This is a genomic window from Flavobacterium sp. (assembly GCF_027484705.1).
Taxonomy (GTDB): Bacteria; Bacteroidota; Bacteroidia; order Flavobacteriales; family Flavobacteriaceae; genus Flavobacterium.
Genome location: NZ_JAIXSL010000007.1, coordinates 1 through 115343 on the forward strand (window position 1 = coordinate 1; position 115343 = coordinate 115343).

The 115343-nt window shown below is 40.4% G+C and carries 108 protein-coding genes and 4 tRNA genes (1 of these 112 running past the window's edge); 31 read left to right on the forward strand and 81 right to left on the reverse strand.

The genetic code is table 11. From position 1 onward, the window contains the following. The 19 genes from tuf to Q0058_RS02125 all read right to left on the reverse strand — a co-directional run. Window positions 1–1091: elongation factor Tu (gene tuf / locus Q0058_RS02035; protein WP_298221070.1), on the reverse strand; the 1091-nt coding region annotated here is incomplete at its 3' end. Between the two features lie 56 nt (window positions 1092–1147). After that, a tRNA-Thr gene (locus tag Q0058_RS02040) sits at window positions 1148–1219 on the reverse strand. Between the two features lie 171 nt (window positions 1220–1390). Further along, window positions 1391–1471: transfer RNA gene (locus tag Q0058_RS02045), tRNA-Tyr, on the reverse strand. A 32-nt stretch (window positions 1472–1503) separates the two neighbouring features. Next, a tRNA-Thr gene (locus tag Q0058_RS02050) sits at window positions 1504–1577 on the reverse strand. Window positions 1578–1669: 92 nt separating this feature from the next. Beyond that, window positions 1670–1972 carry a ribosome-associated translation inhibitor RaiA gene (gene raiA / locus Q0058_RS02055; protein WP_298221071.1) on the reverse strand — a complete coding sequence of 101 codons (303 nt, stop codon included), beginning with the start codon at window positions 1970–1972 and terminating at the stop codon, window positions 1670–1672. Window positions 1973–2004: 32 nt separating this feature from the next. Then, on the reverse strand, window positions 2005–2901 hold the full coding sequence (locus Q0058_RS02060) for a tyrosine-type recombinase/integrase (RefSeq protein WP_298221072.1): 897 nt from the start codon (window positions 2899–2901) through the stop codon (window positions 2005–2007). Window positions 2902–2970: 69 nt separating this feature from the next. Then, window positions 2971–3165 carry a 30S ribosomal protein S21 gene (rpsU, locus tag Q0058_RS02065; protein WP_298221073.1) on the reverse strand — a complete coding sequence of 65 codons (195 nt, stop codon included), beginning with the start codon at window positions 3163–3165 and terminating at the stop codon, window positions 2971–2973. 336 nt (window positions 3166–3501) lie between these two features. Then, complete coding sequence (locus Q0058_RS02070) at window positions 3502–4671, reverse strand: acyl-CoA dehydrogenase family protein (protein ID WP_298221074.1); 1170 nt, start codon at window positions 4669–4671, stop codon at window positions 3502–3504. Window positions 4672–4702: 31 nt separating this feature from the next. Beyond that, window positions 4703–5578 carry a helix-hairpin-helix domain-containing protein gene (locus tag Q0058_RS02075; protein ID WP_298221075.1) on the reverse strand — a complete coding sequence of 292 codons (876 nt, stop codon included), beginning with the start codon at window positions 5576–5578 and terminating at the stop codon, window positions 4703–4705. A gap of 47 nt (window positions 5579–5625) precedes the next feature. Further along, entirely contained in the window at window positions 5626–5853 is a 228-nt protein-coding gene (locus Q0058_RS02080) for a PspC domain-containing protein (protein ID WP_298221076.1), read from the reverse strand. A 70-nt stretch (window positions 5854–5923) separates the two neighbouring features. Further along, entirely contained in the window at window positions 5924–6058 is a 135-nt protein-coding gene (locus Q0058_RS02085; RefSeq protein ID WP_298221077.1) for a hypothetical protein, read from the reverse strand. 71 nt (window positions 6059–6129) lie between these two features. After that, window positions 6130–6618, reverse strand: coding sequence for a 3'-5' exonuclease (locus Q0058_RS02090; protein ID WP_298221078.1), 489 nt, complete (start codon window positions 6616–6618; stop codon window positions 6130–6132). A 70-nt stretch (window positions 6619–6688) separates the two neighbouring features. Beyond that, window positions 6689–8050 carry a pyridoxal-phosphate dependent enzyme gene (locus Q0058_RS02095; protein WP_298221079.1) on the reverse strand — a complete coding sequence of 454 codons (1362 nt, stop codon included), beginning with the start codon at window positions 8048–8050 and terminating at the stop codon, window positions 6689–6691. Between the two features lie 216 nt (window positions 8051–8266). After that, the gene (locus tag Q0058_RS02100) at window positions 8267–10210 is read right to left on the reverse strand and encodes a putative porin (RefSeq protein WP_298221080.1); all 1944 of its coding nucleotides are present in this window, start codon (window positions 10208–10210) and stop codon (window positions 8267–8269) included. 140 nt (window positions 10211–10350) lie between these two features. Then, window positions 10351–11742, reverse strand: coding sequence for a T9SS type A sorting domain-containing protein (locus tag Q0058_RS02105; RefSeq protein ID WP_298221081.1), 1392 nt, complete (start codon window positions 11740–11742; stop codon window positions 10351–10353). A gap of 91 nt (window positions 11743–11833) precedes the next feature. Beyond that, a complete protein-coding gene (locus Q0058_RS02110; RefSeq protein ID WP_298221082.1) occupies window positions 11834–12745 on the reverse strand; it encodes a hypothetical protein in 912 nt (303 codons plus the stop codon). A 14-nt stretch (window positions 12746–12759) separates the two neighbouring features. Beyond that, window positions 12760–13317 carry a hypothetical protein gene (locus Q0058_RS02115; protein WP_298221083.1) on the reverse strand — a complete coding sequence of 186 codons (558 nt, stop codon included), beginning with the start codon at window positions 13315–13317 and terminating at the stop codon, window positions 12760–12762. A 16-nt stretch (window positions 13318–13333) separates the two neighbouring features. Next, window positions 13334–15058, reverse strand: coding sequence for a SusD/RagB family nutrient-binding outer membrane lipoprotein (locus Q0058_RS02120; protein WP_298221084.1), 1725 nt, complete (start codon window positions 15056–15058; stop codon window positions 13334–13336). A 3-nt stretch (window positions 15059–15061) separates the two neighbouring features. Continuing rightward, the gene (locus Q0058_RS02125) at window positions 15062–18283 is read right to left on the reverse strand and encodes a SusC/RagA family TonB-linked outer membrane protein (RefSeq protein ID WP_298221085.1); all 3222 of its coding nucleotides are present in this window, start codon (window positions 18281–18283) and stop codon (window positions 15062–15064) included. 194 nt (window positions 18284–18477) lie between these two features. On the opposite strand from Q0058_RS02125, the gene Q0058_RS02130 reads away from it, so the two are divergent. Further along, window positions 18478–19077 carry a ribonuclease HII gene (locus Q0058_RS02130; protein WP_298221086.1) on the forward strand — a complete coding sequence of 200 codons (600 nt, stop codon included), beginning with the start codon at window positions 18478–18480 and terminating at the stop codon, window positions 19075–19077. A gap of 25 nt (window positions 19078–19102) precedes the next feature. Here Q0058_RS02130 and lipB read toward each other — a convergent pair whose 3' ends face one another. Continuing rightward, window positions 19103–19828, reverse strand: coding sequence for a lipoyl(octanoyl) transferase LipB (gene lipB, locus Q0058_RS02135; RefSeq protein ID WP_298221087.1), 726 nt, complete (start codon window positions 19826–19828; stop codon window positions 19103–19105). A gap of 265 nt (window positions 19829–20093) precedes the next feature. Between lipB and lysS the strand changes: the two genes are divergently transcribed. Then, on the forward strand, window positions 20094–21803 hold the full coding sequence (lysS, locus tag Q0058_RS02140; protein WP_298221088.1) for a lysine--tRNA ligase: 1710 nt from the start codon (window positions 20094–20096) through the stop codon (window positions 21801–21803). A 68-nt stretch (window positions 21804–21871) separates the two neighbouring features. Here the strand turns inward: lysS and Q0058_RS02145 are convergent, their stop codons facing one another. The 5 genes from Q0058_RS02145 to Q0058_RS02165 all read right to left on the reverse strand — a co-directional run bounded on the left by Q0058_RS02145 (window position 21872) and on the right by Q0058_RS02165 (window position 25679). Then, the gene (locus Q0058_RS02145; protein ID WP_298221089.1) at window positions 21872–22126 is read right to left on the reverse strand and encodes a hypothetical protein; all 255 of its coding nucleotides are present in this window, start codon (window positions 22124–22126) and stop codon (window positions 21872–21874) included. Between the two features lie 41 nt (window positions 22127–22167). Continuing rightward, window positions 22168–23127 (reverse strand): transporter, encoded by a 960-nt coding sequence (locus Q0058_RS02150; RefSeq protein ID WP_298221090.1) that lies wholly within the window; start codon window positions 23125–23127, stop codon window positions 22168–22170. 3 nt (window positions 23128–23130) lie between these two features. Next, complete coding sequence (locus Q0058_RS02155; protein ID WP_298221091.1) at window positions 23131–24171, reverse strand: cytochrome c peroxidase; 1041 nt, start codon at window positions 24169–24171, stop codon at window positions 23131–23133. Between the two features lie 161 nt (window positions 24172–24332). Further along, on the reverse strand, window positions 24333–25142 hold the full coding sequence (locus Q0058_RS02160; RefSeq protein ID WP_298221092.1) for an MbnP family protein: 810 nt from the start codon (window positions 25140–25142) through the stop codon (window positions 24333–24335). Window positions 25143–25301: 159 nt separating this feature from the next. Beyond that, complete coding sequence (locus Q0058_RS02165; protein WP_298221093.1) at window positions 25302–25679, reverse strand: hypothetical protein; 378 nt, start codon at window positions 25677–25679, stop codon at window positions 25302–25304. A 121-nt stretch (window positions 25680–25800) separates the two neighbouring features. Between Q0058_RS02165 and Q0058_RS02170 the strand changes: the two genes are divergently transcribed. Both Q0058_RS02170 and Q0058_RS02175 read left to right on the forward strand, forming a co-directional pair. Next, window positions 25801–26250, forward strand: coding sequence for a hypothetical protein (locus Q0058_RS02170; protein WP_298221094.1), 450 nt, complete (start codon window positions 25801–25803; stop codon window positions 26248–26250). A 72-nt stretch (window positions 26251–26322) separates the two neighbouring features. Beyond that, complete coding sequence (locus tag Q0058_RS02175) at window positions 26323–26649, forward strand: hypothetical protein (RefSeq protein WP_298221095.1); 327 nt, start codon at window positions 26323–26325, stop codon at window positions 26647–26649. Between the two features lie 48 nt (window positions 26650–26697). On the opposite strand, the gene hemL is transcribed toward Q0058_RS02175, so the two are convergent. From hemL to Q0058_RS02200, 5 genes are all read right to left on the reverse strand, one after another. Beyond that, on the reverse strand, window positions 26698–27984 hold the full coding sequence (gene hemL, locus Q0058_RS02180) for a glutamate-1-semialdehyde 2,1-aminomutase (RefSeq protein WP_298221096.1): 1287 nt from the start codon (window positions 27982–27984) through the stop codon (window positions 26698–26700). Window positions 27985–27987: 3 nt separating this feature from the next. Continuing rightward, window positions 27988–29064 (reverse strand): glucosaminidase domain-containing protein, encoded by a 1077-nt coding sequence (locus tag Q0058_RS02185; protein WP_298221097.1) that lies wholly within the window; start codon window positions 29062–29064, stop codon window positions 27988–27990. Further along, window positions 29057–29959 carry a pyridoxal-phosphate dependent enzyme gene (locus Q0058_RS02190; RefSeq protein ID WP_298221098.1) on the reverse strand — a complete coding sequence of 301 codons (903 nt, stop codon included), beginning with the start codon at window positions 29957–29959 and terminating at the stop codon, window positions 29057–29059. The genes Q0058_RS02185 and Q0058_RS02190 overlap by 8 nt, the downstream gene beginning before the upstream one ends. A gap of 8 nt (window positions 29960–29967) precedes the next feature. Further along, window positions 29968–31815, reverse strand: a complete 1848-nt coding sequence (locus Q0058_RS02195) for a T9SS type A sorting domain-containing protein (RefSeq protein WP_298221099.1) — start codon at window positions 31813–31815, stop codon at window positions 29968–29970. Window positions 31816–31957: 142 nt separating this feature from the next. Continuing rightward, window positions 31958–32281, reverse strand: coding sequence for a hypothetical protein (locus Q0058_RS02200; protein ID WP_298221100.1), 324 nt, complete (start codon window positions 32279–32281; stop codon window positions 31958–31960). A gap of 27 nt (window positions 32282–32308) precedes the next feature. Here Q0058_RS02200 and Q0058_RS02205 point away from each other — a divergent pair, with 27 nt between their 5' ends. From Q0058_RS02205 to Q0058_RS02215, 3 genes are all read left to right on the forward strand, one after another. Further along, entirely contained in the window at window positions 32309–32485 is a 177-nt protein-coding gene (locus tag Q0058_RS02205) for a DUF5522 domain-containing protein (RefSeq protein ID WP_298221101.1), read from the forward strand. 204 nt (window positions 32486–32689) lie between these two features. Further along, on the forward strand, window positions 32690–34669 hold the full coding sequence (locus Q0058_RS02210; protein ID WP_298221102.1) for a urocanate hydratase: 1980 nt from the start codon (window positions 32690–32692) through the stop codon (window positions 34667–34669). Window positions 34670–34793: 124 nt separating this feature from the next. Further along, on the forward strand, window positions 34794–35324 hold the full coding sequence (locus Q0058_RS02215) for a DUF4136 domain-containing protein (RefSeq protein ID WP_298221103.1): 531 nt from the start codon (window positions 34794–34796) through the stop codon (window positions 35322–35324). Window positions 35325–35534: 210 nt separating this feature from the next. On the opposite strand, the gene Q0058_RS02220 is transcribed toward Q0058_RS02215, so the two are convergent. The 32 genes from Q0058_RS02220 to alaS all read right to left on the reverse strand — a co-directional run bounded on the left by Q0058_RS02220 (window position 35535) and on the right by alaS (window position 73246). Continuing rightward, window positions 35535–35978 (reverse strand): PaaI family thioesterase, encoded by a 444-nt coding sequence (locus tag Q0058_RS02220; protein ID WP_298221104.1) that lies wholly within the window; start codon window positions 35976–35978, stop codon window positions 35535–35537. Window positions 35979–35995: 17 nt separating this feature from the next. Next, a complete protein-coding gene (locus Q0058_RS02225) occupies window positions 35996–38059 on the reverse strand; it encodes a thiamine pyrophosphate-dependent enzyme (RefSeq protein ID WP_298221105.1) in 2064 nt (687 codons plus the stop codon). A gap of 117 nt (window positions 38060–38176) precedes the next feature. After that, window positions 38177–39247, reverse strand: a complete 1071-nt coding sequence (locus tag Q0058_RS02230) for a branched-chain amino acid aminotransferase (protein WP_298221106.1) — start codon at window positions 39245–39247, stop codon at window positions 38177–38179. A gap of 11 nt (window positions 39248–39258) precedes the next feature. Further along, a complete protein-coding gene (locus Q0058_RS02235) occupies window positions 39259–40557 on the reverse strand; it encodes a dihydrolipoamide acetyltransferase family protein (RefSeq protein ID WP_298221107.1) in 1299 nt (432 codons plus the stop codon). Between the two features lie 122 nt (window positions 40558–40679). Then, window positions 40680–41276 (reverse strand): transferase hexapeptide repeat family protein, encoded by a 597-nt coding sequence (locus Q0058_RS02240; protein ID WP_298221108.1) that lies wholly within the window; start codon window positions 41274–41276, stop codon window positions 40680–40682. A gap of 134 nt (window positions 41277–41410) precedes the next feature. Beyond that, window positions 41411–42163, reverse strand: a complete 753-nt coding sequence (locus Q0058_RS02245; RefSeq protein WP_298221109.1) for an enoyl-CoA hydratase/isomerase family protein — start codon at window positions 42161–42163, stop codon at window positions 41411–41413. Window positions 42164–42319: 156 nt separating this feature from the next. Then, complete coding sequence (paaZ, locus tag Q0058_RS02250) at window positions 42320–44815, reverse strand: phenylacetic acid degradation bifunctional protein PaaZ (protein ID WP_298221110.1); 2496 nt, start codon at window positions 44813–44815, stop codon at window positions 42320–42322. Window positions 44816–44902: 87 nt separating this feature from the next. Continuing rightward, window positions 44903–46105 (reverse strand): 3-oxoadipyl-CoA thiolase, encoded by a 1203-nt coding sequence (pcaF, locus tag Q0058_RS02255; RefSeq protein ID WP_298221111.1) that lies wholly within the window; start codon window positions 46103–46105, stop codon window positions 44903–44905. Window positions 46106–46120: 15 nt separating this feature from the next. Next, entirely contained in the window at window positions 46121–46528 is a 408-nt protein-coding gene (locus Q0058_RS02260) for a hotdog fold thioesterase (RefSeq protein ID WP_298221112.1), read from the reverse strand. After that, a complete protein-coding gene (locus tag Q0058_RS02265) occupies window positions 46528–47682 on the reverse strand; it encodes a 3-hydroxyacyl-CoA dehydrogenase NAD-binding domain-containing protein (RefSeq protein ID WP_298221113.1) in 1155 nt (384 codons plus the stop codon). Before Q0058_RS02265 ends, Q0058_RS02260 begins: the two co-directional genes overlap by 1 nt. A gap of 83 nt (window positions 47683–47765) precedes the next feature. Then, complete coding sequence (locus Q0058_RS02270) at window positions 47766–48551, reverse strand: enoyl-CoA hydratase-related protein (RefSeq protein ID WP_298221114.1); 786 nt, start codon at window positions 48549–48551, stop codon at window positions 47766–47768. A 36-nt stretch (window positions 48552–48587) separates the two neighbouring features. Then, window positions 48588–49088: a 1,2-phenylacetyl-CoA epoxidase subunit PaaD gene (gene paaD, locus Q0058_RS02275; protein WP_298221115.1), complete on the reverse strand. Its 501-nt coding sequence runs from the start codon at window positions 49086–49088 to the stop codon at window positions 48588–48590. A gap of 156 nt (window positions 49089–49244) precedes the next feature. Continuing rightward, window positions 49245–49997 (reverse strand): 1,2-phenylacetyl-CoA epoxidase subunit PaaC, encoded by a 753-nt coding sequence (paaC, locus tag Q0058_RS02280; RefSeq protein ID WP_298221116.1) that lies wholly within the window; start codon window positions 49995–49997, stop codon window positions 49245–49247. Window position 49998: 1 nt separating this feature from the next. Further along, entirely contained in the window at window positions 49999–50283 is a 285-nt protein-coding gene (paaB, locus tag Q0058_RS02285) for a 1,2-phenylacetyl-CoA epoxidase subunit PaaB (RefSeq protein ID WP_298221531.1), read from the reverse strand. Window positions 50284–50290: 7 nt separating this feature from the next. Further along, a complete protein-coding gene (gene paaA / locus Q0058_RS02290) occupies window positions 50291–51244 on the reverse strand; it encodes a 1,2-phenylacetyl-CoA epoxidase subunit PaaA (RefSeq protein ID WP_298221117.1) in 954 nt (317 codons plus the stop codon). Window positions 51245–51275: 31 nt separating this feature from the next. Next, a complete protein-coding gene (gene paaE / locus Q0058_RS02295) occupies window positions 51276–52349 on the reverse strand; it encodes a 1,2-phenylacetyl-CoA epoxidase subunit PaaE (RefSeq protein WP_298221118.1) in 1074 nt (357 codons plus the stop codon). Between the two features lie 299 nt (window positions 52350–52648). Continuing rightward, a complete protein-coding gene (locus Q0058_RS02300) occupies window positions 52649–53218 on the reverse strand; it encodes a TetR/AcrR family transcriptional regulator (protein WP_298221119.1) in 570 nt (189 codons plus the stop codon). Between the two features lie 82 nt (window positions 53219–53300). Then, complete coding sequence (locus tag Q0058_RS02305) at window positions 53301–55889, reverse strand: T9SS type A sorting domain-containing protein (protein WP_298221120.1); 2589 nt, start codon at window positions 55887–55889, stop codon at window positions 53301–53303. 202 nt (window positions 55890–56091) lie between these two features. Then, entirely contained in the window at window positions 56092–57540 is a 1449-nt protein-coding gene (locus Q0058_RS02310) for an SUMF1/EgtB/PvdO family nonheme iron enzyme (RefSeq protein ID WP_298221121.1), read from the reverse strand. 109 nt (window positions 57541–57649) lie between these two features. After that, window positions 57650–58270: a DUF4230 domain-containing protein gene (locus tag Q0058_RS02315; RefSeq protein ID WP_298221122.1), complete on the reverse strand. Its 621-nt coding sequence runs from the start codon at window positions 58268–58270 to the stop codon at window positions 57650–57652. 42 nt (window positions 58271–58312) lie between these two features. Next, window positions 58313–58960 carry a response regulator transcription factor gene (locus Q0058_RS02320; protein ID WP_298221123.1) on the reverse strand — a complete coding sequence of 216 codons (648 nt, stop codon included), beginning with the start codon at window positions 58958–58960 and terminating at the stop codon, window positions 58313–58315. A 10-nt stretch (window positions 58961–58970) separates the two neighbouring features. After that, entirely contained in the window at window positions 58971–60740 is a 1770-nt protein-coding gene (locus Q0058_RS02325) for a tetratricopeptide repeat protein (RefSeq protein ID WP_298221124.1), read from the reverse strand. Further along, window positions 60740–62674, reverse strand: a complete 1935-nt coding sequence (locus Q0058_RS02330) for a tetratricopeptide repeat protein (protein ID WP_298221125.1) — start codon at window positions 62672–62674, stop codon at window positions 60740–60742. Before Q0058_RS02330 ends, Q0058_RS02325 begins: the two co-directional genes overlap by 1 nt. Before the next feature lie 58 nt (window positions 62675–62732). Then, on the reverse strand, window positions 62733–63026 hold the full coding sequence (locus tag Q0058_RS02335) for a hypothetical protein (RefSeq protein WP_298221126.1): 294 nt from the start codon (window positions 63024–63026) through the stop codon (window positions 62733–62735). An 87-nt stretch (window positions 63027–63113) separates the two neighbouring features. Further along, entirely contained in the window at window positions 63114–64535 is a 1422-nt protein-coding gene (locus Q0058_RS02340) for a hypothetical protein (RefSeq protein WP_298221127.1), read from the reverse strand. Between the two features lie 68 nt (window positions 64536–64603). Continuing rightward, complete coding sequence (locus Q0058_RS02345) at window positions 64604–66445, reverse strand: PQQ-binding-like beta-propeller repeat protein (protein WP_298221128.1); 1842 nt, start codon at window positions 66443–66445, stop codon at window positions 64604–64606. Between the two features lie 36 nt (window positions 66446–66481). Next, window positions 66482–66856: a hypothetical protein gene (locus Q0058_RS02350; RefSeq protein ID WP_298221129.1), complete on the reverse strand. Its 375-nt coding sequence runs from the start codon at window positions 66854–66856 to the stop codon at window positions 66482–66484. Window positions 66857–66861: 5 nt separating this feature from the next. Continuing rightward, complete coding sequence (locus Q0058_RS02355) at window positions 66862–67374, reverse strand: hypothetical protein (protein WP_298221130.1); 513 nt, start codon at window positions 67372–67374, stop codon at window positions 66862–66864. A gap of 80 nt (window positions 67375–67454) precedes the next feature. Next, the gene (locus Q0058_RS02360) at window positions 67455–68402 is read right to left on the reverse strand and encodes a GSCFA domain-containing protein (RefSeq protein ID WP_298221131.1); all 948 of its coding nucleotides are present in this window, start codon (window positions 68400–68402) and stop codon (window positions 67455–67457) included. Between the two features lie 3 nt (window positions 68403–68405). Further along, window positions 68406–69167 carry a hypothetical protein gene (locus Q0058_RS02365; protein WP_298221132.1) on the reverse strand — a complete coding sequence of 254 codons (762 nt, stop codon included), beginning with the start codon at window positions 69165–69167 and terminating at the stop codon, window positions 68406–68408. Between the two features lie 74 nt (window positions 69168–69241). Further along, window positions 69242–70462, reverse strand: a complete 1221-nt coding sequence (locus Q0058_RS02370) for a hypothetical protein (RefSeq protein WP_298221133.1) — start codon at window positions 70460–70462, stop codon at window positions 69242–69244. Between the two features lie 147 nt (window positions 70463–70609). Continuing rightward, window positions 70610–73246: an alanine--tRNA ligase gene (alaS, locus tag Q0058_RS02375; protein ID WP_298221134.1), complete on the reverse strand. Its 2637-nt coding sequence runs from the start codon at window positions 73244–73246 to the stop codon at window positions 70610–70612. Between the two features lie 264 nt (window positions 73247–73510). Between alaS and Q0058_RS02380 the strand changes: the two genes are divergently transcribed. The 6 genes from Q0058_RS02380 to Q0058_RS02405 all read left to right on the forward strand — a co-directional run bounded on the left by Q0058_RS02380 (window position 73511) and on the right by Q0058_RS02405 (window position 77577). Beyond that, window positions 73511–74488, forward strand: a complete 978-nt coding sequence (locus tag Q0058_RS02380; protein WP_298221135.1) for a peptidoglycan DD-metalloendopeptidase family protein — start codon at window positions 73511–73513, stop codon at window positions 74486–74488. Then, on the forward strand, window positions 74488–74820 hold the full coding sequence (locus tag Q0058_RS02385; RefSeq protein WP_298221136.1) for a MerR family transcriptional regulator: 333 nt from the start codon (window positions 74488–74490) through the stop codon (window positions 74818–74820). The genes Q0058_RS02380 and Q0058_RS02385 overlap by 1 nt, the downstream gene beginning before the upstream one ends. A 74-nt stretch (window positions 74821–74894) precedes the next feature. Next, complete coding sequence (locus Q0058_RS02390; protein WP_298221137.1) at window positions 74895–75476, forward strand: LemA family protein; 582 nt, start codon at window positions 74895–74897, stop codon at window positions 75474–75476. Between the two features lie 86 nt (window positions 75477–75562). Next, entirely contained in the window at window positions 75563–76000 is a 438-nt protein-coding gene (locus Q0058_RS02395) for a TPM domain-containing protein (RefSeq protein ID WP_298221138.1), read from the forward strand. After that, the gene (locus tag Q0058_RS02400; RefSeq protein WP_298221139.1) at window positions 76000–76797 is read left to right on the forward strand and encodes a YgcG family protein; all 798 of its coding nucleotides are present in this window, start codon (window positions 76000–76002) and stop codon (window positions 76795–76797) included. The genes Q0058_RS02395 and Q0058_RS02400 overlap by 1 nt, the downstream gene beginning before the upstream one ends. A gap of 9 nt (window positions 76798–76806) precedes the next feature. After that, window positions 76807–77577, forward strand: a complete 771-nt coding sequence (locus Q0058_RS02405; protein ID WP_298221140.1) for a hypothetical protein — start codon at window positions 76807–76809, stop codon at window positions 77575–77577. Between the two features lie 61 nt (window positions 77578–77638). On the opposite strand, the gene Q0058_RS02410 is transcribed toward Q0058_RS02405, so the two are convergent. The 3 genes from Q0058_RS02410 to der all read right to left on the reverse strand — a co-directional run bounded on the left by Q0058_RS02410 (window position 77639) and on the right by der (window position 83269). After that, a complete protein-coding gene (locus tag Q0058_RS02410; RefSeq protein ID WP_298221141.1) occupies window positions 77639–79021 on the reverse strand; it encodes an alpha/beta hydrolase-fold protein in 1383 nt (460 codons plus the stop codon). Between the two features lie 65 nt (window positions 79022–79086). Then, window positions 79087–81870, reverse strand: coding sequence for an outer membrane beta-barrel protein (locus Q0058_RS02415; RefSeq protein ID WP_298221142.1), 2784 nt, complete (start codon window positions 81868–81870; stop codon window positions 79087–79089). Between the two features lie 88 nt (window positions 81871–81958). Next, window positions 81959–83269 carry a ribosome biogenesis GTPase Der gene (gene der / locus Q0058_RS02420; RefSeq protein ID WP_298221143.1) on the reverse strand — a complete coding sequence of 437 codons (1311 nt, stop codon included), beginning with the start codon at window positions 83267–83269 and terminating at the stop codon, window positions 81959–81961. Window positions 83270–83616: 347 nt separating this feature from the next. Here der and Q0058_RS02425 point away from each other — a divergent pair, with 347 nt between their 5' ends. After that, window positions 83617–84108: a hypothetical protein gene (locus tag Q0058_RS02425; protein ID WP_298221144.1), complete on the forward strand. Its 492-nt coding sequence runs from the start codon at window positions 83617–83619 to the stop codon at window positions 84106–84108. 175 nt (window positions 84109–84283) lie between these two features. Here the strand turns inward: Q0058_RS02425 and era are convergent, their stop codons facing one another. Then, window positions 84284–85165, reverse strand: a complete 882-nt coding sequence (gene era / locus Q0058_RS02430) for a GTPase Era (protein ID WP_298221145.1) — start codon at window positions 85163–85165, stop codon at window positions 84284–84286. Window positions 85166–85511: 346 nt separating this feature from the next. Here era and Q0058_RS02435 point away from each other — a divergent pair, with 346 nt between their 5' ends. From Q0058_RS02435 to Q0058_RS02445, 3 genes are all read left to right on the forward strand, one after another. Continuing rightward, window positions 85512–86018: a hypothetical protein gene (locus Q0058_RS02435; protein WP_298221146.1), complete on the forward strand. Its 507-nt coding sequence runs from the start codon at window positions 85512–85514 to the stop codon at window positions 86016–86018. Between the two features lie 3 nt (window positions 86019–86021). After that, a complete protein-coding gene (locus tag Q0058_RS02440; protein WP_298221147.1) occupies window positions 86022–86231 on the forward strand; it encodes a hypothetical protein in 210 nt (69 codons plus the stop codon). Between the two features lie 349 nt (window positions 86232–86580). Then, window positions 86581–86982, forward strand: a complete 402-nt coding sequence (locus tag Q0058_RS02445; protein WP_298221148.1) for a hypothetical protein — start codon at window positions 86581–86583, stop codon at window positions 86980–86982. A gap of 177 nt (window positions 86983–87159) precedes the next feature. Here the strand turns inward: Q0058_RS02445 and Q0058_RS02450 are convergent, their stop codons facing one another. Then, the gene (locus Q0058_RS02450) at window positions 87160–87777 is read right to left on the reverse strand and encodes a recombinase family protein (RefSeq protein ID WP_298221149.1); all 618 of its coding nucleotides are present in this window, start codon (window positions 87775–87777) and stop codon (window positions 87160–87162) included. Between the two features lie 259 nt (window positions 87778–88036). Here Q0058_RS02450 and Q0058_RS02455 point away from each other — a divergent pair, with 259 nt between their 5' ends. The 4 genes from Q0058_RS02455 to Q0058_RS02470 are packed head-to-tail and all read left to right on the forward strand — an operon-like array spanning window position 88037 to window position 92323. Then, window positions 88037–89152: an SIR2 family protein gene (locus Q0058_RS02455; protein ID WP_298221150.1), complete on the forward strand. Its 1116-nt coding sequence runs from the start codon at window positions 88037–88039 to the stop codon at window positions 89150–89152. A 4-nt stretch (window positions 89153–89156) separates the two neighbouring features. Continuing rightward, window positions 89157–91004, forward strand: coding sequence for an ATP-binding protein (locus tag Q0058_RS02460; protein ID WP_298221151.1), 1848 nt, complete (start codon window positions 89157–89159; stop codon window positions 91002–91004). Between the two features lie 2 nt (window positions 91005–91006). Further along, window positions 91007–91513, forward strand: coding sequence for a hypothetical protein (locus Q0058_RS02465; protein WP_298221152.1), 507 nt, complete (start codon window positions 91007–91009; stop codon window positions 91511–91513). 3 nt (window positions 91514–91516) lie between these two features. Beyond that, window positions 91517–92323 carry a TIGR02391 family protein gene (locus tag Q0058_RS02470; RefSeq protein WP_298221153.1) on the forward strand — a complete coding sequence of 269 codons (807 nt, stop codon included), beginning with the start codon at window positions 91517–91519 and terminating at the stop codon, window positions 92321–92323. A gap of 4 nt (window positions 92324–92327) precedes the next feature. Here the strand turns inward: Q0058_RS02470 and Q0058_RS02475 are convergent, their stop codons facing one another. Next, a complete protein-coding gene (locus Q0058_RS02475) occupies window positions 92328–92573 on the reverse strand; it encodes a helix-turn-helix transcriptional regulator (RefSeq protein ID WP_298221154.1) in 246 nt (81 codons plus the stop codon). 81 nt (window positions 92574–92654) lie between these two features. On the opposite strand from Q0058_RS02475, the gene Q0058_RS02480 reads away from it, so the two are divergent. Together Q0058_RS02480 and Q0058_RS14520 are read left to right on the forward strand one after the other, a co-directional pair. Then, window positions 92655–93161 (forward strand): hypothetical protein, encoded by a 507-nt coding sequence (locus Q0058_RS02480; RefSeq protein ID WP_298221155.1) that lies wholly within the window; start codon window positions 92655–92657, stop codon window positions 93159–93161. Between the two features lie 417 nt (window positions 93162–93578). Next, window positions 93579–95225: a recombinase family protein gene (locus Q0058_RS14520; protein ID WP_366869713.1), complete on the forward strand. Its 1647-nt coding sequence runs from the start codon at window positions 93579–93581 to the stop codon at window positions 95223–95225. On the opposite strand, the gene Q0058_RS02485 is transcribed toward Q0058_RS14520, so the two are convergent. The 3 genes from Q0058_RS02485 to Q0058_RS02495 all read right to left on the reverse strand — a co-directional run bounded on the left by Q0058_RS02485 (window position 95185) and on the right by Q0058_RS02495 (window position 97236). Beyond that, a tRNA-Met gene (locus tag Q0058_RS02485) sits at window positions 95185–95257 on the reverse strand. The genes Q0058_RS14520 and Q0058_RS02485 overlap by 41 nt on opposite strands. Before the next feature lie 223 nt (window positions 95258–95480). Continuing rightward, the gene (locus Q0058_RS02490) at window positions 95481–96335 is read right to left on the reverse strand and encodes a Two component regulator three Y domain protein (RefSeq protein ID WP_298221156.1); all 855 of its coding nucleotides are present in this window, start codon (window positions 96333–96335) and stop codon (window positions 95481–95483) included. A gap of 49 nt (window positions 96336–96384) precedes the next feature. Beyond that, the gene (locus Q0058_RS02495) at window positions 96385–97236 is read right to left on the reverse strand and encodes a Two component regulator three Y domain protein (protein WP_298221157.1); all 852 of its coding nucleotides are present in this window, start codon (window positions 97234–97236) and stop codon (window positions 96385–96387) included. Between the two features lie 233 nt (window positions 97237–97469). Here Q0058_RS02495 and Q0058_RS02500 point away from each other — a divergent pair, with 233 nt between their 5' ends. Continuing rightward, window positions 97470–97952 carry a DUF1761 domain-containing protein gene (locus tag Q0058_RS02500; protein WP_298221158.1) on the forward strand — a complete coding sequence of 161 codons (483 nt, stop codon included), beginning with the start codon at window positions 97470–97472 and terminating at the stop codon, window positions 97950–97952. Between the two features lie 44 nt (window positions 97953–97996). On the opposite strand, the gene Q0058_RS02505 is transcribed toward Q0058_RS02500, so the two are convergent. Next, entirely contained in the window at window positions 97997–98275 is a 279-nt protein-coding gene (locus Q0058_RS02505) for a 4a-hydroxytetrahydrobiopterin dehydratase (RefSeq protein WP_298221159.1), read from the reverse strand. Window positions 98276–98369: 94 nt separating this feature from the next. On the opposite strand from Q0058_RS02505, the gene Q0058_RS02510 reads away from it, so the two are divergent. The 6 genes from Q0058_RS02510 to Q0058_RS02535 all read left to right on the forward strand — a co-directional run bounded on the left by Q0058_RS02510 (window position 98370) and on the right by Q0058_RS02535 (window position 102809). Next, the gene (locus Q0058_RS02510; protein ID WP_298221160.1) at window positions 98370–99515 is read left to right on the forward strand and encodes an 8-amino-7-oxononanoate synthase; all 1146 of its coding nucleotides are present in this window, start codon (window positions 98370–98372) and stop codon (window positions 99513–99515) included. 34 nt (window positions 99516–99549) lie between these two features. Continuing rightward, on the forward strand, window positions 99550–100761 hold the full coding sequence (locus tag Q0058_RS02515; protein WP_298221161.1) for an AraC family transcriptional regulator: 1212 nt from the start codon (window positions 99550–99552) through the stop codon (window positions 100759–100761). A gap of 119 nt (window positions 100762–100880) precedes the next feature. After that, a complete protein-coding gene (locus tag Q0058_RS02520; protein ID WP_298221162.1) occupies window positions 100881–101225 on the forward strand; it encodes a hypothetical protein in 345 nt (114 codons plus the stop codon). 24 nt (window positions 101226–101249) lie between these two features. After that, on the forward strand, window positions 101250–101918 hold the full coding sequence (locus Q0058_RS02525; protein WP_298221163.1) for a DUF2807 domain-containing protein: 669 nt from the start codon (window positions 101250–101252) through the stop codon (window positions 101916–101918). A 41-nt stretch (window positions 101919–101959) separates the two neighbouring features. Continuing rightward, entirely contained in the window at window positions 101960–102445 is a 486-nt protein-coding gene (locus tag Q0058_RS02530) for a DoxX family protein (RefSeq protein WP_298221164.1), read from the forward strand. A 1-nt stretch (window position 102446) separates the two neighbouring features. Then, on the forward strand, window positions 102447–102809 hold the full coding sequence (locus Q0058_RS02535; protein WP_298221165.1) for a hypothetical protein: 363 nt from the start codon (window positions 102447–102449) through the stop codon (window positions 102807–102809). A gap of 4 nt (window positions 102810–102813) precedes the next feature. Here the strand turns inward: Q0058_RS02535 and Q0058_RS02540 are convergent, their stop codons facing one another. Continuing rightward, window positions 102814–103212 (reverse strand): DUF4345 domain-containing protein, encoded by a 399-nt coding sequence (locus Q0058_RS02540; RefSeq protein ID WP_298221166.1) that lies wholly within the window; start codon window positions 103210–103212, stop codon window positions 102814–102816. A gap of 159 nt (window positions 103213–103371) precedes the next feature. Further along, the gene (locus Q0058_RS02545) at window positions 103372–105279 is read right to left on the reverse strand and encodes an ABC-F family ATP-binding cassette domain-containing protein (RefSeq protein WP_298221167.1); all 1908 of its coding nucleotides are present in this window, start codon (window positions 105277–105279) and stop codon (window positions 103372–103374) included. 66 nt (window positions 105280–105345) lie between these two features. Between Q0058_RS02545 and Q0058_RS02550 the strand changes: the two genes are divergently transcribed. Then, complete coding sequence (locus Q0058_RS02550; protein ID WP_298221168.1) at window positions 105346–105723, forward strand: DUF983 domain-containing protein; 378 nt, start codon at window positions 105346–105348, stop codon at window positions 105721–105723. Window position 105724: 1 nt separating this feature from the next. Here the strand turns inward: Q0058_RS02550 and Q0058_RS02555 are convergent, their stop codons facing one another. The 7 genes from Q0058_RS02555 to topA form a co-directional block, all read right to left on the reverse strand. Then, entirely contained in the window at window positions 105725–106771 is a 1047-nt protein-coding gene (locus Q0058_RS02555; RefSeq protein WP_298221169.1) for an FAD-dependent oxidoreductase, read from the reverse strand. Window positions 106772–106833: 62 nt separating this feature from the next. Next, the gene (gene gldN / locus Q0058_RS02560; RefSeq protein ID WP_298221170.1) at window positions 106834–107724 is read right to left on the reverse strand and encodes a gliding motility protein GldN; all 891 of its coding nucleotides are present in this window, start codon (window positions 107722–107724) and stop codon (window positions 106834–106836) included. A 57-nt stretch (window positions 107725–107781) separates the two neighbouring features. Next, entirely contained in the window at window positions 107782–109332 is a 1551-nt protein-coding gene (gene gldM, locus Q0058_RS02565; RefSeq protein ID WP_298221171.1) for a gliding motility protein GldM, read from the reverse strand. A 46-nt stretch (window positions 109333–109378) separates the two neighbouring features. Beyond that, window positions 109379–110032 carry a gliding motility protein GldL gene (gldL, locus tag Q0058_RS02570; RefSeq protein ID WP_298221172.1) on the reverse strand — a complete coding sequence of 218 codons (654 nt, stop codon included), beginning with the start codon at window positions 110030–110032 and terminating at the stop codon, window positions 109379–109381. Between the two features lie 49 nt (window positions 110033–110081). After that, the gene (gene gldK, locus Q0058_RS02575; RefSeq protein WP_298221173.1) at window positions 110082–111500 is read right to left on the reverse strand and encodes a gliding motility lipoprotein GldK; all 1419 of its coding nucleotides are present in this window, start codon (window positions 111498–111500) and stop codon (window positions 110082–110084) included. Window positions 111501–111760: 260 nt separating this feature from the next. Next, window positions 111761–112906, reverse strand: coding sequence for a formimidoylglutamase (locus tag Q0058_RS02580; protein ID WP_298221174.1), 1146 nt, complete (start codon window positions 112904–112906; stop codon window positions 111761–111763). 3 nt (window positions 112907–112909) lie between these two features. After that, window positions 112910–115343 carry the 3' portion of a type I DNA topoisomerase gene (topA, locus tag Q0058_RS02585; RefSeq protein ID WP_298221175.1) on the reverse strand. 71 nt of this gene lie beyond the right edge of the window, so 2434 of the gene's 2505 nt are visible here — the last part of the coding sequence; its start codon lies off the right edge, out of view; its stop codon occupies window positions 112910–112912.

Sequence of the window (115343 nt, forward strand, 5' to 3'; positions counted from 1 at the left end):
AAAGCTACATCAATAGTTAAGTTATCGCCTGGCATTACCATCTCTACCCCTGCAGGCAAAGAAATAACTCCTGTTACGTCAGTGGTACGTACGTAGAACTGTGGACGGTAGTTATTGTGGAATGGCGTGTGACGACCACCTTCTTCTTTTTTCAAGATATAAACCTCAGCTTTAAATTTAGCGTGTGGTTTTACTGAACCTGGCTTAATGATAACCATACCTCTTTTGATATCAGCTTTGTCGATACCTCTTAAAAGTAATCCTACGTTATCTCCAGCTTCTCCTCTGTCAAGAATTTTACGGAACATCTCAACTCCAGTAATTGTAGAAGTCAATTTGTCAGCTCCCATACCAATGATTTCAACTGGATCTCCAGTATTAGCAACTCCAGTTTCGATACGACCTGTAGCAACAGTTCCACGACCTGTAATTGTAAATACGTCTTCAACCGGCATCAAGAATGGTTTAGCAACGTCACGCACTGGCTCTTCGATCCAGTTGTCAACTGCTTCCATCAATTCAATGATTTTTGGTACCCAAGCTGGATCATTGTTCAATCCACCTAAAGCTGAACCTTGAACTACAGGACCATTATCTCCATCATATTCGTAGAATGACAACAAGTCTCTGATTTCCATTTCAACAAGCTCTAACAACTCAGCATCATCAACCATGTCTACTTTGTTCATGAAAACAACCATTCTAGGAATACCTACCTGGCGACCTAAAAGGATGTGCTCACGTGTTTGTGGCATTGGTCCGTCAGTTGCAGCTACTACTAGGATAGCACCGTCCATCTGAGCAGCACCAGTAACCATGTTCTTTACGTAATCCGCGTGACCAGGACAGTCAACGTGTGCGTAGTGACGGTTAGCAGTTTCGTACTCAACGTGTGAAGTGTTAATTGTAATACCTCTTTCTTTTTCTTCTGGAGCGTTATCAATTTGATCAAATGATTTCGCTTGACAGTAACCTGCATCAGACAATACTTTAGTGATTGCTGCAGTTAAAGTTGTTTTTCCGTGGTCAACGTGCCCAATTGTTCCAATGTTTAAGTGGGGCTTATTACGGTTAAAATTTTCTTTTGCCATTTTACTTAATTTTTAATCTTAGTTATATATTAGTGTTCGAAATTCTCTAATTTTTGAGCCAACTACGGGAATTGAACCCGTGACCTCTTCCTTACCAAGGAAGCACTCTACCCCTGAGCTAAGTCGGCAGTTTCCTTGATGCTTGAATCATTTTGACTTACCTTTTTCATCCGTCCTGATTATCGAATTCAGAAGGATTACAAGCAAAGCTTGTGATCCGTAAGGGTGAACCCTTACTAAAACTTTTAAACACATTTTTACGAAAGCAAGCTTTCGACAAATGCTTATTAAAAATTTTGTGGGGAGAGCAGGATTCGAACCTGCGAAGTTCACACAGCAGATTTACAGTCTGCCCTCGTTGGCCGCTTGAGTATCTCCCCAACTTTTCTTACTGTTTTGATATGCTTTTCAGAGCCGGCGGAGGGACTCGAACCCACGACCTGCTGATTACAAATCAGCTGCTCTAGCCAACTGAGCTACGCTGGCATATACAATAAAAAAAGTCCGCTATTTCTAACGGACTGCAAATGTATATCATTTTGTTTTTTAAACAAAACATTTTTTATAAAAAATTTTATTTAAATATGCGTTCTGATTTTTTCTTTTCTTTTTACTAATAAACGCTCTAAAGATTCTGCTGTCAACTCGACTGCTTCCTCAAAAGTTTTGCACTGCTTTTTTACCATAAAGTCATCTCCGGGGACGTGAATTTTTACTTCTACAATTTTATTTTCTTTATCGCTGGTCTTCTCCACTTTCAAAAAAACATCCGAAGAAACGATTTTATCATAATATTTTTCCAATTTATCCATTCGGTCCTGAATAAAATCTACCAGCTTTTTGTCAACAGTAAAGTTAACTGCATGAACATTTACCTTCATAATAAAAATTTTAATGGTTATACATTACAGAATCATTTTTGGTTTCTCGGATGCGCATTGCCGTATACCTTTTTGAGCTCAGATAAACTACTGTGGGTGTATACTTGTGTAGATGCCAAACTCGAATGTCCTAATAATTCTTTCACTGAATTGATGTCTGCCCCGTTGTTGAGCAAGTGAGTCGCAAAGGTATGTCTTAATATATGCGGACTCTTTTTGACCTTCTCGGAGACATTACTAAAGTAATGATTAATTAATCGATACACAAACGAATCATTTAATTTAACGCCCTTTTGTGTCACGAAAAAAAAGTCTTTGTCTTTAATTTGCTCTAAATTAGCCCTTTCAGAAAAATACGATTGCATTTGTTTTTCAACTACCGGAAGCATCGGCAGTATCCTTTCTTTGTTTCTTTTCCCCAAAACCTTGAATGTTTTATTCGATGTATTCACATTCGAAACCATAAGATGAATCAGCTCCGTCCGTCTGATGCCCGTCGTGTAAAACAAATCGATAATGAGTTTATCGCGAACACCTTCAAAACCTTCAGGAAACTGAAGTTGGTTCAAAACCATGTCGAGTTCTTTCTCGGAAAACGGAATCTGGATTTTTTTCGGCGTCTTGAGCGCTTTGTGTTTGAGCAACGGACTAACTTCGATCTGCTTGCTTTTCAACAGAAATTTGTAATAGCTTTTCAGCGACGAGATTTTCCGGTTGACCGAAACATTCGAAACTCCGGCATCAACCAACGAAACAATCCAGCTTCGGATTTGGCTGTAATTCACTTCAAGCAAATTTTCCTGATCAAATTCAGCATTCAGAAACGTCTCAAAAAAGTCTACATCGGCGCAATAATTAAGCACCGTATGCTTCGAGTAATTTTTCTCGAGCTGCAAATAATCGCGAAAAGCCTGCTTACTATTGTCCATAAAAAAAACCGTTAGCCCAAAGGTATTAAACTTTGCAAACTAACGGTTCTATTTTGAAGAAGTTATACTCTAACTTTCTAAATTGTCTTTCATGTTCTGAATGTAAGCCGCTTTCTGGATTTTCATTCTGTTCGTAACTGAAGGTTTGATGAAAGCCTGACGGGCGCGCAACTGACGAACAGTTCCGGTTTTGTCGAACTTTCTTTTATAGCGCTTCAATGCTCTATCGATATTTTCTCCGTCTTTAATTGGTATAATTAACATAATATAGACACCTCCTCTCGTTAAGGGCGCAAAGATATCATTTAATTGATAATTAACAATTAATAATTGATAATTTTTTCATTCTATATATTATCATGAATTATTTGGGCGTACCGGCGAGTTCAAAATCCTACTCAATAGAACATTACGGCTGCCGTCAGGCTGTGGGTTCCCAATCTTTTATGCCACACGAGCAGAGCGAACTGACGAAGTAAACGACGGCACAAAAGGATTTCCACTTCCATCCTTCACGCGAATGAAGTCCAAATAAAAATTCCAAATCCCAACGTATTCAAGAACCATTGGAATTTGGAATTTCAAATTTGATATTTTTTATTATTTCACTGCAGGTTTATAATTCTGTTTATCAATAATCATCTTCGACAAAATCTCCCTAAGGATTTCTGAAGTTCCGCCACCAATTGGCCCCAAACGACTATCGCGTAACAAACGTGCGAGCGGATATTCTTCCATATAACCGTAACCGCCTAACATTTGTAAGCAACTGTTGATTGCTTCATCGGCTACTTTAGTAGATTTTAATTTGGCCATCGTGGCTTCTTTCACTACATATTCACCTTTATTTAATCTGGCTACGGCTGCATAGTTAAACACTTTACAATGCTCCACTTCTGTAGCATGATCGACCATCGTATGTCTTAAAGCCTGAAACTTATTGATTGTCGTTCCGAAAGCTTCACGTTGCGACATATAATCAATCGTATAATCGATAGCATATTCGGCTCGCGCGTGCGCATTGACCGCCATGATCAACCTTTCTAAAGCGAAATGCTGCATGATATAAGGAAATCCTTTGCCTAATTCACCCATCAAATTTTCTGCCGGAATTTCCACGTTATCAAACGAAATCTCAGCGGTGTCGGAAGCTCTCCAGCCTAGTTTATCTAATTTTGTGGCTGAAATACCTTTCAAATTGGTATCCATCAAAAAAATACTGATTCCTTTATTTCCTAGTTCTGGGCTTGTTTTCGCAGCTACAACATAATAGTCCGCATAAACTCCATTGGTGATGAAGGTTTTCGAACCATTGATAATATACTTGTCTCCATTTTTTACAGCCGTTGTACGCATTCCAGCCACATCGCTTCCGCCAAAAGGTTCAGTAATACACAAGGCTCCGATTTTATCACCAGAAATACTTGGCGCGAGATAATCCTGCTTGATGCGTTCGTCACCTTCAGCATTCAAATGTGTCATCGCCAAATAAGCGTGAGCCCACATCGCCGCGGCGAAACCGGAAGATTTTATTTTTTGCAATTCTTCCAGAAACACTACGGTGTAAAACAAATCGAGATTCAATCCGCCATAAGCCTCAGGATAAGCGATTCCGAAAAAACCCATTTCACCGAATTTTTTCCAGATGAAGCGCTCGATTGCGCCTGTTTTTTCCCATTTTTCAATATGTGGTACCACTTCGGTACGCAAAAAGTTGCGCAAACTCTCTCTGAATAATTCGTGTTCTTCGGTAAAATATATTGAATTCATATTTCTAAGGCTGTTTTTTTGATGCTATTTTTTAGAATTCCAAATATAAGGCAATTATTTCTACTTTATCAACCGGAAATCCCGAAATTTTTGACAAATCCTCAACACTATGTATCCCATTGTTCATACTTCTGAAAGTCACAATTGCTTTGGCTACGGGATATTTGAAATACGGAAATTGCATCAGTTCTTTGACGTTGAGTTGGTTGACATTGAATTTCCTGACCTTTGGCAAACCGGAAACTTTAAAAGCTTTATTGATGTTCTCAACAACTTCAGGCGACAAACCCCAAACATCCTGCAATTGATTCATACTGACAAAGCCGCCAAGTTTTTCCTTTTCTTTTAAAATTCTTTCAGACAAACCGTCTCCAATGCCGTAGACTTTTTTGAGATCTTCAGCTGAAGCCAGATTGATGTCTTGAAGTACTTTAGTTTCTTTCACTGCAAAGTCCGAAGCTTTATAATGCTGCGCTGCGTTCCTCTTATTGACCCAATCCGGAAATTTGAAATGCGGAGCGATCTTGTGCAACAAAGCATCCGAAACTTTTGTGACCTGCTGAAATTCCTGCGCAGAATTGACGTAGCGGTTTGTCTTCCTGTAAGCGAGCAAACGATCAATTTCATCTACAGACATTCCGAGTTGATATCCTTTGAAATCGGTAATGAAATTCGGGTTGAAAGGTCGCAGTTCATAAGTATTTTTCTTTTTATAAACAGAAGCCGAATCTTTCGACAAAGGCAAAGCAACCCATTGTTGTTTGTTGCTTCCCGTGTTTGGTTTGGGATTGAAATCGATGAAGAAATAAACGAACTGGAAAATTACAATGAGCAATAGCAAAGCAAAAATGCCTGCGCGTTGTGCTTTCGAAAATTTAAAATACGAAGTAAATGAAGTTGTTTTCATGTGGTTTGGCGTTGAGATTCATAAATGGCGTGTATAGAGAAGTAATATTATAAGTCGAAAACGGAGCTTCGTTTGGCCCGGATCAGATCCTTGAGCTTGAGCCAAAACGCTAAAGTGAGGTAAACCCCAAACCAAAGTCCGGCGGTCACAAACGAAATGTAGATGAAAAACAAACGCACATTGTTCGCGCGCATGCCGAGTTTGTCAGCAAGCCGCGACGATACATGGAAACCATGTTTCTCAAAAAAATATTTCAGCTGGATGATCACTGACATTGATAATTGATAATTGATAATTGATAATTGATAATTGATAATTGATAATTGATAATGCAAAATTAAACTTTTACAGATTGCTTTCCGCTGTTCGATTGCGATAAATTGCGTGATTTTGATGGTGGCAGAAAGCTTGATTGTTACAGAAATCCGTAGCGTCATATTGCTTGGATTTCCAGAAATCGGGAAGGAAATAATCTTTCATGATGCAAATTTTAAATGGCGTATAATGGAAGTACTAATTTATAAAAAAAGCAATCCAATACCAACTGAAATTTACTTTAAAAGATAAAGTTTGGCACAAGCCCGCGCATCCGACAAAGCTTCGTGGTGGTTTAAGGCTATATTGTTGCGCTCGCTGCAATATTTGAGGTTCGCAGGTTTATAACCTTTAGAGCGGTAAATCCTGCAGGTACATTCCCAACGGTCGGCAATCTCGAGTTCGTCATAATACAAACCGTAATACTGCATGGTTTTTAAAAGCACATTGCGGTCGAATTGTTCGTTATGCGCGACAATCGTTTTACCAAACAACCGTTTCTTGATTTCCGGAAACAGATCATCAAAAGTTTTCTCGTGGAGCGTTTGAATCGGTTTAATGCCATGCACCATAATGTTGTGATACGAATACTCGTTGTTCGGCGGCTGGATTAAAGTGTAGTATTCCTCGACAATGATTCCGTTTTCGACCGTGACGATGCCCACGGCACAAGCGCTGTGAAAATGTCCGGTGGCGGTTTCGAAATCAATCGCGGTGAAGTTCATTTTTTTTAATTGATAATAGATAATTGATAATTACTCGGACAATTATCAATTATCCATTGTTAATTATCAATTATTTTATCGTCCCGATGATATCGTATTTGGTAATGATATGATGCTTGCCATTGCCCAAATCGATGAGTACGGCCTGGTTTTCTTTGGTGAACAGTTTCGAAACTTCCTCAATAGGCGTTCCCATTTTTACGATCGGATAAGGTTTGCCCATGACTTCACGGATTGGTTTGTCAGCAGCATTCTTATCAGAAACATAGATTTGGAACAAATCAGATTCATCGACAGAACCAACAAAACCAGTCGTGTCAATTACCGGGATTTGTGAGATTTTGTATTTGCGCATGCGCTCGATGGCGTGGGAAACCAATTCTTCGGTACGTACGATGACGAGTTGTTTGTCGATATGGTCTTTGATGACATCTTCGGCTTTGGTGATTTCTTCGTCGAGGAAACCTCTTTCGCGCATCCAGTCGTCGTTAAACATCTTCCCGACGTAACGGCTTCCAGAATCGTGGAATAAAACAACGACAACGTCTTCCGGTTTGAAATGCTCTTTAAGTTGCAGCAAACCTTTAATCGCAGAACCTGCAGAATTGCCTACGAAGATTCCTTCTTCAAGAGCAATTTTTCTTGTGTAAACAGCCGCATCTTTATCGGTTACTTTAGTGAAGCCATCGATTAACGAGAAGTCAACATTTTTGGGAAGGATGTCTTCTCCAATGCCTTCGGTGATGTAGGAATAGATTTCGTTCTCGTCGAAGATTCCGGTTTCGTGGTATTTTTTGAACACTGAACCGTAAGTATCAATCCCCCAAATTTTGATGTTCGGGTTTTTCTCTTTTAAATATTTAGCAACTCCTGAAATGGTTCCTCCAGTTCCGACACCGACTACGAAATGCGTAATCTTTCCGTCAGTCTGTTCCCAGATTTCAGGGCCGGTTTGTTCGTAATGTGCAATGGCATTCGATGGATTGTCGTATTGGTTGACGTACCAGGAGTTTGGTGTTTCTTCACCCAATTTTTTGGATACGGAATAATACGAACGCGGATCCGTTGGTTCAACATCAGTTGGACAAACTACTACTTTAGCACCAACAGCACGAAGGATATCCATTTTTTCTTTGGATTGTTTGTCGGTGATCACGCAGATGAGTTTGTAGCCTTTGACAATCGCCGCAAGCGCTAAGCCCATTCCTGTGTTTCCAGATGTTCCTTCTATGATGGTTCCGCCTGGTTTCAGCCGTCCGTCGGCTTCGGCATCTTCGACCATTTTTACGGCCATGCGGTCTTTTACGGAATTGCCGGGATTGAAGGTTTCTACTTTGGCAAGTACCAAAGCATCGACTTCGGCGGTGATTTTATTGAGGCGGACCAACGGCGTGTTTCCAATGGTTCCTAATATGTTTTCTGAGTATTTCATTTTAGAGTTGCTGAGTGACTGAGTTGCTGAGTGACTGAGTTATTATTAGGGTACAAATATATTGATAATATGAACTTTTACAAGCAAACGCGATATTAATTCGATAACGTTTGCGTGAGGGATTGCAGCATTTGTCTGAGCTCTTTTTGTGCTGGCGTTCAGCGCAAAAAAGCGAGTGCGAAAAGCCCGACCCTTGTGGTCACGCCCAAAGTATGCTTATTGGAAGAAATTCCAGACGAGTCCGAATCTTACGATAAAATCGCGGGAAGGATAATCGGGTGCGGAATAGAACCTGCTGTAAGCGGCCCAGGCGGAATTGAAATGTTCGGCTTTAAGGAAGATGCGGCACTGGCGGATTCTGGCATTGATAAAGAAATCGCAGTTGGGGAAATCACCAATCTTGGTGTCGTTCTGCACAAAGAAATCTGAAATCACAGGGTTGTATCCGTTGGCGTAGTACTTCGTATAGTAGTTGAAGGTAACTCCGGTTTGCAAATAGAGTGCCTTGGCGAAGAAATAATCGGAAAAATAGAGTGTGTTGCGCGTAACAATTTTTGGGACGTTTAAAACGTCGTCTTCTTGTTCGGTCTTTTGGTATAAGATGGTATTGTCGAGCGCAAGTTTCCAATACTTGATTTCCTTGTTGACTTTGATGGAAAGGTATTGGATGGATTTTTCGTATTGCTTGGGTGAGATCAGTTGCACCCGATCAACCGTGCTGTCATCGCTGAAGAACAAATGATTGTCGTAATTAGAAATCTGCAAAGATGCTTCTGCCCATTGGGTACTGGCGGTCGCGGTGATGGTGTTGATTTTTTCGTTTTTGAAATTGTTATACCAATTGTAATTGATGTAGCTGCTTTGGTGCAGGTTGTAGAGATGGTCTGGCAGTTTGTTCATGTTTTGGTAGCCGAAAGAGAATTTGTTTTTGGCGTTGAGCTGGTATTGCAAACTGGCATCGATACTGGTCAACGATTGGCTGGTGATGGAATTGGAATAAAGCAATTTCCCTTTCCAGTTGTTTTTTTGGTACTCGTATTGGGCACCGAAGTCATTGATTTTATCATTTATGGAACTTGGTATATTTTGGTTTTGGAGTATGATGATGGTGTTGTAATAATAGTTGTATCGGAAATCATCGAGAAAAAACTGAAACCTGCCCAAAGTGGTGTTTTCATAGATCGCTCCTACTTTATTGTACATCCGGTTGTAATGTACCTGATCATTGATGCCCCTGCCGAAATAGGAATCTCCGAAACGGTTGACCAATTGGTCTCCTATGGTTGATGTGACGGTAGGTTGATAGTATTCAAAAAATTTGCTTTCGTAATTGAATTGATGCGTAACGTATAGATTATTACTTCCCAACGTTGGGTTGATTCTGAAATTGTGATCGAAGAAAATCCTTTTTCCTTTGAGGAATGAAGTGGCATCGGTGAGATATACTTCAAGTCTTTGGCGCTGTTTGAAATCGGTATCTCTATTTTCGAAATCAGTGGGTGTTGTAATACCGCCATTCTCGCCATTGAGCATATCCTGTCCGGTGTAATGGGCATTGATGAAATATCTTTTGTTTTTAGTGTGATAGCTTGTGGTGAACCTGAAATTTCCGGTACTTGACAGTTGGTTGATGTATTTACCGAGCGAGCGCAATCCTTTATAGGCGACTGAGAAATTGAATTGTTCAGAAGGATTGACTGTAAAAAAAGCATCGAGGGATTGTCCTTGCTCCATGACCGTTTTAAAGTAGAGATCCGATAACGGGGTGGCTACAGAGTAATATTTAATCTGATTGGGTTGTAGGTAATTGAAATGCTTTCCTTGATAGCCAAATTCAGGATAAGGGGAAAAATGGTTTAAGCCATAGTATAGTGTTGTATAGGTTTGCCCTTCATTTAAAAAAGGTAATAATCCGAAATTATCCTTGCGGAGGTAATTGTATTCGTATTCTTTTTTTATAGTAAGCGAAGTGTCAACATAAGTAGTATCGCGGTCTAAAGTGATCATTCTATAGGAGGTAATAGGAGCCTTTTGGGCAAGTTCCTTCGCTTTTTGTTCCTTAGTTTTCAATAAACTTTTTTGGAGTTTCTCGTTCACAGGCTCTTGCGAGAAACCTGTCAATGCGACCAGAAAAAGAAAAGCGGTTAGTAGAATTCTCATAGTGTATTTATCTTGTGGCAAAAATAACTATTTGTTTGTAAATAGAAATGATTTGGGCTTAACATATAAGCACAATTTGAAGTAATAAAAAAAGCCACCCGATACCGGGTGGCTTTTGATATATAAAATTAATTAAAAAATTAATTTTTGATCACTTTAATCGTTGCAGTAGCTCCAGCATTATTAGTAACTTTTACCAAATAAACACCAGTGTTTAAGTTAGAAACATTCATAGAAGTGTTTTTAACACTAGCAAAGTTTGTGTTTGATACTTCTTTACCTGAAACATCAAATAAAGTTACGTTAGTAATATCAGCACCAATAACTTCTAAAGTATTTTGAGCGATATAAGCATTGAATGGATGTTCTTTCAAGTAATTTTTAATAGCCAATAAAGGCTCGTTATTCCATTTAAAAACACCACCTACAGTCGGACTAGTACTAAATCCACCGGCTAAACCAACTTCTTGACTATAGAATTTAATAGTCGTTCCATCTACATAGTTCGTATCAGGATTGTCGTTAATATCAATCCAAGTTACTCCGTTATCAGTGGTGTAAGAAGATCCTCTTGCGGTTTGGATATCATCATTAATAACATCTGTCCCTACACAAACATAGGTGTTAGGCAATCCTGGGATATTAGCAATTCTTTGACCTCTGATAATACCTACTGCAGGAATTTCACCAGGAACATTTGGAGTATAAGGAACATTTGTCCAAGTTGCACCACCGTCAGTGGTTTTAAAACATTGGTAATCACTAGAAATCAACAATCCGTTATTTTCATCCTCAAAAGCGAAATCTCCAGATTGTGTACCATTACCTTGACCACCAAAATCATCAAGAGGAGTTTGGTAAGCTGTCCAAGTAAGACCTTTATCAGTAGATCTCAAGATTCTACCAAAACCAGTACCAATCCATATTGAATTGCCATAGGCATCAAATTGATTTGAATATCCATATTCGTTGGCACCAAGCGTTGCAGGTAGTCCGGTTTTTCTTACCCAATTCGCACCACCATTTGAAGTAGTGTAAATTTCAAATCCGTTAACATCAGGATCCCCCATACAAACACCTTCATTTTCGTTGAAGAAATGCACTAAATTTGGGAAAGATTCTGGCGAATTGAATGACGCTGTTGATTGTCTAGTCCATGTTGCACCACCATCAGTAGTTTTCCAGATTCCGCCAGTTGCACCGTTTGATCCGAAAACTGACGCATAAGCTACATCAGCAGAAACCGCATCAATACAAGATATTTGCAAATCAGCCGAACTAGCACCAAGGTCAATTGGCGCCGTTGTCCATGTCAAACCTCCATCAAGAGATTTAGAATAACGTCTAATCTCAATAGTAGAAGTAGTAGAACCATTATTATTATTAAGCCACACAGTGTTAGCATCAACATAACTAATACTAGTTACACCTATAGCGGCAGCAGGCTGTCCCGTGGGTTTTTCTGTCCAATAATCTTGTGCCTGAACAGAAGACACGATTAAAAAAAGAATAAAGAGTAAATTTTTTTTCATAATTGAAAGTTTTAAATTAATAGAGAGAACAAATATAAATATAAAAAACTATTTAACCCCAAAAAAAAGGGGTTAAATAGTTAAAGTTAAATTAAAGCGGTGTTACTACATAATTTGCATTTCCATCGACTGTTGTCTTAACAATTTGCAATTTAGCAATAGCGCTAGAAACTGGTCCAACAGTCAGATTCGAGAAATTATTCGCAAAAGTTTTTCCTTTCCCATCTGGAAAACGGACCGCAAACCTATATCCAATATTCGATGGTGAATTAATCAAGGTTCCCGCATAAAGATTCACGATGTACGTATTATCAGGAGCTGTAGATAAGAAAACAAGCGTCGCGAAACGCTTATTTGGAACTTGACTTTCCATATTGATTGGAGCCGTTAAAGCAGTGGATGTAGCTACTGTTGTACCATCAAGTCTTTTAAGAACGACTTTAATACTGTTAAAAGAGGTAACACTTGTTAGAAACTTTGGAAACTCATAATCTAGTCTTACAGAAAGTTTGTTAGCATTTGGATTTGGCATCGGAGTATCGCCGAAATCTACTTTCAAAACATTAGATGTTAATGAATATTGCTTTCCGGCAAAACCTACTGGGGTTACATTTTGTGCGGTATTTATTCCGGACAAAAAATATTGGGCTTCCACCACATAAGGCAAATCAGAATCATCTGTTGGTGGTGCTGAAACTTCCGCATCAACCGAAGTTTGTCCTTTAGGAATAATTACAGAAGTTGTTGTCCTTTTATTAGTACTTGGAAGAAATGACGTTACTTGAACACGAATAGAATCCTCAAATGCCTGAGGTATTGTTATAGTTACTGGTAATTTTTGACCCGCTACACTAATCGTTTCATTGGTGCTTATCGTGCCTGTCAAAGTTTCAAAAGAAACATCGCTATCAACAGGGCTTCCTGTGAAAACATCGTCTTTCTCGCACGACAACAAGAAAATTACGGGAACAAATAAAATCAAAAGTTTTTTTGAATATTTCATAATAATATATTTATTTATTGAGTTGTATAACTGTCATACACACTTATTTCACCTGGAGTATACAAAACTTGTGACACTATTGAGGTTCTAAATCTAAAAGCTTGTTTGTAATATTGTAGATTAGAACGTATCGCAGTTGATAAATTAGAATAATCAAAACGAACTCCATTGAGATCGAAAGATTCTCCGTAAAAACGGAACTCATCACCAGCATTAAAATCACTTACATTCATATTTAAAGCTGCCGCAATATCTTCTCGAGTAATCACAAGACGCGCTGGAAAGGTCGTAATAGGTTGTCCTATCAACTTAAATCCTCCAAAAGAATTCCCCGAAGTGACATCGGTTCTTCTGACATATAAATTATATTTGGATACATTACCCCCTGGAGCTGTCAGATTGCCGGCGAAAACAGTAGCCGGATCGGCATAATTCATCACTTTAGATGTTATGTCCAATCTCACAAACGCACCATTAACTAAAACTGGTGTAGGTGTTAAACTCTCATCCCGCTCACAAGATAAAAAAGTTAAAAAGGTAACAATTAATGGTAAAAAAAATATTTTTTTCATTGTAATAATTTTTTGATTAGTGTAAATCTAGTGCTGCTTTATCCCAAAAAACCCTTCTCGTTCTATTGTTTGTTGGAGTATTTGGGTTATTGCTTACAGCATTTGCAGGATAGAGTGCCGCATTGTAAAATGGCCCAGAATTCAGCTCTAAAGTTGGCTGAAAATTGCTTGGATACCCTGTTCTTCTGTAGTTGTTATATACCTCAATACCATTACCCCAAGCAGCGAGATAATACTCTTTCATAATAAGTTCTAATCTTTGATCATCATTAACAAGCGCATCATACTCTGTTGATATAAAAGTAAGATAATTAGCTTTCTTAGTAGCGATATTAGTAAGATTTGTCGGTGTCAAAGGAGTATTATTACCAGTACCCAAAGGAAAAGTAGTAACTTTATCAATTGACTTTTCAATAGCTCCTAACAGCTCTGTCTTTGCATTACCACTAATTCCTAATTTCAAAATAGCCTCAGCTTTCATAAATTGAACATATGATGACAATAACATTGGCATAATACCAGCACCTAAGGCTCCATCAGTCCCACTATGCTGAACAGAACCCGTTTTACCAGTATTATATTCAAATTTACCACCAATAGGATAAAGACCGGCCACTGCACGGGTATCTAAATCGGGCGGAATACCTGTACTATTTCCATGATCACGACCTAAATAACCACCAGTAGGTATCGTTGCCGTGCCTATCCAATTTGAAATTGTATAAGGCGTACGAATGTTATCGGAATCAAAAAAAGAATTGTATTCATTGTTGTTGTAATGCGTAGGTCTTGTTCTACCGGGAATTGCATTTGTATCATTTATAGGGATTGGGCCTTGTCTCCAAAAATAAAAAAGCGATCTTGGATCAAAAAATAAATCAGCGCCCTTGCCTTTTTCAATGGTCATGGCCCAAATCATGTAATTACCAATATAAGCACCTCCTCCTAATTCGTACTGGTCATTGTACAAAGGGTGTCTGGAGTTCGGTACATTTCTGTTGGTACCATATTTAAAAGCGAAATCTTCAGTTGGAGTATCAATAATATCACCAGCTGTAATGATTGCTGAAATCTCTTGCGCAATATCAACGCCTAAGTCACTCCCTGCCAAACGCGCAGTATTGTACAGTTTCAATTTTAGCGTTTTTGCCAAAGTAATCCATTTTGCCTTGTCTTTATTGTAATACAAATCAATGACGTTAGTAGTAGGACCTGTATCACCTCCTAAAATAGCGAGTCCTTCATCGAGCGATGCAATAGCTTTTTTGTATACATCAACACCTGAATCAAATTTAGGATTAAGAATACTAGGGTCTAAAGCTTCCGAAAGCGGTACATCGCCATAAAGATCCACTAAGGACATTAAAACATAAGCTTTAATCACTTTTGAAGACCCTAAAATAAATTTTTCATTAGGTGCTTTAGCCTCTACTACTTTAATGGCATTTAAAATACCGTAAGCAGTGGTCCAGTTGCCATCAAAATTTACGGGTTCAAATGCATTTTGGTAAGTATCCCCACCAGTCATTGCCATTTGTCTTGTAACGGCTTGTGTAAATGAATTTCCAGAATCAACAAAATCAGCCAACTCAAGCTGGATATAGTTGAATGCAAAGTAAGGGTTATACAAGTCCGGGCTAGCCTGACTGTCATCTCTCGTCTGATCCAAATCTATCGTTTCACAACTACTAAAAAAGAGTATTGTTGAAAAAATAAATAGTTTATAATAAATATTTTTCATAATTTAAAATGATAAGTTAAAGTTAAAACCAAATCTCTTAGAAGAAGGCCCTGTTAAATAATCAAAGCCCTGTCCGTTACCAACACCTAAACTCATAACTTCAGGATCAAAATTGATATATTTAGGGAAATTGAACGCCTTAAACCATAAATTTTGCCCAATAAACGAAATTGATATTTTACCAAAAGGTGTTTTCTCTAAGTATTTTTTTGGCAAGGAATAAGACAAAGATATTTCTCTTAATCTTAAATTAGTAGCATCATAAATTCCTTGCTCACGGATTCGCAATCCAGAATTATCAAACCCATATTGCGTATAGCTGATTTGAGTCGTATTGATGTTTCCACTTTGATTGACACCAGGTAATACAACAGTTCCTGTTCTGTCGTAATCCGTGTCTTTTGTTGACCCTCTTGACAACAACGAAGCTGCAGTTGTGGAATATACATCGCCACCTTTCTGATACTCCAATTGAAAGCTTAAAGTCAAATTCTTGTATCCGATTTCATTAGAAAGGGTCGATCTCCACTCTGCATTAGGATCTCCAATAATTCTGTACGGATTAGCTGTACTAGTATCATCATTGCTGACGTAATTTCCATTATCCCCAACAATATAATTTCCATTGACATCACGAGCAATTGAACTACCTACGATAACACCATACGGCTGACCTGGTATTGCAAAATTCCCCAAATTAGTAAAACCTGCAATTCCAATTTGTCCCACAGTACCACCTAAACTTTCTACGATATTTTTGTTTTTGGTGTATTGAATGGAACCGTCCCAAGTGAATCCGTCAGTTTCTGAACGTATAATGGAGAAGTTTAATCCAAGTTCGATTCCTTTATTACTTACTTCAGCGATGTTATCAGCAATACTAGTATAACCTGTTGATGGATCTAATTGTCTATCGATGATTAAGTCTGTTGATAGCTTGCTGTAAAGCGATAAATCCACTCCTATTCGGTTATCAAAGAACTTACCTTCAAGACCAAATTCTAATTCTTTAACCAATTCTGGCTTCAACGCCTTATTACCTAATTGTCTGCCAACTGTTGGAGCTATTGTATTCACTACTTGTCCATCATTTGACAAGAATGCATTAGAATTCACACCTAAACCAATCTCTGTCTGATACGGATCAGGAAAACCTGCAGAAGATCCGTAACCTAATCTTAGCTTAAGAAAATTAACAGCACTGCCTTTCAAATATGAGAAAGCATCTGTTGGCACAAATGATAATGAAGCAGAAGGATAGAACAACGATCTGTTATCAGGTTGCAAAGAAGAAAAATAATCATTTCTACCTTGAAGGTTTAAATATAAATATTTTTTAAATCCAATAGTAGCACTAGCATACAATCCAATAATATTGAAGCTTTCAACACTAGATGCAGAATCATGCTTTTCAAAATTATTATGCTGATTAAGCCCGTACAACACTTGTAATGTACTTAAGGTTGTAAAGAAGTTTTTAGATTCTTGTCTTGGATTAAAACCAACAGTACCGTCCAAATTCCAAATACCGTCTTTGTCTATTTTGGTATCAAAATTATAACTTACAGTATGGTCAAATATTGTGTTTTCTCTAACTGATGTCTGCATGTATCCATCATTATCATCCGGTTGTCCATTACCTTTATTGATATAAAACTTCTTGTTTTGAATGTAGTTATCCAAAGACAATCTGTATGACACCGAAGACCAATCATTAATTTGATAACTGGCTGTAAAATTTCCAAAAAATCTTCTAACTGCTTCATCATCACTTGAATTTTTCAAAGTCCATCTAGGATTAGGAATATCTCCTGCTGGTCTGTAATAAACTGAAGAGCGATCTTTAGGATTTTCGTATGGCAAATTAAACAAATCTATACTTCTTGGTGTATAAAAAATATTCGCAAATACTGAAGGATAGGCCGCGTTAGATCCGAAACCTGCAGCTGTTGGAGGTGCAGATTTATCGGTACGTACATAATTCATAACGGAGCTCAACGTAAATCCGTTGGCAAGTTTGGTAGAACCTCCCGCACTTAAATTTAAACGTTTGTATAAATTGTTTTCAATAAATCCTTCATCTCTTGAATTTCCAACATTTAAATTATAAGATGTCGTTTCAGAACTTCCACCAATGTTAACAGAAGTTGTCGTTACAATTCCTGTTCTAAAAAAAGGTCTCACATTATTATGTGATGTATAAGGAATCTGGTTGGCTACTGTATTCCCATTTTCATCGTGGAAAAATTGAGGAAACACCTCGGGACCATAAAATGCATAGGGATGAGGAACAGTGCCTTCTGCACTAATTCCTTGAGAACCCCTTGTATCAAAACTTGGCCCCCAGTTTGAGAAAAACGGACCATAGTTATTGTCAAATCCTCCACCATAGTGGTTTTGATATTCCGGAAGGGAAGAAATTTGAGTCATGTACATCGATTGGGAAAAATTTACCGCCATCTTTTGATTCGTAGCACCAGCTTTTCCAGATTTAGTAGTCACTAAAACTACTCCACTTCTACCTGCAGAACCATAAAGCGTAGTAGCGCTCAATCCTTTGAGGATACTTATCGACTCAATATTATTAGGGTCTAGATCCAAAAATCTGCTAGATGCATTTGTAGCACCTTGAACAAAATTTCCGTCAGAGTTTGTGTCCGAATTAAAAGGAACTCCATCCACCACAAATAATGGTTGGTTACTGCCCGTAATGGAAGAATATCCACGAATGATGATATTAGTTCCTGAACCTGACAAACCACTCGTTTGTTGGATGTTCACTCCAGGTGCTTTTCCGGTCAAAGCTCTCACGACATCCGTAGAAGGTTTCGACGCAAAATCCTCAGCTTTAATTGTTGTCACAGCATAACCAAGTGCTTTTTTCTCTTTCTTAATACCTTGGCTGGTTACTACGACTTCACTTAATTCCTCACCTCCTGACTTCATCGCCATATTAACCGTATTGGAAGCCCCTACAGTTGCTGATGCGTCTTTCATCCCGATAAAAGAGAAAACCAGAACATCTCCAGCTTTTGCTTTTATAGAATATTTTCCATCAACGTCGGTTTGGGTTCCCTTTTTGGTGCTTTTAATAATAACATTGGCACCTGGAAGCGGTCCTGTTTCATCAGAAACAACCCCAGTAACAGTTTTCTCCTGTGCAAAAGCAAACTGCATTGATAACGCTATGCATAGCGCAAAAATCCATTTGAACTTCGATCTCATATAAATTATGTTTGAGTTAGATATCCCGCAAACTTCTTAATTAATTCTTAAATAAACAAATATAAATTCCTAATATATTTTTACAACCGTGTTAAAAACGATAGAGAATTATTTATTTTATACGAAATAAGCCTATTATCACTCAATTAAATCATTAGTTTTGTCTGCTTTCTTATATTTTTAATAAAAATAAAATGCTCTCGCCCAACCATTCTGCTTTTGCACTCGAAACCGGAACCGATGAAGCCGGTCGGGGCTGTCTTGCCGGACCGGTAACCGCAGCAGCAGTGATATTACCCATCGATTTCCAAAACGAATTGCTTAACGACTCCAAACAATTGTCGGAAAAAAACCGATTTAAACTCAAACCCATTATAGAATCGCAGGCCGTTTGTTACGCAGTGACTCATTTGGAACCAAAAATCATTGACGAAATCAACATCCTCAATGCTTCCATAAAAGCCATGCAGGAATCCATTTTAAAACTAAACCCGACCCCTGAATATATTATAGTAGACGGAAACCGATTCAAACCTTTAAACAACATCCCGTACAGTTGCATCATCAAAGGCGATTCGAAATACTTAAGTATTGCCGCCGCTTCGATATTAGCCAAGACTTATCGCGATGAATACATGGACAAAATTCACGAAGAATTCCCGATGTATAACTGGAAAAAAAACAAAGGCTACCCGACGCCCGAACACCGTGAAGCGATCAGAAAATACGGCACGACGAAATACCATCGGATGAGTTTTCGATTATTACCCGAACAATTGGAATTGGAGTTTTAGATTGTAAGACTGTAAGATTTTAAGGCTATAAGACCTTAGAAGATTGCGTTTCAGGAACAAAAGTACATTCGAACAAATCCGCAAAATGACGCAGGATTCTTTCTTTCACTTGCGCTTCATCAATTTTAGCAACGCCAAGCTCTACATTTAGTGAAGTCACCGCTTTCCCGCGAATGCCACACGGAATGATATTATCAAAATACCCCAGATCAACATTCACATTCAAAGCAAAACCATGCATTGTCACCCAACGCGACGCCCGCACGCCCATCGCACAAATTTTGCGCGCAAACGGCGTTCCGACATCAAGCCAAACACCGGTTTCCCCTTCACTTCTCGCAGATTCCAAACCATAATCCTTTAAAGTAAGAATGATGGCTTCCTCCAAAAAGCGTAAATATTTATGAATATCGGTAAAGAAATTTTCCAAATCCAAAATCGGATAACCCACAATCTGTCCGGGCCCATGATACGTAATATCACCACCGCGGTTGATCTTATAAAACGTCGCGCCTTTCGCCTCAAGCTGTTTCTCATTCAAAAGCATGTTCGATGCATCGCCACTTTTTCCAAGCGTATACACATGCGGATGCTCGACAAACAAAAAATGGTTCGGCGTTTCGAGATCGGTTTCCTCACGACGGTTCCGGATTTTCAGATCAACAATGTCCTTAAAAATTGTTTCCTGATAATCCCAGGTTTCCTTATAATCGCGCAAGCCCAAATCCTGAAGCTGGATCGTTTTATTCATACTATACTAATGAAGCGCAAATTTACAAACTAAATCCATGTGAAGTTTATTTTTATTTTAGGAGCAGCCAATCTGTCTTCATCAGAACACTTGTCCCGCTATCCGCTAAATCTTTCGCGTCGAACGCCGCCGCAAAAGGATACCGCTGCTATCGGGGCTAATTCCTGAACTTTTTCATCACAAATCACGATTGAAACTTTCCCAAACGACACCTTTGTAACTTTCCAACTTATACCTACATTTGCAGTCTTAAAATCACAAAGAAATGGCCTTATCCGAACAAGAAATATTACGCCGCGAAGCCCTTACCGAATTGCGCAACCTAGGCATCGAACCTTATCCTGCGCAGGAATTCGTCACCACCGCCTATTCTAAAGACATTCTCGATAATTTCGAGCAGTACGAAGGAAAAGAAGTCGTACTCGCAGGCCGGCTGATGGGAAAACGCATCATGGGCAAAGCCTCGTTCGCCGAACTCAAAGATTCTGAAGGCCGAATTCAGGTTTATGTTTCCCGCGATGACATTTCTGACGACGAAGAAAAAACCATGTATAATGTAGTGTTCAAAAAACTGCTTGACATCGGTGATTTCATTGGCGTTCGCGGCACCGTTTTCAAAACACAAGTAGGAGAAATCTCCGTTCATATTTACGGATTGACCGTTTTATCCAAAGCACTAAAACCATTACCAGTAGTAAAAATCGACGCTGATGGAAAAGCCCACGACGCTTTTGCCGATGCCGAACAAAGATACCGACGCCGCTACGTTGATTTAACCGTCAACGACCACGTCAAAGAAACGTTTATCAAAAGAACCAAACTGTTCAATGCGATGCGCTCTTTTTTTAATGACAAAGGCTATTTAGAAGTCGAAACTCCGGTGTTGCAACCTATTCCTGGTGGCGCTGCGGCACGTCCGTTTATTACGCACCACAACTCGCTCGACATTCCTTTGTATATGAGAATCGCAAACGAATTGTATCTCAAAAGATTGATCGTCGGTGGTTTTGAAGGCGTTTACGAATTCTCGAAAAACTTCCGCAACGAAGGCATGGACCGAACGCACAACCCGGAATTCACCGCGATGGAAATCTACGTAGCCTACAAAGACTATAACTGGATGATGACTTTCACGGAAAATTTACTGGAGCATTGCGCCATCGCCGTCAACGGAACTACAGAAGTGACTTTCGGCGAACACCAAGTAAATTTTAAAGCACCGTACGCCCGCGTGACGATGACCGATTCCATCAAACATTTCACCGGTTTCGATATCTCAGGAAAAACCGAAGCCGAATTATACGAAGCCGCCAAAGGTATGGGAATCGAAGTCGATGCGACAATGGGCAAAGGAAAACTCATCGATGAAATTTTCGGCGCGAAATGCGAAGGCAATTACATTCAACCTACTTTCATTACTGATTATCCGAAAGAAATGTCGCCTTTGTGCAAACAACACCGCGACAATCCGGAACTCACCGAACGTTTCGAACTTATGGTTTGCGGAAAAGAAGTCGCCAATGCGTATTCGGAACTCAACGACCCGATCGATCAGCGCGAACGTTTTGAACACCAAATCATGCTGTCTGAAAAAGGCGATGACGAAGCCAACGGTTTGATCGACGAGGATTTCTTACGCGCTTTAGAATATGGAATGCCTCCAACTTCAGGCTTAGGCATCGGAATGGATCGTTTGATGATGTATTTAACCAACAACAGTTCGATCCAGGAAGTGTTGTTCTTCCCGCAAATGCGTCCGGAGAAAAAGCAAGTTCAGATCGAACTAGAAGATGAAGAAAAATTAGTAGTTGCGCTTTTAAAAACGAACGACAACAGCATGGATTTGTCCGCGCTCAAAGCCAAGTCAGAACTCAGCGGCAAAAAATGGGATGCCGCAATGAAAGGCTTGTCAAAACACGGTTTGGTTAAAGTCGTTGTTGATGGCGAGAAGAAAACTGTGGAACTGATCGGATAATATTCAAAATTTATTACATAAAAAAAGGAACCCGAATTGGGTTCCTTTTTTATTTGGTATGCTGTAAATCAACTATTAGCCGCCATCGTAGCCGCAAAAATAGATCCGAAAAGAATGAAGCAGAAAATGACCAAAGCCAGTACAATTCCCGCCAAAATCAGATAGGCTTTTGCCCAGTTCTGACGGTTTGGATTTTCGTTGCTGCCGAAAGCATACACAAAAAGTAAAACAATTCCAACGACAGGAATCGCCAACAGCAATAAAGTTTTGAGCCATTCCTTGACCGATAAAGGCTTTGGATTTGAATTTTCTAAGGTTTCCATATTTTGTTTTGTTTTGGTTATGAAGCTAATATAAACAAAATTTACAAACCGTAATTCAAATTGACCGACCAACGGTATTGCGCCTCGACATTGCCGCCGGAAAGATTTTGATGAATGGGAAGCATCGTATTGATACCAAACGAGAACTTACCTTTACCCATTTCAACGCCGAGTTTGCTGAAAAGAATATCGCCCGAAGTGTTTTCGAGTTTTTGTTTTCGTTGGTGATTGCTGCCGTAAACTTCGCCCGCAAAACCGAGTTGTGGCGCGAGTGAAAAACGCTCTTTTTCATACAAATAGAAAAAAGTGCCTGCGTAATTGAACTGGTTCCCAAAACGATAAAACTTCTGGTTTTCAGATTTCACGATATAATTGAGCATCGTATTGAAACCGAATTGCTTCCTTTTTACGGTGTATTCCGAAGCCAAAATGTAATCCCAACTACCAGTGCCGACTTGAAAACTCGGATTTAAACTCCCTGAATTGGTGTCGTTAAACTTTCCCGAAGGTGCTTTGACGCCGCCGCCAAGCTGTAAAGTATGCACTAAAACCGTACTGTCTTTATGGGTTTGATACAAACGATACATGGCTAAAACCGTGGCATCGCCCAAACCTTGAATGTCTTGTTTCCCTGTTTTGGTATCTCTAGAATGGAAATGATAAGGCAACAACACCGAAAGCTGGATATTCTTGAAAACTGGAATTCTAACCCAAACCTGAACCGTATTAAAGTTCTCGTCGTACCATGGCGAATTGCTGTACAGGCCATCGGAACTTTTGTATTGCTGGTTGAAATAACGGATGCCTACAAAATTCGCATTGAGCATCGAAGCGAAACCCATGCTGCCACCACTCGCGGAACAACCACAGGCGTCGCAGTCATCGTCTTCTTCAATCATGAAATGGTATTTTAAAAATGGATTTTTTCTAACCAAACTGTCTTTTTCTGTAGCATATCCGAATTGGAAAGCCAATAGAAAGATTAATAAATATTTTTTCATCTTTTAATATTCTGCAAGTTTTGGATGGGTCAAAAACTCATTATCGGTTAATGTTTTTAAGAAAGCAACAAGTTTGGTTTTTTCAGTAACGGTTAATGGAATTCCGAGCACACCATTGGCATTCAAACTCGCATCTAAATTTTGTGTATTGGCAACTCCAGAACTATAATGATTCAGCACAGCATCTAAAGTGTAAAACCGTCCGTCATGCATATAAGGCGCAGTCTTTTCGATGTTGCGCAAGCTCGGCACTTTAAATTTGTAACGGTCTTGTTCTAATTGGGTAACCCTAAAGCGACCGATATCATTGACTGCTGGATTGATTGGCAAACCATTGTTGCGAAACGAGTTATCCGTAAAAATATCCGTGGCATGACATGAAGCGCATTTTTGGTTGAAAATGGCATAACCGTCCAATTCGTCTGTTGACAAATCACCGCCGGATTCGTTTCGGCGATACTTATCAAAACGCGAATTGCTCGAGGTGGCCATCACCATAAATTGTCCCAATGCTTTGAGCATGTTTTCGGAATTGATTTGTCCGTCCGCAAAAGCCAATTTGTATAGCCTTTGGTATCCGACATCGTTTTTCATCATGTTGATGGCGTTGGTAAAATTGCCATTCATTTCGATCGGACTGGTAAATGGAATAATCGGTTGCAAATCGAGATGGGTTGTCGCGCCGTCCCACATGAAAGCGGTTTGGTACGCTAAGTTCTGAATCGGCGGCGTGTTTCGGGTTCCGATCGCATCGCCTACACCATGACTCACCGAATGACCGTGATGCGTGAAAGCATCTTGCTGGATGTGGCAAAAACCGCAGGAAACAATTCCGTCTGACGCCAGGCGACCATCGTAGAATAATTTTTTTCCGAGTTCAAATCCTTTTTCGGTGAGCGGATTGTTTGATAAATCGTAAGCCAAAGGTGGAAAATTGCTGGGAACGCGATAGTCGATAGGCAGGTTTTGATAGTCTTCAGAATCGTCGTTGGAGCAACTCCAAAGCAAGGAAAGTGCTGCTATAAAACAGAGTATTTTTTTCATGACTGAAATTTTTAGCCCAGATAGCAATGAAAAGCCCGGAGCACTTATGCCTTACCCTTGTTGGCGAAAGACAGCGACCAACGGAAGCTGGCTTTTGCTTTACAAGGGTTGGCGTAAGTGTGAGGACTTGTAATGTATAGCTGGATTAGCTTCTGATTAAATTAATCGTTATGCACGTGATTAACCGTAAACATTCCAGAAAGATTGGCTGTAATTAATGGCAAATTAGCGCCACCCATAATCATCGCACCCATGCCACCCATGTTGTTGTCGGTGAGTTTTACTTTGTTGGTGCCATCGATGATTTTGGCTACGTCGGCAAAAATGTGAACGTCTGGCGTAATTGTGGTTCTTACCGTAGCTTGTTCCGGCAAATTGAGCGTGATTTCGGTATAGTTATAATCCGTTCCTGTTTGTCCGGTGTGTACCATAAATTCGGTGTCGGTGGCCACGGTTGCTGATGTGAACATGCCTTCGAATTTTACGAATTTGTATCCGGCACTCCAGGACCACATCATGCCTTTGTCTTGGGCTAAAGTTAAGAAGTCGCCTTGTCCTGTTGCGCCTAAGTTAAATTGTTCCTGATCTACTCCGATTCCGAATTTCACTTTGGTGTAGTTTCCAGCTGGAACATTGGTTAATTCAATGGTTTGGCTGGCCTCATCTGATTCATCAATAATGAAATAGCTTTCGCTTTTGGGTACGGTATAAGTTGTGCCGTCTTCTTTGGTCAATACGATGTTGCTCACGATATATTTGGCATCAGAAATCTTTAAATTTTCGCCTTCAGAAGTTGTGTTTACTTGTGTGTTAAGGATAAGATTTGCGCTTCCAAAAACGTTGTCGAATTCGAGACCGATGGATCCTTCGCCAGTAATGGTGTTTGTTGCGTCGTTGTCGTCGTTTGAACAGGAAGCGAATGAGAAAGCGATCGCTAAAGCAGCGATAATGGTTTTAAATTGAAATTTCATTTTTATATTTTTTATTCATTAATGTTTATAGAAAAATCGTGCTTGAAAAAGTATATTTTCAAACAGTTTGGGCAAGTTTGCCCGGTTCATTCAACTATTGGTTTTGATTGAATGAACGATACGGAACGAAAGACAGGCTTTGTTCCTCACAATAAAACATTAAGCAATAAAAATGGGCGGATGGAAAACCGAATGGTTTAACTTGTAACAGTAGAGATTCGAGTAATAGTTTGAGGCAGTTCGTTGGGTTCTTGTAACAAATGCTTCAGCTACCAATGATTTTATATCCTGAAAAAAAAGTTCTTCTATCGGATGTTTGGCATTGTCTTTCTTGTCGGGCGACATGGGTTTTTCGGCTTCTGCAGCTTTGGCGAGTTCTTTCATCAAATGGCATTTTCCGTTGCAATGCATTTTTGGTTTAGCCTTGTTGACGCAAAGTGTTTTGGCGATGTAATCATAGTTGACAATGTATTCTATGACCGGGAAAACCGGTTTTAGAAATACGGACAATGCTATGATGATAATGGCTTTTTTCACGAAGCGAATTTACGAAATAGAAACTGTTTTTATTTTGTTAAAGTGGAATAAATTTACATCCGATTTAAACTATCTTCGAATCCGATTGTCATAGCAGCACATTTTAAAAAAATCTATCCTTATGAAAAAACTAGCGTTAATGGTGTTATTGGTTGTAGGAATCTCAACTTATGCACAAGAAGAAAAAAAAGAAGCCGGAAAAGGCGCTGAAAGAGAACGTCTTTCGCCCGAACAAAGAAACCAGTTGCAACTCAAACGACTGACGATGGATCTCAACCTGAATGAGTCCCAACAAAAAGAAATCGGAAAAATCATTGCCGAACAAACCGAGAAGCGGGAAAAAATGAAAACGGAGCGCATGGCCAATAAAGAAAAAGGGACCAAACCTACCGCCGACGAAAGATTTGCCCGTGAGAACCAAAGACTTGACGAACAGAAAGCTTTAAAAGCCAGAATCCAGAAAGTGTTGACTCCGGAGCAATTCGAAAAATGGGAAACCATCAAAAAAGACAACATGGAGAAAATGAAAAACCGCATGGAAAAAAGAAAGGATAAAAAATCCGAAGAATAATTAAGCCAACAAATTTTGAGGTTTCGAAAATAAAAATTAGATTTGGTTTCTATTTTTAATCAAACACAAATTATGAAAAAAATTATTGCTATCGTCACTATGCTATTAGCCTTCACGGTAAGTGTTAATGCACAAGATAAAAAAGTTTCTAGTCAAGAAGCAGCACAAAAAGATATCGCTGCTTTAAGTGCTAAAGTAACCATGTCTGAAAATTTGAAAAAAGACTTAACGACGCTGATGGTGATGAAACATGATGCACTGAATGATGCCGCTTTAACTCCGGAACAAAAAGAACATGCGCGTGAGGGTTATGAGCGTAAACTTCTAACGGGCTTAAACAAAGAGCAACGTGAAACTTTGATGAAATATCCTGAGTTATTGAAAAAAGTAACGCACTAAAATTTTAAAATCACAAAAAAAGCCCACTGTTTAGTGGGCTTTTTATTTTTATAAAGTTTGTGCCACTTTACGAATGGCAGCAAGTGTATGGTCTAAATCTTCATAGGTTAACGCATCTGTGATAAACCAAGTTTCATAAGCCGATGGCGCTATATAAATTCCTTCGTCTAATAATCCGTGGAAGAATTTTTTAAAGGTAGCATTATCACCTTTAGCAGCACTTTGGAAATCAGTTACTGGAGCCGCATCAAAATGCACAGAAATCATGGAACCTAGCCGATTGATTGTAAAATCAACCTTAGATTCAGAGAGAATTTCCCTGATGCCATTTTCTAAATAAGCGGTTTTCTCCTCGAGTCTTTTGAATAGTCCAGCGTCTTCATTGATGCCTTTCAACATCGCCAAACCTGCAGCCATAGCCAACGGATTTCCCGATAAAGTTCCCGCTTGATAAACCGGTCCGAGTGGCGCAAGATGGTTCATGATTTCAGCGCGTGCGGCAAAAGCTCCGACGGGCAATCCGCCACCAATGACTTTACCGAAAGTGACGATGTCGGCTTTAATATTATACAACTCCTGAACGCCACCTTTAGCCAGCCTGAATCCGGTCATGACTTCATCAAAGATCAGCAAGATGTCGTTTTCCGAACAAAGCACCCTTAATCCTTCTAAAAATCCTTTTTGAGGCGGCACACAACCCATGTTTCCCGCAACAGGTTCAATAATAATCGCGGCAATTTCATTAGGATTGGCAGCAATCAATTGGGCGACATTCTCCAAATCATTATAACGCGCCAGTAAAGTATCTTTTGCAGTTCCGGCAGTAACGCCCGGACTATTGGGTGTTCCGAAGGTACTGGCCCCGCTTCCGGCCTGAATTAAAAACGAATCCGAATGTCCGTGATAACAACCCGCGAACTTGATGATTTTATCTTTTTTGGTGAATCCTCTGGCCAAACGGATCGCGCTCATACAAGCTTCCGTTCCTGAATTGACGAAACGTATTTTCTCAATGTTCGGCACCATCGAAATCGCCAAACTCGCAATTTCTGTTTCGAGTGCTGTTGGTGTTCCGAAGGAAGTTCCCAATTTGGTTCTTTCAATAACCGATTCCACTACAGGAGCATAAGCATGACCTAAAATCATCGGCCCCCAGGAATTGATGTAATCGATATAACGGTTTCCGTCCTCATCAAACAAATAAGCCCCTTTGGCGCTTTTGATAAAAATAGGCGTTCCTCCTACCGCCTTGAATGCGCGCACAGGAGAATTGACACCACCGGGAATCACTTGTTCCGCTTCAGCAAACAGCTGACTACTTCTTTGGTATAACATGTTTTATTTCACTTTAATATTTTGGCCGACCGATAGTGCATTGTCCTGCAGGTTGTTTTTCCGTTTGAGGTCGTCAATGGAAATGTTGAATTTTTTGGAAATGGAATATAACGTATCGCCTTGGCTGACCTGATATAAATCAGCACTTGGAGTAAGTTGATTGCTGAAATTCGTAGCCGTAAATGGTTTACCCAAAACTTCCGCATCATATTGATTAAGTTGATAGCGTTCGATAATCGCTATGAGCTTTTCGGGATATTTCGGATCGGTCGCATAACCCGCGTTTTTCAAACCTCGCGCCCATTGCTTATAGTCGTCCTTTTCCAATTGAAATAAAGGTGCATACCAAGTTCTGCCAATTAAAAACTGTGAATGATCCTGAAACGATTGCATCGATTGGTCGTACTTCCTGAAACATTCCTGTTCCTCGTCATCGTCATATTTGATGCTTGGTCCGTTCCAGTCTTTGTGGCATTTGATTCCGAAATGGTTGTTGGCCAAAATACTCAGCGGACCGGTCCCTGCACCGGATTCCAATATCCCCTGACCCAAAATAATACTCGCCGGAATACCGAACTGGCGCATATTGCTTTTGGCGATTTCGCGGTACGTTGCTATGTAGTCTAATACCATCGCAGTAGTCACTTTAACGCGTGTCGTAGCTTCTAAAATTTCCGTTTTGGAATAAACGGTTTCTGTCGCGTTCGATTTGTTTTCTTCTTTAGCGGCCTCGTATTTCTCTTCGATTTTTTTTATTTCTACGGTTGTTGCGGTTTCTTTTACCGGCGGTTCTTCAATCTTTTTTGGAGCTACTGCAACCGGAGTTGTTTTTTGAGGAATGCTTTTAACGGCAACTGGTTTTGAAGAGGGCGTTTTGGATGGTGACTTTTTTGAAGCCGTCGTTTTTGAAGTTGCAGCTTTGGTCGGTGCTTGTTTAACCGAAGTGGTCTTTTTTGTAGTCGTGGCTACTCGTGGCGCAGGTTTCCTGTAGGTAGGTTTGGTCGTCCGAACCACAGTCTGCGAACTATTGCAGCTTATCAGCGCGACCATGAAAACAAAAAGCAATACCTTTTTAATCATTTTGGGTAATCAGTAATGGTGATTTTTTCTTTTTCAGTTTGATGTTCATGCCTTCAATGCCTTGCAATCCGCCGGTGTGAATCATCAAAATTCTGGAACCTTTTGGAAAATAACCTTTTTGTATTAAATCCATAACGCCAAAAACCATCTTTCCAGTATAAATCGGATCTAAAGAAATATCAGTCTTGAGATAAAATTCATTGATAAATGCAATCAATTCAGGGCTTACCTTAGCATATCCACCGAAATGATAATCTAAAATTAAATCCCAATTTTGGTTCGTGGCAAAGCTACAAATTTCTTCTTTCAAAAAATCACCTTTGAGCGCCGGAAATCCTAAAACTTTCTGATGTGTTTGCGCGCTGTTAATCAATCCTGAAATCGTTCCACCGGTGCCGACAGCACAACAAATAAAATCGAAATCCGCATCAGTTTGGGTTAAAATTTCTTCGCATCCATTGACCGCCAAAGCGTTGGTTCCGCCTTCTGGAATCAGATAAAACGAACCCCATTTTTGTTCGAGTTCGTTCAGAAAAGCAGTTTCTGTTTTGTGGCTGTATTGTTCTCGTGAAATAAATTCGAAACGCATCCCGCATTCCTGCGCAAAACGCAAAGTAGGATTTTCAGCAATGGCTGTAGCGAGTTCATCGCCGCGAATGATGCCGATGGTTTGGAATTGATTCAATTTTCCAGCCGCAGCAACCGCCGCAATATGATTGGAGAACGCCCCGCCGAAAGTAAGTAATTGTTGTTGGTTTTCAGCTTTCGCCTGAAGCAGATTGTATTTTAATTTCCGGTATTTATTGCCCGAAACAAAAGGATGAATTAAATCTTCACGTTTGATCGACAACGAAACATCCGAAAATCCTGAAATCGGTTGGTTGGGAATATTCAAGAACAAAGTTATTGGCCGTTATAAACCTGGATTTTTTTGCCAAAGTTCTGGTTGTTTTGGGTGATAATTTTCACAATATACATTGCGTCACTTATGTTTGAGGTTGGAAACTGAAACCTATCTTTAGAACCGATATTGATCTCATTAAAAATCAACTTTCCGGTGATATCATACAAACTGACCGATTTGATGGCCATCGCGTGAGGATTCAAAACGGTTAAAGTTTGAGCAACATTGTTTTGCAACACTTCAAAACTGTCCGAATTCAAGACCGGAACCTCTAAAGCAGCATTCACAAAAGTGATTTCATACTGCGTGTTGTTGACTCCAGCGGGCAAATTCATTTCATACTCGCCATTGACGATATCATAATACAGATCGCTGTTTTTGTCGTGCAAATAAACATTTGAAGTACCGTCAAAATTGATGATCTCGCCGACTTTGATTCTGAAATTCGAAGGAACGGCATTCTTAAAGCCAATCGGAATTCTTTTGCTGATATCAAAATCAATCACATCAATGACATATTCGGCATTGTCAACTACAAAATACATATCGGTATCGCTCGCCGTATCGGGCGATTTGGCGTCCATAGCGAAATCAGCTCCATCAGTAGCTGCAGGATGAAACGCGAGTGAAACCTGACGGATTGCCTGGTTGTCGAGCAAAGTATTGAATTTGATTTGCGGAATTGGTTTCGTGCTTACGGTCGTATAATCGAACCCTGAAACCGAAGGAATCTCAGGCAGGAATTCATCAGCATTCGATGTCTGAGCTGCCGAAGAATGTCTTTCAAACTGCGAATAATTGGCCGCGCCTTCTTTTTGATACACCCTGAAATTATTGCTCATGCTTACGGTTCCGGTACTCGAACCTTCGAGCATAAAACCTTGCCCAATAGGACAAAAACGTCTTTCATAACTCGATCCGCTTCCTACGCTTCCGAGTTGGGTTCCGGCACCATCATAAGCATAAAATACGGCTGGGGTGTATACGCCCATCGTGCCATAAGGCGCAACATTCGAACCACCCACCGGAGAATAAGTCCCGTAACCGCCTTTATAAGCGACCAGGTTGTGCGAATTGACCGTTTTGTCTTGTTCCCAGAAATAAGCGACACCTGTAGAATTCGTGGCTGAAAGTAAGAACGCTTTCAAATCAATCGCAGAAGGATACGGATTTCCGGTTAAGGTTCGTTTTCCGGCCGCAACATTAATCGTAATATCACCATCATTCGGCCTTCCTCTGAAATCATAACGCTGTTTGCTTCCGGGATTGTTATTGACCCCTGCGTCGGCAAAAGTAGCATCCGTACCGCCGGTGCCTTTCATTGTAAATCCTTCTCCAGGGTTAATGGATGTGCCGCTGTAAACGCCTATCCATTGGGAATATAGCGCAGATGACAGGAATTTGAAAATCCAGCCTTGAGAAATACTCAGCGGATTCGAAATACCATTGTAAGAACTCATGGGCAACATGACCGCCGGTGTACTTGAAGTATTTGATGTAGGCTGATGCAACATCGTAATTCCGAAACTTTCATTACCCGAAGCCGTTATAGAATTTCCAACCGGTGAACACCAGTAATTGTAAGTGAAAGCATTCGCACTTCCTTCCTGAAAAACAGACAATTTTCCAGCTCCGGCATTTGACGAACTTCCCGTTTTGGCCTGCAACAATTGCGATTGGTTTCTCAAATAAATATCGCCTGTATTCTGAATATTGACCTCTTGTTTTACATAGAGATATTTATCGGCCACATACACGTAATTGTTACTAACATACAATTGCGCAAAATTATTTTGGGAAACAAACAATAGTAAAACCACAATCGGACAAAGTGCAAACTTTCTCATTTTCATATTTTTAGACGATAAAAGTAAAAATAAATTTTAAGAAAAAAAGCCGATTTTACTAAAAAAACCAATATTCCATCGCTCGTCGAGAATAACGGTTGTTCATCTATAAAAACCAGGAAAAACTTTTCATTTTAGCGTGTTAAGATTTCAAAAACTTCCAAAAACTTCTCGATTTTAGATAGTCAAGGTCTTTTTCATTTGCATAAGCTTCTCGTTCAAAAATCACATTCCTATAAGCTTTATTTTTGTCGCGATAGCGAATCAGTTTCACCAAAAAATCCAATCCGTACCAAACAAAAAACGGAAGCACGAGCAACTCCAACTGCTGCCGCAAATGAATGCGTTCGTGGTTCACCGTCACCAAGTCGTGGCGGTCTTCGTGATTCCGCACAAACACAAACGGAAACAACGTCATGCCGCGATACCCTTTCGGAATTAAATATTTAGAAACAATTAAAAACATGCGCTAAACTTGCTATTTTTGTACGTGATGAACGACGAAAATAACGAAAATAAACCAACCGAAGGCGAAGATTTCTACCTTACGCCCGAAGGCTACAGATGTTTCACCGAGAAGTACCATCTCAAGCGCGGCTATTGCTGCAAAAGCGGCTGCCGGCACTGCCCTTACGGATTCGATAAAAAAACAGGCAACATCAAAAAATAATGGGGCGTTCCCCTGCGGGTCAGGCTTTCGCACTCGCTTTTTTTGCGTCGCTCCGCGCCACAAAAAAGAGCTCAAACAAATGCTTCAATCCTTAACGCAACCTTTCATAAACCAGAAAAAACTCCTTAACTTAGCCACTCAGACCCGAGCCTAGAAAAGGCGAATAGAACAAAGTTAAACTCAGTTACTCAGCAACTCAAGAACATGACTTTTCAAGAACAAATACAACAAGGAATTCCAGCCGTTTTGCCACAACCCAAACCTTTCGATGCCACGATCAACCACGCACCGAAACGCAAAGAAATCCTTTCAACTGAAGAAAAAAAATTAGCACTGCGCAACGCCTTACGCTATTTCGATGCGAAACACCACGCCGAATTGCTGCCGGAATTTGCCAGCGAACTCGAAACCTACGGACGCATTTATATGTACCGTTTTCGTCCCGATTATAAAATATACGCACGTCCGATTTCCGAATACCCGGGAAAATGCGAACAAGCAAAAGCCATTATGCTCATGATCCAAAACAATTTAGATTATGCCGTGGCACAACATCCGCACGAATTGATTACTTATGGTGGCAACGGTGCTGTGTTCTCCAATTGGGCGCAATACCTTTTGACGATGCAATACTTGTCCGAAATGACCGAAGAGCAAACGCTCGCGATGTATTCGGGCCACCCGATGGGATTGTTCCCATCACACAAAGACGCCCCAAGAGTGGTTGTCACTAACGGTATGATGATTCCGAATTATTCAAAACCAGACGATTGGGAAAAATTCAATGCTTTGGGCGTTTCGCAATACGGGCAGATGACTGCCGGAAGTTATATGTACATCGGCCCGCAAGGCATCGTACACGGAACAACGATTACCGTTTTAAACGGTTTCAGAAAAATAAAAAAATCCCCGAAAGGCGGCTTGTTCGTCACTTCAGGTTTGGGCGGTATGTCGGGCGCACAACCCAAAGCCGGAAACATTGCGGGTTGCGTCACCGTTTGCGCCGAAGTCAATCCAAAAATCACACATATCAGACATTCGCAAGGTTGGATTAATGAAGTCATAGAAGATATTAACGAACTCGTACCGCGTGTCAAAAAAGCACTTGAAAACCAAGAAGTAGTTTCGATTGCTTATCTCGGCAATGTCGTCGATATTTGGGAACGTTTCGACGCCGAAAACCTCCACATCGATTTGGGTTCTGACCAGACTTCGTTACACAATCCTTGGGCAGGCGGTTATTATCCTGTCGGAATTTCATTTGACGAAGCCAACACTTTAATGGCAGAAAACCCCGAACTGTTCAGACAAAAAGTGCAGGAAACTTTACGCCGACATACCACAGCCATCAACAAACACACCGCAAAAGGCACTTATTTCTTCGATTACGGAAATGCCTTTCTACTCGAAGCTTCGCGCGCCGGAGCCGATATCATGGCCGAAAACCACATCGATTTCCGTTATCCGAGTTATGTGCAGGACATTATGGGCCCGATGTGTTTCGACTACGGATTTGGGCCGTTCCGTTGGGTTTGCGCTTCCGGGAAACCAGAAGATTTAGCTAAAACCGATGCGATTGCCTGTGCTGTTTTAGAGGAAATGGCGAGAACCGCACCACCAGAAATCCAGCAACAAATGCAGGACAACATCCAATGGATTAAAGGCGCGCAGGAAAACAAACTCGTCGTAGGTTCCCAAGCGAGGATTCTCTACGCCGATGCCGAAGGTCGCGTCAAAATTGCCGAAGCGTTCAACCAAGCGATTGCGAAAGGCGAGATTGGTTATGTCATTTTAGGCCGCGACCATCACGACGTTTCAGGAACAGATTCACCTTACAGAGAGACTTCCAATATTTATGACGGTTCGAGATTTACGGCCGATATGGCGATACAAAATGTGATTGGCGACAGCTTCCGCGGCGCCACTTGGGTTTCAATCCACAACGGAGGCGGTGTCGGTTGGGGCGAAGTGATTAATGGCGGTTTTGGGATGGTACTCGACGGTTCTGCTGATGCTTCAAGACGCTTGCAGTCGATGTTGTTTTGGGACGTCAATAACGGAATTTCTAGAAGAAGCTGGGCGAGAAACGAAGGTGCGATTTTCGCCATCAAACGCGCGATGGAAACGCAGCCTTTGCTCAAAGTCACGCTGCCAAATCAAGTGGATGATGCGTTATTGGGTTGATTGATTTTCCTAGTTTGAGTTTTTTGGTTTTTCAACTGTTAAACTATTGAGAAAGACGGTTTTTGTTTTGCCGATTTCACTAATTTTGAATGGCTTTAGCCCTGAAATTAAAAAAATCTGCAAAATGAAAACACTAAAAATCCTACCCGTACTTTTATTCCTGTTGGCTGGCTGTAGCTCCGTGCATGTCAACACCGATTACGACAAGAAAGTCGATTTTTCGCAATATAAAACTTACGCCTACTATAAAACCGGCATCGATAAAGTGGAGATTTCTGATCTCGACAAGAAAAGAATCCTGCGCTCGATTGATGAAGTGATGCTCGCCAAAGGATTCACCAAAAGCGACACTCCGGATTTGCTGATCAACATCAATGCGAAAGCGGAGAAAAACGTCAACGTCAGTCAGTTTTCCATGGGTTACGGCTACGGTTGGGGAATGGGTTGGAGCCCGTATTGGGGAAGTACCACGAATCTTTCCTCATCAACTGATGGCATTCTGACGATTGACCTCATTGATGCCAAACAAAAAGAACTCATCTGGCAAGGCGAAGGCATTGGCTATCTGACGAAAAACATGGATGAAAAAGACGAAAACATCAAAGAATTCGTGACCAAGATCTTGGCACAATATCCGCCGGGACAGAAAAAATAGTTGTCATTAAAAAAGTAGAACCGCAATGTAATGTTGCGGTTTTTTTATGGAACCCAATGCCCTAGCCCGGATGGCAGTGGAAAGCTTTTTGCGAAAGCGGTTTTGTTTTTCTTGTTGACGCAACGCGACCGGCGGAAGCGCTTTCGGGAACTTTAGCAAAACAAACCGATTTTGTGAAAACTTGCAATGGACAGCCGGAATAGCTCCTGACTATTGGTAACCAATTTTTTCCGTCAGTTCCATTTTGCTTTTCATGAAATTTCCGGAACCGCGACCTACTTCCCTACCTTTCTCGTCGTATAAAATTGAATCAGCGATGAACAGGTTTTTGGATTTGAATTTGACTTCGCCCACAGCCTTTATCAATCCATTTGTCACAGGTCGCAACAGCTGGATATTGAACGACACGGTGTAAACAAAAACATCTTTCACAATCGAATTTACCGCGAAAAAAGCCGCGTCATCAAGCATTTTGAAATAAACCGAACCGTGAATCGCATACGCAGCGTGAAAATATTTATCTTCAACTTTTAACGTAAGTTCCGCTTTCTCGTCTGAAACCTTTAAGGTAATTCCGTTGTATATTTCGGTGTTGACCGGCGCGGACAAATACATCCGCTCAAGTTTTCTATGATGCTCGTTTGAAGTTTCCATTTTTTTTGGAATTAGGGTTAATAGCCCAACAGTTCGTCCATTTTGGCGCGGACTTTATCGGCATTCGGAACCATCGTTTGCTCTAAAGTCATATTGAGCGGAATCGCGGGCATATTTTCCGAACCTATCACCATGACCGGCGCATCGAGATGGCGGAAACATTTTTCCTGGATCATTCCTGCTAAACTTCTTGCAAAGGAATTGTTCGTCGGCTCTTCTGTGACGATTAAGCACTTTTTAGCTTTCTTTACGGATTTTAAAATCGTTTCCTCATCGAGCGGAAATAAGGTTCTCAAATCGATGATTTCGACTTGTTCTTTGATATCCGCCGAAGCATTGAGCGCCCAATGTACGCCCATGCCGTAAGTAATGACTGAAATGGTTTCTTGCTGATCTTGCGGCCAGATTTCCTGAACGGTATTGGCTTGACCGAAAGGCAAGATATAATCTTCAGAAGGTTCGTTGACACGCGCGGCGTCGGTGCCTTTGACTTTACTCCAATACAAGCCTTTATGCTCTAAAATCACTACCGGATTTGGGTCGTAATATGCTGCTTTTAGCAAACCTTTCAAATCCGCACCATTGCTCGGATAGGCAATTTTGATTCCGCGAATATTCGTCAACACACTTTCGACTGAAGAAGAATGATAAGGGCCGCCGCTGCCATAAGCGCCAATCGGCACACGAAGAATCATGCTTACCGGCCATTTACCATTAGTTAGATATGAAGAACGGCTGACTTCCGTAAACAACTGGTTCAATCCCGGCCAGATGTAATCCGCGAACTGCACCTCAACAATCGGCTTCAATCCAACAGCCGACATTCCAACGGTTGAACCTACAATAAACGCTTCCTGAATCGGCGTATTGAACACACGTTCGTCGCCAAATTTCTGCGCCAACGTTGCGGCTTCTCTAAACACACCGCCTAAACGTCCGCCTACGTCTTGTCCGTAAAGCAAACATTCAGGATGTTTTTTCATGAGTTCTTCAACGGCAAACAACGCGCAATCGACCATGACGACTTTGTCTTCGCGCTCGGGATTGCGTTCTCCGACTTCTTCTGTAATCGTGGTTGGCGCAAAATCATGCGTAAACAAATCTTCAGGTTTCGGATCTTCTGCTAATAAGGCTTTATTGTAATCGGCAAGTACTTTCGCCACTGCCGTATCGTTTATTTTTTGAATTTCATCTTTAGTAAATCCAGCGTCGAACAATTGCTTCATCAGCACTGGAAACGGATCACGCAATTGCGCTTCTTCAAGATCATCACGGTACCATTCCATCCGAACACCTGAAGTATGATGATTCAATAAAGGCACTTTTGCATGTACTAAAAACGGTCGGCGTTCCGTGCGCATCGTTTCCAACGCTTTTTGAATCGCTAAATAACTTTCGGTGAAATTCGCACCGTCAATCGAAATCGCTTCAATGCCATGAAATCCTTTGGCATATTCAAATGCATTTTGAGCTCGGGTTTCTTTCGCATTTGCGGAAATATCCCAACCGTTATCCTGCACCAAATACAAAATCGGAAGTTGCTTCAAAGCCGCCATTTGGAATGCTTCGGCCACTTCGCCTTCTGTCACCGATGCATCGCCTAACGAACAAACTACAATCGGTTTTTGCTGATTTCTATCTTCAATGCCGATATTTTCTTTATACCAAAATCCCATCGCAGCTCCCGTTGCAGGAATCGCTTGCATCCCAGTCGCTGAAGATTGGTGTGGAATTTTAGGTTTATCCGCATCGCGCAAACTTGGGTGGCAATAATAAGTTCTTCCACCCGAAAACGGATCGTCGCGTTTCGCCATCAATTGCAACATCAGGTCGTAAGGTTGCATTCCAATACCCAACAACATAGAATCGTCGCGGTAATACGGAAACGCATAATCCTGCGGCAACAACTGCATCGCGAGCGCAATCTGAATCGCTTCATGACCGCGTGAAGTCGCATGCACGTATTTCGAAACCACTTTAAAGTTTTCCTCGTACAGTTCCGTCATCGCTTTGGCGGTCGCCATCGTCGCAAACGCTTTTTCTAAAATGATCTTGTTCAATGTCTTATCTAATACTTCCATTTGCATTTTTATTAGGAGCCGGGAACCTGCTATCATTCCAATCTTTTTTGTTTTATTGATGTCCTTCCTAAGAATGGAAATTTCTAAAACAAAAAAGGATTTTCCCTTCTATCAGGGCTAGGCTTTTACGGTCGAATCCACTTCTACAATCCATCCGAATTTATCTTCAATTTTCTGTGTTTTGATTCCGTCCATCGTGGCTTTGATTTCTTTGCCAACCGGAGCATCAACTGGAAAAGTAATCTTGATGTCTTTATATCCGATTTCTTCCACCGGCGCAATCGACACGGCGGTTCCGGCTCCGAAGGCTTCTTCCAAAGTACCGTTTTCAAAAGCTTCGACAATCTCTTTCATCGAAACCGGTCTTTCGGTCACTTCAAATCCTTTGTCGCGCAACAAATCGATGACGCTCAATCTTGTGATACCATTCAATACAGAACCACCGAGATTCGGCGTGATGAATTTTCCAGCAATCTTGAAGAAAATGTTCATCGTTCCGACTTCCTGCACATATTCAAAATCACGCGCATCAAGCCACAACACCTGGTCGTAACCTTTGGCTTTAGCAATTTCTGTCGGGCGAATTGCGGCGGCGTAATTGCCTGCAGCTTTGGCTTCTCCGGTTCCTCCATTGGCGGCGCGGATGTATTGGGTTTCCGCCCACAACTTGATCGGTTTGCTGAAAAACGGACCGCTTGGCGAAGCGAAAATGATGAATTTATATTTGGTCGCGGCGCGCATTCCGATAAACGCTTCGTCGGCGTACATAAACGGACGCAAATATAAAGCGCTACCATCGTGTGTTGGAATCCAATCTTTTTCAATGGCAACCAATCGCTTCAAGCCTTCAACGAACAAATCTTCAGGAAACGCAGGCATTCCCATACGATCGGCGCTGAAATTCAAACGTTTCGCATTCTGATCCGGACGAAACAACAACGGCGTGTTTTCTTTTCCGAGCGTCGCTTTCAAGCCTTCGAAAATCGCTTGTCCGTAATGCAACGCCATCGCTGCCGGGTGCGTCGGAATCAATTCCATAGGTTCAATGCGCGGGTTGTTCCATTGGCCGTTTTCGAAATCGCAGATGAACATGTGATCGGTAAAAGCCAATCCCATCGCGATATTGTTGATGTCGATTTCTTTAGCTCTCGAACTGTGCTTGATGGTTTCCTTAATATTGTAAAGCATAATCTTGAAATTTACAGGGTTGTGTTGTGGTCAAATTGTTCTAAATAATCGCCGACTTTTCTTAGGAATGAACCGCCTAAAAACCCGTCAACGACGCGATGGTCAAACGACAGCGAAAGATACATCATACTTCGGATGGCAATCTCATCGCCTTTTTCGGTCGTGATGACTTCTGGGCGTTTTTTAATAATTCCGAAAGCCAGAATTGCGACTTCAGGTTGGTTTATGATTGGCGTTCCCATAAGGCTTCCGAATGTTCCGACGTTTGAAATCGTGAATGTACTGCCTTGCACCTCATCAGGTTTTAATTTATTGTTTCTTGAACTTTCGGCCAAATGATTGACCGTTTTCGCAAGTTCGTGTAAGTTCTTTTCGTTGGCGTTTTTCACAACAGGAACGATTAAGTTTCCGCTTGGTAAAGCCGTTGCCATTCCGACATTGATGTCTTTGTGGACGATGATGTTTTTGCCATCAACCGAAACATTAATTAGTGGAAAATCTGTAATGCCTTTCGCCACGGCATCTACAAAAATTGGCGTGAAAGTTAGTTTTTCGTTGTGTTTCTTTTGAAAAGCGTCTTTGTTTGCGTTTCGCCATTCGACCAGATTCGTCACATCGACTTCTATATAGGAAGTGACGTGCGGCGAAGTCTGTTTTGAATACACCATATGGTCGGCAATCATTTTACGCATGCGGTCCATTTCGATGATGCGGTCTTTGCCTTCGGTGAATTGAATTACTGGTTTTGGGTAAGTGTTTGTCGGTTGTTGGCTGTTGGTTGTCGGTTTGCTCTGGAGCGGATATTTACGATTTTTTAAATAATTAAAAATGTCGCTTTTTTGAATACGCCCGTCTTTTCCGGAACCTGGAATGCTTTGTACTTCTTCAATCGATAAATTTTCTTTTTGCGCGATGCTGATGATTAGCGGTGAAAGAAACGTATCAGGATTGCTTTTAAGTGACGCTCTTTCAGCTAACGGATTTTGAGTTTGGAATTTGGCATTTGGAGTTTCATTTTTGACACTTCTCTCCTCAGTTTTCCCAATTGTTATTTTCTTACCAGATGTTTTGCCATCGGTTTCGATCAAGGCCAACACCTCGCCTACTTTGACAACATCATTTTTCCCAAAACGAATTTCAGTGATGATGCCACTGACTGGCGACGGCACTTCACTATCGACTTTATCGGTGGCGACTTCGAGAATCGTTTCTTCCGCATCGACAGTATCGCCCACGTTTTTGAGCCAACTGATGATCGTTGCTTCGGAAATGCTTTCGCCCATTTTGGGCATTTTAAATTCTATAATCATTGCTGTAAGCCATAAGCTGTAAGCTATAAGCCTTAAAGGCGGTTACTTACAACGTTTATAATTTCAGGCTGAACCTGACTTAAATCTCAATGCTACTCAGCTTAAAGCCTATTGCTTAAAGCTTATTGCTTTCTAAATTCTTCTAATGTTTTGTAAAATGCTTCTTGTGTCGGACGGTCTTTCGGAATTTCGCGCAAAGGTTCGACGGCTTTGAGTGTTTCGTATAATTCTTTTGGTAATTTCTGATAAAGTTCCGTGCCTTTGGTTTTCCAGACGATCATTTCATCGGAAACGGTTTTGATAATCACTGCCGGATTTCCCACAACCATTCTTCTGGCCGGAATATGCGTTTCAGCTTTGATGAATGCTAGAGCGCCGACAATACATTCATCGCCAATTTCGCAGTCATCCATAATGACGGCATTCATGCCTACGAGGCAATTCTTTCCGATGTTCGCGCCGTGAATGATGGCGCCGTGTCCGATGTGCGCGCCGGCTTTGAGCGTGATGCTTTTTCCGGGAAACATGTGAATCGTACAGTTTTCCTGGATGTTACAACCGTCTTCAATGATGATCTCGCCCCAATCTCCCCGAATGGCTGCGCCCGGACCAACATAAACGTCTTTACCGATAATCACGTTTCCGGTCACCGCAGCTTGTGGATGAATGAAACTGCTTTCGTGGATGACAGGAATGAAACCTTTGAATTCGTATACCATATTTTGGACTGTTAGACACGCCTGCGGCTTAGGACACGCTGCGCTTTTGGATTCGTACTTCTTAATTGAACGCTGTCGGATAATCCGAAAAATTATCAATTATCAATTATCAATTATCAATTATCAATTATCAATTATTTAAACTTTTTTAATGTTTCTTTAGTGAAATCGGACAACACCAATCTTCCACTGATCGCGGCTCTTTCGGCTAATAAGTTGTCCCAATCTTCGGTGCCGCGCCAGAATATTTTTTTCATTTCGAGCATGGCTTCGGGATTGTAGGTACATAGATGCTGAGCAAATGCTAGAACGTATTCGTCCATTTCTTCGATGGTGTCGTGAACTTCTGCGTATAAACCTTTGGCTTGCGCCCACTGGGCATCGTAAAATTTGTTGGCATCGATGGCAATTTGCGACATGGCGGAAACACCCATTTTTCTTTCGATAGCTGGTGAAACCACAAACGGACCGATGCCTACGTTGAGTTCGCTAAGCTTGATCGCTGCGAATTGGGTTGCCATGCAATAATCGGTGGAGGCTGCGATTCCTACTCCGCCTCCGACTGTTTTTCCCTGAATTCTTCCTATGATGAACTTCGGGCATTTTCTCATGGCGTTGATCACGTTGGCGAATCCTGAGAAGAATACTTTTCCGGTTTCGGGGTCGTTGATGGCGATGAGTTCTTTGAAACTGGCTCCAGCGCAAAAGGTTCGGTCGCCACCGCTTTGCAAGATGATGACTTTGGCTTCGGGATTGTTGCCGACTTCTGCTATGGTTTGGGCGAGTTGCGCCAATATGTGACCGGGCAAGGAGTTTTGCTCGGGATGAAAAAACTCGATGGTGGCGATGTTATTTTCTATGCTATGTTTTACGTAAGCTTCTGTCATGATTATTTTTTTGAACGCGGATGACACAGATGATACTGATTTACGCGGATTTTTTTTCTTTGAATTACAGCCCTAGCCCCGATAGCAGTGGAAATCCTTTTGCGGCGGTGTTCGACGCAAAAGATTGGGAACGGATAGCGGGATGAGCTTCTGACATTATAAAATATTAAATTGTTCAAAATGGTGGTTTAGGTGCTTGCGCTCGAGCAGATACGATTCATATTTGTTGAGCATGCCGAACACCATGTTCTTTAAAATGGCATCGGGGTTTTCTTTGAAGAAGGTTTTGTAGGCTTCGCGGGCTTCTAAAAACTTCTGTTTCGCCGTGGTGAAATCGGGATGGATTAGATCTTCGAGTGCGCCTTTTTTCATCATCGGGAAATTAGTTCCTTTTGGGAATTTGTCGTAATTGTATAGCGAATGGTGCACTTTATCGAGTATCTTTTCAGGAGTTGCGATTTCAAAATCTTGGATTTCTCCGGAAAGGATTTTATAACCGTGTTCCAAATGTTCGAGCATATGTTGTGGCGTTAGAATGCCCCATTCTGGCTTGGCATTTTCGGTAAGTTTGTTCAGACATTCTTCGATTTTTTCATCGGTCATTTCGACTAAGGCCGTTTGTTTTTTCTGCACCATCGTTAGGATTGTGGCTACGGCTACGAGTTCGTTTTCGGTGTCAAACACTTCGACGAACCATTTGACGATACCGCTTGGATGTTCTGCAGAAGCTACATCGCGATCTACTTTTTGCTTGCAGGTCAAACGCACATAAACGGTGTCGTTGTGGTAAATTGGGCGTAGGAAACGGCATTCTTCCAATCCGTAATTCGCGGCTACCGGACCTTTGTTTGGATATACGAACAAACCTGCTGCTGCAGCTAAAATGAAATAACCGTGTGCCGTGCGTTTTTTGAATATACTACCGTCGAGCGAAGTGATATCGGTGTGCGCGTAGAAATGATCCCACGTAAGGTTCGCAAAATTGATGATGTCGGTATCGGTGACGGTTCTGTTGTGCGTTTTCAGCGACATGCCCGGCTCGATATCTTCCCAATGGTATTGGAACGGATGGTCGGTGATGTCTTTGTATTTGGAATTCGGCTGGTAGATGCCGGTGATTTCTGTTAAAGTTGTTGGTGACCCTTGGATGGCGCAACGTTGCATATAATGTTTGATGCCTCGAACACCGCCCATTTCTTCTCCTCCACCGGCGCGACCCGGACCACCGTGAACCAGTAACGGAAGTGGCGAACCGTGACCGGTGCTTTGTTTGGCGTTTTCACGATTGAGCACGAGAATTCTTCCGTGGTGCGATGCGGCGTTGACTACGTATTCTTTAGCGATGTGGTCGTCGTTGGTGACGATGGATGATACTAGCGAACCTTTTCCCATTTGGGCTAGTTCAACGGCTTGATCGATGGTTTTGTATGGCATTATAGTTGAAACTGGGCCGAAAGCTTCTGTTTCGTGAACGGCTAAATTTTGGAACGGTTGGTCTTCGCGTAGTAAAATTGGACTTACGAAAGCGCCTTTATCATCGGCTCCGATGAGCGTCATTTTCTCTAAATCGCCGTAAACAATTTTGGCTGATTTTGATAATTCGTGAACTCTGTCTTTTAATACGGTTACTTGATCTTTGCTGACCAATGCACCCATGCGGACTTCTTTGAGTCTTGGGTCGCCAATGGTAACTTTTTCTAAAGCTTTTCCTAAGGCGATTTGAACATCATCCATTAATTTTTCGGGCACGATCATACGACGAATCGCGGTACATTTTTGTCCGCATTTAACGGTGATTTCGCTTCGGGCTTGGTTGATGAACAAATCGAATTCAGGCGTTCCGGGAACAGCGTCTTCTCCTAATATAGAAGCGTTCAAACTATCGGCTTCCATCGTAAACGGCACCGATTCCTGAATAATTCTTGGATGTGCTTTTAACAATCTTCCCGTCGATGCAGAACCTGTGAATGTTATCACATCCTGACTTTCAACGGTATCGAATATATTTTTAGCGGTGCCTGCAATGAGTTGCAATGCGCCTTCGGGTAAAATGTTTGAAGCGATGATTTCCCTAACAACGGCTTCCGTTAAATAAGCGGTTACCGGTGCGGGTAAAACAACTGCGGGCATTCCGGCCATCCAGTTGACGGCACATTTTTCTAGCATGCCCCAAATCGGGAAATTGAATGCATTGATATGAATCGCCACGCCTTTTTTAGGAACGAGAATGTGATGCGCCATGAAACGTCCGCCTTTAGACAAATCAATTGGATCGCCTTCTACGTGATACGGTTGGTTTGGGAATAATTTTCTTAGCGAAGCATTGGCGTATAGGTTTCCAAAACCGCCTTCGATGTCAATCCACGAATCGACGCGTGTGGCGCCGGTTCTATAACTGATTTCGTAAAATTGTTCTTTACGTTTGGTCAGATACATTGCGAGACTTTTGATCATATTGCCGCGTTCCTGAAAAGTCATCTTGCGCAACTTCTCGCCGCCTTTGGTTCTTCCGTAATGGAGAATGGCAGAAATATCTAATCCTTCAACAGAAGTTTCTGCAATGAATTCGCCCGTGACCGCATCGAAAGATGGTTTGCCTTCGCCGGTTGCAGATGTCCATTGGCCTAGTACGTAATGTTGTGTTTTATTCATAGTTGTCAGTTCTCGGTTGTATAATGTCAAAAATTATCAATTATCAATTATCAATTATCAATTATCAATTATCAATTATCAATTAATTTAAACCCTTTCAATAATCGCCGCATAGCCTTGCCCAACGCCAATACACATCGTGATTAATGCATAACGTTTTTCGGTGAGTTGCAATTCCAACGCTGCGGAATAGGCGATTCTCGCGCCCGTAACCCCCAGCGGATGTCCGATTGCAATGGCGCCTCCATTTGGGTTGATTCTTGGATCGTTGTCCTGTAAGCCAAGTTCGCGGATGCAGGCGATGCTTTGTGCGGCAAATGCTTCATTGAGCTCGATAATATCGATTTGATCTAATGTTAATCCAGCTTTAGCTAGTGCTTTTTTTGTTGCTTCTACTGGGCCGATGCCCATGATGCTTGGTTCAACGCCAACTACGGCTGAACTTACTATTCTTGCTAATGGTTTTAGATTGTATTTTTTTATAGCTTCTTCTGAGGCGATGATTGTGGCTGCGGCTCCGTCATTTAATCCTGAGGAATTCCCGGCAGTTACGCTTCCGCCGTTTTTGAAGGCCGCGCGTAACTTTGATAATCCTTCTAAAGTCGTGTTCGATTTGATAAATTCATCTTTCGAGAAAACTACCGCGTCGCCTTTTCTTTGTGGAATTTCGACGGCTACGATTTCTTTTTCAAAACGTCCGGATTGTTGTGCTTTTGTGGCTTTCATTTGGCTGTTCATCGCAAAAGCATCCTGATCTTCTCTTGAAATATTGTATTTCGACACTAAGTTTTCAGCGGTTTCGCCCATCGCATCGACGCCGTACATTTCTTTCATTTTGGGGTTGATGAAACGCCAGCCGAAACTCGAATCGTACATTTTCGAATCCGTTCCATAAGCACTTGACGGTTTGGAAACTACTAACGGCCCGCGCGTCATATTTTCGATTCCGCCTGCAATGAATAAATTTCCGTCGCCCGCTTTAATCGCTCGGCTCGCATTAATAATGGCAGACAAACCCGAACTGCACAAACGATTGACGGTTTCGCCCGGAACGGTTTGCGGCAAACCAGCCAATAGCAACGACATTCTCGCGACATTGCGGTTGTCTTCTCCAGCTTGATTGGCACAACCCATGATGACATCGTCGTAAGCGTCTTTTGGAATATTTGGGTTTTTATCGGTTACCGTTTTGATGACCAAAGCGCCTAAATCGTCAGGACGAACGGCGGCTAAAGTTCCTTGGTAATTTCCAATCGGAGTGCGGACTCCGTCTATGATATATGCTTCCATTTTTTTAATTGATAATTATTCTTCCCATTCTTTTCCTGTTCTGTAGGCAACACCTTTAAACAGGGCAACGAGTGTAATGTCTTTTTTGATTTCGATGATGTAAAAACCGACTTTATTCTTCAAACTTTCTAGGGTTGCAGTGGCAATAATATAGTCGCCTTCTTCGAGCGCTTCGATATGATTGATGGACGTATCGATAGAAACTGCGTATCTTCCATTCGTATTTGCGGAAAACCCGAAAGCGGTATCTGCTAATGAATACGAAATCCCGCCATGTGCTTTTCCCATACTGTTGAGCATTTCTTTGCGGATCGTCATACCCAATTTGCAATTCCCGATTTCACAGGCCAGAATCTCAATCCCGAGCCATTGGCTGAACGGATCGAGCGAGAGCATTTTGTAGGGTATTTTGGTTCCTTCCATTAGTAGAATGTTTTGTTTTCACGGTTCATTTTACGCAACAGCGGACTGCAACGGTAACGGTCTTCGTGGTATTCGTTGTATAAAGCGTCGAGCTTTTCGACACACCAAGCAATTCCTTTTTCATCGGCCCAAGCCAACAACCCTTTAGGGTAATTGACGCCTTTGGTCATGGCATTGTCGATGTCATTTGTTGAAGCGATGTTTAAAAATAAAGCATCTGCGGCTTCGTTGATTAACATCACTAAAATGCGTTCGAATATTTGTTGGCCTAACGTTTCGTTTTCAGTCGGTTTAGGAATTTCTTCGCTGTAATTGTAGAATCCACGACCTGATTTTCTCCCGAGAAATCCGGCTTCTAGCAGACGTTTTTGAGTGAATGCAGGTTTGTATCTCGAGTCGAAATAAAAGGCTGTAAATACGCTTTCGGTGACGATGTAATTGACGTCGTGACCGATGAAATCCATGAGTTCGAACGGGCCCATTCTGAAACCGCCGAAGGTTTTCATGCTCCAGTCGATGGTTGCAAAATCAGCGACGCCTTCTTCATAAATACGCAACGCTTCGCTGTAAAACGGACGCGCCACGCGATTGACGATAAAACCCGGAGTATCTTTAGCAACGGCTACGATTTTCTTCCATTTGGAAATGGTTTCAACCGATTTCTGTAAAGTCCTTTCGTTGGTTTGTACCGCCGGAACAATTTCAACCAATTGCATTAAAGGCGCGGGATTGAAAAAATGAATTCCGATCACACGTTCTGATTTCTGGCACGAAGCCGCAATCGATGCGATCGATAATGATGATGTATTCGAAGCCAAAATAGTTTCAGCGGAAACGATAGTTTCGAGTTCCGAGAATAATTTTCTTTTGATGTCGAGGTTTTCGATAATGGCTTCAATAACCAATTCTGAATCGAATAACTCTTCAAGCGCACTCACATAAGTAATCGAACTTGAAATCCTGTTTTGTTCCGCAGCATCGATTTTGCCTTTTTCGAGCAGCATCGATAAAGTTTTCTCCAAAGCGTTTTTACTTCTGGAAAGCGCGTCGAGATTGGTGTCGTATATTTTTACGGCACAACCCGCAGTCGCCGCAACTTGTGCGATGCCGCTTCCCATGGTTCCTGAACCTATTACTGCTACTTTTTGAATCATTTTTATGATTTTAAGACTGTAAGACTGTAAGACTGTAAGATGCCATTTGTATCTTAAAATCTCACAGTCTTATAATCTGCTTTTTAATTTCCTTTGAATTCAGGCGCTCTTTTTTCCATAAACGCATTGACGCCTTCCTGATAATCGTTCGAAGAGCTCGCATCGATTTGCAAATCGGATTCCATCGCAAGCTGTTCTTGCAGGTTGTTGATCATCGAGCGGTTTAATAATTTTTTGGTTAATGCGAGTGCGTGGGTTGGCATTTCTGATAATGTAATTGCTAATTTTTGAACTTCTTCTTCAAAAAAAGCAACCGGATAAAACTTATAAATCATACCGATTTCGAAGGCTTCTTTGGCGCCTACTTTATCGCCGAGCATCATCAGCGCAGACGCTTTTTGGAAACCAATCAATCTTGGTAAAAAGAAAGTTCCGGCGCTGTCGGGAATCAATCCGATTTTGCTAAATGCTTGAATGAATGAAGCGTTTTCGGAAGCCACGACAATGTCGCAAGCCAAAGCGATGTTCGCTCCGGCTCCGGCGGCTACACCATTGACTGCAGCCACAATCGGTTTATCAATTGTGCGTATTTTTTCAATGATGGGATTGTAATGTTCTTCGAGGATTTTTCTGAAACCCGGATTGAGTTCGGGTGTTGTGACTTCTTTTAAATCTTGTCCGGCGCAAAAAGCTTTTCCGCTTCCGGTGATGACGATGGCGCGAACATTGGCATCAGTTGCGCAATCGTCCAGCGTTTTTTGTAGTAACAACGCCATGTCACGATTGAAACTATTGAAAACTTCAGGCCTGTTGAGCGTAATATACGCGACCTTGTTTTCAACTTTGCATAAAATTGAATTATTGCTCATACCTGTTTTATATTGCGTCTGCCGAAGCAGTTTCTTTTATTTCAAACACTTAAAATAGTCAAAAGGCTCGTGACAATCCTCGCATTGGAACAATGCTTTACAGGCTGTCGAGCCAAACTGACTGATTAATTTGGTCTGCAACGATCCGCATTGCGGGCATTTGACCAGTTTTTTATTGCCGAGCAACGCATCTTTATCGGCGTCGGCTTCTAATGGCGCTGCTATTCCGTATTGTTCTAACGCTTTTCTTCCTTTTGGGGTAATCCAATCGGTCGTCCAAGCGGGTGAAAGCACTAAAGTTACTTTCGATTCGTAACCGGCATTTTTCAATGCTTTTTTGATATCGTCGCCAATCACGTCCATTGCGGGACAGCCGCTGTAAGTCGGTGTGATGGTAACCTCAACAACTTCATCAATCATTTTTACGCCGCGAACGACACCCATTTCCATAATCGATAGGACCGGAATTTCGGGATCTGAAACCGATTCGAGGATTTTTAAAATCTGTTGGTCTTTATTGGGTTTCGTTGTTGTCATTTTTATGGCACGCGGACTTCAGCTGATTGTCGCAGATGGCCGCGGATTTTTATTATTTATTTGAAGCCCTAGCCCCGATAGCAGTGGAAATCCTTTTGCGGCGGTGTTCGCCGTGAAAGATTGGGAACGGATAGCGGGAAATAGCTCCTGAAAATTTTACCAATTCATATTCGGATAAGAACGTTGCATGTATTGTAAATCGGCCAACAAATAGCCCATGTGTTCGCTGTGAATCCCGTTTTTTCCGCCTTTTTGAAAATATTTCAAATCGGGAATGTCGAGTGTGGCTTCTTTTAAAACTTCATTGATGTTGTTGTAAAAATCGGTTTTCAATTGTGTCACATCGACACCTATGTTTTGAGAAACCATAACTTTATCGGCATCGGTTTGGTGGAATAATTCGTCGGTGAATGTCCACAAATCATTGATGGCATTTTGCATTTTCTCGTGACTTTCTGCAGTTCCGTCGCCCAAACGTTTGATCCAATCGGAGGAGAAACGCACATGGTAACGCACTTCTTTGATGCTTTTTTTAGCGATGGCAGCTAAGGTTTCGTCGGTACTGTTTTGTAATTGATTCAATAGCAGTAAATGAAATTCGTCGTACAAAAACTGTCTTCCGATGGAATAGGCGAAATCGGTATTAGGTTGTTCGGCGAGCAATACGTTTTTGTATTCTCTTTCATTTCTGAGGAAAGCAATGGTATCTTCTGTGGCTTTTTCGCCTAACAATTGTGCTGCATATTGGTAATAGCTTCGTGTTTGTCCGAGTAGATCGAGCGCGATGTTGGTCATGGCGATATCGGTTTCTAGATTGGGACCGTGACCACATAATTCGCCCAGACGCTGCCCTAAGATTAGGGCGTTGTCGGCTATTCCGTAGATGTATTGAACTAAGTTGTTATTCATCTTACATGTGTTTTAATTCGTCGGGCAATTCGTAAAAAGTCGGATGACGATAGGCTTTGTCTTTTGCAGGATCGAAAAGTTCGGCGCTATCATCTGGATTTGAAGCTGTGATTACTTTTGAGGGCACGACCCAAATGCTGACACCTTCCATTCTTCTGGTGTAGACATCGCGAGCGTTTTCAAGAGCCATTGTTGCATCGGATGCGTGTAGGCTTCCGCAGTGGCGGTGTTCTAGTCCGTTTTTGCTTCTGACGAAGACTTCCCAAAGTGGCCAGTTTTTCATAATGCTATTTTTAAACTGCTGTTTCTAAAAGTGATTCTTGTTTTTCGGCGTAAGACATTGCTGCGTCTCGCACCCATTTTCCGTTGTCCCAAGCGTTTTTTCTGGCATCCATTCTGACTTTATTGCATGGACCGTGGCCTTTTACGACTTGCCAGAATTCATCCCAATCAAGGGCGCCGAAATCGTAGCGTTTGGTTTCTTCGTTCCATTTTAATTCGGGATCGGGTATAGTGAGTCCGATGAGCTTGGCTTGTGGTACGGTTTGGTCTACAAACTGCTGGCGCAATTCATCGTTGGTTTTGCGTTTGAGTTTCCATTTCATGGATTGTTCGGTGTGCACGGATTCTGCATCGGTTGGACCTAACATCATCAATGACGGCCACCACCAGCGGTTGAGTGCATCTTGCGCCATTTCTTTTTGTTCTGGAGTGCCGTTGGCCAAAGTCATCATGATTTCAAAACCTTGTCTTTGGTGGAAACTTTCTTCTTTGCAAACGCGAACCATAGCTCTTGCATAAGGTCCGAATGACGTTGTGGTCAATGGCACTTGATTGATGATTGCTGCGCCATCGACTAGCCAGCCAATCGCTCCCATGTCGGCCCAAGTTACTGTTGGATAGTTGAAGATGCTTGAATATTTGGCTTCGCCAGAATGCAATTGTTCGTATAATTCCTCACGGGAAACACCTAATGTTTCGCAGGCGCTGTATAAGTATAAACCGTGTCCGGCTTCATCTTGTACTTTTGCCAGCAAGGCTACTTTTCTTCTGAGCGAAGGCGCACGGGTAATCCAGTTTCCTTCGGGCAGCATGCCTACAATTTCGGAGTGGGCATGTTGTGAAATTTGGCGGATGTGCGTTTTGCGGTATTTTTCGGGCATCCAATCTTTGGGTTCAATTTTTTCATCGTTGGCGATACGCGCTTCAAAAATAGCTTCTAAATTTTTTACTTCTTTTTCTGACATAACTTTATTTTTTTAGTTATTGCAATTTATTTTAAACGCCGAAATCGACGACTACTTTTTCTGATGTTGGCACGGCTTGACAGCTTAATACCAAACCTTTGTTGACTTCATTTTCATCCAAGGCGTAATTGACTTTCATCCCGACAGAACCTTCGATCACTTTACATTTACAAGTACTGCAAACGCCGCCTTTACATGCAAAAGGCAGATCGGCTCCGGCAGCTAACGCACCATCTAGGATATTATCGAAATCGTCATCCATGATGAAATGGAATTCTTTTCCGCCATCGATAATCGTAACGGCTGTACCTTCCACTTTTTGTTCGAGTACTTTGTTGATACGCAGTTTGTCTTCTTCGGAATTGCCAGTCGTAAACAATTCGTAATGGATTTTATCTTTCGACAATCCGGCCGCCATCAACTCGTCTCGGATTAGGAAAATCATAGCTTCTGGACCGCAGATGAAACATTCGTCTACTTGGGGAATGTCGATGATTTTGTCGGAGAGAATCTGCAATTTTTCTTTGGTGAACCTGCCATTGAACAACTCGACTGAGCGATGTTCTTTGGTTAGAAAATGAAAAATTTCGAAACGGTCGAAATATTTGTTTTTGAGCAATTCGATTTCCTCTTTAAAGATAATCGATTTTACGCTTCGGTTCAGATAAAAAAGTTTGAAAGTACTTTTCGGCTCAAGTGCCAGATGCGTTTTGATGATGGAAAGTATGGGCGTGATGCCGCTTCCGGCCGCAAATACGATATAATTTTTAGGTTTTGTTGGGTCGATGTCTTTGAAGAATGCTCCGTGCGGTGGCATCACTTCAAGCATTTGTCCTTTTTTTAAAGTGTCGTGAACATAAGTTGAAAACAAACCGCCGCTAATTTTTTTCACAGCGACTTTCCATTGGTTTTCGGTCGGGCTTGAACACAGCGAATACGAACGGCGCACTTCTTCGCCATCGATGTTGGCTTTTAGCGTGAGATGCTGTCCTTGTTGGAACTGAAACGCTTCTTTCAAATCTTCCGGAATTTCGAGTGAAATGACCGAACAATCTTTGGTTTCCTTATAAATATCCTGAACTTTTAAACTGTGAAATTTCGCCATTGTTTTTCGCATTACTAAAAACTAACACTTGTTAGTTTGCTATGCAAATTTAAACATTAATTTGTAATTGGTTACGATAACGTTTGAAAATTTGTAAACAGCTGTTATATAAGACCTTGTGTTCTAGCCCCGATAATTTGATATTAAGAGGAGGAAGCCCAGTGGGCTTCAGGTAATTTTAGTTTTTAATTTGAAATAAAACGTAAAATAACCGCAAAATACTAGCCCCGATAGCAACGGAAATCCTTTTGCAGCGGTGTTCGCGCAAAAGATTGAGAGTGGATAGCGGGATTATGCTCCTAAATAATTCCATTTAAAAGCACCTCAATCATATTGGATTTGAGCACTTCGGCATTCGGGCTTTTTTTCTTGCCGTACCAAAGGTAAAGCGTGCGCAGCGTGGAAAGGGTTGAGAAAATGATGACTTCGATATTGAGGTTTTTGATTTCGTGATTGGCGATTCCCTGTTTGATAATTGTCCTGAAATTTTCTTCGTATTCTTCGCGCATTTTGATGAAATAGGTCAATTCTTTATCAGCCAAATGCATCCAATCGTTGTTGAGGCAAGCGAGCGCGTCGGGATTTCTTAATGTGATATCAATATGAAGTTGGATGACTTTCTCTAGTTTTTGAATTGTGGTTTCGTCGGAATTGACAATCTGCAACATCGTGCTGGTAAATTCTTCGGCGATTTCGATGATGATCAAAACCAGAATTTCCTGTTTCGATTTGATGTGGTTGTAGAGGCTGGCCGCTTTGATGTTCATCGCTTGCGCCATATCGCGCATGGTTACGGCGCTGTAGCCTTTTTCTTTGAAAAGTTGTGCGGCAATCGTGATGATTTCGGTTTTGCGGTCGGTGGGTTTCATGCGTTTCAAATATAGCATTTATTTGCATAAAAAAACCACGCCTTTCGACGTGGTTTCCAAAAAAACTAACTACTAAACCTCATTATTGCTTGATGACTTTGAAAGTTTTGATTTGATTGCCAATGTAAATTCTGACAAGATAAGTTGCTGCTGCGTATTGCGACAGATCAATCCTGCTTTCATTCGCATTGACTTTTCTGGACTGAATGAGTTGTCCTAACATATTGTGGATTTCGATTTTATCAATATTTTCCTTGTAGGAAACATTGAGGACATCAATTACCGGATTCGGATATACTTTAAGGGCATTCATTTCGAATGTTGTATTTCCGAGACAAGTTCCAAGCGTTACCGTTACGGCCAGACGCGTCGGGCTTTCGCATGAAGTCAGCGTTTGAGAAGCATAATAAGTAGTTCCTGCTGCCAATGGCGTATTATCCGGAACCACATTTCCTGCCGTTGGCGCATCATACCAAATCACATTTGAACCATTCACCCCCAACAATCCGACAGTTTCTCCACTACAAAAAGTTTGGTTTGAGAATCCGGTTGGTGCTGCGGTCGGGTTGATTGAAGCGGTCACAGGCGTTCTTGTCGAGGAACAAGTGGCATCAACAGTTTCAACATAATACGTTGTGGTCGTGCTGATGCTCGGCGTCGTAAAGCTGGCTCCGGTTCCCAGCGCTGTTCCTCCGGATGGCACATCATACCAACTGATGTTTCCTGCACTTGCGGTGGCTCCGAGTGCTAAAGTTCCTGCATCGCATCGTGAATCAAACGTCACAGCGGTAATGGTAGGAATTGCATTGGCCACTGCCGTTACTGCCGTTCTTGCAGAAGTACAATTACCTGTGGTCGCCTCAACATAGAAAGTCGTTGTCCCTACTAAAATAGAGGGCGAAATATTCGTTCCGGTTCCGACAAATGAGCCTGACACTGGAGCAGTATACCAATTGAGCGTTCCGGCGCTTGCAGTAGCTGATAAGGTAACCAAACCATTGCCACAGCGGCTTGCCGGCGTGGTTGCAGTTATCGTTGGTGTGGTATTGACTGTGGCCACAACAGTTGTTCTAGTGGAGATACAACTTCCGTTGACGGCTTCTACATAATAAGTAGTCGTTGTACTGATGCTTGGCGTTACGAAAGTATTCGTCGTTGCCAAAGCGGTTCCACCTGTCGCTGCATTATACCAAACCGTATTGCTTCCAGAGGTTGATGTTGCCGAAAGCGTAACCGTTCCTGCATCACAACGGCTGCCCGCAGTGGATGAAGTGATTGTTGGCGTAGGTGTTGCTGTCGCAATTACGGCGGTTCTTGGCGAAGTACAGGTTGCCGTAGCGGCTTCTACATAATAAGTCGTAGTGCTTGCAATCGAGGGCGTGGTAAAGCTCGTTCCGGTTCCTAAAACGGTTCCGCCCGTAGGTACGCTATACCAATTTAAAGTTCCTGCGCTAGCTGTTGCACCCAAAATAAGAGTTCCTACATCACAGCGGCTGGCCGGTGTTGTGGCTGTTACCGTTGGCGTGGTGTTTACAGTTGCGATTACGGCTGTTCTTGGCGAATTGCAAGTTGCTGTTGCGGCTTCTACATAATAAGTCGTTGTCGCAGCAATATTGGGTGTCGCAAAAGTATTCGTCGTAGCCAATGGTGTTCCTCCAGTAGCTGCAGCGTACCAAACTGTACTTCCTGCACTCGCCGAAGCAGACAGAGTAACGGAGCCTGAATCGCAACGGCTACCGGGTGTAGTCGCTGTAATACTTGGAATTGTATTGATTGTCGCAACAACCGCCGTTCTCGCAGAATTACAACTTCCATTGGCGGCTTCCACATAATAGGTGGTTGTGGCCGAGATGCTTGGCGTTGCGAAAGTGGTTCCTGTGCCTAAGACACTTCCTCCAGTTGACGCGGCATACCAATTGAGCGTTCCGGCACTCGCAGTAGCACCCAAAGACACACTTCCTGTGGCACATCGGCTCGCGGGTGTTGTGGTAGCTACGGTTGGAATGGCTGTTACAGTAATGTAACCTGTCTTGGTTTCCGTATCGTTTCCGTTGAAATTAGCCGCAACCAAAGTCACTGTATAAGTTCCCGGAGTATTGTATATTACAGTTGGATTCTGATCAGTAGCGCTGTTTGGCGTTGCACCGGTTAATGTCCAAATCCACGCTGATGGGATATTAGTAGAAGTATCCGTAAAAGTGACCGATTGGCCTACACAAACTGATGTTGCTGAAGCTGTAAAATCGGTAACTGGTGGTGCGGTCGGACATATTGGTGTGGTTCTATCCAATGTAAAACCATCGCCATCGCCACCAAAATAAACATAAAATTGCGGTGGAAATCCACAGACCGATGCTTCTAAAGTCTCGACATGTGCCCCATCATTATTCCCGCCAAAATAAGCATAGAAGGAAGGCGGAATACCACAGGCGGTTATGCTGGTTTCTTCGGTTGCTGCGCCATCGGCAGTTCCGCCCATATAGGCAAACTGGAATGCTGCAATTCCACAAGCTGTTGTACTTAATTCTTCGACACTTGAACCGTCATTAACCCCACCAAAATAAACATAAAAATGTGGTGGTATGGAACAACTGGTTATACTTAATTCATTTGCTGTTGCTCCGTTGGAATTTCCACCGTTGTATTGTGCAAATGCGTTAAATTGTGTCAAAAAAAATGTTAAGCAAACAACTAAATATATTTTTGTTGTTTTCATCTGTATCTATTATTTGTTTTTTAACCGAGGATGGAGCGCACAGATATTCATTCGCTTTTTTGATATTATTTTTTTGCGTTTCATCTAATTTGATTTTTAAATTATTATAATTCATTGGGTAGCAAGTAAAAAAGTACTTGCCAATCAAATTGGATTACTATCTTACGCCACGACCACCATTGGTATAGGCTCTTGCTGCGCTTGTTGTTCCTGCGAAAGATCTGTCAGATGTTCTAACAAGAGTTGCTGCGCTTACATACTCGCCCCCTCTTGCCCCAACGCCCGTTGCAGTGGTAACTGAAGGCCAAGAGGCTTGGTTAGCATCTCCGATTGATGTTAAAGTTCCGTCTCCTAAGGTTCCCGTGAAAGCAGTCCCTGAAGCATTGGCTACAGAAATCGTTCTTTCCCAAAGATTTCCACCCATTTCCATAGCACCATAATAAGCAGCACCTGCCGAAGATCTTCCTGAAGAAGCGGTAGCAAAAACACCCACTTTTAACGGGCCGTATATTCCGCTTCCGGTTCCAATGGCTACGGCACATCTACCGTTTACTACTGTAGTTTCGGTTTCTGTTGGCTGCAATGCATTTTCAATGGTTGAGCTGTAAAACGGATTGATAGTGGTATCACCCCAAGGATATTCTCCCGCTACTCTTGGCATTGTCCCACGGCATACTTTTTCAAATTCTAATTCGGTCATTGGGCGTAATGCTGACCAATCCAAATACGCAGCTAAATCTGCCCAACTTAAATTAGACATGGCAACGCTTTGCCCATCATTAACATTGTTAACTACACCCGTTGTGGCATCGCATCCGAAAACGGCTGGGATGGCTGCATTATTTCCAGGCGTTTCAATGACAATTCCGTTTCGATATCCATAGCTTCCATAAACCACATAAGTTCCAGCTGCACTTGTTGGATCAGAGGTAACACGGGATTGTTGTTGTGAAAAAGTCAATGAATTTAAAAACTCTACATACTGCAGTTGAGAAATTTCATATTTCATACAATAAAACGCATTGTATCCAACAGGAAAAGTGGCAGGAATTGACGGACCGCCGCCGCCAATCACTGCAGAAGTAATACCAGCTGACTGCGAAGTTGCGTTTACAGTAATACTATTGAACGTAGATACACTCGTTCCATCACCAAGTTCGAATGCACCTTGTGGTACGTTAACCATTTCGATTCCAAAAACTTTATAATTGTAAGTTCCAGCTGGTATGGTCATTTTCAAAGTAATTGAAGTAGCCGAAATATTGCCGCCACCCAAGGCACTTCTGCGAATAAAAACACCTTTACCGTCCGTCACGGTATCAACTTGCAATGGTGAACCCGCAGTATGATCTCCTGAAACTGTACTCAAACCGGCATGTGCCCACAAACGGGTGTTACAATCTTGATATTTAATGAATACCCAAACGGCATCCCAGTTGGCTGGAGCTACATTCGCATTCCAGCTGTTCTCCCAAGAAATATTGAATGTAATATTAGAGCCTGAAACAGACGTTCCAGTAATTTCGACATTATTTGCATAAGTATTCAAAGCAAATAAAAAGAAAAGTGACAAAGCAAATTTTGAAAAATAATTTTTTGATTTCATTTTGTTGTTTTTTAAAAGTTATAGGGCAAATGTAGAATGCCGATAACCTTCTGGAAATACGCTTATTTTCGTATTTTGAAGCAACTGATGAAAAAAAGATTCGGAAAATTTATCCTTTGATTTTAGAAGTCAAATCGGTTTCGGAAACAATCTCCTGGCCTTCGTACTTGAGTTTCCAGCCCATCGTATTGGTCAGGATCAGCACTTTCGACAATTCGGAAACGAGTCGATTTTGCGCATTGGTTTTTAGTGAAGATTTTTCAATTTTTTTAGCCAGATTCAGTCGAACTGATTTGTTGATTTTGTTGTAATCATCGCCCGTAAAAGCATTGAATTTACTTTGATTGACATCATAAAACTGAATGTCGGGACTGATTTTGATTTCTTCTTTAGGAATGTATTTAATCGTAATCGTCTTATTCTTCTCATCGATGTCGTACTGCATTTGGTGCAAATCATACGCTACGGTCACATCAGCATTGACAATGATCAACGCTTTTTTTTCAAACGACAATACGCCGCCGAAATATTTGTCCTGGTCTTTATAAGTCAGTACTTCGGCAAAATGGCCTTCGGTAACCACAAGTTTACCAACGTTGACGATTTGTTGTTGAATGAGATTGGTGTTGTAATCTACAGTAGATGTGTCGCTTTTTTTGAATTCGCAATATTTGAACAGCAAAAACAAAACAAGTGCAGCAGCAACGGCGAGACCGATTCTTTTGAGCATGTCTTTTTTTTATAAAAATAGAAAAAATTATGACATTCGAACCTAAATCAGGTTGTTGTTTTTGGCTTTCTGAATCGCTTCAAGTTTGTTGTGCACCTGCAATTTCGCGTAAATATTCTCGATGTGTTTGCGGATCGTTCCCACGGAAAGGTAAAGATTTTCTGCAATCAAATGGTATTTCAAGCCTTTGCTGAGTTGCTCCAAGACTTCGATTTCACGCACCGTGAGTTGAATATCTTCCTGTGGCGTAGCACTTTCAAAATCAATAGGATTCCTAAACAACTTCAAGGTTTTCAAAGCAATCGAAGGCGTCATCGTCGCACCGCCGTTCAGCGTATCAATAATGCCTTGTTGCAAATCCTGAGGATTGACTTCCTTGAGCAAATAACCATCGGCTCCGGCTTTGATTGATTTGAAGATATTTTCATCATTGTCAAAAACCGTCAGCATGATAATTTTAATCTGCGGGAATTTTTGTTTGATTGCGTACGTCGCTTCGATGCCGTTCATTTTGGGCATTTCGATATCCATTAAAATCAAATCAACGGCGTGGTTTTTCTCGAGTTTTTCAATCATGTCCTCGCCATTCACTGCCGTGAACTTGATCACAAAATCCTCGAAAAAAGAAAGTTTTTCCTGAATCGTTTTGATCAGGAATGAATTATCGTCTGCGATGGCTATTTTGATCATTTTTTAAATTTTAAAGGTGAATGAGAATCGAAACCGAAGTTCCTTTTTCCGGTTCCGAATGCAACGTGAAAATACCGCCGATACTCTCAATACGCTTTTCCATATTGAGCAAACCGTTGCCCCTGACGACCGTTTCCATATCGAAGCCGATGCCGTTGTCCTGAATCTGAATCGAGACCGTATTGTCTATTTTCTTGACTGTGATGTTGATTTGCGTAGGATTTGCATATTTCAAAGCATTGTTAATCGCTTCTTGCAACGTGCGGTAAATGTTCATCCCGAAAATGGATGTGAATTCGACTTGGCTCAAATCGTCATCAATCTCAAACCGGAACTCAATATTTTCTTTGGCCGATTTCGCTTTTTCTAGGAAATTGAGAATGCGCGCGCGCAAATCCTCAAAAGTGATTTCATTCGAATTCATAGCCCAGATCGTATCGCGCAGTTCGACAATCGTCGATTTGGTAAAGTTGCTGATGCTCTGCAATTTCGAATCAAGTTTCGCATTCTGGATGTCAAATGCATACTTGATATTATCGACCGACGAAATGATAAAAGTGAGTTGCGCACCGATGTTGTCATGCAGATCGCGCGAAATCGTAAGCCGTTGTTCCTGCAATTGGTTTTGGGTTTCGATTTGTGCAATCGCCGATTTCAACTGAAATTCCTGTTCCTGTTGGCGGTTTTTGAGTTTCTGTTGGCGAAAAAGCAGGTAGCCCATCAAAGCAAAAAATAAGGCAAACAGCGCCAAACCTACAATCAGATAACGTGCTTTTCTGGCTTCAATTTCTTTTTGCAACAATTCGGCCCGATTCTGGGCAATCAGCTTCTCTTTTTTATTCGTTTCAAAACGCACTTCAAGTTCTGCAATTTTCGAATTTGTGTCTTTATTGAGCAGGCTGTCTTTATATTGTGTGTACTTTTTATAATTGTCGAATGCTAACTTTTGATCGTGCAGCGATTCATAGTTTTCCGAAAGCATTTTATAACTGTACTGAATCAGGTCGGTATAACGGTAACGCATAGCCATTTCAAGGCTTTTGTTATACCATTCGATAGCCTGTTTTGGTTGGTGTTGCGCCGTATATAAATCACCGAAGTAGGTGTAGTTTTCAGTAATCCCGAACGTGTCTTTCAACCGGAAGCGGATCGCAATCGCGCGGTCGAACATCGGCTTTGCTTTGTCAAATTCCTTTCGAATGATATGTATACCCGCGATGTTGTTAAGGCTGTACGGAATCCCGATACTGTCGTTGATGTGCTCTTTGATTGCAAGTCCTTTATTGTAAAAATAGAGTGCCGAATCATATTGCTCCTGCATTTCCTTAAGCACACCGTAATTATTATAGATGCTCAGCAGCGGTTGGCGGAAACCATTTTGCTCGGCAATTCGCTTGCCTTTCTGCATATAGTAAAGCGCATTTTTCATGTTCCGCCGCTTCATCTGATAGCCCATCAATCCATAGGCATCAGCCATTTTTTCACCGGCATTGAGTTTTTCATACAACGAAACTGCCTTGAGCGCATACCGGAAATTCTTTTCGTATTTGCCCTGGATATAGTAGACGAGGCTCAAATTGGCGTAACTGTCGGCTTCACCCAAAGCATAGCCGATTTTGTGTGCGTCGTTGGCATTCTTGAGAAAGGCTTCATCGAGCACTGCCGATTTTGCTACTTTCGTATCGTAGGGCATGTTATTAAGTGCATCGACTTCCGCCTTTTGCTGCGCATGTGCATGGCATAGAAAAGTCAGCAATAGATAGGTGAATGCCTTTTTCATTAGCGTCCGAGATTGATTTTGTCGAGCGCGATTTTCACGGCCGTTCCTTTTGTTAGCTCCGAAATGATCTCGAGTTTTCCACCGATATCCTCTACCCTTTTTTGAATATTACGCAAGCCGTTTCCTTTCTCGATCGTGTCGATATCGAAACCAATACCGTTGTCGCGAATCGCTATACAGATTTTGTCTTCGTGTGTGCTCACTTCAATCACGATTTCACTCGCTTCGGCATATTTGATGGCATTGTTGATGGCTTCCTGAATCGTGCGATAGCAGTTCATCCCGACCACCGCGCTGAGTTTAAGTTCGCTTAAACCTGCTTCAATGTGGAATTTAAAATCAATTGATTCTTTGGCGTCTTTGGCTTTTTCTATGAAATTGAGGATGCGCGACTGCAGTTCTTCAATCGTAATCTCGGTATAATTCATCGCCCAAATCGTATCGCGAAGTTCGCTGATCGTGTCTTTCGTGAAATTGCTGATGTTGGCGAGTTTCGATTCTAAATTCGGATTCTGAATATCGAAGGCGTATTTGATGTTGTCGACCGAGGAAATGATGAAAGTCAGTTGCGCCCCGATATTGTCGTGCAAATCGCGCGAAATCGTCAAACGCTGTTGTTGCAGTTCGTTTTGCGATTCGATCTGCACAATCGCCGAGCGCAGTTTGAATTCCTGTTCCTGCTGCCGGTTCTTGATTTTCTGCTGGCGGTAAATTAAGAATCCTACCAAACCGATAAAAAATGCCAAAGCGGTCGCGGCCATCAGAAAGTAATTTTTTTGCTTGACTTCGGCTTCATTCTCTAACAACAACACTTTGTTTTCGGCAAGTTGCTGTTCCTTTTTTTGCGTTTCGTACAGAATTTTAGATTCGGCCAAAGCAGCTTCTTTTTTTTCGGAAATCAGTTCGTTGGTGATGGTTTCCTTTTGGAGTTGGACTTGGAGCGCCGCTTCAAATTTTCGTTGCTTTTGATACAAATCGACTAGATTCGTATAAGCCATAATCAGGTTCGGCTTCTGCTGGATTTCCTTTAAAATGGCAATGCCTTTCTGAAGATTGCTTTCTGCCGTCGTGTAATCTTTTTGAAACATAGCGAGAGTTCCTAAATTGCTGTAAGTATCTGCAATTTGCTTTTTTTCGCCTATCTCCAAATCAATTTTAAGGCATTGATTAAAATAATACGCAGCGCTATCCAACTGATTCGAATACATAAAGCAATTCGCTTTGTTGTCATAAAAAGTCGATTTGTTGCGCAAGGATTTAATTTCATCAGAAATCCTAATCCCTTCCTTGTCGAGATCCAACGCCTGTTGATAATGGCCTTCCATGCCATAAAGATTCGCAAGCGTATGTAAGGAAATTAAATAAAACCTATTGTACTTATCTTTTCCAAGAATGCTAAGTGACTTTTTGAGGTTTTCCTCCGCCGAAACGAGATCGTCTTTTTGCAAATAAATCTGCGCCATGCAACCATACGAACTACAAATGCCGTATTTATTTTGGTGCTTTTCGTAAATTTTCAAGGCTTTATAAAGACACTCAAATGCCTTGGGATAATCGCCGGTGTTTTTGTAATCGTTGGCCAGCCCGATGCAGGCTTTGGCGGCAATGGTATCGAATTTTGCATTTCCTATGAGCCGAACGGATTGCTCGTAATACTTTTTTGACAAGCCGTAACTCGATTTGTTCTGATAAAAGGCCGCGCGCGCAAAGGAGGCCATCGCTTTATAAATGTTGGGCTCACCAACTGACAAACGCTCGAGATTATTGGCATAAATTTCCAAAGAATCCGGAGCTGTAATAGAAATCTGACCTATATTCTTGTAGGCTTGAACGATTTTCGATTGTTTTTCCGTCATCGCAGGCGCTATTTTTTTTTCCTGATGTCCGCAGGAAAATAGCAGCAACAAACTGATTGATAGTATCGTGTTTTTCATGAAATCGAATTACTTTCTAAAAATACTAAAAACAGTTTAAAAATAGCGGGAACTTTTGTCATTTTCGGGACTTGAGCAGATTGTTTTGCGAAAGCAACTCGAACAAATCATAATTCAGGTTGAAAATCAGGTTGCCAAGTTTGGGTTTGCTCGATTGGAGTGTTTTTTCAAACTCTTCGGTAAGTTGTATTTTATGACTTTGCAACATCGATTTCTGGTTGAGTTCTACAATGATTTTCTGTAAAGCATCGATCCTTTGCTCAAACATTTTCTGCTCACGTCCGAATTGCTGGCCGAGGTAGAAAACTATTAAGCAAAAGATCAAAAGCAATATCAAAAGAAAAAGCATCATAGCTTGGCTTCGTTTTAAGTAAGAAAAATTTGAAGTTTAAAATTCGGAAGTTATGACTTAACAAAAAATACGTCTTATTTCGTATTCTCAACCTTTCATCAAATCTTTGATTGGAATTTTTACGGCGTGCAGTTTCAATTTCCCATCGACGGATTTCGTAAAATACAATTGCTGGCTCGGTTCATCATAAAAGGGGCCGCCCTCAAAGCCATCGCCATTGATTTTGCTTCCGAGATTTACCGGCTCCGACCAGTTTTTCCAACTGTCATCAAGGCGGTAACTCACATAAATATCATAATTGCCGAAACTGCTGAATCCGCACGAACTGAAAAGCAAGGTTTTCTGATCCGATAACAATTGCGGCGTGATTTCATCATCTGCAGAATTGATTGCTTTGCCCATGTTTTGCAGCAAGCCGTAAGTACCGTCACTTTTTTGATTGGCAAAGTAAAAGTCGCTTCCACCTTGCGTGAAATCAGATTCGACCGCCAACACGATGGTTTTTAAATCAGCTGTTACGGTCGCATCGGCGGTTTCTCCATAATTGGCATAAGCCGTAATTTTGATAGGATCGGCAGGTTCGAAGGCACCGTTATTGAGTTTATAAAGCTGAAAACCCGTTTCGCCGGTTCCGGTCTCATAACGGTTTCCGCCTTTGAGCACATAAGTTGGCGAAGCATATTCAACAAAATTGAAGCTGTCATTCTCGCTCAAAGAAACCTCGAGTTTGGGTGCCGACCAGTTGCCATCGGGATTTCTGTTCGCGCAATAAACCTGGTCTTTTTGCCCGTCGTTGCTCGTGAAAAACAAACGCTTCCCGTCATCGGCGACTTCAATGGCTGAAATGTCGGTATCGACCATGGTCAGTTCTTCGGCTTTGGGTAACAGTTCGAAAGTACTTCCGGTATTGATTTGGGCATTCAACGGCGCATCGCTGTCTGAAATCCCGACCGCATCAATCTGTTTTTGTCCGGGCAACAGCGCAAAATTGAATTCGATTTTTACCGCGACGACATTGCTGACCATTTGATTCAATAGCGCATGTTCGACGCCGGGATTCAGCAACTCAGGCGCATCCTGAATTTTCCTTCTTTTGCGTTTATAATAATACGCGCGATCCGCCGGAAGGGTCGCTTTGAACGTGGGCGTTTTCCAGTCTGATTTTCGTGTCCAGACGGTTTCATATTTGCCGGAACCCGTATCAACACCGATTTTCACTACACAACCCGCGTTCAGATTTTCGAATACCGCAATTTGTTTGACGCTTTGTGGTTTTTCAAATCCCAACTCTACGATTTCATAACCGTCAAGTGCTTTTTTGGGCGCCCATGCATTCGGGGAATTTCCGGCTTGCGGAAAAGCATCGGGTTTGCCCAAAATCCTTTTGATGCCGTATTGTTTTCCGCCCAAATCCGAAGAATACTTAATGAGTTTATGAGCCCATTGGATTTGCTGCGCATGGCTCGAAACAACGCACAGACAAATGGAGATTATCAGTATATTTTTCATCTTGATCGTATTAAAAAAAGGCTGCGAAATTGCTTCCACAGCCCGAAACAAATAAACGTTCAACCTATTTAATTGTTTACTTTAATCTTCTCTACTTTTCTTCCTTTGAAGGCGAAAATGTATTCCCCATCATCAGTAATATCGATACCATCGCCGTATTTAGGGCTTCCGCCTTTTCCTTTCGACTGCACGGAACCTTTGGTTTCTCCGTTTGTCATATCGATACCGTAGATAATATTTTTGCTGTTTCTTTGGTCTCTGAGGAAATAATTGTCTCCGATGTGGTAGAAGTAATCAATCCCTTTGATTTTCTCGGAAGCATAAGCGCGCGTTCCGTCTTTTTTGTTGTAAGCGGCCAATCCTTTTTCGGAAAGCACGACCACTTTGTCGTTGAAATCTATCACGTCTGCTGCTTTTCCTACTTTCGCATCGTTGTGTTTCACATCGAACAATTGTTTTCCTGAAGCAATGTCATAGCTGTAGAATTCGTCACCGTCGCCTACGAAAACCGTTTTGTTGTCGTCTAAAATAAAGTCTGTGATGCGTTTGTCGAAACGTTCCGAACGCCAGGCGGTTTGTCCTGTTTTATCATCAAGGCACAACACGGAGTTCTTTTGGTTTTTATAATCCCAATAGATGTAAGGCACCCAAGTTTTCACACTTCCACCGCCGCCAAAACCACCTAAAGCCATCGCTGCGCCGAATCCTGCTCCGCCTGAAGATTCCTCAAGACGGAATTCCTGAACCTGTACTTTCCCACCGACCTGTACCAAGATTTTATCATTGGATTTGTAGATGTTCGGCATACAGAATGCACCGGTGATTTTTTCAGAAGCCCACAATAGTTTTCCTGAATTGAGGTCGTGTTTTTCTACATATTTTGTACGGTCTCTTCCACCCAGAATAACAAGGTAAACTGCATCTTCAGTAAATAACGGTTCAGCAATCGCTCTGTAGATTTTAGATCTTTTCCCGCCACTGAACAAGCCGCCATTAGCACCATTGATGTCATTATCATAATTGACATTCCAGATTTTTTGTCCGGTTTTGTAGTCGAAAACGGTCAATCCGTCCATATACATCACCACTTTGTCGCCTTTGATCCAGAGGTCAACAATCGCTCTTCTGGTCACGAGTTCTTTTTCGATCACCCCGACGAAAGTGGCATCCCATAGCACATCGCCATTGACGGCATTGATTCGGACCAGTTGGTTTTTAAAGCCTGCAAACAGAGCGCCCCAGCCTGTAGGTTTGTAATTGACCATGATGATTTCCTTTTTCGATGCATCATAAATATATTTTCCGACACCGCCTTTGAAACGGTTGGTTTCCCAGATTTTCTCACCGGTATTGGCTTTAACCATAATCACGGAATTCTTTTGAGAAATCATAAACGCATCAAGTTCTGTAATATATTTTACGGTTTCGAGTTCGCCCTGATCGGTGCCTTCCATGCCTTTCGCATCTTTCGGAATCAGGTCCTGGTATTGTTCTGAATTCCACAATTCTTTTCCTGTGGCCAGATCGAGTACTGCTACCCTGTCGGTTCCTAATTTTCTGGCATCGAACAAAAACAGATAACCACCTTTGTCTTTCCAGATCGTATATTGATATTCGGAATTGTTCGTTTTGTTGGTGGTCAATTTTTTGTAATCGCCATTCCAGATGGCTTTCCCGTTGGCGTCGATTACCGAAGCTGAGTTGTCGTCGGTTCCGATAATATACTGCCCGTCGCCGTCACAAAGCGCCAAACGCGTGGCTTTGTTATCGAATTCCGATTCCCATACTGTGGCAAAACTGCCTGATTTTTTGCCGGCGCTTTTCTTTCCTAAAAGATTGCCGAATTGCGCTGAAGCTGTGAATGTTCCGATAAGACATAACGAGAACACTGCCATGGATACTTTTTTCATAATCATTAAATTTTGGTTGAACTTAGAGTGTTGAACTTAAAAGGTAATCGTGTAGCGGATTTTATACCGCTGTTGTTTTTGTAATTTGAATTGAAACTTATGGTTGAGGATGTAATCCGACATAAAATTGATGAAGTCGATGTTCTTGATTTCGCTGTCGACTTTGAAGAAAGAGGACACTTTGCCATTCTGCACAACGCCTATATCTACGACCATCGTACCGTGAACGTCTGCATATTTCTTGTCTTTCTTTTTGGTGAAATCCTGAGCATGAAACATATCGTCGACTTCCTTGGTGACCGTTTCTGTAATCTGCTCTTCATCGGTCAGCACCGGACGTTGCGCATACAGCTGGTTTGAGGTCAATGCGACGAAAAAAATAAAAATGAGATAGTAGTATTTTGATTTCATGATGCTTAAGGTTGGTGCGTGATTTCAGTGACTACTAAATTCCCTTCAGTAATATTTTTGCTAGCCGCGGTGTTGTTTCCTACAAAGTTGAAAGTGCCGCGCAATTCATCAGCCGTTAAATCACAAGTGGTAAGATTCATCGTACCAGAATCTGAATGATAATAATCTAGGAGATTGGCTCCTGATCCGTCTTGGTAGGTCAGCCACGAATCGGCCATCGTAAATCCGGCATGTTGTGCAGGATAATTGCCGACCGTTGCAGGCATGTGGAGTTCGAGCACCTGAACGCCTGCTTTATAAGCATATACATCTATGTATTGCCCGCCGGCTACGGTATTGTTATATACAGTAGCTTCTGTTTCGTCTGCGGTAATTAAGACACCGTCAAGTTTGAAAGTGGTAGCGCTGGTATTTACCGGATTCGAATTGTTGGAATCGCTGGAGTCCTTGCTACAGGAAAGGTTTAAGAATACTAAAGAAAGTATTACTGCTTTTGCTAAAATAGAGGTTGTTTTCATGAACATTAGATTTGTATTGGTGAACAGTACAAATCTGCGTCAATAAGGAAGGCGTAACAATACGATGAAATACGTATTTTTTAGAAAGTCATTTTAGGAAATCGCTTTTGAAGCTGTGCGATTTTAAGTTGAAGTTGCGCAGTGAATTTCAAATGCGATGCCGAATCCGGGTTGAACGGCCGGTGCGCCAATCCTTTTTGGATGCTTTCGACTTCTTCCATAACGGCCAAACATTCTGAAACAATCGAAACCGAAGCAAATTGTTCCCAGATGTATTCGATGGCCGTGGCATTGGGATGCATCATATCCTCGGCATAAAAACGGTAATCGCGCAATTCGTCCATCATGATTTCGTATGACGGAAAATAGGCTGCGGTGGTTTCTGCTTCCAGCATTTGATGGATTGCGGCAATCAGGTGTGCTTTGCTGCGTTGGTTTTCCGTAAATCCGTCTTTGAGATGCCGCACCGGAGAAACCGTAAAAATGATCGCTGCTTTCGGATTGATGCTTTGAATCAAAGTCATCGCATCCCGAATCGCTTCCTGAATGCTTTCGATACTTAACAATTCTTTTTCAAATTGTGATTGCGGCACTTTATGGCAATTGGCAACTATTTTTTGGAATGCTTTTTCGCGGTAAACCCAAGCCGTTCCATACGTAATGAGAATATGCGAAGCGGCTTCGATATTGGTTTTTAAATCTTCTAGGTTTTGATTGAGTTTTTGAAGCAAATCCTGCTGATTGTTCGCGCTCAAATCAGAATGCGCGTCGAAACAATGCCAGCGTTCGTTGTGAAAGAAAACATCAGCTTCGGTATAAAAATCCTGATGCACCGTTCTTTTGATGATTTCGCGAATCGCGATCGGATGGAATAAAATCCCAAACGGGTTGACGGTATGCTGAAATTTGTAATAGTTGAATTTCTCGGCAATATTCACGGCAAAACAAGAACCCAAGCTTACAATCTTCGAATCATAATTGATTAGGTGATTGCTTTTTGTAATGGGAACTTTGGTCGTGAAGTTCATGGCTTATTCGTAGATAAATGTTAGGTTTATGGTTGTACCTGGGTTTCCGCTGTAGGAGCGAACTTCCGTTGTAGGAAAATTGTCAGCATTGTATTGAAAAGTAGCGCTTTGAGTACCAAAGTTTGTAACGGAAGAAGTCACGTTAGCATAAAATCCTGCGCCCGGAATAAGTAATTTACCCCATCCTAAGATATTTTTGAAAGGATTGTTTTTCGCATCATATACAAATGTTGAGGTGCTGGCGATTTGTGTTCCTGCAGTATTATAATCTTCAATTCGTTGGATTTCATTGGTGGTGGTCATGAAGTATTTGCTCTGACCATCGAATTCCTCTCCCGAATTATCAGTCCTTGAATAGTTATTTGTCGTAATGGTTCCGTCATTGTTGTAAGTATAGACGATTCTAAATTCCTGATCGACAAGATTGTCTGTCTTTTTCATAGTAGCCAGCTTACCGTTTGTGTAGGTATAATCATAAATGATCGGAATTCCAGAATTATCAACGTACCATTCCATTCTTGTGATGACATCTCCCGTATAAAAGTACTTTTGCACCAAACCCTCGCTGTTGGTAATCGTATTCAGTTTATTGCCGGTATAGGCAAAATCGTTAATAATAGCATTCTGGCTGGAACCTGAAGTGGTTTGAATCGTTCTTCTGATCAAAATAGAATCGGTCGCTACCGGATTGGAATCTGAGGAAGAGTCTGAAGAACACGAATAAAACAAAAATGTCATCAATAGGAGGATGAGTAGTTTTTTCATAAGAGTAGTGCTTTTTCAAAATAAAAACCCAAACGACGAAGGTTTGGGTTTCAGGGATATACTAGAGTTTCTTATTAATAAAAGTAATTATGCGTATAATCACTATCTTCATTGGAAGTTGTCGGAAAATCAGACAAGTTATACATATAGGTAAATACAGAAGTCGGATTTAAGTCTATAACCTCGTTGGTTATATTTTTGGACATTCCTTGGGCTTCTCCGTCTACAAATGTCGTCTGCGCAAATCCGATGACATTTTTGAATGGATTGTTTTTAGTGTCGTAAGTATAGGTCTTTACTTGGCCTGATGAAAACTCAATTTTTGAAACTTCTCCATTTAAGAAAGTTATAACCGAGGTTCCGTCAGGCGTGGTTTGAGCAGTGAGGTCGCCTGTAAATCTTGTCACTCCAATACTTCCGTCAGGATTATAAGTATACACTTCCTTTATAGCGTTATCACCTGCGATATCTGTTGAAATATAGCTGATTAATTTATTGGCCCCGTTGTATTCGAATGTTTCTACAGAAAGTACAACACCATTCACGTTATCCTCAATTTTGGTGATCAGGTCGCCTGAATAAGTATACGTTAACGTATCTACAAACCCATCTGCATCCGTACTAACTTCTTTCTTAATTTTTCTGGCATTGGTAGCATCATAAGTATATACTGTAGAGGTCTCTAAGACGCCGGTGCCCTGAATCCTGTCTTCAATTTTTATAGGCACTATACTATTGTCGCTAGGATTGACAACTTCCGTCGCTGTATAAGGAAGACTAAAGAAAGTACCACTAGTAAACACTTTAGTATTTACGGCTGTCTGCGCTACATCTGCGAATCTTACGCCGGTAAATTTGAAAGACCCGTATATTCTTTTGTTGGTTCGGTCTATAGCCGTAATGACCAATTCTGCAGTGTCAGTATACTCTGAGAAATTAGCGAATTCACCACTGTCATCGCGTGCCGCAATATAAGGGTCGGAACCATTAGCCGGGTGATACTCTATAGAAAAACCTGCTTCGGTGGGTCCGAATTCATCCCAAGTGTACGTACCTACAACCGGCATAGAAGGCACTGCGATTATGAAAAAAGCACCGTCTGCACCGACACCTTTAATCATCAAAGAAGTATCATTAAGAACCACCTGAGTCGTAACTGATGTAAAGCGCTGCCCATCAAAATCAATCTGCATGTCGCCAACCGGTGGCGTTGTATCCGGATCTTCCTCAGGTTTTTCTACACAGGAAGTGAATAAACCTATCGAAACAAACAACATAAGAAATATATTTTTCATGGGTGCTTTTTTAAAATTGAATTATGTTACGCAAATAAACTTAAAAATAGTGATATAAAAAAGAAAAAAATGAGTTCCTGTTTAGAACCGCTATTTTGCTCAATTATTGTGGGTTATCCGTGAATTAACAAGCTTGTTGATTTCCTTTTATTGGATAAAACCGACTGCCTTTTCCAAAGCTTCCTGAATGCCTAAAACATCTTTTCCACCGGCAGTCGCAAAGAAAGGTTGCCCACCGCCACCGCCTTGAATATACTTTCCTAATTCACGAACCACATTTCCTGCATTAAGATTTTTCTCCGCCACCAATTCTTTCGAAATATAACAGGTAAGCATTGGTTTTCCTTCTTCAGCTGTAGCCAAAACCAGAAACAGATTCTTAGCCACATGCCCAATTTCGTAGGCAAGATCTTTTGCGCTATTTGCATCAACATCAACGAGTTTAGCCAAAAACTGAACGCCGTTGATGGTTTGCAATTGCGGCACGAGTTCAGACGTCATGTTTTTCACTTTGTCTTTCATCAGAGCCTCAATCTGTTTTGACAGTTTCGCATTCTCGTCTTGCAAAGCGACAACCGCCTTTAGGGTATCCTGCGGGTTTTTCAAAGTTTCTTTAATCTCCTGCAAAGCTTTTTCCTGCTCGGCAAAGAAATCGCGTACGCCTTGATTGGTGATCGCTTCTATTCTGCGGATTCCGGCAGCAACTGCACCTTCGCTGATGATTTTGAAATGCCAGATTTCAGCGGTATTCTTGACGTGTGTTCCGCCGCAAAGTTCCATGCTTTCTCCGAATTTGATGGCGCGAACGGAATCGCCGTATTTTTCTCCGAACAAAGCCATGGCGCCTTCATCGAGCGCTTGCTGGAACGGAATATTTCTTCTTTCAATTAAAGGCAAATGTTCCTGAATTCTTGCATTCACAAAATCTTCAACTTGCTGCAATTCCGCATCGGTGACTTTAGCAAAATGCGAAAAGTCAAAACGCAGGTAATTTGGCGACACAAGCGAACCTTTCTGCTCGACGTGTTTTCCTAAAATCGAACGCAAAGCCTGATGCAACAAATGCGTTGCCGTGTGATTGCTTTGAGAATCCGCGCGCAAATCCGCATTGACTTTCGCTACAAAACTAGCACTCGTATTTTCAGGAAGTTGTTTTGTAAAATGTAAAATCAGGTTGTTTTCCTTTTTGGTATCGATGATTTCGATTGATTCGTTGGCGGAAGTCAACGTGCCTTTGTCTCCTACTTGTCCGCCGCCTTCCGGGTAGAATGGCGTGTTGTCCAGAACGATTTGGTATAAGATGCCGTCTTTTTTGCTGTCGATTTTACGGATTCGGGTGATTTTCACTTCGTTTTCCAATTGGTCATAACCCACGAAAGTTTCTACATTTCCGGGAATCAAAACTGTCCAGTCTTCCGTCGAAACTTCAGAAGCAGCGCGGGAACGCGTTTTCTGCTCGAACATCGATTGGTCGAATTCCGTTTCGTTGAATTCCATGCCTTTTTCTTTCAGAATCAAAGCCGTCAAATCTTTTGGAAAACCGAAAGTATCGTACAATTCAAAAGCTTTCACGCCCGAAACTTCTTTTCCTTGCGTTTGCGTCACTACATTTTCGAGCAACTGCAAACCTTGGTCAAGCGTGCGTAAAAACGATGCTTCTTCTTCTTTAATCACATTGGTCACAAGGCTTTGCTGCGATTTGATTTCGGGGAAAAACGCGCCCATTTGGTTCGCCAAAACCTCAACAAGTTTGTAGATGAAAGGTTCTTTGATGTCTAAAAACGTAAAACCGTAACGTATCGCGCGGCGTAAAATCCTGCGGATGACATAACCGGCTCCGGTGTTTGAGGGCAATTGTCCGTCGGCGATAGCGAACGCTACAGCACGAACGTGATCGACGACTACGCGAATCGCGATGTTGGTTTTGTTTTGTTCTTCACTGATATTCTGAACTTCGTTGGAAGTGTATTTCAATCCTGTAATCTGCTCGACTTTGTGAATCAGCGGCGTGAACACATCGGTATCGTAATTTGAAGTGACGCCTTGCAAAGCCATACACAAACGCTCGAATCCCATGCCGGTATCGACGTGTTGTGCGGGTAATTTTTCTAGTGAACCGTCGGCTTTTCGGTTGAATTCCATGAACACGTTGTTCCAGATTTCGACGACTTGCGGATGGTCATTATTAACTAAACTTTTTCCGGACACCAGTGCTTTTTCTTCGGCAGTTCTTAAATCGACGTGGATTTCGGAACACGGTCCGCAAGGTCCTTGATCACCCATTTCCCAAAAGTTGTCTTTTTTGTTTCCCAGGATAATTCTGTCTTCTGAAATGAGTTCTTTCCAGATGTCCCACGCTTCTTGGTCGAAAGGAACGTTTTCGTCAGGGTTGCCTTCGAATACTGAAACGTATAGGTTTTCTTTTGGAATTTTGTAGACTTCGGTCAAAAGTTCCCAAGCCCAGTTGATCGCTTCTTTTTTGAAGTAATCGCCGAAAGACCAGTTGCCCAGCATTTCGAACATCGTGTGGTGATACGTATCGAAACCGACATCTTCAAGATCGTTGTGTTTTCCCGAAACGCGCAAACATTTTTGCGTATCGGCAATTCTCGGGCTTTTCGGCACGGCGTTGCCTAAGAAGTATTCCTTAAACTGCGCCATTCCTGAATTGTTGAACATTAAGGTCGGATCGTCTTTGAGCACAATAGGCGCTGACGGAACGATAAGATGCCCTTTGCTTTGGAAAAAATCGAGAAACTGTTTTCTGATGTCTTGTGATGTCATTCTTGTTGGTAATTTGGTTATTTGTGGATTTGGTTATTCGGGGTTTTCGAATTGACGAATCACCAAATCAACGCATCCACGTTTATGCCCCGGATAGTAGTGGTTATCCTTTTGTGCCGGCGTTCGGCGCAAAAGATAAGAACGGATAGCCGGATCAGGCCCTAATAATTTATATTCATTGAAAAAAGCGCGGAACAACGAAACATTTCTTAAATTTGTTCGACTTATCCCTTTTCAAGGTGCAAAAATAGGATTTTTTAAAACATGGCGAAGGTAAAATATTATTACGATTCTGAAAATCTGGCGTATCGGAAAATCAAGACCAAAAAGAGGACGAAATTCGCTTATGCGGTTTTGTTTTTGGTGGCTTCCGCGCTGTTCGGTGTTTTGAGTTTTGTAGTTTTACTGAACACGCCTTTTTTTGAAACTCCGAAAGACCGTTTGCTGACGAGAGAAATTGACAATTTCAAATTACAGTATGCGATCCTCAACAAAAAAATGGACCAGATTGATGAAGTTTTGGAGAATATTGAAGAACGCGACAACAACATTTACCGCGTTTATTTCAACACTTCGCCGATTCCCGAAGAACAGCGCAAAGCCGGATTTGGTGGAATCAATCGGTATAAGCAACTTGAAGGTTACGACAATTCGGAATTGGTGGTGAATACTTCCAAACGCGTCGATGTGATTTCGAAGGAACTCGTGATCCAATCCAAATCATTGGATGAAATTTTAAAACTCGCCAAAGAAAAAAATAATTTACTCGCGGCGATTCCTGCGATTCAGCCTGTGCGAAACGAAAATCTGAAACAAATCGCTTCGGGTTTCGGGTACCGTTCGGATCCGTTTACCAAAGTGCGTAAGTTTCACGAAGGCATGGATTTTTCGGCCAAAACTGGAACACCAATTTATGCAACTGGCGATGGCGTTGTAGATCGCGCCGATAATACAGCTTCGGGTTACGGCAACCACATTGTGATCCGTCACGGTTTTGGTTATGAAACGCTTTACGGGCATTTGAGCAAATATAAATGCCGTGCGGGACAACGTGTCAAGCGCGGCGATATCATTGGCTACGTCGGAAGCACCGGCCGTTCGGAAGCACCGCATTTGCATTATGAAGTGCACAAAGGCGGCGAAGTCGTGAACCCATTGAACTTTTATTACGGAAACATCTCAGCGGCGGAATATGTCGTGATTACGAAATTAGCAAATCAAGAAAACCAATCTTTAGACTGATGCATTTAAACTTATCTCCAGACAAACGGTATTACAGCATTGGCGAACTGGCCAAAGCTTTCAATGTCAACGCTTCCCTGCTCAGGTTTTGGGACAAAGAATTCGAAATTCTGAAACCCAGAAAAAACGCCAAAGGCAATAGAATGTTTACGCCGGAAGATGTCAAGAATCTACAGTTGATTTTTCATCTGGTGAAGGAACGCGGGTTTACGCTTGAAGGCGCGAAGATTCATTTGAAAGAAGGACAAAAAAAGACGCTCGATAAGTTTGAGATCATCAATAAGCTTGAGGGAATTAAAACGCAGTTATTGAATATTAAAAGTGAATTGTAATCAAATAATTGATAATTGATAATTGATAATTAAAATAAATTAAATTAAATACTTAACATTAAAATTAAACAAACATGAAAAGATTTTTGCCTTGGATTATCGGAATTGGAATCGTATTACTTCTTGTCTTTTGGGTCATTGGCGCCAAAAATACTGCCTTGCGTAAAAGTCAGGCAGTTGGAAAGGAATGGGGTAACGTAGAAACCGCCTACCAAAGAAGAAACGACCTCATCGGCAATTTAGTAAACACCGTAAAAGGTGCAGCCGACTTTGAAAAAAGCACTTTGACAGCGGTTATTGAAGCCAGAGCTAAAGCGACTTCGGTGACTATCGACCCTACCAACATTACACCGGAACAATTGACACAGTTCCAACAAGCACAAACCGGAGTTACCTCAACCTTATCTAGGTTATTGGTTTCTGTGGAGCGCTATCCTGAATTGAAAGCCAACGCCAATTTCCTAAAACTTCAGGACGAATTGGCCAGCACTGAAAACCAAATTTTAACGGCTAGAACGCGTTTCAACGAATCGGTTGAAGTTTACAACGGTTATGTATTGGCGATGCCGCAAAGCTTTGTTTTGGGCGGATACAAAGAAAAACCTTTCTTCAAATCTGTAGCCGGAGCGGACAAACCTGTTGAAGTAAAATTCTAAAAAATAATTACCCCATAGAAACATAGAAAAGTAACCCATGAGGAATATCTTTTTCTATGTTTCTATGGGGTTAAAAAACAAAACCCATGTCGAAAGTTGAAGCATTTTTAACCCCATCGGAAGAGCAAGCGGTCGTCGAGGCGATTCGTCTCGCGGAAACCGCAACTTCAGGCGAAATCCGCGTGCATATTGAAAAAACGACTTCGCTGCCGGCATTTGATCGCGCTTTGGAAGTTTTTCATGCCTTGAAAATGGACGAAACCCAACTCAAAAACGGCGTGTTGATTTATGTTGCAGTCAAAGACCAGGCGTTTGCGATTTGTGGTGACAAAGGCATCAACGACCTTGTTCCTGCAGATTTCTGGGAAAGCACCAAAGAAATTATGGCGGCGCATTTTAAAAACGGGAATTTCAAGCAAGGACTCATCGATGGGATTACCAAAGCCGGTGAGCAACTGCAAACCTATTTCCCTTGCGCGGAGGATGACACCAACGAATTATCAAACGAAATTTCTAAAGGATAATGAAAACACCAAAAAATACTTTCCATTTCCTGAAACTGCTTTTGCTTTTATTGATATCATCGGTAAGTTTTGCGCAATTCGACATCCCTAAAAAACCCGATTTCCAGACCAGCGTTTACGATTATGCCAATATTCTAAGCGCTACAGAAAAATCACAGCTTGAAGAAAAACTCGTCCGTTACTCCGATTCGACCTCGACACAAATTGTAGTCATTACGATTGAAAGCCTCAAAAACGAAGATGTTCTTCAACTTGCCACCAAATGGGGACAAGCCTGGGGTTTCGGTCAGGCCAAAGAAGACAACGGAACGATTATCCTGTTAGCCAAAAATGAAAAGAAAATTGCGATTGCGCCCGGCTACGGACTCGAAGACCGACTCACAGCGGGACAAGGCGGCGAAATCATCCGAAACATCATCGTGCCGGAATTTAAGGCCGGCAGTTATTACAACGGACTCGACAAAGGTGTTGACGCTATTTTTGACGCATACAAAGGCAAGTACAAAGGCGAACGCAAAAGCAATAAAAAAGACAAATTCCCGGTATTACCGTTTATCATTATTGTAGTCATCATCCTAATCATTATTTCAAAAAGCAGAGGAAAAGGCGGCAATTCCGGTAGTTCAGGCGGTGGTCCAAGTCTGCTTGACGTCATTATCCTAAGCAGTCTCGGAAGAAGCGGCGGCGGTGGTTTCGGAGGTTCCTCCGGTGGCGGATTTGGTGGCGGTGGCGGAGGCTTCGGCGGAGGATTTGGAGGCGGTGGTTTCAGCGGAGGCGGAAGCAGCGGCGGTTGGTAATTGAGACATATGAAAAGAGTATTTTCCTTTTTATTAATAGCCTTATCCTCATTTCTTTATTCACAGAACATTAAAAACGTCGGTGACATCAAAGAAATGGATTCGATAATCCGAATTGAACCGAATGCCGATAATTATTATTTGAGGGGTTACCTAAAATACACTGCTAAGGATTATAAATCCGCTTTAATCGATTATGACAAATCGATTGCATTGGATGCCGATAACTTTAAAGCTTTCTTCAGCCGGGGAATGCTTAAAGATAAATTACAGGATTTTAATGGTGCAATTTCAGACTATACAAAATGTATCGCATTAAATGGTGCGTCTTCCAAAGCATATTTCAATCGAGGGTATTCAAAATCTTATTTAAGCGATGTTGAAGGCGCCATTGAAGATTATTCAAAATGCATTGAGTTGAATTCAGAAAACAAAGCAGCTTTCCTTAATCGCGGTATTCTCAAAAAAGATCAAAATCTATTTGAAGAGGCTTTAAGTGACTATGATAATGCGATTGCAATAGACAATGATTTTTTAGATGCTGTTCAAAGCAGGGCTGTCCTTAAATCGCTAATGAATAGAAAAGATGCTATTCAAGATTTTAACGCAGCAATACGAATAGCACCGGACGATGGCGAAAGTTATTACAATAGAGCTGTTTATATGCTCAACTTTAAAATTGATGGAGATTATTGTTCTGATATCAAAAAAGCAGTTAGATTGGGCTTTACAACTGCCAATAGGTTATTTATCCAAAAATGTTCCAAGTACAATAAATAAGAATTTTCCACAGAAACAGATTCATAAAAAAAGCTACAATGTTCGTTGTAGCTTTTTCTTTTTAGTTCCGAATCAATTTAAAGGATTTTATGTCATTGTTCTTAGACTTCAGGATGTAAATCCCTTTTGCAATTTCCTCGGGCATTTCATACATCCCATTCGATAAAGTGATGTTTTTTATTTTTTTTCCAAGCATATCGAACATTTCAAAATCCGTTGCTGTCGGCATTCCTTCCACATAAATTTTACCAGACAGCGTTTGCATGATTTTCGGCGTTTCAAAGGTCGGTGTTGTAACCGCTAAGTTTTCATTCTGGAACAACCAAGTATATACCGCGGCAAATTCTCCTTTCCAGTAACTTTCAGAATGGATGCCGTAACTATCGAACTTCGTAAACGCATTGGCGGCCGTCAACCCTTTCGCGAGTAGATTATTCCTGACCGTATTCACATCAGGCACCATCGACGTCGATTCGTTCGTTCCAGACACAAAATACATGCGGTGGTTCTGCAAAACCGATGGCGCCAAAGTATTGATGTAAGCATTCATATCCGACAAAGCAAACCAATACGCCGGGCTTAAATTCCCGACTTTTCGAAATGCATTCGGATATTCGCAAGCCGCATACGTTGAGATAATTGCTCCCATAGAACTTCCGATCAAAGCATTCATCGCCGGTTCCGGACGCGTCCTGTAATTCGCATCGATGTAAGGTTTCAAAGTGTTGGCCAGAAAAGCCGCATATTCATCGCCGTGTCCGCCACCATAAGTAGGATTCACCCACGGAGAATATTCATTGAGCCGTTCGCCACCGCCATTGTCAATTCCGACTACAATCGCGCCGTAATTTCCTTGGCTGAACAAAGTGTTTAAAGTTTCATCGACTTGCCATTCTCCTGAAAAAGAGGTTACGTTATCAAACAAATTCTGACCGTCTTCCATATATAAAACGGGATAATGTTTCGTAGAAGTAGCATAATCAGGCGGCAGATACAACCATATTTTTCGCGTCGTGCTCAGTTGCGGAATGCCGAACGAGTTGCTTAGAATCTGTACGTTGGATGCTGCGGTTCCGGCAGCTCCGGTGCCTAAATCTTCCCAGGAAAGAATTGGAAACGCTATGACCTGAGGCCCGCTGGAATAAGTATAAGTCCGATTGGGTCTATATCCGCCGGCTGCGTTTCCTTCCACGGTAGCCCAACTGCCTCGCGTAAACTTGCATTCAAAAGTTCCGGTTCCCTGAGGTATCATCACTTCATAAAATCCGGTTTGGTTGTTCAGGTGTAAGACATAAACAGGATCGGCCGGGTTCCAGTTATTGAAAGTCCCTGTCACGTAAATCAAATCATTGGCCGGAGTGTTCGACGGTAAAGTGACCTGAAACTTAATTTGCGATAAAGCTATCGAAGTAACAAAAAGCAGTAAAAAAGTAAAGTGTTTCATAGTTGCCGTTTAAATATCGTACAAGGTACGAATTTAATTCAATTGCCGAGAAACGCTTTCCTGCTCTAAAACATCCTGAACCTGTCGCGTGACGGCTTTTCCTTGCCAGCGAATTTTTCAATTTTATAAGTCAGTGAAAACATCACATAACGTTTCAAAACGACATTTTCCTCGTCACGAATCATCGTCGGAGTAATGGTTCTCGTAGCGCTTTGGTTTTGGTTCAGCAGATCGTAGACTTTGACTTTGGCGGTAAACTTTTTATTGAAAAAACTGTAGGCCAAACTTGTATTCCATAAGTAAAAATCCTTCTTGAACCCGTCGGCGATTCTCGAATTGAACGTATACCCGAAGTCATTGCCGAACACCCAGTTTTTAGGCCAATAAGTTGTCGTTTGCAAGTTGAATCGGTGCAGCACATTGGACGAAGATTCGATGACATAATTCGAATAATCGGTTTTGCTTGAAGCCACGCTGTAACTTGGGTTGATCGTCAGCAATTCGCCATATTCATAAGTAAAATTGACACGCGGTGTAATCTGAAAAGCGCTCGCTTCAAAGGTTTGACCGTTGGTGTAGCCTTCTGATTTGCTGTAACCCATATTGCAGCCCACACCTATTTTAAACACGTGCGCGTCTTTCTTATATGATTTGTTCCAGTTCCCGCCAAACCACGAATCGACATTGCCTTTGATGTTTTCGTAAGTTGTAGTCCGCTTGCCGCTCGCATCAAAAGTCGTTGAAGAAACGATTTGGTTGTCATACAAATCCGCGCTGTAAAAAATCGTATAACCCGAGCGCGTCGCATAATCGTAATCGCTGAAATGGCCATAAATGCTGTGGCTTTTAATCAGATCTACATTCGGATTTCCGATAAAAGTATTGAGCGGATCAGCAAGGTTTTCTACCGGAAGCAGTTGTTCGGCCTTGGGTAAGTTGACTTCATAATTGTAATTGAGCCAGATCGATTTAGATTTTCCGAGTTTAAAGTTCCCGTAAGCCATCGCAAACGGAAAAATATAGTTCCTGTTCAGACTGACATTGTTGCCCAGATATTCCGAAAAATTATCCTGTTGCACGATCGTGGTTCCGCCCGTAAAATTGAAATTGAGTCGCTTCTTATTGATTGAAAATCCGGCTTTGGGCGTGACCATTTTGATGTTCGAAAACAAATAATAACTCAGCGCGGGATTGTCGTCGGAAAAACTTTGAGAAGCTGCATTAAAATCAAAAGTTTTTCTGTTTTCTGATGATTTCTCGCGGCGCCAGTAGGTTCCTAAAGTGACGTTCATCGAATCTTTCAAAGGTTCAGCGTATTCAATCTCACCGTCATAAACATCTTTGAGATTCCTGTTCTTCAGGATTTGGTTCCGCACATCATCGGGCGTGGCGTTTTGGTAGAACCTTGATACGGATTCGTTCGAGGAATTGGCCAGTTCCTTTTCGTTTTCATGCTCGACCATAATGTTGATATACCTTCCCGCTTTTTTAAAGGCTTTGTTGTAATTGATGCTATTCGAAAAATTGGTCTTATCATTCTCATCAAAAGTGTTCGAAGTATTGTCGTTGAGCAATTGGTTGCTGCCATCAATCGAACTTTGCGAGGAATTGACGCTGTATTTGTTGTTCGCTTTTAAGAATTTCGGGCTGACGCTCAAGGTGGAAGTCGAATCAATCTTGTATTCGAAATTGAGGTTGACATTGTGCCCGTATCGGTCTTCATTGGTTCTTGAATCTGAAACTGTGGTCAAATTGCCTGTCGGCAGTAAATTGATCTGATTCGTTCTGTTGGTATTTTTGGAATTGGAACTGGAATAAAAATAACTGCCGTTCGATTCAAAACCCTTAAACCATTCATCAGCATAATTGGCACCGAGCATGTTCGAACGCGTGATGCCTTTGTTGCCGCCGAAACGCATCGCTCCGATGCCGTAAGTGCCATCATTGTTGTAATAATAAGAGACATTTCTGCCGCCGCCCATATTGTCGAAAACCTCATCCATCGAGAAACCCGTGGAGTTGATGTTGTTCGAAGAAGCCAGCACGCTAATCTTGCGCTTTTTCTTGAAATAATTGATCAAAGCGCTGCTTTCGTAACGGTCGTCACTGCCGTAACCTGCCATGAATTTTCCGAACAAACCTTTGTTCTTATCTTCGTCTATCGTCAGATTGATGCTGGCCTTATCGGAACTCGCGGCCTGTTTGGTGATTTCCTCTTTTTTGGTTTTGGTGTCTGAAACCTGCACTTTGTTGATGATGTCCGAAGGCAGACTTTGCAAAGCGATTTTGCCGTCTTTGTCGAAAAAAGGCTGACCGTTGACGAGCACCTGATTGACTTCCTTACCATTGACCGTGATTTTCCCATCGGGCGACACTTCTACGCCTGGCAATTGTTTGAGTAAGGTTTCTACGTTGGAATCAGGTCTTACTTTAAAAGACGACGCATTAAATTCGAGCGTATCTTTCTTAATCCGGATGGGCGGCGCTTCACTTTTGACCGTGACTTCGCCCAACACATTGGAGTTTTCTGCGAGGCGTAAAACCCCGAAATCCTTATCTTCTGCGATGCTTTGAAGTTCCTGTTTATACGTTTGATAACCTATGTAGGAAATTTTGAGAAAAACAGGTATGGTTATTTTTTTGGTTTTAATCAAAAACGAACCGTTCTTATCTGTAATGGTATAGTCAATGACTGTAGAATCAATCACCGACGACAAGTAAACCGTAGCGGATTCTAAAGGAACCTGCGTGTTTTTTTCTAAGATTTTCCCTTTGATGGTGATGGTATTCTGGGAAAAAATCACGCTACTGAAACACAAAAACAAGAAGGAAAGGTAAGATTTCGGCATAAAAAAATTTCGTTGCTATTTTTTAATAACAACGAAATAAGGCAATTCGTATGAGAGAAAAAAATTCTTACAAAAATTTAAGACTTTTTTATTTCTCGCGGATGTAAATATCAATCGGAACTCCGGAAAAATCCCAGTTCTCGCGGATTTTATTTTCGAGGAAACGCTTGTAAGCTTCTTTCACATATTGCGGCAAGTTCGCGAAAAACACAAACTGAGGCGTCGGTGTCGGCAACTGCATGCAATATTTGATTTTGACGTATTTCCCTTTCAAAGCCGGCGGCGGATAGCCTTCAATCACTTTGAGCATGTAGTCGTTGAATTTAGACGTCGGGATTCTTTGCGAACGGTTTTCAAAGACTTTTACCGTCGTTTCCAAAGCTTTGAGCAAACGCTGTTTCGTTAAGGCAGAAACGAAAAGAATCGGCACATCGGTAAACGGCATCAATTCTTTGCGGATTTTTTCTTCATAATCGCGGGTTGACATCGTGTCTTTCTCAACCAAATCCCATTTGTTGACGAGAATAACAACGCCTTTACGGTTTTTCTCAGCGAGCCAGAAAATACTCTGGTCCTGCCCTTCAAAGCCGCGCGTGGCGTCGATGATTAAAATGCAAATATCGGCGTGTTCAATAGCGCGCACGGAACGCATCACCGAATAAAATTCCAAATCTTCTTTGACTTTCGCTTTACGACGGATTCCCGCAGTATCGACAAGATTGAATTCAAAACCAAAACGGTCGAACTTCGTATCAATCGCATCGCGCGTGGTTCCGGCGATATCGGTTACCATAAAACGTTCTTTGCCAATCAGCGCGTTGATGAAACTGGATTTCCCAGCATTCGGACGACCGACTACCGCAAAACGTGGCAACACCACTTCTTCCTGAACAGGTTCTGGTTTTACCGGGAACGAATCAATCAAAGCGTCAAGCAAATCGCCTGTACCGCTTCCGGAAATACTTGCGAAAGTAAAGTAATCGCCAAGCCCTAAATTATAGAATTCGATTGCGTCTTTCTCGCGCATTGCATTATCCACTTTGTTCACGGCGAGCAAAACCGGTTTAGTCACTTTTCTGAGCAACTTCGCCACGGTTTCGTCCATCGGCGTGATGCCTTCCTCGACATCGACCACGAAGATGATTACGTCAGCTTCGTCAATAGCAAGTTCTACCTGTTTGCGGATTTCGCCTTCAAAAACATCATCCGAACCTTTGATGTACCCGCCGGTATCGATGACCGAAAACTCTTTTCCGTTCCATTCGCTTTTGCCGTAATTCCGGTCGCGCGTTACGCCCGATACCGAATCGACAATGGCTTCTCTTCTCTGAATCAACCGGTTGAAAAGGGTTGATTTTCCTACGTTGGGTCTTCCGACTATGGCTACAATGTTGTTCATGTGATTTTTGCAATTTGGCGCAAAGGTACGGAAAAAAGTGCCTGAGTTGCAAGTGCCTGAATGCCTGAGTTTTTTTATTTTTTGGAAGCAGATCCGGCTATCCGCTAAATCTTTTCTGCCCAACGCGGGCAAAAAAGGATATCGCTCTTATCCGGGCTAAGACTGTGGTAAACGGAACGTTTCCTCTGAAATTCAACAAACCAGTCGTTGGGCAAAGATAAAGGTTCAATGGGCTGACCTTGCAACACTTATTCTTGTAATGTCATTTCGATAAAGGTTTTTTCTTATATTCGTAATGGTTCTGATAGAACAAACCGACCACAACCCATCACTAATCGCGAAACATTATGGATACTTCCCAAGCCCTAAGACTTCGTTTGCGTTTTTATAAAGATCTGGAAGAGCCTATCGATGAAGTGCGTCAAAAATTTGAAGACCAAGCGCAAACATCTTCTAAGGATTATAAAATTAAAATTTGTGAGAACCACATCTGGTTTTATGTCATCGGCGCGAAGAAGCAGTATTGGTCGCCGCATTTGCACATCGAATTGGAACCAAAAGAAAACCATACGCACATCCGCGGTTTGTTTGGCCCCGACCAGACACTTTGGACTTTATTTATGTTTCTGCATTTTGTGGTCGCGGGAATCTTCACCATTTTTGGGATGATCCTGTACTCTAACATCCGATTGAAACAGCCTTATGTTTTTGATTTGGTCGTGATGGTGCTGATGACGATCGTTTGGTTTTTGCTTTATTTCATCGCGCGCCAGATACGATTCAACGGCAATGGGCAAATGGATGAACTTGAAGCGTTGTTTTTGAAGATTTTGAAATAGTACGATGGGTTCTTATGAGTACAAACTGCGTGAGGGACAGCAGCATTTGTCTGAGCTCTTTTTGCGCCGGCGTTCGGCGCAAAAAAGCGAGTGCGGATAGCCCGACCCTTGTGGGCACGCCAAAAAAAAGACACGGCTGCGCCTTAAGATATTAGACCGCTACGCTTTTAGACAATTAATTATTATATCCGAAACGTCTTAACTGATTGACGTTGCTTCTCCAGTTTTTATTGACTTTCACGTACATCTCGATGTGGATTTGCTTGCCGAAGAATTTCTCTAAATCGGCGCGTGCTTCTACTCCAACGCGTTTTAAAGCCTCGCCTTTGTGGCCGATAATGATGCCTTTCTGCGTATCGCGCTCAACCATGATCAGCGAACGGATGCGGATGATGTTGTCGTCTTCGAAGAATTCTTCGGTCTCGATTTCGACGGCGTATGGGATTTCTTTGTTGTAGTGGAGCAATATTTTCTCGCGGATGGTTTCATTGACGAAAAAACGCTCAGGCTTGTCGGTCAGCTGGTCTTTCGGATAATATGCGGGAGAAACCGGCAATAGTGAAATGATGCGCGCAAACACTTCGGGAACGTTGAAGTTTTTCAAAGCGGAAATCGGGAAAATCTCGGCGTTTGGCACTTTCTCAGCCCAGAACGCGACTTGCTCCTCAAGTTGTTCCTGGTTGGAGTTGTCGATTTTATTCAACAACAGTAAAACGGGAATTTTCGAGTGGATGATTTTGTTGAAGAACGCTTCATCTTTGAGTTCTTTTTCGCCAATCTCGACCATGTAAATCAAAATATCAGCGTCTTCGAAAGCGGATTTGACGAAGTTCATCATCGATTCCTGCATTTCATAAGCGGGTTTGATGATGCCGGGCGTATCGGAAAGGATCAGCTGAAAATCTTCGCCATTGACGATGCCCAGAATACGGTGGCGCGTGGTTTGCGCTTTTGAGGTGATGATTGACAAGCGCTCACCTACAAACGCATTCATTAATGTTGATTTGCCTACGTTGGGATTTCCGATAATGTTAACGAAGCCTGCTTTGTGTTCCATAAGAGTGATTTTGTAAAACTAAAAAAGCCACTCAATAATGAGTGGCTTTGAGTCTAGTAGCATGTGCTACTAGAATATCTAACCATCTCCTAGTTCGTGACCTTCTTGAGATTTCAAATTTTTATTACTACATAAAAAATCGAAATCAGCTGTTTCTGACTGCAAATGTAGTAAAATAAAGCCCTAAACTATTTACATATTTTCTAATTCGAATATAATTGTAAATATATTTTAAGTCCGAAGGAACTTTCTTCAAACTTCCGACTATTTATATTAAAATAACAAATTCAACGCTCGGCATTAAGACAATGCCCTAATGGATTTGATGCGTTAAACAAGAACTAAAATGCAACAAAATGAATACTTAACAGTTAAAGAAATTAGCCTAAAATATGATATGAGTGCTAGAAACGTTAGAAGAATAATAAGTAATCTAACAGAAAATTGTAGTGAAGCTACACTATACAAGAACAAGAACCACGAATGGCAAGTCCATCATTTGTTACTCCCAAAGTTCAAACCTCAACGAACTCGTAAGAATAAATACTACGCACTAAGTATTGACCCGTGTGCAAATTACACCAAATCCGATATTAATGTGGTTATGAAGTTTGTCTATGAACAAATGGATAATAATATGTTAGAGCTAAATTACTCCGTCGAACAAAAAAAGAGTAACAACCAAAACCATTTACATTGTTACGTAAAGTGTTCAGATAAGAAAAAACTAATCGAATTACTTAAACTTGGGTTTAGTCGGATAAGTTATCACGAAAGCAAAATTTTTGACCTTGACGGATGGAAGCAATACATTTCTAAGGAAGGAAACCAAATAACAACACTAAAAAATTAAACTATGGAAAAATTAACAAACCTAGATTACAATCCCTATCTAAGACAATTACTTATAAATTATGTAGTAAGAATGTATGAAGAAGATGCAATCGAAGATGACTATCATTTATGGCAAGAATACTTGATGTTGATAAGAGAAAACAGATTAAATGAACTCTTCGAAAATGAGTGTTTGACAAACAAATTGAATGATGAACAATATAGAGGATAAAATTAAAATAAAACAGACGCAAGTAACTGTAGAACATGACCTCTTGCGTAAACAAGAATTGCAAAAACAACTTTATAGGTTACAATTGCAAAAAGAAATTGAAGATATTAGAAAGCGCATCGAGCAACTTGGGTAGTCCCCTATTGAATGTAAAAGTAAAAGTTCATCGTTACCACCGTCAGAATTTCGATTAATTCATGATGCAAAATATGGGCTATGGTTATATAAACGGTATGAAAATATTTTTTTTAATTTTTTTTCAGCAAAAATAAGGCAATGATATACTAGTGTAACCATAAATAGTTTCCTCTTGTTTTTTATTATATTTGAGTATCAAAATCAGAATATTATGAGTGAAGATACCTTAATCAATATGATTGTAAACAGCTTCAATTCAGAATTTAGAACTGTCGATGTTCACGCTTATGCGAGAAAAAATGGAATAATCCCTATTGATATATTTACAGCTTTAAATGAGGCGAAACACTTGGGTTTAATAGAATTGCAAGACAATGATTTTAATACAGTTAAATTAACTGAATTCGGTGAACGAGTTAAAGATGTAGGCGGTTGGCTTGAATATAGATTTCTTGACGAGAAAGAGCAAAAGAAAATTAAGAAACCCAAAAAGCCTAAAAAAGTAAAAGAGGTCAAAATAATTGAGTCTAAGACAAAAACTTATATAGTTGAAATAGTAGTAGCAGTTATAGCTGGGGTTATCTTAATATATCTTACAAAATATTTAGGTTAATGGGTTACACATGTATATAATTGCCAAAAATAACGTTCCTTTTTGCACCTACTTTAGCAACGTAGTATTCTATTACTTTTTCTGAAAATATGGTTTTATGACACCAAAAAAGCGAGTTCCATCGATGGCGTTCGTGAAGTCTTTAATAAATTAAGGTTGTGAATTTCACAACCTTTTTTATGCTACTAGCCTTTTAATTTTTTGTATTGTTCCACTCGATTTTCCTGTAAGCTTCATTGTGTTTCTTACGGATTGCCCTTGCTTAATAAACTTAACAATGTCAGCATGTTCAGTAATTAATTTTTTTGAATCTTTTTCAGAGCCTACTTTACGACCTAGCTTTCCACCGTCACGAATATACTTTTCCCGACCCGAATTTAGGCGTTCTTTTATCATCGTTAATTCTAGACTTGCGAATGTTGAAGCGATTGAAAGCATGGTCTGCACCATTCCGTTGATTTCTCCCGAAGGTAATAATGTGTGAAGTTTAAAATTGTCGATTATAATATTAATACCATTCTCGTTGCATTTTTCCAAGAATAGGGCGAAAGATGAAATTTTGCGAGAAATTCTTGAGATTTCGATTGCAACTATATGTTTAACATTGTTGTTAATAGCATATTCCAAAATTTCGGCGTTAACCTCATCATTTTTAGTTCCTGATTTGTAATAGGTAAATTCCTTTACAATGTTGTACTGATTTCCGTAAATTGAAGTTAATTCTTGAGATTGACGAGTAACGTCCTGACGATTCTCGTTTGTTGAACATCTTGAGATAATAATTGCATTTTCCATGTGGCGTATAACTAACGTTTGTATATACAAATATAATAATTATCTTGAATTCAGCAAAATAAATCAAAGAATAAAATAGCTACACTTACTTGTATCGATTTAACCATTTTATAGATTTAATTTGATACAGTTAAGGTTTTGACACATTTCTTAATAACAGCTAATTAAATTTGAATTATACGATTACAGAAATGAATCCATGTTATTACATGAATATGTATATTAGCACTATGGTTATCAAAATAAATTAACGGCAATTATGGATATAGAAAAATTAAAGAATACAATTCAAGACAGTAACTTAAATTTTTTAGTCGGTTCAGGATTGTCGGTTCCCTACTTTTCAACTTTGGGAAATGTCGAACTCTTGCTGACAGAACTAAATGATGATATAACATTAAATCCTGATGAAAAAAATATAATCAGAGTTTCAATACTCGGAAAATATTACGATACCGTAATTTCCCAAAATCCTTCTATCATAGACGACACAAAAATTGATGCAAACAAAACTACTGTGATGGAAAACTATAAAGATTTTTTAGTTCTTCTAAATACTATTGTTTTAAAACGTAAAAGTTCAATCCTAAATAAGCAGGTAAATTTATTCACAACAAATATTGATGTATTCATAGAAAAAGCGTTGGAAGACACTCAACTTGAATACAATGATGGGTTTTATGGGAGGTTCAAACCTGTATTTAGTTTAACTAATTTTAAAAAATCACTTTTCAAGAAAAGTTTGCATTACGATAATACTTCCGAAATCCCTGTTTTTAATTTACTTAAAGTTCATGGTTCACTTACATGGAAATCTGAAAATGATAAAATTGTTTATTCAGAATTAAAAGAAATTCATGAGATAAAAATTAAATGGGACGCTGTAAAAACTAAAGTAATCGACTTTGCTCCTACTGATAAACTTGCTCATTTTATTAAGGAAGTTAAAAGCAAAACAATTGATTCAACATTTGAAGATTTTATAAATACCTATGATAAATTAGCCGTAGTAAATCCTACCAAAGAAAAATTTCAAGATACGATTCTAAACTTACATTATTACGAATTGCTTCGGGTATTATCAAACGAATTAGAAAAAGAAAATACAATTCTGTTTATTATGGGATTTTCTTTGGCAGACGAGCATATAAGAGAAATTGTTTTGAGAGCTGCTAATTCTAATCCTACTTTAACAATCAAAATATTTGCTTACGATTCTCCTTCTAAAGTAGACATTGAAAAAAATGTAAAAAAAGGAAACACAACAATACGATATAATAATATTGAAATCATAGAGCCTGACTCAGGGGTTTTTTATGATTTTAAAACGCTCAATTCAAATATTTTTAAAGCAATATTGGATAAAATTGATTAATTAAATGGAAGAAGAAATAATTAAAGATTCAATTTTTCGAATTGGTTGTGTCACTTCTGTTGACGGTAGGGCGATTCGTGTTTCGGTTGACAAAGCAAAAAACAGTTCACATCTTTTATATAAAGGAGAACTTGTTAAAAATGTATCTGTCGGGAGCTATATTAAAATAATCAAAGGCTTTACGAAGATTATCGGCAAGGTAGAGGGAGAATATACAATTGAAGATAAAAATTACTCAAACAAGGAATATTCAAGTGACAAAGAAAAAATCAGCAGAACTCTTAATGTAAGTTTATTGGGGTTTTTTAACAAGAAGCATTTTGAAAGGGGCATTAAAGAAATGCCATTAATTGATAACGAATGTTATTTACTTGACAGGGAAGAATTTAATAAAGTTCATGATTTTATTCGAAAGGATGATGAGCCATTAACTATTGGAACATTAACATTAGAAAAGGGTCAAGAAATTCAAGTAGGGATAGATAGTTTATTTGCAAGTCATATTGGTATATTCGGTAATACTGGAAGTGGTAAGTCTTATACTTTAGCCAAAATCTATAGAGAGCTATTTAAAAAGTATAAAGACCAACAAAACTTTCAACTAAATGCCAAGTTCTTTTTAATTGATTTTAATGGCGAATATGTAGATGATAATGATAATATTATTGTAGAAAAGGAATACAAACAGATATATAAATTATCCACAAAAATCAGTAGCGACAAATTTCCAGTAAGTTCAGAAACTTTGTATGAACCTAGTTTTTGGGCTGTAATTTTGGAAGCAACAGAAAAAACGCAGACTCCATTTTTGAGACGAGCAATTTCTAATTCTTGGATTGCTGAAAGACTTGACAAAAAAGAATCACTAAAAGAACTTATTATTTCAAGATTGCTTTTAGCTCTTGATAAGAATGATAAAGAACTCGGTTCAACAATCATAGTGGATTTTCTTTCAGAGATTAATAAGTGCATTCCTGATTCTAACATTTCACAAGTTAGAGACGTATTAAGGGAACATCTCGAATATCACAATACAACATCTCAATATATGTTTATAATGGGGGATGGTTCGAAATTGTATTCAGATAATATGAGACTTCAAGTTGCTGTTGAGTTGAATAAAATAAATTTAGAAAATCATCAATTCAATGATTTAGACAAATTGAAACTCCAAATACTATTTCAATACTATGATGACATTATTAAAGGTCATTCAAATAGAGAGCATTTATCACCGCTGATTAAGCGAATGGAAAAAAGGTTTGAAGATATTAGAAAGGTTATCAAAATTGATGACAATATTCAAAATCAAAAAAACTTCACTATAGTTTCATTAAAGGATGTCAACATTCACATGCGTAAAATTTTACCTCTTCTTTTATGCAAACAACTTTATGACGAACAAAAAGACAAAAACGATGAAACAACATACTTAAATATTATCATTGACGAAGCACATAATATATTGTCACGTGATTCAGATAGAGAAAGTGAACAATGGAAGGACTATCGCTTAGAAACCTTTGAAGAAATTATTAAGGAAGGTAGAAAGTTTGGGGTTTTTCTAACTATTGCAAGCCAAAGACCATCTGACATTTCATCAACGATTATTTCCCAGTTACATAATTATTTCCTTCACCGACTTATTAATAATAATGACATATTAGCAGTAGAAAAAACCATTTCTTATTTAGATAAATTATCTTTTGAATATTTACCTATTCTTCCAACAGGAACATGCATACTTGCGGGTTTGACAGCACAAGTGCCAGTTGTAATTGATATTGGTAAAATAGAAGATGATTATGAACCAAATAATAAAACTAGAAGTTTAATAAATAATTGGAAATAGGAATGACAACAAAAGTATTTATAGAAAAACTCAACAAGACAATTACAATTGAAGGTCAAGCATTAATAATAGACTTTTTCATTACTTTTTCAAGATTTGAATGCGCTTTGAAAGCTTCGAATTTTGTAAATGGTGACGAAGATAGAGTTACGGCAAACTGGGACACTTTTATTGCAAATATTAGACCCGATTTCAATAAAAACATTAACGCACAACTTACTCAGGCAGTAGATTATCTTATACAACAGCCACCAAAAATTCAAATGATTGATAACGGTCAGCTAGGTTGGAGAAACAGAAACTTCAATGATTTACAAGAGATAAATAGACTTAGTTTGTCAATACGAGATATAAGAAACAATCTTTTTCATGGAGGTAAATTCAATGGTAATTATCAAGAAGACATTTCAAGAAATTTCATATTACTTAAAAATTCAATGATAATTTTGAATGAATGGCTCAATTTAAATGAGCAAGTGAAACATAACTTTTTGCAACCTATATCTTAACAAGTGCCTAAAGAAAATCCAATATCCGCAGAAATACTAGAAAGCATTTGTAAAATTCTTGGTGACCAAAATAGTGGCTCACAAATTGAGTATTATTTAGCTCAAACGGGCTTGACTGATACCGACCCTGGAATTACAAAATGGAAACGACTGTATAATGCTTTTGCTAACTATCAAAATCGAAATCAGGAATCAAATAAAGTTTTAATTTTTATACAAAAAATATTGAGTCCAGTACGTTATGCTGATAATCACGAACAATTTGAAAAGTATAGAACAGAAATAAACACAAGAATTTTATTTATTGGTCTTGAGCTTTTGGATAATGGAAAATTTCGAAAAGTTGTAGAAGCTAAAACAATTCCAGAAGCACAACAACGTGCCGATAATTTAAAAGCTAAGCTTAAAGATAGAAAGGTACATTCTGACGTCTTATTATTTTGTAAAGCTGAACTTTTAAAAGATAATTACTTCCATGCTGTATTTGAAGCTACAAAAAGTGTAGCGGACAAAATTAGAGACAAATCTGGTTTGACAGGTGACGGTTCTGACTTAGTTGACAAAGCATTTGGTCTTGGACAACTCAAAAATCCAAAACTTGCCTTTAACGCATTAACAACTGATTCTGAAGAAAGTGAACATAAGGGATTTATGCATTTAATAAAAGGGCTTTTTGGCATGTTTCGTAATACTACTGCTCACGCTCCAAAAATTAAGTGGATAATTGATGAACAAGATGCGCTTGACAGTTTAACCCTTGCTTCAATGCTTCACAGAACATTAGATAAATGTGTTAAAACAAGACTATAATATATTACAAATGCATTTCTGATAAAAGCTCCGACATTTTTATATCTAATGCAAGACAGATTTTTTGAAAAATTTTGATTGAAAAATTTTGTTCCCCCTTTAAGATTCGGCGAATACTCTTTTCATCAATATCACAAGCACTTGCAAACTCTAAATTAGTTTTGAATTTAGCTTTTGCCCTTTCGCTTATAATACCTCCAAGTTTTATTAAAAATGCCTCTGACATTGTCCAAAATTCGAATAATGTCATTACTAATCAACGGCATATATGCCGATATAAAAAGAAAATATCTATATTTGTTTTTAAGTTCACATCCTTAATTATAATATTATGAATCCCGATAATATCAAATCTGTAAAGAGATTTCTTCTTTGTGTCGTTTTATTTTTTGTATTGCTATTCGGTTTAGGATACGCATTTAAATCTAGCCAAAATCTTCGTGTTGGCGTTACGGAAAAAAATGTAGGTATTAATTCCGAAGTTGCCATGAAAAATTTTGTAAAAGGTAGATGGTCATCAACCCGCACATTTAATGGAATGGTCGTTTACTACCGCTATGAAATAACCGATAATCAAATAAAATATTGGTCAAGAGGAAGTACAATTGAATGGGGAGGAGAAAAAAGTAACTGGGAATCAAACCCAGAAGAAACTGTTAGTTATAGCATTGGAGAATTACAAACTGATTCTTATGGAAATCAAAAAAGGATATTAGCGGAAGGCAATTTTGGCACAATAATATTAAACGTTGGAAAAGACGGTGAACCATGGTTAGAACGTGTGACACGAGGAGGAGAAGACGATTATTTTGAAAAAGGTTGGAAAGAAAACGAATAAAATTTTCGTTCGTTCAAATATTCTGTAGTAGTTTTACGCATCAGACCCTCTCAAGGTCTTTGTTCATTGGTTATTTTAGGTTAATTCTTATTTATAACCGCTAGATGTAAGTTGATGCCTGTATGGTATTTTCCTTAAACTTCTTAGGAAAGCGTTCTTAACGTTCAGCGAAGACAATAAGCTCCATATGAGCACAAAAATAACAATAACATGTAGTGAACAACAAAGATGCTCAAACGAGCATACAAGACGATTTGTTTTTTTCCTACGCTGATAAAATTACTTCGAAAAAACTGTCAATCGAGCAGTTAAGAAATTTTGACGGATTTGAAGCAATTAGCGATAGTGATGCTCTCAAGATAATTGACGAGCTATGCCGATTAACAATAATAACATATAAAATTTATAACAAAAAAAATGGGACTAGAGCAATTTAAATCCTTTGCAAAAGGATATGACAAAAAGATTGATTCAAACAAAGATGTTTGGATTTATACCAGGGTATCCAGTAAAGACCAAGAATCAAATAAAAGTTTACAAACCCAATTTGAATCTTCAACAAGATTTGCGAAAGACAAAAATTATCTTGTAACATTTAGATTTGGCGGAACTTATGAAAGTGCAAGTGGTGATTTTACAAGAAAAGAATTTAAAAGATTAATTGACGAAGTAAGAAGAGCCAAATTGAAGCCACATGCAATACTAATTAATACAATAAGTAGATTTTCGAGAACTGGCGGTGAAGGTGTAGGATTAGCTTCTGAATTAGTTAATGATTTGGGAGTTCACTTAATAGAAGTTTCAACTGGTAAGAGTACAGAAACTGAAGATGGGAAAATTGAAATCTACAGAGGATTGCTTCAAGCACGTCAAGAAAACATAGACAGATTGCGGGTTACATTGCCTGGTATGAAAAGATTTTTGGAAAACGGTTATTGGTTAGGTAAAGCTCCAAAAGGCTACGACCAATTCGGCACCAAAGTTAAAAGGGCAAAATTTCATAGTGATAAACAGAAAATAGTAATGAATTCTGAAGGGAAGCTACTCAAAATGGCTTGGGAATGGAAATTGAAAGGTGACAAAGATTATATTATTATACAGAAACTATGTGATTTAGGAGTTGAAATAACAAAGCAAATTATTAGTGCGATGTGGAGAAATCCTTTTTACTGTGGCATTTCCGCTCACAAAATGTTAGACGGCGAAGTAGTTGAAGGTAAATGGGAGAAAATGGTTTCTGAGCAAGATTTTTTAATGGTACAAGAAATTCTGAATGGAAATAGATTTGGGTATAAGCATGAGAAATCCAATCTAAACAGACCGCTTAATGGATTTATTAGTTGCAATGCGTGTGGGAATAAATTAACTGGCTACAAAGTAGAAAAAAAAGGTCTGCATTATTACAAATGTCAATCTTGCAAAGGCGGAAGCATTAACGCAAATACTACCATCCGTTCAAATGGTCAAGGCGCAAACAATTTATTTCAAGATTTATTAAGCAAATTCGAATTATCAAGTGGTTTGCATAATGCTTTTAAGGAGCAATTAAAAATGACCTATGAAACTTTAAACAATGAAGGCGAAAACGAGAATGAAATCATTGGATTAGAATTGGTGAAACTGGAAGATGGGTTAAAGAAATTAAAGCGAAGATTTGCTTTAGGTGATATTGACGACAAAGAAACTTTCAACGAATTGAAAGATGAATTTGAAAATAAAATAAGAGATTTGAACACTAGAAAAGCAAATAATGTTTCCAAAATATCTAACCTCGATAGCTATATAGAAACATCGTGTGATGTTGTTTCAAATATTAGTAAATACTGGGGTTCAGATGACATTGAAACAAAGAAGCGAATTCAAGAATTAGTATTTCCAGACGGTTTGTCATTGGATATTAAAAACAGGGTATATCTAACCGAAAAAACGAATGTGATTTTTGAGATAACACGAGATATAGCAAAGGATTCAAAAGATATTGAAAGCAAAAAACCCACCGATTATATCGATGGGTCTTCCTTAGTAGCGGGAACAGGACTCGAACCTGTGACCTTCGGGTTATGAGCCCGACGAGCTGCCTACTGCTCTATCCCGCGCTGTTTCGAGTGCAAATATACAACCTATATTCAGAAAGTCAAGTTAATTTTGCAAAAAATTGCTTTTCGGTAGGACGTTGATTAGAAAAGCGTTGGCCTTCCTTGACTGATAAAATAAAAACTTATTTCGATTTTAAACAAAAAACCACCAATTCCCATTGGTGGTTTTTAACCCTTTTAATTTAATTACAAAACAATTATTAACTATAAAAAAAACTTATTATTATTCTTCGTTGGTTAATGCGGTACTCTTATCGACTACTTTGAGGTTGACGGCTAGTCCTTCGTTATTGATCATCGTCATGTTGAGCGAATCCAATCTGGAAAGGTTTTTAGAAACCGGGCCGTTGAACAAATTATAAGAGATATTCATTTCTTTCAGCTTGTTCAGCTTTTCGAGATCGTATGGGATCTGACCTTCCATATTATTGTCGAACAAACTGAATACTTCAAGCTGTGTCAGGTTTGAAATTTCTTTTTCAAGTTTTCCTGTAAACTTGTTGCTGTTGAGCAACAACACTTTCAAAGATCGCATTTCATAAAGTGAAAACGGAATCGAACCCTCTAGCTCATTATTGTAAAGCGATAGTTTTTTCAACTTTTTAAGGTTTCCTATTTCACTCGGCAATTTTCCTGACAATTTATTCATGAACAATTCGAGCATGATCAAATCGTCTATTTTTCCTATGCTTGTTGGTATTGTACCTGTGAGCCTGTTGAAGGAAAGATTCATAATCTTGAGCCATTTCATATTCCCGATAGATTCCGGAATCGTGCCTGAAATCGCATTTCTGGTGAGTTTCAATTTTTGAAGGTAGACCAGATTTCCTATTTCCGCAGGCAACTCGCCTACGAGATTATTGTTTGTTAAATCCAGCGAGATGACTTTGTCTTCGCTCAATTTGACGCCGTACCATTTCGATACCGGTTCGTCTAAATTCCATTTGTTTTTCCATTGGGTGCCGTTGGTCGCGATGTATAATTTGATCAGAGCATCTTTCTCAGGCAGCGATACACTGGCCAAAATCGGGCTCGACAATACAACTGTCAAAAGCAGTAGGGTAATTTTTTTTCTCATGATTTAGGGGTTTTGGTGAGAAGGTTCGTAGTAGCTCGTTGCGATTTAATTAATCTTCGTTTGCATAAGCCGAGTTTTTATCCACCACAGTCAAATTGACCGCCAATCCTTTTTCATTAATCATTGTCATATTCAAGGTATCCAACTGTGCGAGGTTTTTAGAAACCAGGCCGCTAAACATATTGTAAGAGATATTCATTTCTTTAAGGTTGTTCAGTTTTTCCAAATCGAATGGCACTTGGCCCTCCATATTATTTTCGAATAAACTTAAGTTTTCGAGTGACGTTAAGTTGGCCACTTCTTTATCTAATTTTCCTGTTAGTTTGTTGCTGCTCAACAGTAATACTTTCAATGATTTCATGCTGTATAAGGTTGCAGGAATTGTTCCTGTTAATTCATTGTTGAACAAAGACAAGGTTTTTAGATTTTGTAGTTTCCCGATGGATGCCGGTAACTCGCCGTTAATGCGGTTCATAAACAATTCAACAGAAACCAGTGCAGTAGCCTCTGACAATGTTGCCGGCAAAGCACCAGATAATTTATTGAAAGCTATATTTAATGTTTTCAATTGTTTCAGATTGCCAATACTTGTTGGAATCAATCCTGAAATGTCATTTTTGAATAAGTTTAAGCTTTGAAGATTCACCAAATTTCCAATTTCGTTTGGCAATTGTCCTACCAAATGGTTGCTTGACAAATTGAGCGCAATGACTTTATCATTTTGGATTTTTACGCCATACCATGAATCAACCGGAGTGTTCAAATCCCATTTGTTGGTCCATTGACTTCCATTAGTCGCTTTGTATAATTTTACTAAAGCCTCTTTTTCCGAAGAAGAGATGTTTGCCATCATCGATGCTGTCGCAACAAAAGACAAGAATAAGATAGTTAAATTTTTCATGATAAATGGTTTTACGTTTATTTGATGGTGTAAACGTACATGTAATATCGATAATGAGCAAATAAAATCGATGAAATGCACTTTTTTTGATTTTTTTACTATATTATTCCTACGAAAATGAATTTTTAAAGCCTTCCAAAAACCGATCATTCGATGAAAAAAAAAAAAAAAAAAATGGTCGTAAAAAGAAAAAAAAGTACATTTGAGTCACTAACAATTAAAACAACAGGAATATGGAAATCAATTTTTTAGCATTGCTTGCAGCGGCTTGCTCGACTCTGGTTGTCGGTTTTATCTGGTATCATCCTAAAGTATTCGGAAATGCCTGGATGCGGGAATCTGGAATGACAGAAGACAAAATGAAAGGTGCCAATATGGCGATAACCTTTGGGTGTTCAGTTTTGTACGCCTTTTTTATTGCTTTTATTTTGCAAATGTTGACCATTCATCAATTTGGTGCCTTGGGCATGGTTGGTGGTGATCCTGCTCTAGCGAAACCTTCTTATGCAGAGTTTATGGCAGATTACGGCTCGGCCTTCCGCACCTTCAAACATGGAGCGTTACACGGTTTTATGACAGGCTTATTTTTAGCTTTACCCATTATAGGTGTGGGTGCCTTGTATGAGAGAAGAAGTTTTAAATATACGCTGATTGCAGGAGGTTATTGGGTAGTCACTATGATGCTTATGGGCGGTATCATCTGCGCCTGGCAATAAAAAACAAAAACGCAAAGGAAATCCCGATTTACGTCGGGATTTTTTTATACCAAAGCGTCAATGGCTTTAGCCAAATCGATGTCTTTGTTTGTCACACCTTGGGCATCATGTGTCGTCAATCGGATGCTGACTTTATTGTAAACATTAGACAATTCAGGATGGTGGTTCCTTTTTTCAGCGGCCAACCCGACTTGAACTATAAAACCCATGGCCTGAGAAAACGAAGCAAACTCAAAATTCCTGACGATGGCATTGTTTTTAAAGTGCCAGTCGTTCAAATCCAATAATTCGCTTTGGATGGTTTGCAAAGTATAAGTTGTCATGGTTTTAGTCTTTGCTTTAAAATTAGTTAAATAAAATCCAACAACGCTTAATTTAACAGTAAATCGTTAAATTTGGCTGACTAGCACCTGCCATTTGAATCCTTATACTTTTCAACTTTATAATTCCGTAGCACAACTTCCCGATGATTGGGACCGCTTGGCAGTTGACAATATTTTTCTGAGTAAAGCCTACTTAGAAGTTCTCGAAAAATCAGCACCGCTCAACATGACTTGTCATTTCATCGGACTGTTTGAAAAAGACCATTTAGTCGGCTTAGCACTTTCGCAGTTTCTCGATGTCAACCAATTGGAATCTTTCGGAGAACGCGACCAATGCATCAAAACTTCGCTGAGGAATTTTGTCTTTCGGAAGTTCGGCTCGCATGTTTTATTGATTGGAAATAATATGCTGACGGGCCAAAATGCCTTTTCTTTTTCAAAAAATTGTAATGCTTCGTTGGCTTTGAATACTTTAAAAGCCGCAGCGGAAGCATTAAAGGTTGTCTTCAAATCGAAAGGAAAAAAAATACACATCCTTACTTTTAAAGATTTTGATGCTGATGAAATGACTTTATTCGACCGTCAGGATTTCAAAACGTTTTATGAATTCAGCACACAACCCAACATGGTTTTCGATGTGATGCCGCATTGGAAAACCGAACAGGATTACATTGATGCCCTGACCAAAAAATACCGTGACCAATACAAGCGCGCCAGAAAAAAAGCCGATGGTATCGAAAAACGAAAAATGCATCTCGAAGACATCATCGAACATGAAGCGGTGATTTATGATTTATATTCGCATGTGGCTAAGAACGCGCCTTTCAATACGTTCTTTCTGGCGAAGCATCATTTCAGCACTTTCAAAAGAATCTTTGAAGACAAGTTTCTGTTTTACGGGTATTTTATCGATCAAAAAATGATCGGTTTCAACACGATGATCAAAAACGGGAAGTCGCTCGATACTTATTTTCTGGGTTATGACGAATCGATGCAACGCGAAAAGATGCTCTACCTCAATATGCTTTATGATATGATTGCTTATGGCATCAAGAAAGAATTTGAAAAAATCATTTTTTCAAGAACGGCGTTAGAAATCAAAAGTTCGGTTGGGGCGAAACCCATCAAAACTTTCGGGTTTATGAAACATGAAAATGCTATATTGAACCGTTACCTTTCAAAGATTTTTCCTTATCTCGAACCGGAAATGGTTTGGCAGCAGCGCAATCCATTCCAATAAACTTGACGGTTCAAACAAAACAATACTCATCAATATGCATTTTGAATTTGGTTTCTACAGTTCGTTGCTCCTGATTTCTTTTTCACAAGGAATCATCTATAGCGTTTTGCTTTTCATAAAAGCCATTCAAACCACCAACAAATCCAATTATTGGCTCAGTTTGTTCGTATTCTTATGCAGTCTTTATATTGCGCCCTGGATGTTGGGTTTCGCAGGTTGGTATGACACACAGCCTTATCGCGACATTTTATTCTTTGTGCCTTTCCAGCATTTGTTTTTAGTGGGCCCGGTGATTTTCTTTTACACGCAAAGCCTGCTGAATCCGGGATTTCGTTTTACCCGAAAAGATGGTCTGCATTTCATTCCCGGCATGCTTTACCTGATTTATATTTTAACAATCGCAGCATATGACTTGCTGGTTGTGAAAGATTATTATTTCTACGCCGATGGCATGGACAAAGATTTCGACAATTGGTATCAGAAACTGGGTTTCGTATCGATGCTGTTTTACTTTGTGATGAGTTTGAGATATTATAACCAATATAAAAAACTGATGTTTCAAGTGGTAAGTTATGCCGACAGCGTCTTATTCCGATGGATCAAAACGTATCTGATCGCTTTTCTGGTGATGTTGATTTTACCGATTGTATTTGATATCGCGGCTTGGTTTTTTCCGAAATTGCAATCCTATGAAGGCAGTTGGTGGTTTTTCTTGTTCTTTTCGATGGTGATGTATTACATAGCGGTTTCAGGTTATGCAAATCCTGTGAGCACTACGATAGGCTTTCGAATGTCGGTTTTTGATAAGCATCCGATGCTTTTAAGTTCCGGTAACCAAACGTTTGATGTGGAAGAAGAAACCGTCATCGATATTGAGCATGAAACCTACGAACAAGAACTTTCGCCCGAAATCGAAAGCTGGAAAACAAAAATCGAAACGCTGATCCAAAGCGAAAAACTCTATCAGAATCCTGAGCTTACTTTAACCGATCTTTCGAAAAAGCTCGAGACTAATGCATCGATCATATCGAAAACCATCAATCAGGGTTTTCAGATGAACTTCAACGACTTCATCAACAACTATCGCGTGGAAGCCGTAAAAAAAATGTTCGAGAACGGCGAACAAAAAAAGTCGACCTTACTAGGAATCGCTTTCGATTGCGGTTTTAACTCTAAAGCTACTTTCAACCGTGCTTTTAAAAAAAATACGGGTTTTTCTCCTAAAGATTACTTGGTAAAACAATAAATCCTTTGTTTACAATACTTCCCAATTCATTTTAAAAAGGTCTCAAATCATAATCTGAAGCGATTGATGGTAATTAATGACGCAATTTTGCCTTGTTATTAATCATTAAATCTAAAATTATGAAAAATCTTTTTACCACATTATTACTTGCGATCTTACTAGCTTCATGCAGCTTAACTTCCAACACCATTATTAAACCCAACGACAGTTTTGTCTTGGGGAACAACGAACACGGTTCTTTTAAAGTCAAATTGAAAAATGTTTCAAAGAACAATATTGAAGTTTATCATGCGCCCATAGCAGGTGGCAAGCATTCCTCACAAAAAGTAAAACCAAATGAATCCGCTACAGTAAAAGTAGACCGGAACACCGCTTTGATCATTAACAATACGTCAAAAGACACGGCTTCGGTTGATTTAAAAGTGACAGGCGATATCGGTTTATCGATGGGTTATTCAAAATAATATTAAAACTAAAACATTAAAATCATGCAAAAAATAATCTTAATACTCGTATTGTTGCTTACTTCATTACTATCCTTAGCGCAACTTAAAGGTTCGGGAAGAACCATGACCAAATCTTATGAATACAAGAATTTTGACAAAGTCAATTTCGACGATCTGGACGGTTCGCTCGAAGTTGAAATTGGAAAACCATTTGCTATTTCGGTGACCATTGATGACAATTTACTACCGCTTTTAGCCTTCGATGAAAATGAAAAAGAACACTTATTAAAAGTTTACTTCAGAGGAAACACGAACAACAAGTTGTATATCGAAGACAGTCATATCAAAATTAAAATTACCATGCCGGAAGCTTCAGTAATCTGCAATAATGGGAACACCAATTTGGATATCAAAAATGTTATCGGGCGCTATTTCAGAATGCAAAATTTAGGCAATGGCGACACACAAATTTCAGGCTCGACCGATAGTCTGGATATCGAAAAAACAGGCAATGGCGATATTCATGCTGAGAAGTTAACCGCCAAAAAAGCCACTGTCAAAAGTTCCGGAAATGGCAATGTGGTTGTGAATGCGACGCAAAAAATCACTGTTTCATTAAAAGGAAATGGCGACATCAAAAACGTCGGAGCCGCCTCATTTGACCAAAAATCCACGAAAAGTGGCAATGGCCAATTGATCATGTCAAAATAGTTTCAATCATCCAATCAACATCACCTCTAAAATTTAAACTTATGAAAACCATTCTAACTAAAATAACAAAACCTGTGTTGTTACCTTTTTGGTGGCAAGATTTATTGCTCGCCATTCCCAGAATTGTTTGCGGGTATTTACTAACGGCGGAATTCGGTTCGGCCAAATTTGGATTGCCCTGGTCGCCGGCAGATAACAATTTAGGCTTTTTCGAAGTCGCTTTCTGGTTTCCGAATGATGTTGCCGATTACGGCGGTATTTTCGCTATCGCGCCGGCTCTTTTAGCTTGGCTCGGAGCATTTAGCGAAGCCGTCGGAGGTTTGTTTCTGTTGTTTGGTTTTCAGACCAGAATCGCTTCATTTTTAGTTATGTGTACGATGCTCGTGGCGATATTCATGCAGCAATGGAAAGAAGGCATGTGGATGATGCTCCCGGCCATGGGATTCCTTTGGGTGTCCATGACTTTTCTAGCATTAGGCTCCGGAAGATTTGGCGTAGATTATTTATTAACTAAAAAAAACCTTTAAGATGAAATCAATGATATATTCCTTAAGTTTAGTTGCCCTGTTGGCCTTGACAAGTTGCGTACAAAAAAGCTACCAACGCGTGGTCGTGGTGACGCTCGATGTATCCAAAGAAAAAGACGTCCAAAATGTTGGGATTCGCGGCAATGGTCAACCTTTGAGTTGGGATACCGATTATCCGATGCAAGCTTTGGTTAAAGACAGTTTATACCGCACGGTGGTGACCACAAAAACAGGTTATCTCTTTGCTGAAATCAAATGCACGGTGAATGGCAATTTCGAATTGCAAAACCAGAATAACAGAAGAATCGAATTTGACTTGCAAAAAGACACGACTTACGTGAATCTGGTTTTTAATAAACGATAAAATTCTAGGATCCGTCGTTGAACCTTTTAAACTGGTACCAACCAAAAATGCCCAAGACAAGTTCGCCGAAAATACCGATACAAAAAAGGGTTGATGGAACGCCATCGAGTACTAGGCTTACGATTCTGCCCAAGGCCAATCCGAGCATAAATAAAGTTTGGGATAAGGTTGCCGCCGTCCAATATTTTGGTTTGACAATGCCAAGAATCCAAAGAAAAGCAAAAGCCAGATACAAACCCATGATGGCGCGGAAAACATTGGTTAAATCTGTGGTTTCGACACTAAAATCAAACAATTGCGGCAACACGGTTTTTGGAAATAAACCATAAACTAAAGCTGCGGGAATTACGATTGCCGTAGAAAGTATCAAATGAAGGTTTTGCTGGATAGCTGATCTGGTCATGATTTCAAAGGTACAAAACAAACGCGATTCAAAACACAGGGCCTAGCCCGGACAGCAACGGCATCCTTTTGGGCTGGCGTTCAGCGCAAAAGATATAGTGGATGGCGGGACCCGAGCTCCTAAAGCGCAAACGGACGAAGTAAATAGCTTCTAAAAAAACTAAGCGTTGTCAATCTCCAGTTGAACGGCTTCCCAATCTTCGAGCAATTGGTCCAAATCTTTCTTTTTCTTGTTGTAGGCCATGAAGAAAGCGGCGTCTTCAATATGTTTGTCATAATTGGATGCGAGCGCTTTGTCGTCGTTTTGAATATCAATTTCGAGCTGCTTGATTTGACTCTCGATTTTACTCAAGCGGTTTTGAAGTGATTTTCCTTTCTTCTGATCTTCGTAAGAAACTTTGGTGTTTGCGGCTACGACTTCTTTCTTGATGATGTCTTTTTTCTCGACTTCACGCATGTTTTCGAGGTTGCGTTGTTCCAAGAAATAATTGATATCGCCGAGGTATTCTTTGATTTTCTGGTCTTTGAATTCGTAAACGATGTTCGACATGCCCTGAAGGAAATCACGGTCGTGAGAAACGAGCAACAGTGTTCCTTCGAATTTTTGTAAAGCGGCTTTGAGCACATTTTTCGATTTGATATCGAGGTGGTTCGTCGGCTCATCCATCAGCAATACGTTGATGGGTTGCAACAATAACTTACATAAGGCAAGTCGGTTGCGTTCACCACCCGAAAGCACTTTTACTTTCTTCTCAACGTCGTCGCCACGGAACAGGAACGAACCGAGCATGTCGCGCACTTTCATACGGTTGGTGTCGGTCGCGGCGTTTTCCATGGTTTGGAGTAAGGTGATTTCTCCGTCGAGGTATTCGGCTTGGTTTTGGGCGAAATAGCCAACCTGGACATTGTGGCCGAGTTTGATGTTGCCTTGGAATTCAAATTCATGAACAATGGCTTTGATGAAGGTTGATTTGCCTTGGCCATTTTGCCCGACGAAAGCGATTTTGCTACCGCGTTCTACGAGCAAATCGATGTCTTTTAAAATGGTTTTGTCTCCATATTTTTTGGTGACATGTTCGGCTTCGATGACCACTTTTCCGGGAACTTTCGAAACCGGGAACGAAATGTTCATCACGGAATTGTCATCTTCATCGACTTCGATGCGTTCGACTTTGTCAAGCTTTTTGATGAGCGATTGCGCCATGGAGGCTTTGGAGGCTTTGGCGCGGAATTTCTCGATGAGTTTTTCGGTTTCCTCTATTTTCTTTTGTTGGTTCTTTTGCGTGGCGAGTTGCTTTTCACGGATTTCGTGGCGCAATTCTAAATATTGGGAATACGGTTTGTTGAAATCATAGGCTTTCCCTAAAGAGATTTCTATGGTTCTGTTGGTGACGTTATCAAGAAACATTTTATCGTGCGAAACAATCACGACAACGCCAGGATAATTCCGTAAAAAGCTTTCGAGCCAGATGATACTTTCGATATCAAGGTGGTTCGTCGGCTCATCGAGTAATAGGATGTCGTTGTTCTGTAATAACAATTTGGCGAGTTCGATACGCATACGCCAACCGCCCGAAAAGGTTTCCGTTAAATTGTTGAATACTTCGCGTTTGAATCCTAAACCGAGCAGGATTTTTTCAGTGTCGCCTACATAATTATAACCGCCGAGCAATTCGAAACGGTGCGTGTAATCGGATAAGTCTTCTATGATTTGGGAATATTCCTCGCTTTCATAATCGGTTCTTGTGACCAATTGGTGGTTGATCTCTTCGAGTTTTTTCTCGACCGCTTTGATTTCGGTGAAAGCTTGATAAGCTTCTTCTAGTACGGTTCTGCCTTGTTCAAAATCGATGTCCTGACGCAGGAAACCGATTTGCACTTCTTTTTCGGTGGCAATGCTTCCGGAATCCGGGACCAGATCTTTCGCAAGTATTTTGAGCATGGTTGATTTACCAGCTCCGTTTTTTCCGACTAGTCCTACCCTGTCGCCGGCGCCCATTCTAAAGGTTACTTCTTCGAATAAATACGTGCCGCCGAAGGAAACCGACAAATTGTGAATGTTTAGCATATTTTTGTGACTATTGTTACCGAGAGAATCTTGACAAAAGAATACCTTTGTCAAAAATTTTTGCAAATGTTAAAAAAAGGATCCAAACTAAATAGCATTTTAACAGGAACTTGTCCGAGATGCCAGAATGAAAGCATGTATGTGGAATCCAACCCTTATAATCTTACTACGGTTTTGAAGATGCATGAAACTTGTGGTCATTGCGGATTGCGATACCAATTGGAACCTTCCTTTTTTTACGGAGCAATGTATGTGAGTTATGGAGTGAATGTAGCTATAGGTATTGCGGCATTCGTTATCGCCTATGTGTTCCTGCATTTGAACTTGAAAATTTCTTTTGCCGCCATTGTGGGTTCGCTTGTGGTTCTTTATCCTTTGGTTTTGAGGATTTCGAGGAACATATACATAAACATGTTTGTTTCTTATGAACCCTCTAAAAAGTAAATCACTTTTTCTTATCGAACCGGGTAATATTAATTTCTCTGGGAATTGGAGTATTGTATTCTATATACTCGAATAAAGTCTTGGCCATAGCTGGCCCCAGCATAACACCGCGGGTTCCAAGTCCGTTGAGGATGTGTATATTTTTCCATTGGGCGTGCGTTCCTACGAGAGGCTTCCTGTCTTTAACGGTAGGACGCACCCCTGCGATATGCTCTACGATTTCGAAATCACAGGTGATGCTTTCGCGGATTCTTTCAAGTAGTTCTTTTCTTCCTTCTTCAGTAGGAACATCGGTTTTGTCAGTCCAATTGTAAGTGGCTCCAACTTTGTATAAATGGTTTCCCATCGGAAGAATGAATACACTACAATTCACAATGACATCCAAATCTAAATCAGGCGCTTTAATGACGAATAATTCGCCTTTGGTGCCATCCAGGGGTAATCCATTAAAAAAAGGATTTTGATGCATCGCAAAGCCTTCTGCGAATACGATATGTCTGGCTTCAATATTTTTATACCGGACGAATTCTTCATGAACCTTTAAAGCATGATAGTCAAAAGTTCCAGCGTTCAAAAGATTTTGATTTTGAAGATACACTTTGTAATGATCCAGTAATGAAGCCACGTCAACATAACCGGTTCCATTCACTTCGCCATAATGATAAGGCGAATCAATTCCTTTGAATTTTTCAGTCCATAATTCGGTGGACAAAAAAGATGACAACCCCGCTTTATCAGCAGCTACAAACCAATTGTTTTGTTCCTCTGCAGAGAAAAACTTTCTGAGGATGGGTTTCTTAAAATCGAATTTATGGCTTAGTTTTAATTGGATGCTTTCATAGAATTCATCAAGCAGTGATAGTTGTAGCTGAGCATCCATAACCGCTGCAAATCTTTTCAAAACAACTGGATTATAAAGGCCTCCAGCCACTCTTGAAGCAGAAATCTGATTGTTGTCAAATATCACTATTTGCTTTTGGTTCTGTAAAGCGGTTTCAGCGAAAGCAATTCCTGCCAAACCGGAGCCGACGATTATATAATCTATCATGGTGTAAAAATAAAAAACTCCTACCAGAATGATAGGAGTTTAGAATGGTATTTGAAATTAAATTAGTAATTCCACATATCTTGTTCGAAATCTCGGATTTTGTCTTTGACGCGTTCCGATTCGAGGAGTTGCATTTGCGAATTCTCTTTCATGTATTCGGCAATTTCACGGTCACCGTATACGTTTTCTTCCTTGTAAATCACCGCATTGAAACGTCGGGAATTCAACAAGTGGTCGAAAGTAATTGGCATTGCTGAGTTTCTATCATTGAAAGCCTTAGCTTCGTGCAATACGTCTCTTGCGGCTGGAAAGTATACCCAGAATAATTCGATATAATCCTGCTCTTCTTTCCCTACAGTATAAACGTCAGGAGTAACAGGACACAAGCCTAATAATCTGTATTTCAATTCACTTTGACGCTTGTCAAAATACCAATATCCTTTGATTTTATAATCAGATACATCGATAGCTGTTAAATCGGTTCTAACAATATACTGAGGATCGATTGGAATACCAGCATTAAATTGTTCTCTTCCTGGATCCGTAGTATCAATACGAGTCAATGAAGCTTCGATATCCTTCATCGTTTTCTTGGTATTGAAATAACTGTCGGTGTATACTTCCGTTAATTTACCATCTTTCATCGATTTTGTCAAAACATCATATAAAGATCGTCTGTCTTTACCAATGTTCGCAGTATCTACTGGATAATACATAGGAAAGTTAATTCGTTCATCCAAATCGATGATTTCCCATGTGGTTTTTCCCATCAACACGTCTCTATCATGAACATAGCCATAGGCTAAAGGTCGATCATTGTCTGATATCAACTGAGCTGGAGTTTTCTTTCCAATCTCAGAAGGAACTTTAGCGTTAAGCAAATTCGATTGAGCATAAGAAGAGAAAGTTCCTATGGCAATTGCTGCAACGATTAAAAATTTTCTATGAATCATCTTTTTATAATTATAAGTTGTTGTTTAAGTAGGATAACGATAGTCTAACTTAAATTATTATTGTATTTCAAAAATAACCGGAGCCGTTCTTGGCAACATATAGCTACCAGCACCAGACAATTTGGTTTTAATTTCAGAAATGGTTACTTGGTCACCTCTTCCTGCTTTCGCAATTACAGACAAACACTGAGCATTCATTTTATTTCCTTGAACAACTACTGTAGGTTGTCCGGCAACTTTCAGGTTAAATCCAACAACATCCAAACCAACTTCGAAATCGAAATCTACTAGCTTAGCACCAACAGTTGAAACTTGTAAGCTGGATTTTTGTCCTTTAACAACACCCATTTCACCTCTAATCGTTCCTGTTGGACCAGGAATACCTTTTATTCTGAATGTTTTCTTATCAGAAACTGGTTTACCATCAGGCAATTTAGCAGTAACATTGATGGTCAATTCAGTTCCTTGACCAGGTCTGATTTCATATTTTCCTGGTTTGCTACCTTTGGTCATACCTGGCGCGCTAGCAGTAACATTATTATCAGATACTCCTGCAAACGAAATCGTCATTGGGTTTACAACCCCTCTGTAGACAACGTTCATTTTGTCCGCTGAAATTGTAGCCGAATTTGGTCTTGGTACTACAACATAGTTTCCTTTGATCGGAAGGCTAATAACTTTGCCGTTTTCGTCAAAATTAAATGAACCTGTGATGTCGTGTTCTCCAACGGCACCCGCACCGAAAGAGAATTCCGCTTGGCCGGCTGTAGCTTTCACAGAAGAACCATTAACGATAACTGATTTTGCTACTAATGTTGGGTCAAATTTACCTAAGATGATTTTTCCTTTTACAGCTTCTCCTTGGAAGAAAGCGGTTTTTTCTGGAACTACAATTGGTTGATAAGCAGTAAGCGAAGCCGCTGCAACGAGGTCTGATTGGAACATTCCGGTCATTACATCACTTTCTGTTGCTTTGATATCTGCTTGAAGTTGACTCAACTTGGTTACAGAAGCAATCAATGGGAAGTGGTGGTAGTTGTAATCAAGCCATGGCAATTTAGCCCCTGCTTTTTCAGAATATACCGCTTCTGTTGCAAATCTTTTTTCGATTTTTTTCATTTCTGACTCAGCAATAGAGCTTCCTCCAATTGCTTTTATCTTACCTGCGTAACCTTGAATATATCCTAAAAACTTTTTAGCTTCAGGAGACTCTTTGTCACCAATATAAAACATATTGTCAATTTCGTCACTTTTATCCATTTGTTCGCATGGATAATTTCCTTCTTTGTCTTTAGGAAATTTCTTAGTAACTTTAGTTTTGATCTCTTCAAGATAATCATTAAATTCTTTAGAAATTGCTCTGATTTTCTCAACTTTAGCTTTTTTGTCTCCAAACTGACCTGGTTGATCCACGGCTTTTTGGGCTAACTGTTGAAAAGAAGATTCGTTTCTTGTGTCGGTGATTCCATTTGAATCAACGATTTTTGTATTTAAAATTCCAAATGCAGATAATACTTCTTTGGACATATTTAATGCTAACATCGCGATGAAAACCAAGTACATCAGGTTAATCATCTTCTGCCTAGGGGTTAATTTTCCTCCTGCCATTTTTTCTAATTAGTTTGTTTTGTGAATATTAAAAATGTAGTAGGTTTTAGTTTCCTCTATTGTTACTCATTGCAGAAAGCATACCTCCGTAAACATTGTTCAATGAAGACAAGTTAGACGTTAATGACTGCATTTGATCTTTTAATTTCAAGTTATTTTCAGCAACTTCGTTGTTGATTTGAGCATTTCTTGAAGCGCTGTCCAATTGGATTTTGTACAAGCTGTTCAAAGATTCCATTTGAGCGGCAGCTAAAGTCAATTCTTCGCTGTATTTTTTAGTAGCTGCGATACCATCTGCAGCCGGAGAAATTCCTTTAGCAGCTGATTCAAAGTTTTTGATACTATTTCCTAAGCTAGCCATTAATTCACCGTCGATTTTAGCTTCTTTCAACATTGCGTCAAGTTTTTGAGAAAGCATGCCTTGAGCTTCTTTTGGATCTTCTTTTTTAGTATCTTTCTTTCTTGCTTCACCTCCTGCTAATTCCGGATAAACCAAAGACCAATCCAGTTCGTCATCAACTGGTTCGAAAGCAGACAGACCGAAAATCAATGCCTCGGTAACAAGACCAATGGTTAACATCAAGTTACCAGTTATAAAGCCAAACTCGATGTGAGTAATTTTGAATAATGCTCCGATAATTACGATTGCCGCTCCCATACCGTAAGCGAAATTCATTGCTTTTTTGCTTAAAATTGCCATAATAAAAAAAAATTTAGTTAGTTAAGTTAATTATAATAGTTGGTTAATATTATCTTTTAGGTGCTTTTCCAGTAGTTACTGTACCCATATAATCCTGAACAGTTCTGAAACCGATGTAACTTCTGGCGGTATCCGCATATTCAAAATCACGTGTACTTACCTGAAGGAAATAAGCGACATCTTTCCAAGATCCTCCACGAACCACTTTACGCATATTCTTGTTGTCTGGAACGTTTGGATTCATCGTTGACACGTACTCATAAGCACCTGCATCATAAGAAGAATCAGTCCATTCAGCAACGTTACCCGCCATATTGTATAAGTTGTAACCGTTAGGCTCAAAAGATTTAGCTTCTACGGTATACAATGATTGATCCGCTGCGTAATCTCCACGATTAGGTTTGAAGTTGGCTAAGAAACAGCCTCTGTCATTCTTCGTGTAAGGACCACCCCAAGGGTAAGCTCCTGATTGCAATCCGCCTCTGGCGGAATATTCCCATTCTGCTTCGGTAGGCAATCTGAAGGAATTCGTCAAATCTCTCCCTTTTTTCTTGGATTTAATGTAGGTATTCTTCTTTAAAGTTCTCCAAGCACAAAATGCCTTAGCTTGTTTCCAGTTTACCCCAACAACAGGATATTCAGAATATGCTTGATGCCAAAGATAATCGTTGTGCATCGGCTCGTTGTAAGAGTATGCGAAATCTTTTATCCATACAGTTGTATCAGGATAAACTTTAGTTTGTTCCGTTTTAATGAAGTCTTTTCTTTTTCCAGTTTTTGCTTTAGCAGCAGCCTGAATATCCATCCATGAATAACGGAATTTCAATTTATTAACATCTATCGTTCTCAATCCGTTATAAGACTCAGCAACAGGCAAATACATTGTATCCATTACTTCAGTGTAATATTCATCCGGGTATTTAGAAGTATCTTTAATTAATTTTACTTTTCTGTTTAATTTTCTTCCCGCATAAGGATCATCATCAGTCCCTACACTATAATAATTTTCATACATATATTTATCATATGCAGTCATTTTTGCAGGATCAGCGTCATTAAATGCAAAATCTCCTATACTTCCGGAACTTTTTCCGGATTTACCGCCTTTAGCACCAGCACCAGCGGTACCTCCACCTCCAACTTCATCCGCCAAAATAGCCAAACGAACTCTGATAGTTGAATCTTTTACCCATTCGACAAACTCTCTGTATTCACTGTTAGTTATTTCTGTTTCATCCATATAAAAAGATCTAACAGTAACTGTTTTCGTAGGAGCATCTTGCACATTCGCCAAATCATCATCGGATTTACCCATGATAAATGAACCTCCAGGAACTAAAGTCATTCCATATGGTTTTTCAGGATGCCATTTTTTACCTTTAACTCCTACCAATTCACCTTTGTCGCTCGAGCCTCCGCAGCTGACCAACATAGCTAAAATTACTGAAAATGAAATGAATTTCTTCATATAAATTGGGGTTATGTATGTGTTTATATTTTAAGGGCGTAAACCTATTTATTATTTTTCAAAAAAGCAATTAATTGTTATTAAATTTTATTGCCCTTGACAGCATTCCATTAATTCACTTTCCAAAAGTAGAATTAAATATTAAATTAAAAAAATATTTTATCGATAAAAAGCGAAAAACATCGACAAAATACACTTTTTAATAATTTATCGTAAGAATAATTTTATGTATTCTTGAATTTCAACCTTGCCGATTTGCTTCAGACAATGTTTTTACGTTGTGCTTTCCACCACCTTTCCGGAAGCTGCTGATTGCAGGCTCCCAAATACTCTTCGTAAGAACATGGTAACAACGTAGATTTTTTTAATTTATTATTACTTGAAGAAATAAACGGGATTTCAATCCACCAACGGTCAGTTTTATTGCTTTTATAAAAGACCAGTTCTTCTTCATCAAAAGGAATAATATATTTCAGATAATTGTCTTTACTCCCAAATGGATACTCATTGGATCTGTAATGAAATCCTTCAATAAAATACCAGATAATCTGGGCGATTAACGAAGACTCCTGTTTCGAATCATGATGGTTAAAAATCCCGAATAGCGAAACCTTATCACTTAGTCCGGAATATCGCGCTAAAGCACAGATTTCTTTACCATTAAAACCATTAGGCGTAAAAATAGTGAAATTTCCTGAATCCGAAGACTTTACACAAGTTAAATCTAAACTGACAATATCAGCATCCCTAAAAACCGGTTCCGCAATTGAAATGTTATTGGAAACATCACCCAATCGGTAAGCGTCAAAAAACAATTTTTCAATCAAATCAATTTCTTCTTGCGAGTTATAGTAGGTTTGATATCCGACATTGCTGTAATTAAAGAGATTATTGGGTTCATCCAATACAATTTTTGTAAGATAAGACGATGCTGAAACCGGCTCGCTTTCTTTGCCGAAATCGAATTTGCTGTCGATGGTCACCAGATTTACCATTTGCTCCAGCTCATCATACGCACGGTATAACGGATAAGTCAAATCCTGCGAACCTCCCAAAACGATTGGGATGATTCTTCTTTTAATCAATGAAGCCACCACCATCTGTAATGCGAAATAGGTGTCGGTTTTTGTATTTCCCGCTAAAATATCGCCCAAATCTGCAATCGAAGTTTCCCAATTTCCGGGAAATAAGGAATACAATGCTTCCCTTGAATGCTTTAAATCAATCGAATTCTCGTTGAGGCCTCTGTTTTCATTGACGCCCAATATTGCAATGCGTATTTTACTCAGATCCGGGAAATCCTCACGCGTATGAAAAGTAACCTTACTGCCCAACTGCTGTGAAGCCAGTTCTTTAATAAAATGCTGCAGCTCCTCACCGATAGGTTCTAGAAAATTAAACTCCATTTTCTATTTCTTTTTTGTTGTTGTGGATTTCTTTGCCGTAGTTGTTTTGGCCGCAGTCTTCTTAGCTGGCGTTTTTTTCTCAATGAGTTCCTGCACTTGCGCCAATGTAAGTTTAGACGCATCAACGTCTTTGCTAAGTTCGATTTTGATTTTGCCTTTAGTAATCACTGATCTTCCCCAACGCGCTTTCTCCACTAAAATGCCTTCATCTTTCCAATGGTGAAGGATTTTATCGATTTCCTTTTGCAATTTATCTTCAATCAATTCCTCAACATCTTTCTGTGACAAATGATCAAAATTGTATTTTTTACTCACGTTGATAAACAGTCCGTTCCATTTGATGAAAGGCCCGAAACGACCGACACCTTTCTGAACATCTATGCTTTTATAAGTAGCAATCGGAGCATCCGCTTTGAGTTTCTCATTGATGAGTTCCTGAGCGCGATCCATTGATACATCAAGCGGATCTTCACCTTTGGGCAATGAAATAAAAGCACTTCCATGACGCACATAAGGGCCAAAACGACCATTATTTACTTCGACTTCTTCTCCTTTATAAGTTCCCAGTTGTTTTGGCAACAAGAACAAATTGAGCGCGTCTTCTAAAGTAATGTTGCCAATATTCTGATCTGACATCAGGCTCGCAAATTTCTTATCGTCATCTTCCGCTTCTCCAATCTGAGCCATCGGGCCGAATTTTCCTAAACGAACACTGACCTGACGTCCGGTTTTTGGATCTTTCCCTAAAATTCTTTCGCCACTTTCCCTTTCAGCATTGGCTTCCACTTCGGTAACATTCGGATGGAATTTATTATAGAATTCCTGCATCATCTGCTCCCAATTGACGTTACCTTCAGCAATTTCATCAAAATCCTGCTCGACTTTTGCGGTGAAATTATAATCCAATATCGTCCCGAAATTCTTCACCAAAAAGTCCGTCACAATCGTTCCAATATCGGTTGGCACTAACTTCCCTTTGTCTGATCCGGTATTTTCTTTCAACAATTGCTGGCCTACTTTTCCAGCTTTAAAAGTCAATTGTGTAAAGGTTCTCTCTTGCCCTTCCAAATTGCCTTTCTCCACATAATTTCTGTTGATGATCGTGGAAATTGTCGGCGCATAAGTCGAAGGTCGGCCAATACCAAGTTCTTCCAGTTTTTTAACCAACGCGGCTTCCGTGTAACGAGCTGCAGGCCTTGTATAACGCTCCGTTGCAGTGATATAATTATTATTCAACTTTTCGTTGACTTTCATCGCAGGCAACATGCCTTCTTGCTCTTCATCATCTTCGTCGTTGCCTTCGAGATATACTTTCAGAAAACCTTCAAAAAGCAATACTTCTCCTGATGCAGCAAACACTTCGCTGTGGTTGTTGGCTTCTATTTTAACGTTGGTGCGTTCCAATTCAGCATCGCTCATTTGGGAAGCCAAAGTCCGTTTCCAGATCAGATCATACAAACGCGCCTGATCTCTGTCGATATTGACGGTGTGTCGCGACATATCAGTAGGACGGATCGCTTCGTGAGCTTCCTGTGCACCTTTGCTTTTGGTAGTAAATGTTCTTGGTTTGGCGAATTGTTGCCCGTACGATTTGATGATTTCGGCTTGAGCAGCATCCATCGCATCTTTGGAAAGGTTGACACTGTCAGTTCTCATGTAAGTGATGAGTCCGGCTTCGTATAAACGCTGTGCCAACTGCATCGTAATTCCCACAGGCAGATACAATTTTCTTGCGGCTTCCTGTTGCAAGGTTGATGTGGTAAACGGCGCTGCCGGTGACTTTTTCGCCGGTTTGGTGTCGATATCTGAAACCTTATAATTCGAGCCTATATTTTTATTTAAAAAATCTTCGGCTTCTTTTTGTGTATTGAAATTTTTAGGCAATTTCGCTTTGAACGATTTCCCGGCTTCGTTCACAAATTCCGCCGTAACGGAATAGCTTGCGACCGCTTTAAAATCCTGAATTTCTCTTTCTCTTTCAACAATCAGACGCACCGCAACCGATTGTACGCGGCCTGCCGACAAACCTCCTTTGACTTTTCGCCACAAAACCGGCGACAATTCGTAACCTACTAATCGGTCAAGCACACGACGCGCCTGTTGGGCGTTGACTAAATTATAGTCAATCTCGCGTGGGTTATCGATGGCTTTTAGGATGGCCGTTTTGGTAATTTCGTGAAAAACAATTCTTTTGGTTTTGGCCTTATCGAGTTTTAATTCTTCGGCTAAGTGCCACGAAATGGCTTCTCCCTCGCGGTCCTCATCGGAAGCCAGCCATACCATTTCGGCATTTTTGGAAAGTGTTTTGAGTTTGCTGACCAACGCTTTCTTATCGGCGGAAACTTCGTATCTGGGTTTGAAACCATTGGCAACATCTACTCCGATTTCTTTTGACGGAAGATCTGCGATGTGGCCGTAACTCGACTCCACCTGATAA

Coding starts and splice junctions, on each gene's coding strand:
- Q0058_RS02230 (WP_298221106.1), bottom strand. CDS start 39,247: ATGCTTTACAATATTAAGGAAACCATCAAGCACAGTTCGAGAGCTAAA.
- raiA (WP_298221071.1), bottom strand. CDS start 1,972: ATGAAGGTAAATGTTCATGCAGTTAACTTTACTGTTGACAAAAAGCTG.
- Q0058_RS02225 (WP_298221105.1), bottom strand. CDS start 38,059: ATGGAAGTATTAGATAAGACATTGAACAAGATCATTTTAGAAAAAGCG.
- Q0058_RS02335 (WP_298221126.1), bottom strand. CDS start 63,026: ATGATGCTTTTTCTTTTGATATTGCTTTTGATCTTTTGCTTAATAGTT.
- Q0058_RS02205 (WP_298221101.1), top strand. CDS start 32,309: ATGAACGACGAAAATAACGAAAATAAACCAACCGAAGGCGAAGATTTC.
- Q0058_RS02555 (WP_298221169.1), bottom strand. CDS start 106,771: ATGATAGATTATATAATCGTCGGCTCCGGTTTGGCAGGAATTGCTTTC.
- Q0058_RS02530 (WP_298221164.1), top strand. CDS start 101,960: ATGAAAACCATTCTAACTAAAATAACAAAACCTGTGTTGTTACCTTTT.
- Q0058_RS02355 (WP_298221130.1), bottom strand. CDS start 67,374: ATGAAAACAACCTCTATTTTAGCAAAAGCAGTAATACTTTCTTTAGTA.
- Q0058_RS02535 (WP_298221165.1), top strand. CDS start 102,447: ATGAAATCAATGATATATTCCTTAAGTTTAGTTGCCCTGTTGGCCTTG.
- Q0058_RS02415 (WP_298221142.1), bottom strand. CDS start 81,870: ATGCCGAAATCTTACCTTTCCTTCTTGTTTTTGTGTTTCAGTAGCGTG.
- Q0058_RS02155 (WP_298221091.1), bottom strand. CDS start 24,171: ATGAAAAAAATACTCTGTTTTATAGCAGCACTTTCCTTGCTTTGGAGT.
- Q0058_RS02070 (WP_298221074.1), bottom strand. CDS start 4,671: ATGAATTCAATATATTTTACCGAAGAACACGAATTATTCAGAGAGAGT.
- Q0058_RS02195 (WP_298221099.1), bottom strand. CDS start 31,815: ATGAGAAAGTTTGCACTTTGTCCGATTGTGGTTTTACTATTGTTTGTT.
- Q0058_RS02150 (WP_298221090.1), bottom strand. CDS start 23,127: ATGAAAAAATATTTATTAATCTTTCTATTGGCTTTCCAATTCGGATAT.
- Q0058_RS02210 (WP_298221102.1), top strand. CDS start 32,690: ATGACTTTTCAAGAACAAATACAACAAGGAATTCCAGCCGTTTTGCCA.
- hemL (WP_298221096.1), bottom strand. CDS start 27,984: ATGTTATACCAAAGAAGTAGTCAGCTGTTTGCTGAAGCGGAACAAGTG.
- Q0058_RS02505 (WP_298221159.1), bottom strand. CDS start 98,275: ATGACAACTTATACTTTGCAAACCATCCAAAGCGAATTATTGGATTTG.
- Q0058_RS02515 (WP_298221161.1), top strand. CDS start 99,550: ATGCATTTTGAATTTGGTTTCTACAGTTCGTTGCTCCTGATTTCTTTT.
- gldM (WP_298221171.1), bottom strand. CDS start 109,332: ATGGCAGGAGGAAAATTAACCCCTAGGCAGAAGATGATTAACCTGATG.
- Q0058_RS02465 (WP_298221152.1), top strand. CDS start 91,007: ATGACAACAAAAGTATTTATAGAAAAACTCAACAAGACAATTACAATT.
- Q0058_RS02345 (WP_298221128.1), bottom strand. CDS start 66,445: ATGAAAAAAGTATCCATGGCAGTGTTCTCGTTATGTCTTATCGGAACA.
- Q0058_RS02455 (WP_298221150.1), top strand. CDS start 88,037: ATGGATATAGAAAAATTAAAGAATACAATTCAAGACAGTAACTTAAAT.
- Q0058_RS02060 (WP_298221072.1), bottom strand. CDS start 2,901: ATGGACAATAGTAAGCAGGCTTTTCGCGATTATTTGCAGCTCGAGAAA.
- Q0058_RS02270 (WP_298221114.1), bottom strand. CDS start 48,551: ATGAGCAATAATTCAATTTTATGCAAAGTTGAAAACAAGGTCGCGTAT.
- Q0058_RS02495 (WP_298221157.1), bottom strand. CDS start 97,236: ATGAAAAATTTAACTATCTTATTCTTGTCTTTTGTTGCGACAGCATCG.
- Q0058_RS02340 (WP_298221127.1), bottom strand. CDS start 64,535: ATGAAAAATATACTGATAATCTCCATTTGTCTGTGCGTTGTTTCGAGC.
- Q0058_RS02410 (WP_298221141.1), bottom strand. CDS start 79,021: ATGAAACACTTTACTTTTTTACTGCTTTTTGTTACTTCGATAGCTTTA.
- Q0058_RS02145 (WP_298221089.1), bottom strand. CDS start 22,126: ATGGAAACCTTAGAAAATTCAAATCCAAAGCCTTTATCGGTCAAGGAA.
- Q0058_RS02095 (WP_298221079.1), bottom strand. CDS start 8,050: ATGAAATACTCAGAAAACATATTAGGAACCATTGGAAACACGCCGTTG.
- Q0058_RS02260 (WP_298221112.1), bottom strand. CDS start 46,528: ATGGAAGGAACCAAAATACCCTACAAAATGCTCTCGCTCGATCCGTTC.
- Q0058_RS02320 (WP_298221123.1), bottom strand. CDS start 58,960: ATGATCAAAATAGCCATCGCAGACGATAATTCATTCCTGATCAAAACG.
- Q0058_RS02475 (WP_298221154.1), bottom strand. CDS start 92,573: ATGACATTATTCGAATTTTGGACAATGTCAGAGGCATTTTTAATAAAA.
- Q0058_RS02115 (WP_298221083.1), bottom strand. CDS start 13,317: ATGAAAAAAATATTTTTTTTACCATTAATTGTTACCTTTTTAACTTTT.
- Q0058_RS02240 (WP_298221108.1), bottom strand. CDS start 41,276: ATGGTATACGAATTCAAAGGTTTCATTCCTGTCATCCACGAAAGCAGT.
- alaS (WP_298221134.1), bottom strand. CDS start 73,246: ATGACATCACAAGACATCAGAAAACAGTTTCTCGATTTTTTCCAAAGC.
- Q0058_RS02245 (WP_298221109.1), bottom strand. CDS start 42,163: ATGACAGAAGCTTACGTAAAACATAGCATAGAAAATAACATCGCCACC.
- Q0058_RS02185 (WP_298221097.1), bottom strand. CDS start 29,064: ATGATTAAAAAGGTATTGCTTTTTGTTTTCATGGTCGCGCTGATAAGC.
- Q0058_RS02450 (WP_298221149.1), bottom strand. CDS start 87,777: ATGGAAAATGCAATTATTATCTCAAGATGTTCAACAAACGAGAATCGT.
- Q0058_RS02350 (WP_298221129.1), bottom strand. CDS start 66,856: ATGAAATCAAAATACTACTATCTCATTTTTATTTTTTTCGTCGCATTG.
- lipB (WP_298221087.1), bottom strand. CDS start 19,828: ATGAATAAAACGATCCAGCTTCAGGATTTGGGCTTGCGCGATTATAAG.
- Q0058_RS02400 (WP_298221139.1), top strand. CDS start 76,000: ATGAAAACACCAAAAAATACTTTCCATTTCCTGAAACTGCTTTTGCTT.
- paaD (WP_298221115.1), bottom strand. CDS start 49,088: ATGACAACAACGAAACCCAATAAAGACCAACAGATTTTAAAAATCCTC.
- der (WP_298221143.1), bottom strand. CDS start 83,269: ATGAACAACATTGTAGCCATAGTCGGAAGACCCAACGTAGGAAAATCA.
- Q0058_RS02425 (WP_298221144.1), top strand. CDS start 83,617: ATGGATACTTCCCAAGCCCTAAGACTTCGTTTGCGTTTTTATAAAGAT.
- Q0058_RS02330 (WP_298221125.1), bottom strand. CDS start 62,674: ATGAAAAACACGATACTATCAATCAGTTTGTTGCTGCTATTTTCCTGC.
- Q0058_RS02085 (WP_298221077.1), bottom strand. CDS start 6,058: ATGAAAGATTATTTCCTTCCCGATTTCTGGAAATCCAAGCAATATGAC.
- Q0058_RS02365 (WP_298221132.1), bottom strand. CDS start 69,167: ATGAAAAAACTACTCATCCTCCTATTGATGACATTTTTGTTTTATTCG.
- Q0058_RS02200 (WP_298221100.1), bottom strand. CDS start 32,281: ATGTTTTTAATTGTTTCTAAATATTTAATTCCGAAAGGGTATCGCGGC.
- Q0058_RS02525 (WP_298221163.1), top strand. CDS start 101,250: ATGCAAAAAATAATCTTAATACTCGTATTGTTGCTTACTTCATTACTA.
- Q0058_RS02520 (WP_298221162.1), top strand. CDS start 100,881: ATGAAAAATCTTTTTACCACATTATTACTTGCGATCTTACTAGCTTCA.
- Q0058_RS02170 (WP_298221094.1), top strand. CDS start 25,801: ATGAAAAAACTAGCGTTAATGGTGTTATTGGTTGTAGGAATCTCAACT.
- gldL (WP_298221172.1), bottom strand. CDS start 110,032: ATGGCAATTTTAAGCAAAAAAGCAATGAATTTCGCTTACGGTATGGGA.
- Q0058_RS02390 (WP_298221137.1), top strand. CDS start 74,895: ATGAAAAGATTTTTGCCTTGGATTATCGGAATTGGAATCGTATTACTT.
- era (WP_298221145.1), bottom strand. CDS start 85,165: ATGGAACACAAAGCAGGCTTCGTTAACATTATCGGAAATCCCAACGTA.
- Q0058_RS14520 (WP_366869713.1), top strand. CDS start 93,579: ATGGGACTAGAGCAATTTAAATCCTTTGCAAAAGGATATGACAAAAAG.
- paaZ (WP_298221110.1), bottom strand. CDS start 44,815: ATGAATAAAACACAACATTACGTACTAGGCCAATGGACATCTGCAACC.
- lysS (WP_298221088.1), top strand. CDS start 20,094: ATGGCCTTATCCGAACAAGAAATATTACGCCGCGAAGCCCTTACCGAA.
- Q0058_RS02360 (WP_298221131.1), bottom strand. CDS start 68,402: ATGAACTTCACGACCAAAGTTCCCATTACAAAAAGCAATCACCTAATC.
- Q0058_RS02125 (WP_298221085.1), bottom strand. CDS start 18,283: ATGAGATCGAAGTTCAAATGGATTTTTGCGCTATGCATAGCGTTATCA.
- paaE (WP_298221118.1), bottom strand. CDS start 52,349: ATGGCGAAATTTCACAGTTTAAAAGTTCAGGATATTTATAAGGAAACC.
- Q0058_RS02310 (WP_298221121.1), bottom strand. CDS start 57,540: ATGAAATCAAAAAATTATTTTTCAAAATTTGCTTTGTCACTTTTCTTT.
- Q0058_RS02490 (WP_298221156.1), bottom strand. CDS start 96,335: ATGAGAAAAAAAATTACCCTACTGCTTTTGACAGTTGTATTGTCGAGC.
- Q0058_RS02545 (WP_298221167.1), bottom strand. CDS start 105,279: ATGCTAAACATTCACAATTTGTCGGTTTCCTTCGGCGGCACGTATTTA.
- Q0058_RS02550 (WP_298221168.1), top strand. CDS start 105,346: ATGTTAAAAAAAGGATCCAAACTAAATAGCATTTTAACAGGAACTTGT.
- Q0058_RS02130 (WP_298221086.1), top strand. CDS start 18,478: ATGCTCTCGCCCAACCATTCTGCTTTTGCACTCGAAACCGGAACCGAT.
- paaC (WP_298221116.1), bottom strand. CDS start 49,997: ATGAATAACAACTTAGTTCAATACATCTACGGAATAGCCGACAACGCC.
- Q0058_RS02090 (WP_298221078.1), bottom strand. CDS start 6,618: ATGAACTTCACCGCGATTGATTTCGAAACCGCCACCGGACATTTTCAC.
- Q0058_RS02100 (WP_298221080.1), bottom strand. CDS start 10,210: ATGAGAATTCTACTAACCGCTTTTCTTTTTCTGGTCGCATTGACAGGT.
- Q0058_RS02380 (WP_298221135.1), top strand. CDS start 73,511: ATGGCGAAGGTAAAATATTATTACGATTCTGAAAATCTGGCGTATCGG.
- Q0058_RS02110 (WP_298221082.1), bottom strand. CDS start 12,745: ATGAAATATTCAAAAAAACTTTTGATTTTATTTGTTCCCGTAATTTTC.
- Q0058_RS02075 (WP_298221075.1), bottom strand. CDS start 5,578: ATGAAAACAACTTCATTTACTTCGTATTTTAAATTTTCGAAAGCACAA.
- Q0058_RS02540 (WP_298221166.1), bottom strand. CDS start 103,212: ATGACCAGATCAGCTATCCAGCAAAACCTTCATTTGATACTTTCTACG.
- Q0058_RS02370 (WP_298221133.1), bottom strand. CDS start 70,462: ATGAAAAATATATTTCTTATGTTGTTTGTTTCGATAGGTTTATTCACT.
- Q0058_RS02325 (WP_298221124.1), bottom strand. CDS start 60,740: ATGAAAAAGGCATTCACCTATCTATTGCTGACTTTTCTATGCCATGCA.
- Q0058_RS02265 (WP_298221113.1), bottom strand. CDS start 47,682: ATGATTCAAAAAGTAGCAGTAATAGGTTCAGGAACCATGGGAAGCGGC.
- Q0058_RS02395 (WP_298221138.1), top strand. CDS start 75,563: ATGTCGAAAGTTGAAGCATTTTTAACCCCATCGGAAGAGCAAGCGGTC.
- Q0058_RS02440 (WP_298221147.1), top strand. CDS start 86,022: ATGGAAAAATTAACAAACCTAGATTACAATCCCTATCTAAGACAATTA.
- Q0058_RS02160 (WP_298221092.1), bottom strand. CDS start 25,142: ATGAAATTTCAATTTAAAACCATTATCGCTGCTTTAGCGATCGCTTTC.
- pcaF (WP_298221111.1), bottom strand. CDS start 46,105: ATGGAAGCATATATCATAGACGGAGTCCGCACTCCGATTGGAAATTAC.
- Q0058_RS02080 (WP_298221076.1), bottom strand. CDS start 5,853: ATGTCAGTGATCATCCAGCTGAAATATTTTTTTGAGAAACATGGTTTC.
- Q0058_RS02500 (WP_298221158.1), top strand. CDS start 97,470: ATGGAAATCAATTTTTTAGCATTGCTTGCAGCGGCTTGCTCGACTCTG.
- Q0058_RS02460 (WP_298221151.1), top strand. CDS start 89,157: ATGGAAGAAGAAATAATTAAAGATTCAATTTTTCGAATTGGTTGTGTC.
- Q0058_RS02215 (WP_298221103.1), top strand. CDS start 34,794: ATGAAAACACTAAAAATCCTACCCGTACTTTTATTCCTGTTGGCTGGC.
- Q0058_RS02580 (WP_298221174.1), bottom strand. CDS start 112,906: ATGGAGTTTAATTTTCTAGAACCTATCGGTGAGGAGCTGCAGCATTTT.
- Q0058_RS02480 (WP_298221155.1), top strand. CDS start 92,655: ATGAATCCCGATAATATCAAATCTGTAAAGAGATTTCTTCTTTGTGTC.
- Q0058_RS02120 (WP_298221084.1), bottom strand. CDS start 15,058: ATGAAAAATATTTATTATAAACTATTTATTTTTTCAACAATACTCTTT.
- rpsU (WP_298221073.1), bottom strand. CDS start 3,165: ATGTTAATTATACCAATTAAAGACGGAGAAAATATCGATAGAGCATTG.
- gldN (WP_298221170.1), bottom strand. CDS start 107,724: ATGATTCATAGAAAATTTTTAATCGTTGCAGCAATTGCCATAGGAACT.
- paaA (WP_298221117.1), bottom strand. CDS start 51,244: ATGTCAGAAAAAGAAGTAAAAAATTTAGAAGCTATTTTTGAAGCGCGT.
- Q0058_RS02220 (WP_298221104.1), bottom strand. CDS start 35,978: ATGGAAACTTCAAACGAGCATCATAGAAAACTTGAGCGGATGTATTTG.
- Q0058_RS02235 (WP_298221107.1), bottom strand. CDS start 40,557: ATGATTATAGAATTTAAAATGCCCAAAATGGGCGAAAGCATTTCCGAA.
- Q0058_RS02405 (WP_298221140.1), top strand. CDS start 76,807: ATGAAAAGAGTATTTTCCTTTTTATTAATAGCCTTATCCTCATTTCTT.
- Q0058_RS02445 (WP_298221148.1), top strand. CDS start 86,581: ATGAGTGAAGATACCTTAATCAATATGATTGTAAACAGCTTCAATTCA.
- Q0058_RS02385 (WP_298221136.1), top strand. CDS start 74,488: ATGCATTTAAACTTATCTCCAGACAAACGGTATTACAGCATTGGCGAA.
- Q0058_RS02315 (WP_298221122.1), bottom strand. CDS start 58,270: ATGCTCAAAAGAATCGGTCTCGCCGTTGCTGCTGCACTTGTTTTGTTT.
- Q0058_RS02300 (WP_298221119.1), bottom strand. CDS start 53,218: ATGAAACCCACCGACCGCAAAACCGAAATCATCACGATTGCCGCACAA.
- Q0058_RS02175 (WP_298221095.1), top strand. CDS start 26,323: ATGAAAAAAATTATTGCTATCGTCACTATGCTATTAGCCTTCACGGTA.
- Q0058_RS02435 (WP_298221146.1), top strand. CDS start 85,512: ATGCAACAAAATGAATACTTAACAGTTAAAGAAATTAGCCTAAAATAT.
- Q0058_RS02105 (WP_298221081.1), bottom strand. CDS start 11,742: ATGAAAAAAAATTTACTCTTTATTCTTTTTTTAATCGTGTCTTCTGTT.
- gldK (WP_298221173.1), bottom strand. CDS start 111,500: ATGAAGAAATTCATTTCATTTTCAGTAATTTTAGCTATGTTGGTCAGC.